This is a genomic window from Yoonia sp. SDW83-1, assembly GCF_046762885.1.
Lineage (GTDB): Bacteria > Pseudomonadota > Alphaproteobacteria > Rhodobacterales > Rhodobacteraceae > Yoonia.
The window spans coordinates 221,426-332,585 of the sequence record NZ_JBKQXO010000003.1 but is presented as its reverse complement, the minus strand read 5'-3'; the positions used below and the strand labels follow the sequence as shown (position 1 = coordinate 332,585).

The 111,160-nt window shown below is 59.4% G+C and carries 119 protein-coding genes and 1 pseudogene (2 of these 120 cut by a window edge); 86 read left to right on the top strand and 34 right to left on the bottom strand.

The window, feature by feature from the left end:
- On the bottom strand, positions 1-746 hold the 5' portion of the coding sequence (gene yghX / locus ACFWW4_RS05890) for a YghX family hydrolase (protein WP_411889994.1). 142 nt of this gene lie to the left of the window's left edge; only the first 746 of its 888 coding nucleotides appear in the window; the start codon lies at positions 744-746; its stop codon lies off the left edge, out of view.
- Positions 747-916: 170 nt separating this feature from the next.
- Here yghX and ACFWW4_RS05885 point away from each other — a divergent pair, with 170 nt between their 5' ends.
- Together ACFWW4_RS05885 and ACFWW4_RS05880 are read left to right on the top strand one after the other, a co-directional pair.
- Entirely contained in the window at positions 917-1,279 is a 363-nt protein-coding gene (locus tag ACFWW4_RS05885) for a hypothetical protein (RefSeq protein ID WP_411889993.1), read from the top strand.
- 63 nt (positions 1,280-1,342) lie between these two features.
- Complete coding sequence (locus ACFWW4_RS05880; protein WP_411889992.1) at positions 1,343-1,813, top strand: Dps family protein; 471 nt, start codon at positions 1,343-1,345, stop codon at positions 1,811-1,813.
- A 2-nt stretch (positions 1,814-1,815) separates the two neighbouring features.
- On the opposite strand, the gene ACFWW4_RS05875 is transcribed toward ACFWW4_RS05880, so the two are convergent.
- On the bottom strand, positions 1,816-2,061 hold the full coding sequence (locus ACFWW4_RS05875) for a DUF1289 domain-containing protein (RefSeq protein ID WP_411889991.1): 246 nt from the start codon (positions 2,059-2,061) through the stop codon (positions 1,816-1,818).
- 93 nt (positions 2,062-2,154) lie between these two features.
- Entirely contained in the window at positions 2,155-2,697 is a 543-nt protein-coding gene (locus ACFWW4_RS05870; protein WP_411889990.1) for a pseudouridine synthase, read from the bottom strand.
- A gap of 240 nt (positions 2,698-2,937) precedes the next feature.
- Between ACFWW4_RS05870 and ACFWW4_RS05865 the strand changes: the two genes are divergently transcribed.
- Both ACFWW4_RS05865 and ACFWW4_RS05860 read left to right on the top strand, forming a co-directional pair.
- Entirely contained in the window at positions 2,938-4,116 is a 1,179-nt protein-coding gene (locus ACFWW4_RS05865; RefSeq protein ID WP_393926562.1) for a type III PLP-dependent enzyme, read from the top strand.
- Positions 4,117-4,240: 124 nt separating this feature from the next.
- Positions 4,241-5,521, top strand: a complete 1,281-nt coding sequence (locus ACFWW4_RS05860) for a DUF3422 family protein (protein WP_411889989.1) — start codon at positions 4,241-4,243, stop codon at positions 5,519-5,521.
- On the opposite strand, the gene ACFWW4_RS05855 is transcribed toward ACFWW4_RS05860, so the two are convergent.
- The 6 genes from ACFWW4_RS05855 to ACFWW4_RS05830 form a co-directional block, all read right to left on the bottom strand.
- Complete coding sequence (locus ACFWW4_RS05855; RefSeq protein WP_411889988.1) at positions 5,518-6,882, bottom strand: MATE family efflux transporter; 1,365 nt, start codon at positions 6,880-6,882, stop codon at positions 5,518-5,520. The genes ACFWW4_RS05860 and ACFWW4_RS05855 overlap by 4 nt on opposite strands.
- Positions 6,883-6,933: 51 nt before the next feature.
- Entirely contained in the window at positions 6,934-7,932 is a 999-nt protein-coding gene (locus ACFWW4_RS05850) for an ABC transporter permease (RefSeq protein WP_411889987.1), read from the bottom strand.
- The gene (locus tag ACFWW4_RS05845; RefSeq protein WP_411889986.1) at positions 7,925-8,932 is read right to left on the bottom strand and encodes an ABC transporter permease; all 1,008 of its coding nucleotides are present in this window, start codon (positions 8,930-8,932) and stop codon (positions 7,925-7,927) included. Before ACFWW4_RS05845 ends, ACFWW4_RS05850 begins: the two co-directional genes overlap by 8 nt.
- A 77-nt stretch (positions 8,933-9,009) precedes the next feature.
- On the bottom strand, positions 9,010-10,737 hold the full coding sequence (locus ACFWW4_RS05840; RefSeq protein ID WP_411889985.1) for a peptide ABC transporter substrate-binding protein: 1,728 nt from the start codon (positions 10,735-10,737) through the stop codon (positions 9,010-9,012).
- A 60-nt stretch (positions 10,738-10,797) separates the two neighbouring features.
- Entirely contained in the window at positions 10,798-11,805 is a 1,008-nt protein-coding gene (locus ACFWW4_RS05835) for an ABC transporter ATP-binding protein (protein ID WP_411889984.1), read from the bottom strand.
- A complete protein-coding gene (locus tag ACFWW4_RS05830) occupies positions 11,798-12,802 on the bottom strand; it encodes an ABC transporter ATP-binding protein (RefSeq protein ID WP_411889983.1) in 1,005 nt (334 codons plus the stop codon). The genes ACFWW4_RS05835 and ACFWW4_RS05830 overlap by 8 nt, the downstream gene beginning before the upstream one ends.
- Positions 12,803-13,009: 207 nt before the next feature.
- Here ACFWW4_RS05830 and argE point away from each other — a divergent pair, with 207 nt between their 5' ends.
- From argE to ACFWW4_RS05810, 4 genes are read left to right on the top strand one after another with little or no spacing between them, the layout of a single operon-like run.
- Positions 13,010-14,173: an acetylornithine deacetylase gene (argE, locus tag ACFWW4_RS05825; protein ID WP_411889982.1), complete on the top strand. Its 1,164-nt coding sequence runs from the start codon at positions 13,010-13,012 to the stop codon at positions 14,171-14,173.
- Positions 14,173-15,510, top strand: a complete 1,338-nt coding sequence (locus tag ACFWW4_RS05820; RefSeq protein ID WP_411890008.1) for an NAD(P)/FAD-dependent oxidoreductase — start codon at positions 14,173-14,175, stop codon at positions 15,508-15,510. The genes argE and ACFWW4_RS05820 overlap by 1 nt, the downstream gene beginning before the upstream one ends.
- A 57-nt stretch (positions 15,511-15,567) precedes the next feature.
- Positions 15,568-16,734: a M20 aminoacylase family protein gene (locus ACFWW4_RS05815; RefSeq protein ID WP_411889981.1), complete on the top strand. Its 1,167-nt coding sequence runs from the start codon at positions 15,568-15,570 to the stop codon at positions 16,732-16,734.
- Positions 16,735-16,778: 44 nt separating this feature from the next.
- Entirely contained in the window at positions 16,779-17,972 is a 1,194-nt protein-coding gene (locus tag ACFWW4_RS05810; protein ID WP_411889980.1) for a hypothetical protein, read from the top strand.
- Positions 17,973-17,983: 11 nt separating this feature from the next.
- Here ACFWW4_RS05810 and moaA read toward each other — a convergent pair whose 3' ends face one another.
- Positions 17,984-18,988 (bottom strand): GTP 3',8-cyclase MoaA, encoded by a 1,005-nt coding sequence (moaA, locus tag ACFWW4_RS05805; RefSeq protein WP_411889979.1) that lies wholly within the window; start codon positions 18,986-18,988, stop codon positions 17,984-17,986.
- Between the two features lie 86 nt (positions 18,989-19,074).
- Here moaA and ACFWW4_RS05800 point away from each other — a divergent pair, with 86 nt between their 5' ends.
- A complete protein-coding gene (locus ACFWW4_RS05800) occupies positions 19,075-19,557 on the top strand; it encodes a D-galactarate dehydratase (protein WP_411889978.1) in 483 nt (160 codons plus the stop codon).
- A gap of 18 nt (positions 19,558-19,575) precedes the next feature.
- Here the strand turns inward: ACFWW4_RS05800 and ACFWW4_RS05795 are convergent, their stop codons facing one another.
- The 3 genes from ACFWW4_RS05795 to glmU are packed head-to-tail and all read right to left on the bottom strand — an operon-like array spanning position 19,576 to position 23,421.
- Positions 19,576-20,256: a DNA alkylation repair protein gene (locus ACFWW4_RS05795; RefSeq protein WP_411889977.1), complete on the bottom strand. Its 681-nt coding sequence runs from the start codon at positions 20,254-20,256 to the stop codon at positions 19,576-19,578.
- Positions 20,253-22,076: a glutamine--fructose-6-phosphate transaminase (isomerizing) gene (glmS, locus tag ACFWW4_RS05790; RefSeq protein ID WP_411889976.1), complete on the bottom strand. Its 1,824-nt coding sequence runs from the start codon at positions 22,074-22,076 to the stop codon at positions 20,253-20,255. Before glmS ends, ACFWW4_RS05795 begins: the two co-directional genes overlap by 4 nt.
- 1 nt (position 22,077) lies before the next feature.
- Positions 22,078-23,421, bottom strand: a complete 1,344-nt coding sequence (gene glmU / locus ACFWW4_RS05785; protein WP_411889975.1) for a bifunctional UDP-N-acetylglucosamine diphosphorylase/glucosamine-1-phosphate N-acetyltransferase GlmU — start codon at positions 23,419-23,421, stop codon at positions 22,078-22,080.
- 119 nt (positions 23,422-23,540) lie between these two features.
- Between glmU and ACFWW4_RS05780 the strand changes: the two genes are divergently transcribed.
- Positions 23,541-24,203: an HAD-IA family hydrolase gene (locus tag ACFWW4_RS05780; RefSeq protein ID WP_411889974.1), complete on the top strand. Its 663-nt coding sequence runs from the start codon at positions 23,541-23,543 to the stop codon at positions 24,201-24,203.
- Between the two features lie 90 nt (positions 24,204-24,293).
- On the top strand, positions 24,294-25,499 hold the full coding sequence (locus ACFWW4_RS05775) for a DegT/DnrJ/EryC1/StrS family aminotransferase (protein ID WP_411889973.1): 1,206 nt from the start codon (positions 24,294-24,296) through the stop codon (positions 25,497-25,499).
- On the opposite strand, the gene ACFWW4_RS05770 is transcribed toward ACFWW4_RS05775, so the two are convergent.
- Positions 25,500-25,955, bottom strand: a complete 456-nt coding sequence (locus tag ACFWW4_RS05770) for a CreA family protein (RefSeq protein ID WP_411889972.1) — start codon at positions 25,953-25,955, stop codon at positions 25,500-25,502.
- A 126-nt stretch (positions 25,956-26,081) separates the two neighbouring features.
- On the opposite strand from ACFWW4_RS05770, the gene ACFWW4_RS05765 reads away from it, so the two are divergent.
- The 13 genes from ACFWW4_RS05765 to ACFWW4_RS05705 all read left to right on the top strand — a co-directional run bounded on the left by ACFWW4_RS05765 (position 26,082) and on the right by ACFWW4_RS05705 (position 37,432).
- Positions 26,082-27,245 (top strand): isovaleryl-CoA dehydrogenase, encoded by a 1,164-nt coding sequence (locus tag ACFWW4_RS05765; protein ID WP_411889971.1) that lies wholly within the window; start codon positions 26,082-26,084, stop codon positions 27,243-27,245.
- Positions 27,246-27,265: 20 nt separating this feature from the next.
- The gene (locus ACFWW4_RS05760; RefSeq protein ID WP_411890007.1) at positions 27,266-27,853 is read left to right on the top strand and encodes a lysozyme inhibitor LprI family protein; all 588 of its coding nucleotides are present in this window, start codon (positions 27,266-27,268) and stop codon (positions 27,851-27,853) included.
- Positions 27,854-27,861: 8 nt separating this feature from the next.
- Positions 27,862-28,149 (top strand): hypothetical protein, encoded by a 288-nt coding sequence (locus ACFWW4_RS05755; protein WP_411889970.1) that lies wholly within the window; start codon positions 27,862-27,864, stop codon positions 28,147-28,149.
- Complete coding sequence (locus ACFWW4_RS05750; RefSeq protein WP_411889969.1) at positions 28,146-28,856, top strand: flavodoxin family protein; 711 nt, start codon at positions 28,146-28,148, stop codon at positions 28,854-28,856. Before ACFWW4_RS05755 ends, ACFWW4_RS05750 begins: the two co-directional genes overlap by 4 nt.
- Positions 28,853-29,299, top strand: a complete 447-nt coding sequence (locus ACFWW4_RS05745) for a lysozyme inhibitor LprI family protein (RefSeq protein ID WP_411889968.1) — start codon at positions 28,853-28,855, stop codon at positions 29,297-29,299. Before ACFWW4_RS05750 ends, ACFWW4_RS05745 begins: the two co-directional genes overlap by 4 nt.
- 5 nt (positions 29,300-29,304) lie before the next feature.
- Positions 29,305-30,876, top strand: a complete 1,572-nt coding sequence (locus ACFWW4_RS05740; RefSeq protein ID WP_411890006.1) for a carboxyl transferase domain-containing protein — start codon at positions 29,305-29,307, stop codon at positions 30,874-30,876.
- Positions 30,877-30,970: 94 nt separating this feature from the next.
- Positions 30,971-31,648, top strand: coding sequence for a hypothetical protein (locus ACFWW4_RS05735; RefSeq protein ID WP_411889967.1), 678 nt, complete (start codon positions 30,971-30,973; stop codon positions 31,646-31,648).
- Between the two features lie 3 nt (positions 31,649-31,651).
- On the top strand, positions 31,652-33,562 hold the full coding sequence (locus ACFWW4_RS05730) for a biotin carboxylase N-terminal domain-containing protein (RefSeq protein ID WP_411889966.1): 1,911 nt from the start codon (positions 31,652-31,654) through the stop codon (positions 33,560-33,562).
- Entirely contained in the window at positions 33,559-34,209 is a 651-nt protein-coding gene (locus ACFWW4_RS05725; RefSeq protein WP_411889965.1) for a glutathione S-transferase family protein, read from the top strand. Before ACFWW4_RS05730 ends, ACFWW4_RS05725 begins: the two co-directional genes overlap by 4 nt.
- An 84-nt stretch (positions 34,210-34,293) precedes the next feature.
- Entirely contained in the window at positions 34,294-35,154 is an 861-nt protein-coding gene (locus tag ACFWW4_RS05720; RefSeq protein WP_411889964.1) for a hydroxymethylglutaryl-CoA lyase, read from the top strand.
- Positions 35,151-35,930, top strand: coding sequence for a crotonase/enoyl-CoA hydratase family protein (locus ACFWW4_RS05715; protein ID WP_411889963.1), 780 nt, complete (start codon positions 35,151-35,153; stop codon positions 35,928-35,930). The genes ACFWW4_RS05720 and ACFWW4_RS05715 overlap by 4 nt, the downstream gene beginning before the upstream one ends.
- 72 nt (positions 35,931-36,002) lie before the next feature.
- Entirely contained in the window at positions 36,003-36,944 is a 942-nt protein-coding gene (locus ACFWW4_RS05710; protein ID WP_411889962.1) for a hypothetical protein, read from the top strand.
- 122 nt (positions 36,945-37,066) lie between these two features.
- Positions 37,067-37,432 carry an NADH-quinone oxidoreductase subunit A gene (locus ACFWW4_RS05705; protein ID WP_411889961.1) on the top strand — a complete coding sequence of 122 codons (366 nt, stop codon included), beginning with the start codon at positions 37,067-37,069 and terminating at the stop codon, positions 37,430-37,432.
- Positions 37,433-37,436: 4 nt separating this feature from the next.
- On the opposite strand, the gene ACFWW4_RS05700 is transcribed toward ACFWW4_RS05705, so the two are convergent.
- The gene (locus ACFWW4_RS05700; RefSeq protein ID WP_411889960.1) at positions 37,437-38,069 is read right to left on the bottom strand and encodes a TetR/AcrR family transcriptional regulator; all 633 of its coding nucleotides are present in this window, start codon (positions 38,067-38,069) and stop codon (positions 37,437-37,439) included.
- Between the two features lie 72 nt (positions 38,070-38,141).
- Here ACFWW4_RS05700 and ACFWW4_RS05695 point away from each other — a divergent pair, with 72 nt between their 5' ends.
- The 36 genes from ACFWW4_RS05695 (at position 38,142) to ACFWW4_RS05520 (ending at position 66,024) form a co-directional block, all read left to right on the top strand.
- Entirely contained in the window at positions 38,142-38,684 is a 543-nt protein-coding gene (locus ACFWW4_RS05695; protein WP_411889959.1) for a GFA family protein, read from the top strand.
- The gene (locus ACFWW4_RS05690; RefSeq protein ID WP_411889958.1) at positions 38,677-38,964 is read left to right on the top strand and encodes a DUF6958 family protein; all 288 of its coding nucleotides are present in this window, start codon (positions 38,677-38,679) and stop codon (positions 38,962-38,964) included. The genes ACFWW4_RS05695 and ACFWW4_RS05690 overlap by 8 nt, the downstream gene beginning before the upstream one ends.
- Before the next feature lie 93 nt (positions 38,965-39,057).
- Entirely contained in the window at positions 39,058-39,588 is a 531-nt protein-coding gene (locus tag ACFWW4_RS05685) for a NuoB/complex I 20 kDa subunit family protein (RefSeq protein WP_393926579.1), read from the top strand.
- Complete coding sequence (locus ACFWW4_RS05680; RefSeq protein WP_411889957.1) at positions 39,585-40,196, top strand: NADH-quinone oxidoreductase subunit C; 612 nt, start codon at positions 39,585-39,587, stop codon at positions 40,194-40,196. Before ACFWW4_RS05685 ends, ACFWW4_RS05680 begins: the two co-directional genes overlap by 4 nt.
- Entirely contained in the window at positions 40,196-40,624 is a 429-nt protein-coding gene (locus ACFWW4_RS05675) for a GFA family protein (protein ID WP_411889956.1), read from the top strand. Before ACFWW4_RS05680 ends, ACFWW4_RS05675 begins: the two co-directional genes overlap by 1 nt.
- Positions 40,625-40,637: 13 nt before the next feature.
- Positions 40,638-41,072, top strand: coding sequence for a GFA family protein (locus ACFWW4_RS05670; RefSeq protein WP_411889955.1), 435 nt, complete (start codon positions 40,638-40,640; stop codon positions 41,070-41,072).
- A 110-nt stretch (positions 41,073-41,182) separates the two neighbouring features.
- A complete protein-coding gene (locus ACFWW4_RS05665) occupies positions 41,183-42,082 on the top strand; it encodes a sulfotransferase (protein ID WP_411889954.1) in 900 nt (299 codons plus the stop codon).
- Entirely contained in the window at positions 42,079-43,317 is a 1,239-nt protein-coding gene (locus ACFWW4_RS05660) for an NADH-quinone oxidoreductase subunit D (protein ID WP_393926521.1), read from the top strand. Before ACFWW4_RS05665 ends, ACFWW4_RS05660 begins: the two co-directional genes overlap by 4 nt.
- Positions 43,317-43,682 carry a hypothetical protein gene (locus ACFWW4_RS05655; protein WP_411889953.1) on the top strand — a complete coding sequence of 122 codons (366 nt, stop codon included), beginning with the start codon at positions 43,317-43,319 and terminating at the stop codon, positions 43,680-43,682. The genes ACFWW4_RS05660 and ACFWW4_RS05655 overlap by 1 nt, the downstream gene beginning before the upstream one ends.
- Before the next feature lie 9 nt (positions 43,683-43,691).
- Complete coding sequence (locus tag ACFWW4_RS05650; RefSeq protein WP_411889952.1) at positions 43,692-43,847, top strand: hypothetical protein; 156 nt, start codon at positions 43,692-43,694, stop codon at positions 43,845-43,847.
- 209 nt (positions 43,848-44,056) lie between these two features.
- On the top strand, positions 44,057-44,380 hold the full coding sequence (locus ACFWW4_RS05645; protein WP_411889951.1) for a hypothetical protein: 324 nt from the start codon (positions 44,057-44,059) through the stop codon (positions 44,378-44,380).
- Between the two features lie 405 nt (positions 44,381-44,785).
- On the top strand, positions 44,786-45,895 hold the full coding sequence (locus ACFWW4_RS05640) for an NADH-quinone oxidoreductase subunit E (protein WP_411889950.1): 1,110 nt from the start codon (positions 44,786-44,788) through the stop codon (positions 45,893-45,895).
- Between the two features lie 186 nt (positions 45,896-46,081).
- Positions 46,082-46,831, top strand: a complete 750-nt coding sequence (locus ACFWW4_RS05635; RefSeq protein WP_411889949.1) for an NADH:ubiquinone oxidoreductase — start codon at positions 46,082-46,084, stop codon at positions 46,829-46,831.
- 12 nt (positions 46,832-46,843) lie between these two features.
- Positions 46,844-47,074 carry a DUF5337 domain-containing protein gene (locus ACFWW4_RS05630; protein WP_411889948.1) on the top strand — a complete coding sequence of 77 codons (231 nt, stop codon included), beginning with the start codon at positions 46,844-46,846 and terminating at the stop codon, positions 47,072-47,074.
- A complete protein-coding gene (nuoF, locus tag ACFWW4_RS05625) occupies positions 47,074-48,360 on the top strand; it encodes an NADH-quinone oxidoreductase subunit NuoF (RefSeq protein ID WP_411889947.1) in 1,287 nt (428 codons plus the stop codon). The genes ACFWW4_RS05630 and nuoF overlap by 1 nt, the downstream gene beginning before the upstream one ends.
- Before the next feature lie 2 nt (positions 48,361-48,362).
- Positions 48,363-48,773, top strand: a complete 411-nt coding sequence (locus ACFWW4_RS05620; RefSeq protein WP_411889946.1) for a hypothetical protein — start codon at positions 48,363-48,365, stop codon at positions 48,771-48,773.
- 5 nt (positions 48,774-48,778) lie between these two features.
- Positions 48,779-49,012: a hypothetical protein gene (locus tag ACFWW4_RS05615; protein ID WP_411889945.1), complete on the top strand. Its 234-nt coding sequence runs from the start codon at positions 48,779-48,781 to the stop codon at positions 49,010-49,012.
- Between the two features lie 41 nt (positions 49,013-49,053).
- The gene (locus ACFWW4_RS05610; protein WP_411889944.1) at positions 49,054-49,506 is read left to right on the top strand and encodes a DUF3291 domain-containing protein; all 453 of its coding nucleotides are present in this window, start codon (positions 49,054-49,056) and stop codon (positions 49,504-49,506) included.
- Positions 49,503-49,985, top strand: coding sequence for a DUF3291 domain-containing protein (locus ACFWW4_RS05605; RefSeq protein ID WP_411889943.1), 483 nt, complete (start codon positions 49,503-49,505; stop codon positions 49,983-49,985). The genes ACFWW4_RS05610 and ACFWW4_RS05605 overlap by 4 nt, the downstream gene beginning before the upstream one ends.
- A gap of 88 nt (positions 49,986-50,073) precedes the next feature.
- Complete coding sequence (locus tag ACFWW4_RS05600; protein WP_411889942.1) at positions 50,074-50,481, top strand: DUF5333 domain-containing protein; 408 nt, start codon at positions 50,074-50,076, stop codon at positions 50,479-50,481.
- A 138-nt stretch (positions 50,482-50,619) separates the two neighbouring features.
- Positions 50,620-52,635 carry an NADH-quinone oxidoreductase subunit NuoG gene (gene nuoG, locus ACFWW4_RS05595; protein ID WP_411889941.1) on the top strand — a complete coding sequence of 672 codons (2,016 nt, stop codon included), beginning with the start codon at positions 50,620-50,622 and terminating at the stop codon, positions 52,633-52,635.
- Between the two features lie 11 nt (positions 52,636-52,646).
- Positions 52,647-53,687 (top strand): NADH-quinone oxidoreductase subunit NuoH, encoded by a 1,041-nt coding sequence (nuoH, locus tag ACFWW4_RS05590; RefSeq protein ID WP_411889940.1) that lies wholly within the window; start codon positions 52,647-52,649, stop codon positions 53,685-53,687.
- Positions 53,687-54,403: a hypothetical protein gene (locus ACFWW4_RS05585; RefSeq protein ID WP_411889939.1), complete on the top strand. Its 717-nt coding sequence runs from the start codon at positions 53,687-53,689 to the stop codon at positions 54,401-54,403. Before nuoH ends, ACFWW4_RS05585 begins: the two co-directional genes overlap by 1 nt.
- 1 nt (position 54,404) lies before the next feature.
- On the top strand, positions 54,405-54,899 hold the full coding sequence (nuoI, locus tag ACFWW4_RS05580; protein WP_411889938.1) for an NADH-quinone oxidoreductase subunit NuoI: 495 nt from the start codon (positions 54,405-54,407) through the stop codon (positions 54,897-54,899).
- 12 nt (positions 54,900-54,911) lie between these two features.
- Positions 54,912-55,331 (top strand): DUF4259 domain-containing protein, encoded by a 420-nt coding sequence (locus ACFWW4_RS05575; RefSeq protein ID WP_411889937.1) that lies wholly within the window; start codon positions 54,912-54,914, stop codon positions 55,329-55,331.
- Complete coding sequence (locus ACFWW4_RS05570) at positions 55,328-55,726, top strand: carboxymuconolactone decarboxylase family protein (RefSeq protein WP_393926498.1); 399 nt, start codon at positions 55,328-55,330, stop codon at positions 55,724-55,726. The genes ACFWW4_RS05575 and ACFWW4_RS05570 overlap by 4 nt, the downstream gene beginning before the upstream one ends.
- Positions 55,723-56,328: an NADH-quinone oxidoreductase subunit J gene (locus ACFWW4_RS05565; protein WP_393926496.1), complete on the top strand. Its 606-nt coding sequence runs from the start codon at positions 55,723-55,725 to the stop codon at positions 56,326-56,328. The genes ACFWW4_RS05570 and ACFWW4_RS05565 overlap by 4 nt, the downstream gene beginning before the upstream one ends.
- Positions 56,329-56,412: 84 nt before the next feature.
- On the top strand, positions 56,413-56,847 hold the full coding sequence (locus ACFWW4_RS05560; protein ID WP_411889936.1) for a hypothetical protein: 435 nt from the start codon (positions 56,413-56,415) through the stop codon (positions 56,845-56,847).
- Positions 56,844-57,149, top strand: a complete 306-nt coding sequence (gene nuoK / locus ACFWW4_RS05555) for an NADH-quinone oxidoreductase subunit NuoK (protein ID WP_008235370.1) — start codon at positions 56,844-56,846, stop codon at positions 57,147-57,149. The genes ACFWW4_RS05560 and nuoK overlap by 4 nt, the downstream gene beginning before the upstream one ends.
- A gap of 4 nt (positions 57,150-57,153) precedes the next feature.
- The gene (locus ACFWW4_RS05550; RefSeq protein ID WP_411889935.1) at positions 57,154-57,696 is read left to right on the top strand and encodes a hypothetical protein; all 543 of its coding nucleotides are present in this window, start codon (positions 57,154-57,156) and stop codon (positions 57,694-57,696) included.
- 25 nt (positions 57,697-57,721) lie between these two features.
- A complete protein-coding gene (gene nuoL, locus ACFWW4_RS05545) occupies positions 57,722-59,836 on the top strand; it encodes an NADH-quinone oxidoreductase subunit L (protein ID WP_411889934.1) in 2,115 nt (704 codons plus the stop codon).
- Complete coding sequence (locus ACFWW4_RS05540) at positions 59,836-61,377, top strand: NADH-quinone oxidoreductase subunit M (protein WP_393926488.1); 1,542 nt, start codon at positions 59,836-59,838, stop codon at positions 61,375-61,377. The genes nuoL and ACFWW4_RS05540 overlap by 1 nt, the downstream gene beginning before the upstream one ends.
- An 11-nt stretch (positions 61,378-61,388) precedes the next feature.
- Entirely contained in the window at positions 61,389-62,825 is a 1,437-nt protein-coding gene (gene nuoN / locus ACFWW4_RS05535) for an NADH-quinone oxidoreductase subunit NuoN (RefSeq protein WP_393926486.1), read from the top strand.
- Positions 62,815-63,576, top strand: coding sequence for a biotin--[acetyl-CoA-carboxylase] ligase (locus tag ACFWW4_RS05530; RefSeq protein ID WP_411889933.1), 762 nt, complete (start codon positions 62,815-62,817; stop codon positions 63,574-63,576). The genes nuoN and ACFWW4_RS05530 overlap by 11 nt, the downstream gene beginning before the upstream one ends.
- Before the next feature lie 13 nt (positions 63,577-63,589).
- Positions 63,590-64,363 (top strand): type III pantothenate kinase, encoded by a 774-nt coding sequence (locus ACFWW4_RS05525; RefSeq protein ID WP_393926483.1) that lies wholly within the window; start codon positions 63,590-63,592, stop codon positions 64,361-64,363.
- Positions 64,360-66,024 carry a ribonuclease J gene (locus ACFWW4_RS05520; protein WP_411889932.1) on the top strand — a complete coding sequence of 555 codons (1,665 nt, stop codon included), beginning with the start codon at positions 64,360-64,362 and terminating at the stop codon, positions 66,022-66,024. Before ACFWW4_RS05525 ends, ACFWW4_RS05520 begins: the two co-directional genes overlap by 4 nt.
- A gap of 60 nt (positions 66,025-66,084) precedes the next feature.
- Here the strand turns inward: ACFWW4_RS05520 and ACFWW4_RS05515 are convergent, their stop codons facing one another.
- The 7 genes from ACFWW4_RS05515 to ACFWW4_RS05485 form a co-directional block, all read right to left on the bottom strand.
- A complete protein-coding gene (locus ACFWW4_RS05515; RefSeq protein ID WP_411889931.1) occupies positions 66,085-66,648 on the bottom strand; it encodes an excalibur calcium-binding domain-containing protein in 564 nt (187 codons plus the stop codon).
- 186 nt (positions 66,649-66,834) lie between these two features.
- Complete coding sequence (locus ACFWW4_RS05510; protein WP_411889930.1) at positions 66,835-68,271, bottom strand: DEAD/DEAH box helicase; 1,437 nt, start codon at positions 68,269-68,271, stop codon at positions 66,835-66,837.
- A gap of 148 nt (positions 68,272-68,419) precedes the next feature.
- Positions 68,420-69,163 carry a hypothetical protein gene (locus ACFWW4_RS05505; protein ID WP_411889929.1) on the bottom strand — a complete coding sequence of 248 codons (744 nt, stop codon included), beginning with the start codon at positions 69,161-69,163 and terminating at the stop codon, positions 68,420-68,422.
- A 50-nt stretch (positions 69,164-69,213) separates the two neighbouring features.
- Positions 69,214-69,831 (bottom strand): hypothetical protein, encoded by a 618-nt coding sequence (locus ACFWW4_RS05500; protein WP_411889928.1) that lies wholly within the window; start codon positions 69,829-69,831, stop codon positions 69,214-69,216.
- Between the two features lie 11 nt (positions 69,832-69,842).
- The gene (locus ACFWW4_RS05495) at positions 69,843-70,412 is read right to left on the bottom strand and encodes a hypothetical protein (protein WP_411889927.1); all 570 of its coding nucleotides are present in this window, start codon (positions 70,410-70,412) and stop codon (positions 69,843-69,845) included.
- 99 nt (positions 70,413-70,511) lie between these two features.
- On the bottom strand, positions 70,512-70,985 hold the full coding sequence (locus tag ACFWW4_RS05490) for a hypothetical protein (RefSeq protein ID WP_411889926.1): 474 nt from the start codon (positions 70,983-70,985) through the stop codon (positions 70,512-70,514).
- 34 nt (positions 70,986-71,019) lie between these two features.
- A complete protein-coding gene (locus ACFWW4_RS05485; protein ID WP_411889925.1) occupies positions 71,020-72,615 on the bottom strand; it encodes a peptide chain release factor 3 in 1,596 nt (531 codons plus the stop codon).
- Between the two features lie 110 nt (positions 72,616-72,725).
- Between ACFWW4_RS05485 and ACFWW4_RS05480 the strand changes: the two genes are divergently transcribed.
- Both ACFWW4_RS05480 and ACFWW4_RS05475 read left to right on the top strand, forming a co-directional pair.
- Positions 72,726-73,343, top strand: a complete 618-nt coding sequence (locus ACFWW4_RS05480) for a hypothetical protein (RefSeq protein ID WP_411889924.1) — start codon at positions 72,726-72,728, stop codon at positions 73,341-73,343.
- A gap of 27 nt (positions 73,344-73,370) precedes the next feature.
- Positions 73,371-73,949 (top strand): hypothetical protein, encoded by a 579-nt coding sequence (locus ACFWW4_RS05475; RefSeq protein ID WP_411889923.1) that lies wholly within the window; start codon positions 73,371-73,373, stop codon positions 73,947-73,949.
- Here the strand turns inward: ACFWW4_RS05475 and ACFWW4_RS05470 are convergent.
- Positions 73,844-74,803, bottom strand: a complete 960-nt coding sequence (locus ACFWW4_RS05470; protein ID WP_411889922.1) for a Hint domain-containing protein — start codon at positions 74,801-74,803, stop codon at positions 73,844-73,846. The genes ACFWW4_RS05475 and ACFWW4_RS05470 overlap by 106 nt on opposite strands.
- Positions 74,804-74,938: 135 nt before the next feature.
- On the opposite strand from ACFWW4_RS05470, the gene ACFWW4_RS05465 reads away from it, so the two are divergent.
- The 3 genes from ACFWW4_RS05465 to ACFWW4_RS05455 all read left to right on the top strand — a co-directional run bounded on the left by ACFWW4_RS05465 (position 74,939) and on the right by ACFWW4_RS05455 (position 77,979).
- Entirely contained in the window at positions 74,939-75,718 is a 780-nt protein-coding gene (locus ACFWW4_RS05465) for an SDR family oxidoreductase (RefSeq protein WP_411890005.1), read from the top strand.
- The gene (locus tag ACFWW4_RS05460; RefSeq protein ID WP_411889921.1) at positions 75,718-76,836 is read left to right on the top strand and encodes a DNA alkylation repair protein; all 1,119 of its coding nucleotides are present in this window, start codon (positions 75,718-75,720) and stop codon (positions 76,834-76,836) included. Before ACFWW4_RS05465 ends, ACFWW4_RS05460 begins: the two co-directional genes overlap by 1 nt.
- A 72-nt stretch (positions 76,837-76,908) precedes the next feature.
- Positions 76,909-77,979 (top strand): ABC transporter ATP-binding protein, encoded by a 1,071-nt coding sequence (locus tag ACFWW4_RS05455; protein ID WP_393926459.1) that lies wholly within the window; start codon positions 76,909-76,911, stop codon positions 77,977-77,979.
- 6 nt (positions 77,980-77,985) lie between these two features.
- Here the strand turns inward: ACFWW4_RS05455 and ACFWW4_RS05450 are convergent, their stop codons facing one another.
- The 4 genes from ACFWW4_RS05450 to ccmI all read right to left on the bottom strand — a co-directional run bounded on the left by ACFWW4_RS05450 (position 77,986) and on the right by ccmI (position 80,746).
- Positions 77,986-78,684 (bottom strand): hypothetical protein, encoded by a 699-nt coding sequence (locus ACFWW4_RS05450; RefSeq protein ID WP_411889920.1) that lies wholly within the window; start codon positions 78,682-78,684, stop codon positions 77,986-77,988.
- A 153-nt stretch (positions 78,685-78,837) separates the two neighbouring features.
- Positions 78,838-79,080, bottom strand: a complete 243-nt coding sequence (locus ACFWW4_RS05445; protein WP_393926456.1) for a DUF1289 domain-containing protein — start codon at positions 79,078-79,080, stop codon at positions 78,838-78,840.
- Entirely contained in the window at positions 79,077-79,553 is a 477-nt protein-coding gene (gene ruvX / locus ACFWW4_RS05440; RefSeq protein ID WP_411889919.1) for a Holliday junction resolvase RuvX, read from the bottom strand. The genes ACFWW4_RS05445 and ruvX overlap by 4 nt, the downstream gene beginning before the upstream one ends.
- The gene (gene ccmI / locus ACFWW4_RS05435; RefSeq protein ID WP_411889918.1) at positions 79,550-80,746 is read right to left on the bottom strand and encodes a c-type cytochrome biogenesis protein CcmI; all 1,197 of its coding nucleotides are present in this window, start codon (positions 80,744-80,746) and stop codon (positions 79,550-79,552) included. Before ccmI ends, ruvX begins: the two co-directional genes overlap by 4 nt.
- A gap of 194 nt (positions 80,747-80,940) precedes the next feature.
- Here ccmI and ACFWW4_RS05430 point away from each other — a divergent pair, with 194 nt between their 5' ends.
- Positions 80,941-82,185: a sarcosine oxidase subunit beta family protein gene (locus ACFWW4_RS05430; protein WP_411889917.1), complete on the top strand. Its 1,245-nt coding sequence runs from the start codon at positions 80,941-80,943 to the stop codon at positions 82,183-82,185.
- Positions 82,186-82,241: 56 nt separating this feature from the next.
- Here ACFWW4_RS05430 and ACFWW4_RS05425 read toward each other — a convergent pair whose 3' ends face one another.
- Entirely contained in the window at positions 82,242-82,400 is a 159-nt protein-coding gene (locus ACFWW4_RS05425; RefSeq protein ID WP_393926449.1) for a hypothetical protein, read from the bottom strand.
- A gap of 167 nt (positions 82,401-82,567) precedes the next feature.
- Between ACFWW4_RS05425 and ACFWW4_RS05420 the strand changes: the two genes are divergently transcribed.
- From ACFWW4_RS05420 to ACFWW4_RS05405, 4 genes are all read left to right on the top strand, one after another.
- A complete protein-coding gene (locus ACFWW4_RS05420; protein WP_411889916.1) occupies positions 82,568-82,780 on the top strand; it encodes a hypothetical protein in 213 nt (70 codons plus the stop codon).
- A 93-nt stretch (positions 82,781-82,873) separates the two neighbouring features.
- Positions 82,874-83,203 (top strand): sarcosine oxidase subunit delta, encoded by a 330-nt coding sequence (locus ACFWW4_RS05415; RefSeq protein ID WP_411889915.1) that lies wholly within the window; start codon positions 82,874-82,876, stop codon positions 83,201-83,203.
- On the top strand, positions 83,200-86,211 hold the full coding sequence (locus ACFWW4_RS05410) for a sarcosine oxidase subunit alpha family protein (protein WP_411889914.1): 3,012 nt from the start codon (positions 83,200-83,202) through the stop codon (positions 86,209-86,211). Before ACFWW4_RS05415 ends, ACFWW4_RS05410 begins: the two co-directional genes overlap by 4 nt.
- The gene (locus ACFWW4_RS05405; protein ID WP_411889913.1) at positions 86,204-86,776 is read left to right on the top strand and encodes a sarcosine oxidase subunit gamma; all 573 of its coding nucleotides are present in this window, start codon (positions 86,204-86,206) and stop codon (positions 86,774-86,776) included. The genes ACFWW4_RS05410 and ACFWW4_RS05405 overlap by 8 nt, the downstream gene beginning before the upstream one ends.
- Positions 86,777-86,911: 135 nt before the next feature.
- On the opposite strand, the pseudogene ACFWW4_RS05400 reads toward ACFWW4_RS05405, so the two are convergent.
- A pseudogene (locus ACFWW4_RS05400) lies at positions 86,912-87,118 on the bottom strand (nuclear transport factor 2 family protein); the annotation flags it as partial.
- Positions 87,119-87,244: 126 nt separating this feature from the next.
- Between ACFWW4_RS05400 and ACFWW4_RS05395 the strand changes: the two are divergent.
- The 4 genes from ACFWW4_RS05395 (at position 87,245) to ACFWW4_RS05380 (ending at position 89,639) form a co-directional block, all read left to right on the top strand.
- Positions 87,245-87,844: a superoxide dismutase gene (locus ACFWW4_RS05395; protein WP_411889912.1), complete on the top strand. Its 600-nt coding sequence runs from the start codon at positions 87,245-87,247 to the stop codon at positions 87,842-87,844.
- Positions 87,845-87,937: 93 nt separating this feature from the next.
- On the top strand, positions 87,938-88,156 hold the full coding sequence (locus ACFWW4_RS05390; protein ID WP_411889911.1) for a hypothetical protein: 219 nt from the start codon (positions 87,938-87,940) through the stop codon (positions 88,154-88,156).
- Entirely contained in the window at positions 88,149-88,598 is a 450-nt protein-coding gene (locus tag ACFWW4_RS05385; protein WP_411889910.1) for a host attachment family protein, read from the top strand. The genes ACFWW4_RS05390 and ACFWW4_RS05385 overlap by 8 nt, the downstream gene beginning before the upstream one ends.
- Before the next feature lie 69 nt (positions 88,599-88,667).
- Positions 88,668-89,639, top strand: a complete 972-nt coding sequence (locus ACFWW4_RS05380; protein ID WP_411889909.1) for a threonine/serine dehydratase — start codon at positions 88,668-88,670, stop codon at positions 89,637-89,639.
- Here the strand turns inward: ACFWW4_RS05380 and ACFWW4_RS05375 are convergent.
- On the bottom strand, positions 89,634-90,179 hold the full coding sequence (locus ACFWW4_RS05375; RefSeq protein WP_411889908.1) for a TIGR00730 family Rossman fold protein: 546 nt from the start codon (positions 90,177-90,179) through the stop codon (positions 89,634-89,636). The genes ACFWW4_RS05380 and ACFWW4_RS05375 overlap by 6 nt on opposite strands.
- Before the next feature lie 114 nt (positions 90,180-90,293).
- Between ACFWW4_RS05375 and ACFWW4_RS05370 the strand changes: the two genes are divergently transcribed.
- The 4 genes from ACFWW4_RS05370 (at position 90,294) to ACFWW4_RS05355 (ending at position 95,240) form a co-directional block, all read left to right on the top strand.
- On the top strand, positions 90,294-91,475 hold the full coding sequence (locus ACFWW4_RS05370; RefSeq protein ID WP_411889907.1) for a LysM peptidoglycan-binding domain-containing protein: 1,182 nt from the start codon (positions 90,294-90,296) through the stop codon (positions 91,473-91,475).
- Between the two features lie 67 nt (positions 91,476-91,542).
- On the top strand, positions 91,543-93,363 hold the full coding sequence (locus ACFWW4_RS05365; protein WP_411889906.1) for an ABCB family ABC transporter ATP-binding protein/permease: 1,821 nt from the start codon (positions 91,543-91,545) through the stop codon (positions 93,361-93,363).
- A 7-nt stretch (positions 93,364-93,370) separates the two neighbouring features.
- Positions 93,371-93,970: an exopolysaccharide biosynthesis protein gene (locus ACFWW4_RS05360; RefSeq protein WP_393926427.1), complete on the top strand. Its 600-nt coding sequence runs from the start codon at positions 93,371-93,373 to the stop codon at positions 93,968-93,970.
- A 73-nt stretch (positions 93,971-94,043) separates the two neighbouring features.
- Positions 94,044-95,240: a multidrug effflux MFS transporter gene (locus ACFWW4_RS05355; protein WP_411890004.1), complete on the top strand. Its 1,197-nt coding sequence runs from the start codon at positions 94,044-94,046 to the stop codon at positions 95,238-95,240.
- A 1-nt stretch (position 95,241) separates the two neighbouring features.
- Here ACFWW4_RS05355 and ACFWW4_RS05350 read toward each other — a convergent pair whose 3' ends face one another.
- Entirely contained in the window at positions 95,242-98,928 is a 3,687-nt protein-coding gene (locus tag ACFWW4_RS05350) for an efflux RND transporter permease subunit (RefSeq protein ID WP_411889905.1), read from the bottom strand.
- Positions 98,925-100,172 carry an efflux RND transporter periplasmic adaptor subunit gene (locus ACFWW4_RS05345; RefSeq protein ID WP_411889904.1) on the bottom strand — a complete coding sequence of 416 codons (1,248 nt, stop codon included), beginning with the start codon at positions 100,170-100,172 and terminating at the stop codon, positions 98,925-98,927. The genes ACFWW4_RS05350 and ACFWW4_RS05345 overlap by 4 nt, the downstream gene beginning before the upstream one ends.
- Positions 100,173-100,440: 268 nt before the next feature.
- Between ACFWW4_RS05345 and ACFWW4_RS05340 the strand changes: the two genes are divergently transcribed.
- From ACFWW4_RS05340 to der, 3 genes are read left to right on the top strand one after another with little or no spacing between them, the layout of a single operon-like run.
- The gene (locus ACFWW4_RS05340; protein ID WP_411889903.1) at positions 100,441-101,097 is read left to right on the top strand and encodes a tetratricopeptide repeat protein; all 657 of its coding nucleotides are present in this window, start codon (positions 100,441-100,443) and stop codon (positions 101,095-101,097) included.
- A 15-nt stretch (positions 101,098-101,112) separates the two neighbouring features.
- Positions 101,113-102,408, top strand: a complete 1,296-nt coding sequence (locus ACFWW4_RS05335) for a PQQ-binding-like beta-propeller repeat protein (protein WP_411889902.1) — start codon at positions 101,113-101,115, stop codon at positions 102,406-102,408.
- Between the two features lie 51 nt (positions 102,409-102,459).
- The gene (gene der / locus ACFWW4_RS05330) at positions 102,460-103,917 is read left to right on the top strand and encodes a ribosome biogenesis GTPase Der (protein WP_411889901.1); all 1,458 of its coding nucleotides are present in this window, start codon (positions 102,460-102,462) and stop codon (positions 103,915-103,917) included.
- Here der and ACFWW4_RS05325 read toward each other — a convergent pair.
- Positions 103,892-104,611: a hypothetical protein gene (locus tag ACFWW4_RS05325; RefSeq protein ID WP_411889900.1), complete on the bottom strand. Its 720-nt coding sequence runs from the start codon at positions 104,609-104,611 to the stop codon at positions 103,892-103,894. The two genes, der and ACFWW4_RS05325, sit on opposite strands and share 26 nt — an antisense overlap.
- A 128-nt stretch (positions 104,612-104,739) precedes the next feature.
- Here ACFWW4_RS05325 and ACFWW4_RS05320 point away from each other — a divergent pair, with 128 nt between their 5' ends.
- Positions 104,740-106,023 carry a DUF2235 domain-containing protein gene (locus tag ACFWW4_RS05320; protein ID WP_411889899.1) on the top strand — a complete coding sequence of 428 codons (1,284 nt, stop codon included), beginning with the start codon at positions 104,740-104,742 and terminating at the stop codon, positions 106,021-106,023.
- Here ACFWW4_RS05320 and serS read toward each other — a convergent pair.
- Positions 106,020-107,312 carry a serine--tRNA ligase gene (gene serS / locus ACFWW4_RS05315; RefSeq protein ID WP_411889898.1) on the bottom strand — a complete coding sequence of 431 codons (1,293 nt, stop codon included), beginning with the start codon at positions 107,310-107,312 and terminating at the stop codon, positions 106,020-106,022. The genes ACFWW4_RS05320 and serS overlap by 4 nt on opposite strands.
- 255 nt (positions 107,313-107,567) lie before the next feature.
- On the opposite strand from serS, the gene ACFWW4_RS05310 reads away from it, so the two are divergent.
- From ACFWW4_RS05310 to secF, 4 genes are all read left to right on the top strand, one after another.
- A complete protein-coding gene (locus ACFWW4_RS05310) occupies positions 107,568-108,287 on the top strand; it encodes an SDR family oxidoreductase (RefSeq protein ID WP_411889897.1) in 720 nt (239 codons plus the stop codon).
- Between the two features lie 290 nt (positions 108,288-108,577).
- The gene (gene yajC, locus ACFWW4_RS05305; protein ID WP_393926408.1) at positions 108,578-108,859 is read left to right on the top strand and encodes a preprotein translocase subunit YajC; all 282 of its coding nucleotides are present in this window, start codon (positions 108,578-108,580) and stop codon (positions 108,857-108,859) included.
- A 4-nt stretch (positions 108,860-108,863) separates the two neighbouring features.
- Complete coding sequence (gene secD / locus ACFWW4_RS05300) at positions 108,864-110,537, top strand: protein translocase subunit SecD (RefSeq protein ID WP_411889896.1); 1,674 nt, start codon at positions 108,864-108,866, stop codon at positions 110,535-110,537.
- A gap of 1 nt (position 110,538) precedes the next feature.
- Positions 110,539-111,160: the 5' portion of a protein translocase subunit SecF gene (gene secF, locus ACFWW4_RS05295; RefSeq protein WP_411889895.1), read on the top strand. Its footprint extends 347 nt past the window's final position; the window shows 622 of its 969 coding nt (coding positions 1-622); it begins with the start codon at positions 110,539-110,541; its stop codon lies off the right edge, out of view.

Genomic DNA, 111,160 nt, shown 5'->3' with positions numbered 1-111,160 from the left:
GCGATCAGCGCGGCCTCGTAATCTGGCCAACCTGCGTTGATCCGGTCGTCAAGGGCGGCGAAATGCAACAGGAGCGGCGCCTCGATTTTCGGCACGTCCGCCGCAGCGGCCTGTCGTCCGTAGAACGGAACCGAGGCCGCCATTTCAGGATAGGCCACGGCCAGCGCGTTGCAGACCCCGCCGCCATAGCAGAAGCCCACCGCGCCCACCTTGCCGGTGCTGTCATCGCGGGTCATCAGATGTTCGAACCCGGCGAAGAAGTCGTTCATCAGTTTGGTTCCATCCACGGTACGCTGCAAATCGCGCCCTTCGGCGTCATTACCCGGGTAGCCGCCCACGGATGTCAGCCCGTCCGGGGCCAGGGCCATGAAACCCGCCTTGGCCACGCGCCGCGCGACATCTTCGATATACGGGTTCAGCCCGCGGTTTTCGTGGACAACGAGGACGGCGGGCAGGGGGCCGGTGGCATTGGCAGGTTTGACCAGATAGCCGCGGACCTCACCATGGCCGTTGGGCGAAGGGTAGGTGATGTATTCGGGCACAATATCGGGGTCGTTGAACGAGACCTGCTGTGCCAGCGCATAATCGGGGCTGAGCATGGTCAGCAAGGCGGCGGCGGTCACCCCGCCTACGGCGAATTTGCCCGCGCGGTCCAGAAATTCGCGTTTGGTGATCTTGCCATGTGCGTAGAAGTCATAAAGGTCGAGCAGTTCCTGATCGAAATCCTTGGCGGTCATCCGGTTCATCTTGCATCCTCCAATGCGTGGTGACGCAGCGTCACCCGAGGTGACAATATCGGGGGCGCATCAATTGGCAAATCACGATTGTCGGGCGATCGGGTGCCGCTTGCCTGTGTGTGCATGTCTCTTGGCAGGGGTTTAAATCTGACTATATTGGTCGGAAATAGGATTCGCTGATGTCGCACACTGCACTTGCCCGTACTGTTCCGTTGGTCCCCGCCGCTGCGCCGGCGCCGAACCTTGTGCTGCGCAAGGCTGGCAGGCGGGCCCGTCTGGCGCGGGGCAGCACAGATGACCCTATGACAGCATTGATTGATGCGCTGCCCACGGCCATTGGCCGCCGCTTACGGTTTTATGAGCCGGGCGCGGTCGAGCGTTCATTTGACGAAGCGTGGTTGGATAATATCTTTGATGCCATCCGGCAGGGCGATACGGATCGCTATCGCTTTGCCTTGCTCAGCCGGATGTCGCGGGAAAAGGCATCCGCGATGCATTTTTTGTTCTGCAAGGCGGCGCAACATCTTCACGCCGCCGCCTGATTTGTTACCTTGGGGCAAGCCAGCCGCCGCCAGCCAAATTCATACAATAGGAGAGGGACATCCATGACCCAGACTGCATCTGATCTGAGCCCGTCGGCACAGGGCGCAATTGCCGAGGCCTTGAACCAATGCGTGGCGGAAACCGCTGTCAGCACCATGCTGGCGCAGAATTTCCACTGGAACGTGACAGGTATGGCATTTGGCCCGCTGCATGCGCTGTTTCAGGAGATTTACGAGGATCATTTTGTCGCCCAGGACGATCTGGCCGAGCGGATCAAGGCCCTGGACGCCCATGCCGAGGGGATGCTGGCCGGGATGCTGAAGCGGTCCAAAGTGACCGAACATGATGGCAAGACGGACGACAAGACCATGATCAAGGCGATGCAGGTGGCACAGGAAACCCTGGCCGCGACACTGGCCGCGGCGGGCGAGCTGGCCGCAGAGCATGGCGATACGCTGACCGAGGATCTGTGCATTGCGCGCGGGCAAACGCATGAAAAATTCGCCTGGATGCTGCGGTCACATCTGACTTAGTGTCAGAGCCCCGTTGGAAGAGATGCCCCTTTCTTGGTGCATTTTTTCGCGTAGGCCTTGCGCCAGTGGGCATATTTGCCGAGCGCATCCTGCTGGTTGACCAGCATGTCCACGAACGCGGCCTTGTGCCCGGATTTCTTGAGCGATTTGTAAAGCGACTTCTGCGCCTTGGTCATGCCGCACCCAATGCAATGACCCTGCCGCTTGTATTTGCAGACATCGATGCAGGGGTTGGGTGTTTTGGCCATGGAGTCCTGTGTCTTGATCGAAGCGTGGTAGGTCTTTGATGCGCTTTATCTGATTATTTTAGTCGGAAATGTCAAAAGGACAATCTAGCGCAGTCATGCATCGCGCCATGTGCCGTGGGGCAAACCGTCCAATGTCCATGATCCGACCCGCCAGCGCACCAGCCGTAGTGTTGGAAAGCCGATATGGGCTGTCATCCGGCGGACCTGCCGGTTGCGGCCTTCGCTGATTGTGATCTCGATCCACGTATCAGGGACGGATTTGCGGAAACGGACGGGTGGGTCGCGCTCCCACAGGGTGGGTGGGTCGATTGGCCGGACCTTGGCGGGGCGTGTCGGCCCGTCTTTCAGCGTTACCCCGTCCCGGAGTGGCTGCAGGTCGGCATCGGTTGGCGCCCCTTCGACTTGCACAAGGTAGGTTTTGGTCAGCTTGTGTTTGGGGTCTGCGATCTTGGCCTGCAATTTACCGTCATCGGTCAGGACCAGCAGCCCCTCACTATCCCGGTCCAATCGGCCTGCGGGGTAGACGCCGGGCACGTCGATATAGGCCGACAGGGTGGGCCGTGGTGACGGGCTGCGCGCGTCTGTGAACTGCGACAGGACGCCGAAAGGTTTGTTGAACAGGATCACGCGGGCCATGTGCCTGACTAGCCCGAGTTATGCGTTGTCGTCCATGCAGTTATGAATTTTCAATGCGATGCATTTTCCCTCTTGATCCGAATCCCAACTTGCCCCAAATGCGCGGTTATAGACGCCAACGCACGCGCCTCTGGCCGAGTAGCAGTCAACGCACACGTGTTTACGTAGCGACGGTAACGTCTCTTTTGGAACTGAGCGGTCTGGGGCGGTGTGAATCCGTCATGGCCGGGTCTACTGGAGATGACCATGACTGTACATTTCGCGGCCGACGCGCCGTCATTCCCTGTCGCACGCCCATCCCGTCTGGACGGTTTTGTTGCTAATCGCAGCTTTGACAAGCCCACATTGGTCATGGATCTTGATCTGGTTGAGGCACAGTACCGTGCGCTGCGCGCCGGTCTGGGTCGCGCCGATATCCACTACGCCGTTAAAGCCAACCCCGCCCGTCAGGTGATTGCCCGTCTGGTTGATCTGGGGTCGCATTTTGATGCCGCATCCAAGGCCGAGATTGCGCTGTGCCTGGAAGAGGGTGCGGACCCATCCGAAGTGTCGTTTGGCAACACGATCAAGCGTGCCTCTGACATTGCCTGGGCGTGGGATCAGGGGATCACCCTGTTTGCTGCTGATGCCGAGGAAGAGCTGGAAAAGATCGCTGACAATGCACCTGGTGCATCCGTTTACATCCGTCTGATTGTCGAGGTATCGCCCGGTGACTGGCCGCTGACTCGCAAGTTTGGATGTGACCGCGATACCGCGCTGCGCCTGCTGGATTATGCCAAGGCACTGGGTCTGAACCCGGTTGGTTTCTCGTTCCATGTGGGTAGCCAGACCCGCCATGCGGCAATGTGGGCGCCGACGCTGGATGAGATGGCGGGCATCTGGGCCGCGGCGATTGACGCAGGTCATGCGTTGAGCCTGTTGAATATCGGTGGTGGTTTCCCGGCCTTTTATGGTGAGGATATCGACGCGCCGACGGCCTATGCCGCTGAAGTGATTGCCATGGTCGAAGCCCGGTTCCCCAATGTGCCGACCATCATGGCAGAGCCAGGTCGCGGCATGGTGGCCGAGGCGGGTGTGATCGTGGCCGAGGTGATGCTGGTCAGCCGCAAGTCGGATCGCGATATGCACCGCTGGGTTTATCTGGATATCGGTCGCTTTTCTGGTCTGGCCGAAACCGAGGGCGAGGCGATCCGCTATCAGTTCGAGACCGCCCGTGATGGCGACCCAATGGGACCGTGCATTCTGGCCGGCCCAAGCTGTGACAGCGTGGATGTGCTGTATGAAAAGCGCCCCGTGCTGTTGCCGCAGACGCTGAAATCGGGCGATCGGGTGCTGATCCGCAATACCGGCGCGTATACATCCACCTATTCGACCGTGTGTTTCAACGGCTTTCCGCCACTGGATGTGGTTGTCATCTAAGGCTTTTTGCGGCGCACGGTATACTGTTGTGCGCCGCTAACGCTTTATAAATACACAGTTTTTTGTTTACAGGGCGCGAAACCCCGCTAGGTTGCAATCAAAGACAGTTGCAAAGGCGCCTCAAATGCCCCCGATTGCCGACCATCCGCTGCGTTATGCCATGGCCAATGAGCTTCATGCGCGGCCCTTTCCATCGGTCCCGGCACCAAGCCGGGCCGCCTATCTGGCAATAAAGCCGGCCAGCAACGCCGCCGGGCGCGACAGGGCCGCGGATCGTGCACACCTGATTGATCTGCTGGACCGGTTCGGGGCAAAGCATCCCGCGCCTGATGCAACGCATTATTTCGGCGAGATCGGCAAGCACACGCTGAAATGGGAAAGCCATACAGAATTTGTGACCTATACGATTTTTGGCGAAGGGGTGGCCGACCGGCCCTTTGATGCCGCGACCTTTGCCATATTCCCCGAGGATTGGCTGGCTACTGCACCGGGCACCCGCGTGACCTCTGCCCTGATCCGGGTTGAGGTGGCAGATGGCGACGAAGGGATTGCCGACAAGGTCAAGGACTGGATGGTGCCTGAAAGCCTCGCCATCAGCCGGGTGCTGGAGGATGATCTGGTGGTTGCCGGTGATTTCCGGATTGATCACGCAGGTCATATGCGTTTTGCCGTGTTTGCCCGCCCGCATGTGGGTGAGCGGCGTGTGGGTCGGGTTGTGCAGCGCCTGTGCGAGATCGAGACCTATAAGGCGATGTCGATGCTGGGTTTGTCGCGGGCGCGGTCGCTTGGCCCCCAGATGGCCAAGGTGGACACCACGCTGAGCAAGCTGCTGGGCGATATGTGCGGCCCGGTGGCGAACCCGGCGGATGTGCTGCAAAGCCTGCTGGAGGTGTCGGCAGAGTTGGAGAATACCGTGGCGCAATCATCCTTTCGCTTTGGCGCGACAGGGGCTTATGAGACGATTGTGAACCAGCGCATTGCTGTGCTGCGCGAAGAGCGTTTTGGCGGCAGGCAGACCTTTGGTGAGTTCATGATGCGCCGGTTTGATCCGGCGATGCGTACCGTCAAATCGACCGAGCGCCGGTTGCAGGCCATGTCGGAACGCGCGCTGCGCGCTGGCGATCTGCTGCGGACACGGGTGGATGTGGAACGGTCGGCGCAAAATCAGGAACTTTTGACCAGTATGGACAAGCGCGCCGATCTGCAATTGAGGTTGCAGCGCACGGTGGAAGGTTTGTCGGTTGTGGCGATTACCTATTACGCGGTCAATCTGGCCTTGTACGTGTTGGGGCCGCTGGAAACCGCATTTGGTGTATCAAAGACATTGTTGGCCGCAGGTGTCACCCCACTGATCCTGATACTGGTCTGGATGCTGGTCCAGCGGCTGCGCAAGCATCTTGACTAGGCGAAGGTCTCGCGCAGTGCTTTCGGGCGCAGCAGACCGGTTTTCCATGCCGCCCAGACCGCGCCTATTGCGGCGATGACATTGGCTGCAAAAGCCGCAAAGGTTATGCCAGTGAAGCTGAGCAGCGTGACACCCAGCCATGCGCCGGGCAGGTAGATCAGGAATATCCGGCCAAGGCTGAGGCTCATGGACCAGACGGCCTTGTCCCGTGCGTTCATGGCCGCGTTTGCCACGACCACAAACCCGTAGCCGAAGAGCGACCAGCCGACGATCCGCATATATGTCGCGGCATAGCCTGCTGCATCGGGATCAGACGCCAATAGTGACGCGATCTGTTGGGCGAAAACGGCCAGTAACAGCCCCACGACAACGCCGTATCCCAGACAAAAGGCAAAGGCCGCTTGCAGGGCCTGTGCGGCCCGGTCTTTCTGTTCTGCCCCCCAGTTTTGCCCGATCACGGGTCCAATCCCCGACGACAGCGCCAGCATTGGCACCAATGCGATTTGTTGCACGCGCGTTGCGGCACCAAAGCCGCCGACTGCCGCTTCGCCCACTGTGGCGACGGCTGCGGTGACCGCAGCCATACCGGCGGGGTTGATCGCGTTGGAAAAGGCCGCTGGTCCGCCGATTTTGGCAAGCCGCCATGCGGATTGGCCCAACCCCTTGAGCGGGTTTGCACAGAGATAGAGCATGCCTTTATGCAGTGCATAGGCAAATGCGACACCGGCGATGGAGGCCCGTGCGATGAAGGTCGCCAGTGCTGCCCCCTCGGTCCCCATTTGCGGGATCGGGCCGAAGCCGAAGATCAGTATCGGGTCCAGCCCTACATTGATTACCGCAGAGATGACCATGAGTGTCGCGGATACATTGCTGTCGCCATGCGACCGGAAAATCGCATTGACCAGCATCATGAGGACCAGAAAGGGGAATGACGCGCACCACCATGGCATGAACAGCGCGATCTCGGCCATGACGGCTTCGTTCGCCCCGAGCAGTTTGAAGAGCGGTGGGAAGGTGAAAAAGAAGGCGGCAGCGCCAATCAGGGATAGGACGACCGCGATGCTGACGGCATGGAAGGCCAGACGCGCCGCCTTGGCATCATCATCGCCTGCGCCGATCGCCTGACTGACCAGTGCGTTGGCCCCCGCCGACAGCCCAATCGACAGGGATGTCACGGCAGCGGTCACAGGATAGATGAACCCAACGGCTGCCAGTGGCGCGCCGCCCAATTGCCCAAGGAAATATGCGTCAGCCAACCCGACGCTGAGCACAGCAAGGATGCCGATGACCATGGGGGCTGACATCAGCGCCAGCGCTTGCCACACCGGGCCCTTGGTCAGATCACGAGTATTTTCCGCCATGGGGTCCCCTTTGCCGTGGGACACTAAAGCACGAGAGACGATATGGTTCCGTCATAGCCCCCGAATGCGCGGATCAAGCGCGTCGCGCAGCCCATCACCGATATAGTTGACCGACAGAACCGTCAGCGAGATCGCCAGCCCCGGCCAGATGACCCGTTCGGGGAAGGCCGTCATCCGGTCAACGCTGTCGAACAGGATCTTGCCCCATGTGGGGAAATCGGACGGAAAGCCAAGCCCGAGGAAGGACAGCGCGCTTTCGGTGATAATGGCGGTGGCCAGCCCCAGTGTGGCCGAGACCATGATGGGTGACAGCACATTGGGCAGCAGGTGCCGTGTGATCATCCGCCGTGCCGGTGTTCCGATGGAGCGCGCTGCGAGCACGAATTCCCGTTCTTTCAGTGCCATCACGTCGCCGCGCACGATGCGGGCGGTCTGCATCCAGGATGTGATCCCGATGCCTGTCACGATCAGGATGAAGATCCCGTTTTCCGGCCCGAATGCCGCGCGCAGCGGATCGCGGAACAAGAGCATCATAACCAGCAGCAATGGCAGCAGAGGCAGGGCGAGCACCAGATCGGTGAAGCGCATCAGAAGCCCGTCAAGCCTGCGGAAATACCCTGCCAGCACGCCGATGGTAGTGCCCAGAAGCAAGGCCAGGACCATTGCCGTCCAACCGACGGCGAGCGAAATCCGACCGCCTTGCATGATATTGGCCATGATATCCCGGCCCAGATTGTCGGTGCCCATGGGGTTGCCCCAGCTGACCTTGGCGCTGCTGTCGAAGAGGCCCATATAGATCGGACGCACATCCTTGTTACGGATATCCAGCTTGCCCGGGTCCACATCCCAGATCAGCGGGCCCACGGTGACGAAAAGCGTGATGAAGGTCAGAAAGATCAGTCCGAAGACGGCCCCTTTGTGGGTCTTGAACTGATCCCAGACATCGAGCCACTGGTTGCGCGGCTTGTCGACCTTGAGTTTGGGGGGTGCGACCGGATCGCCGGATGGCAGCAGGTTGTCGGCAGAGGCTTGGGGTGCGCGATCAGTCATAGCGGATCCTCGGGTCCAGAATGCCGTAGAGGATATCGGCAATCAGGTTCATCAGCACGATCAGGATCGCGAGCAGGAAGGTGATCGTCATCACCATCGGGATGTCGGACCCTTGCAGCGCGATAATCAGAAGTTGCCCCAGCCCGTTCACCTTGAAGATCTGTTCGGTGATGATGGCCCCACCGAAGATCGACGGAATGCCAAGGGCGATGACCGTGACAACCGGGATCATGGAGTTGCGCAGCACATGTTTCAGCACGACGACGCTTTCCGACATGCCCTTGGCCCGCGCGGTGCGCACGTAATCCTGCCCCAGATTGTCCAGCATGGAGGCCCGCATGTACCGGCTGACCTGAGCAGTCGTCTGCAGGGCCAGTACCATGACCGGCATGACCATCTGCTGCAGCTGGATTTTGAAACTGGCCCAGTCATCGACCACATGGGTCGTGTCGTAGATCGAGGGCAGCCATTTGAGTTGCACTGAAAAGATCACGATGAGCAGGACGCCGGAAAAGAAGGGCGGGACCGAAAAGCCGATCATGCTGATGAACGTCCCCGCCTGATCAAAGACCGAATATTGCCGGTAGGCGCTGATGATCCCGATGGGCAGGGCGATCAGGACGCCCACCACATAGGACATGCCCACGACCCACAGTGTCTGGGGCAGGCGTTCGGCGATGGTGTCAAAAACCGGGCTGCGCGACTGGAAGCTGATGATCCGCTGCGCCCCATCGGCGAAATTGGTGCCGAAGGCGTTGTCGATCCAGTATTGCGGTTCGACGATGAAAAACTGGTTCAGCCAGAGGGGGAAGCGGATGTACCACGGCTCGCCCAGGCCAAGTGCTTCACGCATTTGTTGCCGCACATCGGGCGGGATTGTGAGCGGCATGCTGGCCATCGGATCGCCCGGGGCGAGTTCCAGCAGCATGAAGATGACAAAAGCAATGAACAAAAGCGTCGGGATCGACACGAGCAATCTGCGAAGGGTATAGGTCAGCATTGCGACGCCTTGGTTAATAGCTTTGCGGTTGAAGAGTGCCCGTCCCGGAGCGATGCCCCGGAACGGGTGTTTCTTGCTTAGCGGTTGTCGCCGATGCGATACCAATCGGAGACATTCCACAGCTCGGAATCCCAGGTGTTCAGGATCACACCGCCCAGGCTGTTGGCATGTGCCGACACACGGCCACGATCGACCAGCGGGACGATTGTCATGCTGTCTTTGGTCAGCATGTCATTCATCTGTTTGGCCAGTTCGGCGCGCTGTGCGATATCAGCGGTCTGGGCCAGTTCATCAATCAGGGCGTCATATGCCGGATCGCAGAACCGGTTGATGTTTTCGCCCTGCCACTGGCTGTCAGGCTTGGGTTCGTTGCCGCAGCGATACATGGCCAGATAAGGCTGTGGATCGGTGCCGTCGAAGTTGTTGGCGTACATTTCGACATCTGCATAGAACTTCTGGAACGTATCAGGCGAGCCTGGGTCACCCCCGAAGAACACAGAGGCGTCGATGTTGCGCAGTTCGGTCTCGACACCGATCTCGCTCCACCATTCCTTGATCAGGGCCTGGAAGTCCTGACGCACAGCGTTGGTCGAAGTCTGGTAGAGGATACGCAGTTCCACACCATCCTTTTCACGGATGCCGTCACCGTTGCTGTCGACCCAGCCTGCTTCGTCGAGCAGCGCCTTGGCGCCATCGATATCCTGCGTCAGGCAGCCAGTGTTGTCAGAGGCATAGATCTCCGGCCCGGGCACCAGGTTACAGGTTGGGCGGCCTGCCTGACCATAGCCGACCTCAACCAGCAATTCGCGGTCGATGGCCATGGACAGGGCACGACGCACCGCCTCATCGCTCAGGAACGGATGCGGGTGTGCAACCGTGGAGCGTTCGCCTTCGGCCAGATCGGGTGATGGGTTGGTCAGGTTCATTTCCAGACGCTCAACCAGTGTACCAAAGGCTGATACAGGTGTGCCGACGCCAGCCTCTGCCATGGAGGCGATCACATCGGGGGCCAGTTGCAGGTTCCAGGCGTAATCAAATTCGCCGGTTTCCAGAACCGAGCGACCGGCTGCTGTCGCATCGCCGCCACCTTTGAAGGTCAGTGACGCAAAGGCGGGTTTGTTTGGATCGCGGTAGTTTTCATTCGCCACGCCGGTCCAGACGTCATTGGTCCGGAATTCGGTCACAACGAAAGGGCCGGTCCCGATTGGCATGAAGTTGGCATCGGTGCATTCAGGTGCACGCGCGCCTGTGCATTCGGCAAACTGGGCTGCCTGAATGATGGGTGACTGACCACCCATGAACGGGCCATAGGGGTTCGGGGTCGGCTTGTCGAAGGTGACGGTGACCGTCAGGTCATCGACAATCTCGACATTTTCGACGCCATCGAATTTGGCCAGCTGCGCGCAGCCGCCTTCGGGGTCCATGCAGTAGTCGGCAGTGAATTTCACATCAGCCGAGGTGACGGGCGTGCCATCGGACCAGACCAGGCCTTCTTTCAACTTCCAGGTGATCTGTGTCAGATCCTCGCTGACCCCGCCATTGGCGACGGTCGGGATTTCCTGCGCCAGGAAAGGAACCGGCGCGCCGGTTTCGTTATAGCGACCCAACGGTTCGATCACGAGGCTGGCCGCCTCAATTTCCTTGGTTCCGCCGGACAGGTAGGGGTTCAGAATGGATGGCGCCTGCCAATAGATAATCTTGAGTTCGCCGTCGCGGGCGCGTTCGCCTTCATGCGCGTCGGCAAAAGCCATCGGCGCAAGGGCGACACAGGCCGCAGCACCCATCAGGGCTGTTTTGAGTTTCATGTTTTTTCTCTCCTTGTTGGTCTTCATGTTGTTTGTGCTCTTGGCCTCGGGACCTGCGGTTCAGCCCGCAGTGTCGTTTTCTTCGTTAAAGAGGTGGCAGGCCGTGAAACGGCCCGGTCGCACCTCCCGGTATTCGGGGTCGATCTGTTTGCAGATATCCATCACCGACGGGCAGCGGGTGCAGAAATTGCAGCCTTGCGGCGGGTTGGAGGGGGAGGGCACGTCGCCTTGCAGTATGATGCGTTCGGTCGTGGCGGCGAGGCTGGGGTCGGGTTCGGGGACCGCTGACAGCAGCGCCTTGGTGTAGGGGTGCAGCGGGTCGGCATAAAGCGCCTCGCGCGGGGCGAGTTCGACCACCTTGCCCAGATACATGACCGCCACGCGGGTGGCGATGTGCCGGACCATGGACAGGTCGTGGCTGATAAAGAGATAGGTCAGCCCAAACTGTTCCTGCAGGTCTTCGAGCAGGTTGACGACCTGCGCCTGGATGGACACGTCCAGTGCCGCAATCGGTTCATCGCAGACGATGAATTTCGGGTTGAGCGCCAGCGCGCGGGCGATCCCGATCCGCTGCCGCTGCCCGCCGGAAAAGGCGTGTGGGTAGCGTTTGGCAAATTTGCGGTTGAGCCCCACCGCATCCATCAACTCGCCGACCTTTTCACGCTTTTCGGCCTCGGACAGTTTGGTGTGTTCGTCGAGAGGTTCCTTGATGATCGCCTCGACCGTCATGCGTGGGTTGAGCGATGCCTGTGGGTCCTGAAACACCATCTGCATGGTGGGGCGCATGCTGCGCAATTGCGGCTGCGGTGTGCTGCCGATTTCGCGGTTGTCGATGGTGATAGACCCGGAGGTGATATCGTAAAGCCGCAGTACGGCCCGCCCGCAGGTGGATTTGCCACAGCCGGATTCGCCGACCAGACCGAGTGTTTCGCCTTCCATGACGTCGAAGCTGACACCATCGACGGCCTTCACCTCGCCCACGCGCCGGCGGAACAGGCCCGCATAGATCGGGAAATGCATCTTGAGGTCGCGCACGCTGACCAATGGTTTGGTGGTCTGGTCAAGCATCGCGTGGTGCCCCCGTGCGTGCGTCGAAGAAGCAGGCCGCATCGTGCCCGTGGCCCACATCATAACGTGGTGGGTTTTCACGCTCGCACCGGTCGAACGCCACATCGCAGCGTTCGCGGAACGGGCAAGCGTAGGGTGGGCCAACCATCAGGGGCGGTTGTCCTTCGATCACGGTCAGACGGGCGGCCCGTTCGCCATGGATTGTGGGGATCGTCTTGAGCAGGGCGCGGGTATAGGGGTGCTGCGGATTGCCGAAGAGTTCCTTGACCGGGGCGTGTTCAACGACTTGTCCGCCATACATCACCATCACACGGTCAGCGATGCCTGCGATCACTCCCAGATCATGGGTGATCCAAATCACGGCCATGCCCAGTTTGCTGCGCAATTCCTTCATCAATTCAAGGATTTGCGCCTGAATAGTCACGTCGAGTGCTGTTGTGGGTTCATCCGCGATCAGCACCTGCGGGTCGCAGGCCAGTGCGATGGCGATCATGACGCGCTGGCGCATCCCGCCGGAAAACTGGTGCGGGTAGTCCTGCAGGCGGCGCTCGGCGTCCGGGATACCGACCAGTTCAAGCAGTTCCTGCGCGCGATTGGCGGCATCACGTTTGTTGAGCCCCATGTGCTTGCGCAGCGGCTCCATGATCTGCAGCCCAACGTTGTAAACCGGGTTCAGCGATGTCATCGGGTCCTGAAAAACGAACCCGATCTTGCCGCCCCGCACAGACCGCAGGGTTTCGGCGTCGACTTTCAACAGGTCCTTGCCGTCAAAGCTGACGGTACCGCCCCGGATATCGGCGGGTGGTGAGGGCAGCAGGCCCAAGAGCGACATCATGGTGACGGATTTGCCGGAGCCGCTTTCGCCGACAACGCCAAGCAACTCACCCGGTTTCAAATCAAAGCTGACATCATTAACCGCGTGCACTTCGCCCGCGCGCGTTTTGAACACAGTTTTGAGGTCCCGGACATCCAGAACAGGCAGCGCCCCATCGGGCATATAGAACCTCCCAGGTGGTTCACGTTTCTTGTTGTTAGCTGCAGCTTTATGCTTTTGCGCAGCAATTGGGCGAACGGTAGCATCAATTTCGGAACCCGCAACCCGATTCCTGTTTACGATCGGTGCGGTTAGCCGCAAGACTGTCGATGCGGGACTGTTACGCAACCGCATGTGGCGTTTGGCTGCAATTATAGCACGAAAGGGAACATGATGACGCTGACTGCCCGAGACCTGATGGATCGTCTGGTGGGGTTTCCGACCGTCAGTCGTGACAGCAATCTTGATCTGATTGATTTTGTTGAGGATTATTTGTCCGGCTTTGGCGTCGCATCGACCCGGGTTCCGAATGAGGATGGCACGAAGGCTGCCCTTTATGCCCATATCGGGCCGGAGGTGGATGGCGGTGTTGTTCTTTCGGGCCATACCGATGTGGTTCCCGTCGATGGGCAGGCCTGGGATACGGACCCGTTCACGGTGACCGAACGTCAGGGCAAACTGTACGGGCGCGGCACTTGTGACATGAAAGGTTTTGATGCGCTGGCCCTGTCGGCGGTGCCGCTGGCCCTTGAACGTGGCATCAAGCGCCCGCTGCAAATCGCGCTGAGTTATGACGAAGAAGTCGGTTGCGTCGGTGCGCCCCCGATGATTGACCACATGGTCAGCCACGGCTTGCCCCGCGCCGATACCGTGCTGGTGGGTGAGCCATCGATGATGAAGGTGGTGACCGGCCATAAGGGCGGCATCGGCTACAAGATGCATTTTCGCGGCTTCGAGGTGCATTCGTCGCTGGCCCCGCAGGGTGTCAGCGCGATCATGATGGCCGCCAAGCTGATCAACTGGGCCAATGAGGTGAATGCCGAAAACGCAGCCAAGACCCCGTCTGATCTGGCTGCGGATTTTGTGCCCCCTTATACGACGTTGCACATTGGCACGATCAGCGGCGGCACCGCCCACAACATCACCGCCAAGGATTGCTATTTCGGTTTCGATTTCCGCATCGTACCTGGTGAGGATATTGGCGCATGGCAGGCCCGTTTCATGGAAAAAGTGGCCGAGATCGAAACCGAGATGAAAGCCGTTCGGCCAGAGGCGGGGATTGCCGCAGAACAGTATTTCAGCGTCCCCGGTCTGCGCCCCGAAGAGGATGGCAAGGCCGAGGCCATGATCCGCCGCCTGACCGGTGACAATGCCAGCCATGTCGTCAGTTACGGCACCGAGGCCGGGCAGTTTCAGGAACGCGGCTATTCTGCGGTGATCTGCGGCCCCGGTGATATTGCGCAGGCGCATCAGCCCAATGAATTCATCACCGTCGATCAGTTCCGGCAGGGTGAGGCGTTTATTGGCAGACTGGTGGACATGCTGGCAGAGTGATGTTTCCGATCCATGCCGGGCAACCGGCGGCATTTGCGCCTGATCTGCCTGCGTCGACCGATGTTGTTGTGATTGGCGGCGGTATCATCGGTGTGATGACCGCGTGGGAACTGGCCCGTTCAGGCAGCCGCGTGGTGCTGCTGGAAAAGGGCCGGATCGCGGGCGAACAATCGTCGCGCAATTGGGGGTGGATTCGCGCGCAAGGCCGCGATCTGGCTGAATTGCCCATTGTGCTTGAGGCGCTGCGGATGTGGCCCGCGATTGCCAAGGATGCTGGTGATATAGGGCTGAAGCAGACCGGCACGCTGTATCTGGCGAACAGCCAGGACGAGCTGGCCGGGTATCAGCGGTGGCTTGACGATGCCGCGGCTTATCAGCTGAGCAGTCGGATTGTGTCGGCGTCCGAGGTCGCTGCGATGATGCCCGCCGCCATGTCGCGCTGGGCCGGTGCGTTATATACACCCACCGATATGCGCGCCGAACCTTGGGTAGCCGTCCCCGCCTGCGCCAGGGCAGCGGAACGGGCAGGGGCCGTGATTGTTGAGGATTGCGCCGTCCGTCTGCTGGATATCGAGGCCGGGCGGGTCACAGGTGTGATCACCGAAAAGGGCCGGATCAAGGCCGGGGCTGTGGTGCTGGCAGGTGGGGCATGGTCATCGCTGTTGCTGCTCCGTCATGGTGTCAGCATTCCACAGCTTTCGGTCCGGGCGACGGTGGCGCAGACCGAACCGATGCCCGACATCTATGCAGGCGGTGCTGTGGACCGCAGGCTGGCCTGGCGACGCCGCAGCGATGGCGGCTATACACTGGCGGCGGCGGATTATCATGAATTGTTTGTGGGCCCCGATGCCCTGCGCGCGTTTCGCAGGTTCGTTCCGCAACTGATCAGGGATCCGTTGGGCACCCGCATTCTGCCTGCCGCGCCGCAAGGCTATCCCGATGCGTGGGGGACGCCACGACGATGGTCTGGCGACGCCGTCAGCCCGTTTGAGCGGATGCGCATCCTAAACCCGACCCCGCGCGCGGCCAAGGTTGCGGAACTGGCGCGTTGGTTCAGCGCCACTTTTCCCGATCTGGGACCGACGACGATCAGGACCGCCTGGGCGGGGATGATTGATATCATGCCTGATGTGGTTCCTGTGGTGGATCGCTGTGACGCCTTGCCGGGCCTGACGATCTGCACGGGGATGAGCGGGCATGGCTTTGGCATCGGGCCCGCGATGGGGCGCATCGCGGCCCGGCTGGCAACCGGGCAGGACCCGGGCCACGACCTGACCCGGTTTCGGTTGTCGCGATTTTCGGATGGTAGTCGGCTGGTGTCTGGTCCCAGCCTCTAGCAACGCGCGCAAACTGGTCTATGTTGGGCTTAGACCGATCAAACCCCAGAGGATGCCATGCCCGTCAAAAACCGCTTTGCTGAACTGCTGCCCGAAATCACCGCATGGCGACGTGACCTGCATGAAAATCCCGAGATCCTGTTCGAGACGCACCGCACCTCGGCCATTGTGGCGGACAAGTTGAAGGAGTTCGGATGTGATGAGATTGTCACCGGGATCGGCCGGACCGGTGTTGTGGGTGTGATCAATGGCAAGTCGGACAGTTCGGGCAAGGTGATTGGCCTACGCGCCGATATGGATGCCCTGCCGATCCACGAACAGACGGGTCTGGATTACAAATCCAAGGTGGATGGCGCTATGCATGCCTGCGGCCATGACGGGCATACCGCGATGTTGTTGGGGGCTGCGAAATATCTGGCCGAGACCCGCAATTTTGATGGCAAGGTTGTCGTGATCTTTCAGCCGGCCGAAGAGGGCGGCGGCGGCGGCAAGGAAATGTGCGATGACGGCATGATGGAGCGTTTCGGCATTCAGGAAGTATACGGCATGCATAACTGGCCGGGTCGTCCCGCAGGTACATTTGCCATTCGTCCCGGCGCATTCTTTGCGGCCACCGATCAGTTTGACATCACGATTGAGGGCAAGGGGGGCCATGCCGCCAAGCCGCATGAGACGGTAGATTCGACCCTAGTTGCGGCCCATGTGATCACTGCGCTGCAATCCATTGCCAGCCGCAATGCTGACCCTGTGGATCAGATCGTGGTGTCGGTCACGTCGATTGAATCGTCCTCAAAGGCGTTCAACGTGATTGCCCAACGGGTCGATATGAAAGGCACAGTGCGTACCATGTCACCAGAGATGCGCGATCTGGCGGAGGATCGTCTGAAGGCCATTTGCACCGGGGTTGCTGCCAGTTTCGGCGCGACTGCAGAGGTGACCTATTATCGCGGCTATCCTTGCATGGTGAACCATGAGGACCAGACGGCCTTTGCCGCCGATGTCGCAAAGTCGGTGTCTGGCGATTGCGAATATGCCCCGCTGGTCATGGGCGGTGAGGATTTCGCCTTTATGCTGGAAGAACGTCCGGGGGCTTACATTCTTGTGGGCAACGGCGACACCGCATCTGTGCATCACCCGGAATATGATTTCAACGACGAAGCAATCCCGGCGGGATGTTCCTGGTGGGCCGAGATTGTGGAGCAGCGGATGCCTGCGGCGAACTAGGGCAGATACGTCCCTGCATTTTTATGTCTTAAAGAGAAGTATACATGATGTCGCTATGTCGATTGACGGTTTTGGCGAGCGCAGCTTGCCTGATATTGAGTGGCCCGGTGCTGGGTCAATCCGACGAAATGCTGATGATCGACAACCCGTTCTTTGATGAACGCGGTGGTGGTGAATTTGGCCGGTCTGTGGCCATTGCAGGCGATCAGGTTCTTGTTGGTGCCCCGCTTGCGCGTGATGAAGAAGGCGTTGAGGCGGGCCTTGCCTATCTGTTCGATGGTGCAACCGGTGATTTGGTTCACGTCCTCGAAGGTGAAGCACCGGGTCCGATCGGGTTGATCGGTTTTTCGGTCGCTGCCGCCAATGGGTTGAGCCTTGTTGGTGGTTATGGCGATGATCCGGCTGGCGTATTCGAAAGCTTTGCCGGGGCGGCGTATGTTTTCGACAATGCGACTGGTGAAAGGCTGCACAAGTTCACCAACCCGGTGGATGATGGATCGACCAATTTCGGCAATGCCGTCGCGCTTTCGGAAAGATACGCATTAATTGGCGCGCCAAAATCCGGCGCGGCAGGTCAGGCGTTTTTGTTTGATGTTGAAAGCGGAGCACATCTGCAAACTTTTGAGATGCCCGATGACTCAAGCGATGCAGGTTTTGGCGATGCGGTTGCTGTCGCGGATGGTCTGGCTGTCATCTCTGCCCGTTTGGACGGACAGGTTGGTGCTGTCTTTGTCTTTGATACCACGTCGGGTGATCTGTTGCGGACGATCCCCAACCCGACACCAGCCGGCTATGACAATTTCGGGGAAGAAATCGCGCTAGCGGGTGAGAACCTCCTGATTGGCGCCTGCGGTGATGATAACTATCCTGGTGGTGCGGCCTATCTGTTTGATGTCCAGACGGGCGAGCAGCGTCGGGTTTTTGTTCATCCTGAGGAGGCAGAGGGTTTTATCTGCTTTGGAGAAGGGATCAGCTTGAGCCGTGATCATGCCGTTGTTAGCGCTTTTTTCGGTGGCGGGCAGGGTAGCGGCCCTTTCAAGGCTGAGGTGCTGATCTTCGCACTCGACACCGGCGAACTTGTCGATCGTCATACCCTCATCAATCAAGCGGCGGAGGGGTCGCCTTATGACGTATCGACTGCCCTTGCATCTGATCAACTGGCAATTGCGATCAGCATGGATGATCGTCAGGGCTCTCGGGCCGGATCTGCTTATGTTTTGCCTATCCCGTCGCAGTAGGCTTTGCGGGGTTAGCCGCCTGTGTGCGACATATGCCTGCTGACTTGCCCGTCGACCTGCTGGCGGGAGTAGTCGAAATCGTGGCCTTTGGGTTTGAGCGCGATGGCGGCCCGGATGGCGGTTTCGAGTTCGGCGTCGGCCTCTGACGCGCGTAGTGGGTCGCGCAGGTCGGAATGACCTTCCTGACCCAGACAGGTGTAGATTTCGCCGGTGCAGGTGATCCGCACGCGGTTGCAGCTTTCGCAGAAATTATGGGACAGCGGGGTGATGAAGCCGACTTTCTGCCCGGTGCTGTCCATGCGCACATAGCGGGCCGGGCCGCCGGTGTTTTCCGGCAGATCGGTGAGGGGGGACCGGGTTTCAAGGCGCGCGCGCAGGTCCTTGAGGGACCAGTATTGGCCCAGCCGATCCTCGTTGCCGAGATCGCCCATTGGCATGACCTCGATAAAGGTGAGGTCGATGTCGCGTGAGGCGCACCAGTCGGTCAGGTCGAACAGTTCGTCTTCATTGAAGCCTTGCAAGGCGACGGTGTTGATCTTGACCCGCAGCCCGGCCTTTTGTGCCGCGTCGATCCCCCGCAAGACCTGGGGCAGGCGGCCCCAGCGGGTGATCTGGGCGAATTTCGCCTCGTTCAATGTATCAAGCGAGACGTTGATGCGGCGGACGCCTGCCGCAAAAAGATCATCGGCGAATTTTTCGAGCTGGCTGCCATTGGTGGTGAGCGTCAGTTCGCGCAACGCGCCGCTGTCCAGATGCCGCGACATGGCGCGGAAGAATGTCATGATATCGCGCCGCACCAGCGGTTCACCCCCGGTGATCCGCAGCTTTTTCACCCCAAGCCGGATGAATGCGGAACACATTCTGTCCAGCTCTTCCAGCGTCAGCAGTTCCTTTTTCGGCAGGAACGTCATGTTTTCGGACATGCAATAGACGCAGCGGAAATCGCAGCGGTCGGTGACCGAGACGCGCAGATATTCGATGGCGCGGGCGAAGGGATCAATCAATGGGGCAGTCATGCGGCCACGTTAAGGATGGGCGCGCGGCTGCGCAAGCGGCAAGCCTGCTATTGAATGACAGAGCGGTCGCACATAACGTCTGGTTTATGAAAAACGCCCTTTTGATCCTTCCGCTTTTTGCGCTTGCCGGTTGCGCGTCGCCATCCATGCAAGGTCTGTTTGGCAATACGGCCACCGATCCGACGGTTGCTGCAGTTCCGGCCCCGACGCTGGACCCTACGCCGCCACCGCCACCGCCAACCAATGCCACAACGGTGGAACAGTTTGACACCACGACAGACGAGGACCGGGCCGAGGCCACGGCGGTGGAGGTATCAAGCGCCGAGCAGAGTTTGGGCACGACGATCGCGTCACTGGGCCCACCGACCGAGCCGGGGATTTGGCTGAAGACACCGTTGGTTACGACGCTGACCGAGGGCCGCGTGGAATATCAGGGCAAGTCGATCAATATCGAGTTGCGCCCGTCTGGCGGTGCTGCCGGGTCGGGGAGCCAGATCAGTCTGGCGGCCATGCGGTTGCTGGATGCGCCGCTGACGGGGCTGCCGGAGATTGCGGTTTTTGCACGGTAGGATGGGTCAAGACCCATCTTACGGGAGCTTCCGTCCCGCCTCTTTCGCCGCGAAGGGTTTCATTGCATCTGCATACTTTTCCAAAAACGCCCGGACCCGTGCCGGGTCGTGTTTTGAGAGTTCGCGTAGCCACCAGGCGATGGCTTTCTGGATGAACCAATCGTGGTCGGTCACATAGGAGGCCGCCCAGCCGAGGATGCGGTCGCGGGTGGCGAGTTCATCCGGTTTGGGGTGGTTCTGTTTGGTCCAGGGGAGCGTCATGACGAGGGCGGCCCGCCGGGTCCACATGTGGTCTGATGTTGTCCAAGTCTCGACCGTGTCGAGCCGTGAGGGATCGGCGACTAGCCGTTTCTGTCCGGCGATGCTGGCGTGATCAGCGATGGCCCATGCGTCGAAATCGGGCACCCAAGAGGTGATCAGGCCCCATGCGCCCTGATCATCCGGACGAATGCGGGCTTGCGTCAGCAGTTTGGCCGCAGCGATGCGCCCTTCATGGGTGTTGCCTTTCCAGAGCCCGTGCGCCAACGCCAGCCGCGTGTCGAGGTCGGTTGCCGCCCGCCATTCCTTGACGAAGGCGTCGATCTGCGGATTGGCGACGCCCAGATAAGGGCGGTCGACCTTGTGGTAGCGATGCATTTCGGCCGCTTTCGCCGGGTCGCCCGCGGCGCGGAGCAGGGCGGTGGCCTGTTTTGGCGTCACTCGACCGTCACCGATTTGGCGAGGTTGCGGGGTTGATCCACATCCGTGCCCTTGGCGATGGCCGTATGATAGGCCAGTAGCTGGGCTGGGATCGCGTAGAGGATCGGGGCGAGGAAGGGGTCGATTTCGGGCATCAGGATGGTGTCCCAGACGCCGTCGCCAGCTTCTTTCGCGCCTTGCCGGTCGGTGATGAGGAGGACCTTGCCGCCGCGTGCCATGACCTCTTGCATGTTTGACACTGTCTTGTCGAAGAGCGCGTCGCGGGGGGCCATGACGATGACGGGGACGTGTTTGTCGACCAGCGCGATGGGCCCGTGTTTGAGTTCGCCGGATGCGTAAGCTTCGGCGTGTATATAGCTGATTTCCTTGAGTTTTAGCGCCCCTTCGAGAGCAAGCGGGTACATCGCGCCGCGCCCCAGGAACAGGATGTCGCGTGCTTCGGCCAGTTTGCGCGAGACGCTGCTGGTTTTCTCTTCAATCCCCAAGGCGAGGTTCAGAATGCCGGGCATCGCGCGCAGGGCGGAGAGTTTATCGGCGAGTTCTGCATCGCTGATCCGGCCGCGCACATGTGCCGCGTGCAGGACCAGAATGGCCAGCGTGGTCAGCTGGCAGGTGAAGGCCTTGGTCGAGGCAACACCGATTTCGGTCCCTGCGAGGATCGGCAAGGGCAGGTCGCTTTCGCGCGCGATGGAGCTTTCGGGGACATTAACGACCGATACGATCTTGTCGGCCTTGCCATCCATATAGCGCAGGGCGGCGAGCGTGTCGGCGGTTTCACCGGATTGGCTGACGAACAGCGCGACTGTGCCCTTGGTCACCGGCGGTTCGCGATAGCGGAATTCCGACGCGACATCGACCTCGACCGGAATGCCGGCGATCTGTTCGAACCAGTATTTCGCAACAAGGCAGGCGTAGAACGCGGTGCCGCAGGCGACCATTGTCAACCGTTCGATTTTCGCGAAATCGAGGCCGGGGTCGGGCAGGGTGACGGCGGTGCCGTCCGCGTTGATGTAATGCGCCAGCGCGCCTTGCAGCACAGTCGGCTGTTCGGCGATTTCCTTGGCCATGAAATGTTTGTAACCCGCCTTGTCGACTTGGGCGGTGTCGATCTGGATCACCTTGAGCGCGCGGTTGGCGATGTTGCCTTCGCGGTCGCGGATTTCGACAGAGGTGCGGGTAACGACAGCCCAGTCGCCTTCCTCCAGATAGGTGATCCGGTCGGTCATGGGGGCCAGGGCGATGGCGTCGGAGCCCACGAACATTTCACCGTCGCCATGGCCGATGGCGAGGGGGGAGCCTTTACGGGCGGCGATCAGCAGGTCGTCTTCGCCGTCGAAGAGAAAGCAGAGCGCATAGGCCCCTTCGAGCCGCGCTATGGTTTGCGCCGCCGCATCGCGCGGGCCGAGCCCCTGATCGATGTAATACTGCGCCAGCAGGGCGACGGTTTCGGTGTCGGTGTCGGTCTCAAAACCGATCCCCTTTTCGGCCAGAAACGCGCGGAGTTCGCGGAAATTTTCGATGATCCCGTTATGGACGACGGCCACGCCGCCCGCCCGGTGAGGGTGGGCGTTGCCCACATTGGGCGCGCCATGGGTCGCCCAGCGAGTGTGGCCGATCCCGGCCTTGCCGGGCAGGGGGTCATGCACGAGCAAATCGCTGAGGTTGACCAGTTTGCCGACCGCCCGCCGCCGGTCGAGCCGGAGGTTGTTGATTGTTGCGATCCCGGCGCTGTCATAGCCACGATATTCGAGCCGTTTCAGCGCCTCGACCAGAATGGGGGCGGCTTCGTGATTACCCAGAACGCCAACAATACCGCACATATCAGGATCCTTTTGCTTTCTTGGCTCGTAGTTTGTCGAACAGGCGTGTGGCAAAGCCCGCCTTGTTGTCCTGCCGCGCCCGTGCCACGGCCAGATCGCCGGGGGGTACGTCGCGGGTGATGACCGATCCGCTGCCGGTCATGGCGGCGTCACCCACGGTGACGGGTGCCACCAGCATGGTGTTGGACCCGATGAAGGTATCCGCGCCGATGATCGTCTTGTGTTTGAACACGCCGTCATAGTTGCAGGTGATGGTCCCCGCGCCGATATTGCTGCGCGCGCCGACATCCGCGTCGCCGATATAGGACAGGTGGTTGACCTTGGCCCCTTCGGCGATCTGCGCGTTCTTGATTTCCACGAAATTGCCGACCTTGACGTCTTCGGCCAGTTCGGCGCCGGGGCGCAGACGGGCATAAGGGCCGACCACCGCGCCGCGCGACACATGGCAGCCTTCGAGATGAGAGAATGCCCGGATCGTGGCGCCGGATTCGATGGTGACGCCCGGGCCGAAGACCACGTTGGGTTCGATGATCGTGTCGCGCCCGACCACTGTATCATAGGCGAAATGCACTGTGTCAGGGGCGGTGAGGGTGACGCCGTCACCCATCGCGGCCTTGCGCGCGCGGCCCTGAAACGTGGCTTCGGCGATGGCCAGTTCAGCGCGGGAGTTGATGCCCATCGTCTCAGCCTCGGCGCAGCGCACGACAGTGGCGGTCAGGCCGCGGGCGCGGGCGATGCCGATGATGTCGGTGAGGTAGTATTCGCCAGCCGCATTGTTGTTGCCGACTGCATCAATCAGATCGAAGAGGGTTGCCGCATTGGCCGCAATTACGCCGCTGTTGCAAAGGGTTACGGCGCGTTCATCATCTGTCGCGTCCCTGAATTCGACGATCCGGTCAAGCTGATCGGCCTGCAGGATCAGCCGCCCGTAGCGGCCCGGCTCGTCGGCGTCGAACCCCAGAACGACGATATCGTGGGTCAGCCGTGCTGCCGTCATTGCGGCCAGCGTTTCGGGTTGGATAAAGGGGGTGTCGCCATACAGAACGATGGCATCGCCATGGAAATCCGCCAGCGCATCGCGGGCCTGCGCCACCGCGTGGGCAGTGCCCAGCTGTTCGGTCTGCACGGTCACGATGGTGTCTGGATCATAGGATTTGGCGGCCTTTTCCACGGCTGCCGCGCCATGGCCTGCAACCACGACAGTCCGGTCCGGATCGAGCGCTGCGCCAGAGGCCATCGCATGGACCAGCATCGGCGCGCCTGCGATGGGGTGCAGCACCTTGGGCATGTCGGAATTCATCCGTGTTCCCATGCCCGCACCCAGAATAATCAATGCCACTGCCATTACTGCGCCTTATGCTTTTGTTGACCCGCTTCTACCGGGCTTTTTGATTATCACAAGAGTTGGGGGTTCACATCAGTTTACGCATCGTTACAGAAAGGGGGAGCCATGAGGGGACAGGCATGCGTACGGTGATTTTCGATCTTGATGGCACTTTGGCCGATACCAGCGGCGATCTGATTGCGGCGGCCAATACCTGTTTTCGGGGGCTTGGTCTGGGGGATCTGCTGGATCCGGTACGCGATGCCGCGACGGCGTTGCGTGGCGGACGGGCGATGCTGAACCTGGGGTTTTCGCGGGTCGATGGTTTTGGCGCGGACGAGGTGGATCGCCAGTATCCTATCCTGCTGGCTGCTTATGCTGACGATATCGACACGCATACCACGCTGTATCCCGGTGCGATGGAGGCTGTCGCCCTGCTGAAGCGTGACGGATATGCTGTGGGCATTGCTACCAACAAACCCGAAGGGCTGGCCGAGATGCTGCTGCGCAGCCTTGGGGTGCGCACCGATTTCGCCTCGCTGATCGGGGCCGATACCTTGCCGGTCCGCAAGCCGGATCCGGAGCATCATTTCGAGGCGGTGCGCCGCGCCGGGGGTGATCCGCGCCGGTCGCTGCTGGTTGGGGACACGGCGACGGATCGTGATACGTCCCGCAATGCGGGGGTTCCGTCGGTGCTGGTGACGTTTGGTCCGGGCCGCGAGGATGTGCTGGCGCTGGAGTCGGACGCGACCATCGACAGCTATGGCGAACTGCATGACGTGGTGGCGCGCCTGATCGGCTGACAGCAGCTTCGCTGAACGGATATTTTGGCGAAATCAAACCGCTGTCATAGTCCCATTGACGTGGAGGCATCAGCCCCACACAATCGCGGTATGACAGAGGTTTTCAAAGGCAGTTTCACCCAGCAGGAACCGATTCCCGAGGATGGGATCGCGGCGGCCCTCGCTGTGATGCAGCATGGGCGATTGCACCGGTATAATACGGCCGGTGCCGAGATCGCAGAGGCGGCGCTGTTGGAAGAGGAATTTGCAGCAGAGGTTGGGGCGAAGTATTGCCTTGCCGTCGCGTCTGGCGGGTATGCCATGACGACCGCGTTGCGTGCCGCCGGTGTCAAACATGGCGACAGGGTGCTGACCAATGCCTTTACGCTGGCCCCGGTGCCCGGCGCGATTGCGGCCGTGGGTGGGGTGCCGGTGTTCGTGGGTGTGACCGAGGATCTGGTGATTGATCTGGATGATCTGGCGGTCAAGCTGGATCAGGCCAAGGTTCTGCTGCTGAGCCACATGCGCGGCCATATCTGCGATATGGAGCGGCTGATGGCGCTTTGCGATGCCGCAGGTGTGATGGTGATCGAGGATTGCGCACATACGATGGGGGCGGCCTGGGATAATGTGCCCAGTGGCCGCTGGGGGCGGTTTGGTTGTTATTCCACCCAGACCTATAAGCATATGAATTCGGGCGAGGGCGGTTTTCTAGTCACTGACGATGCCGAAAGCATGGCGCGAGCGATCATGCTGTCGGGCAGTTACATGCTGTTCGACAAACACCGCGCTGCCCCGCCGCCGGAGGTGTTTGCGCAAATCAAGTATGAGACGCCTAATATCTCGGGCCGGATGGATAATCTGCGGGCGGCCATCCTGCGCCCGCAATTGCGCCGGTTGAAGGATCAGTGTGCGGCGTGGAACGCGCGTTACCGGGCGGTCGAGGATGGGTTGCGCGATGTGCCGGGGCTGCGGTTGATTGATCGGCCCGCGAAGGAACAGTTTGTGGCGTCGTCTTTCCAGTTTTTGCTGCTGGATTGGTCGGCGGACAGCGTGGCCGATGTGATCGGGCGCTGCAAGGCGCGCGGCGTTGAGTTGAAGTGGTTTGGCGGGGCTGAACCCAGCGGTTTCACATCACGCTATGACAGCTGGCGCTATGCCCCGTCAGAGCCGATGCCCGCGTCTGACCGGGTGCTGGCGGGGATTGTCGATATGCGGCTGCCGCTGACCTTTACGCTGGACGATTGTGCATTGATTGCCCGCATCATCCGCGCAGAGGTGGGCGCGGTCTATCAGGGCCTGGCTGCGGCTGAATGATCAGCCGCCCGGTGTGTAAAGCGGGATTGTGGAAATCGACATCTTGGCCGACCCTTGGGTCAATTCACTTGCATGGGCCAGATAGATCAGAACGTTGTTTTCCTCGTCAAAAATCCGTTTCACGCGCAGAGATTTCAGGATGATCGACTGCCGTTCGCGGAACACGTTTTCGCCATTGCGGCTGCGGTCGATATTGCCGATCCGGATCGGTCCGGTCTGGCGGCAGTCGATGGATGCGTTTGACGGGTCTTCGAACCAGTTGCCATTGGATATCCGATCAAAAAGGGACCGTTCAAAATAGGCGATGTGGCAGGTGACACCTTCGACATCAGGGTCGTTGATGGCTTCAATGATGATGTCGTTGCCGACCCAGTCAACACCGACGCGGCCCACCTTATCAGCGATTCCGGCGGCAGGAAGGAGGGCGATGATGGCGGAGAGGATAAACTGCTTCATAACGCGATAACGCAGCAGTGAGGTTTCCGTTCCCTCGCGATGAAAGCGTCGGCATAAATGACTCGACAGGGTGGAAAAAATCCATCTATAAATGAACAAGCGTTCAATTAAAACTGGAGCGAGCCGATGTTTCACGCCTCAATGACCTTTGATCTGGGCGAGGATGTGAACGCCCTGCGCGATATGGTGCATGCCTGGGCGCAGGAGCGGGTCAAGCCGATGGCTGCTGACATCGACCGCTCCAACGCCTTTCCGCCAGAGCTGTGGTCCGAGATGGGCGAACTGGGTTTGTTGGGTGTCACGGTGGATGAAGAGTATGGCGGGGCAGGCATGTCTTACCTCGCGCATACAGTCGCCATCGAAGAAATCGCGCGCGCCAGCGCCTCTGTCTCATTATCCTATGGCGCTCATTCCAATCTTTGCGTCAACCAGATCAAGTTGAACGGGAATGATGAACAAAAGGCAAAGTACCTGCCCCGGTTGATTTCTGGTCAGCATGTGGGTGCCCTCGCCATGTCAGAGGCGGGCGCCGGGTCCGACGTGGTGTCGATGTCCTTGCGGGCCGAAAAGCGCAACGATCATTACCGCCTGAACGGCAATAAATACTGGATCACCAACGGGCCGGACGCCGATACGCTGGTTGTCTATGCCAAGACCGACCCTGATGCGGGGTCCAAGGGGATCACTGCGTTTCTGATCGAAAAAGAGATGACGGGCTTCAGCACGTCCCCTCATTTCGACAAGCTGGGCATGCGCGGGTCGAATACGGCTGAACTGGTCTTTGACGATGTGCAGGTGCCGTTCGAGAATGTTCTGGGCGAAGAGGGCAAGGGCGTGCGCGTGCTGATGTCTGGTCTGGACTATGAGCGTGTGGTGCTGGCGGGTATTGGTCTGGGCATCATGGCCGCCTGTCTGGATGAGGTGATGCCGTATATTTCCAGCCGCAAACAGTTCGGTGAACCGATCGGAAACTTCCAGCTGATGCAAGGCAAGATCGCCGATATGTATACGGCGATGAATTCCGCTCGCGCCTATGTTTATGAGGTCGCGCGCGCCTGTGACCGGGGGACAGTGACGCGGCAGGATGCGGCGGCCTGCTGCCTTTATGCCAGCGAGGAAGCGATGAAGCAGGCCCATCAGGCTGTCCAGGCGATGGGCGGTGCCGGGTTCCTGAACGATGCCCCCGTCGCGCGCATCTTTCGCGACGCCAAGCTGATGGAAATCGGGGCCGGGACGTCCGAAATCCGCCGGATGCTGGTCGGGCGCGAATTGGTGGGGGCGATGGGGTGAGGTGGATTGCCGCCCTTTTTATGGTGGCTGGTCAGTCGCTGACAGCGGGCGCGTTGGATGCGCCGTCGGAGTTTGCGCGGGATCGGCTTTCCGTGGATGCTCAGGCGCTTTCGGATTGCGTGACAAAGGTCGGGTCAGGGCGGTTAGAGACATTCGCCGAAAACGCGCGCAATCAATGTATCGGCATCGGCGTTGACGGCTGTCTAAGGAATCAGGACGCATCGGTTGACGGCATATATGATCGTCCAACTTATTTGGGATGTATCGGGCTTGAGCGCCGTTACTGGGGCTGGCGGATGGACCGCGTCATTGACGGTTTATCGGGTGCGTCTTTGTCGCAAGATCAGCGTCAATTTCTGAACCGCACAGTCCCGGAATTGGATGCAATGGTCGCGGCATGGCGGGCTTATGTTGATATCCGGTGCAGTTATGAAACAAGCCAATACGACACCGGGCCGTCCCGAGGTCGGGAAGGTGATATTGTTGAATGGTCTTGCCTGAATACACAGACCGCAAGATTTGCGTTGGACCTTGAGTTTCGTTTGCGGGCCCACTGCAGCAGTCGCTTGCAGCCGCACTATGGTCCAGCGTGTGAGTTCGGCGAATGACTCGCGCCATGATTTTTCTGCCGCTGGGCGCGCTGGTTGTCTTTGCGGCCTATCTTGGCCTACGCGCCGGTCAATCGCCGACCGAGACCGAGATCATCAATCGTTATGCCGCCGCTTATGTCGCCAACGCTGGTGAGGGGGCGCAGCCGACTGATTGCGCAGCGACGATCCATCCTGATGAGGCGGTCCACATTGTGATCAACTGTACCCATCCGAATGGAATTATCACGACCTATCTGGTCGGCCCGCGTGGTGAGTCCATCCCATTTGCGCGGACGGAGGAGCCTGCCACATGAGTGATTTTTCAAGCCTGAAGGCGTTGTTCATCAACACGTCGCTGAAGAAGAAACCGGAAGAGAGCCATACCAAGCTGCTGCTCAATGCCAGTGCGAATATCATGGCAAAGAATGGGGTGCAGGTGGAGCATGTGCATATGCTGTCCCACGACATCCCACCCGGTATCTACCCCGATATGACGGAACATGGCTGGGACCGCGACGACTGGTCCGAACTGTGGGAGAAGGTCAAGGCAGCGAACATACTGGTCGTTGGCACCCCGCTTTGGCTTGGCGAGGAAAGCAGCGTCTGCCGGGTGCTGATCGAGCGGCTTTATGGCATGTCCGGGGTGCTGAACGACAAGGGTCAGTCCGTCTATTATGGCAAGGTGGGCGGTTGCGTGATCACCGGCAATGAAGACGGGATCAAACACGCGGCGATGACCATCGGCTATGCCCTGTCGCATCTAGGCTATACCATCCCGCCGCAGGCTGATTGCGGCTGGATCGGCGAGGCCGGGCCAGGGCCGTCTTATGGTGACGAGGTGGATGGCAAACGGGTTGGTTTCGACAATGCGTTCACCCAGCGCAACACGACCATCATGACATGGAACCTGATGCATCTGGCCAAGATGTTGGAAGGCGGTATCCCCAATCAGGGCAATGACCGCGAGGCCTGGAAGGCGGGCACACGGTTTGATTTTGAGAACCCGGAGTATCGGGGATGAAACATGTGCTGTTCTTTCTTCTTATGGCCGGGCCGGTGGCGGCTGAAGGTCCATCATATAGCGATCTAGCGACGGAAAGCTGCTTGCAGGAAGCTGTCGTGATCGGCGAGAGACAGGATTGCATCGGGGCATCCGCCAGATCGTGCATGGATGATGGGGGCGGATCGTATGTTGAATCCATTTGCTACAGTGAAGAAGGCGTTTTCTGGGACGCACGGCTGAACGCTATCTACCAAGAACAAATGAGCGCGGCGCGGGAGAGTGACCCGGCGCTGGCCGACGCGTTGCTCAGGCTGCAGCGGGCCTGGATCGGCTATCGTGATGCGCGCTGTGACGCTGTATTCGCGGCGTGGGGTGAGGGAACCGGCCGATCACCAGCATTTGCCGAATGCCTCATGCGGACGACGGCTGAACAAACCATTTTTCTGGAGCGTGGACTTTGAACGAAATGAATATCCAGTCTGCCCGAGATCAGCATCTGTCCGCCTTGGCGGAAGTGCAGAAGGCCGCCGCCCTTGCCGCAGCGGGCGGGGGCGAGAAATCCCGCGCGCGCCATGTCAGCCGTGGCAAGATGCTGCCGCGTGACAGGGTGGCGGGCTTGCTCGACCCCGGTTCGCCGTTTCTGGAGGTGGGCGCGACCGCCGCCCATGGCATGTATGATGGCGCCGCCCCCTGTGCCGGTGTGATTGCCGGGGTGGGCCGGGTGAATGGCGTTGAGGTCATGGTCGTTTGCAACGATGCCACGGTGAAAGGTGGCACCTATTATCCGATGACCGTCAAGAAGCATCTGCGCGCGCAGGAGATTGCGGAGGCCTGCCATCTGCCTTGCGTCTATCTGGTCGATAGCGGGGGGGCGAACCTGCCCAATCAGGATGAGGTGTTTCCGGACCGCGATCACTTTGGCCGGATTTTCTATAATCAGGCGCAGATGTCGGCGAAGGGAATCCCCCAGATTGCTGTGGTGATGGGGTCTTGTACCGCGGGCGGTGCATATGTGCCCGCGATGGCCGACGTGTCGATTATCGTCAAGGAACAGGGCACGATCTTTCTGGCGGGGCCGCCGCTGGTCAAGGCGGCAACGGGCGAGGTTGTGTCGGCCGAGGATCTGGGCGGTGGTGATGTGCATACACGCCTGTCGGGTGTGGCCGATTATCTGGCCGAGGATGATGCCCATGCGCTGGCGCTGGCCCGGCAGGCGGTTGCATCATGTTCCCGGCAGAAGGTGTTGAATATCAAGCGGTTGACGCCTGAACCTCCGGCCCTTGACCCAGATACTTTGTTCGATGTTGTGCCTGCTGACCTGCGTACGCCCTATGATATTCGCGAGGTGATCCGCAGGGTCGTGGATGGTTCGCGCTTTGATGAATTCAAGGCCCGGTTTGGTGAGACGTTGGTCTGTGGCTTTGCCTATATCGATGGCTGGCCTTGCGGGATTGTTGCCAATAACGGCGTGCTGTTTTCCGAGAGTGCCCAGAAGGGTGCGCATTTTGTGGAGCTGTGCAGTCAGCGTCGTATCCCGTTGGTTTTCCTCCAGAATATCACCGGGTTCATGGTGGGGCAGAAATACGAGAATGAAGGGATCGCGCGGCACGGGGCCAAGATGGTGACGGCGGTGGCGACAACGAAGGTGCCCAAGATCACGATGGTTGTCGGCGGGTCGTTTGGTGCCGGGAATTATGGCATGTCTGGAAGGGCTTATAGTCCGGAGTTCATGTGGTCCTGGCCGACGTCCCGGATCAGCGTCATGGGCGGCGAACAGGCCGCGGGCGTGCTGGCGACGGTCAAACGCGACGCGATTGAGCGTGGCGGCGGGGAATGGTCGGCCGAGGAAGAAGCGGCGTTCAAGCAGCCCACGATTGATATGTTTGCCGAACAGTCGCACCCGCTTTATGCGTCCGCCCGGCTGTGGGATGACGGGGTGATCGACCCGCGTAAATCGCGCGAGGTGCTGGCACTGTCGCTGTCCGCCGCCCTGAACGCCCCGATCGAGGAGACACGTTTCGGCGTGTTCCGGATGTGATGGTTTCGGGGCGAAAAGGGCTGTCGGCGTTGCGTCGGATTTGCGTCGGCAAAGCGTCGGACCCCAAGGGGCCGGCTGTTAAGGATGTATTCATATGATAGGGCGCGGCATCAGGGAGCGGCTGTGGGATCAACTGCCGCAGGTGAAGATGCCGACGCTTGGCAAGATCGTCGATATCCCGGTCTATGTGATCCACAACAGCGCCGACGCCGAGGACTATTTTTTCATCTTCGATTTCGAGCAGTTCGTGGAACGGTCCCGCACGGGCATGTTCGTGCGTCCCAAGCTGAAGGTGTGGGCGGGGCGACATGATTTCGGCCGCGCGGCATTTGCGCGCCAGTTCCGCGAAAGCTTTGCCCAAGAGTTCGATGCGGCCCGCGCTGCCCTTGCCGCCGGGGGTGGCAAGAAAAACGGCTGGTTCAGCTGGAGCCTTGGCAAGGACCTGTTGGGTGGTGCGGTAAGCGGGTTTGTCGCCAATATCGTCCTGCTCGTTGCGATGTCGGCGGGCAAGATGGTCTGGTCGGCACTGCCATTGCCGGGGTTCCTGCGCGAGAAGACTGACGGAGAGAAGTTGGAAAGCAGCATCTCCGAGACCCAGACAAAGGTTGATACGGCCCTTTCCGGCATGGAGGTCACCCTGCACCGGGAGCTTTACGACCATGCCCGCAAATTCGGGCCGATTTCGCAGCGCGACATGGACTATGATGCCTGGCCGCTGCCTGCCTTTGTCCGCAACCATCTGACGGAAAACGGATCAACATCATGGTGGTAAGCAATGTTCACTAAATTCCTGATTGCCAACCGGGGCGAGATCGCTTGCCGTGTGATCCAGACGGCCCGTGCGATGGGCGTGCGCACGGTGGCGGTTTATTCGGATGCTGATGCGGGTGCCTTGCATGTGCGGCAGGCGGATGAGGCGGTGCGCCTTGGTCCTGCGCCGGTGGCGGAGAGTTATCTGCGGGGTGATCTGATCGTGCAGGCGGCCCTGGATACCGGGGCGCAGGCGATCCATCCGGGTTACGGGTTTCTGTCGGAGAATCCTGTGTTTGTGGAGGCAGTGGAGGCTGCGGGGCTGGTGTTTGTCGGCCCATCGGCCAAGGCCATTCGCGCTATGGGTCTGAAGGATGCGGCCAAGGCGCTGATGCATGAGGCCGGGGTGCCGGTTGTGCCGGGATATCATGGCGAAAACCAGAACCCGGATTTTCTGGCCGGTGAGGCGGATCAGATCGGATATCCGGTGCTGATCAAGGCTGTCGCCGGTGGCGGCGGCAAGGGCATGCGTCTGGTCGAGGATGCGAAAGGGTTTGCCGAGGCGCTGGCGTCGGCTCAGGCCGAGGCGCGCACCGCGTTCGGCAATGCCGATGTGCTGATCGAGAAATACATCACCTCGCCCCGTCATATCGAGGTGCAGGTGTTTGGGGATGGCACGGATGCGGTGCATTTGTTCGAACGGGATTGTTCGCTGCAACGCCGCCATCAGAAAGTGATCGAGGAGGCGCCTGCGCCGGGGATGACCGCCGCTGTGCGTCAGGCGATGGGCGATGCGGCGGTGACGGCGGCCAAGGCCATTGGCTATGCCGGGGCCGGGACCATCGAGTTTATTGTCGATGGGTCTGATGGGCTGCGTACCGATGGATTCTGGTTCATGGAGATGAACACGCGGTTGCAGGTGGAACATCCCGTCACTGAGGCGATTACCGGCGTTGATCTGGTGGAATGGCAGTTGCGTGTTGCGGCAGGAGAGGCGTTGCCCGCCCGGCAGGAGGATCTGTCGATCAATGGGCATGCCTTCGAGGCAAGGCTTTATGCCGAGGATGTGCCTGCGGGGTTTTTGCCTGCGACCGGCACGATTGATCATCTGGTGTTTCCTGACACGGCCCGCATTGACAGCGGTGTCGAGGCCGGGTCGGAGATTTCGCCATGGTATGACCCGATGATTGCCAAGGTGACCGTGCATGGCCCGGACCGTGCGACCGCGCTGCGGTCATTGTCGTCAGCTTTGGATGCCACGCAGGTGGCAGGCACGGTGACCAATCTGGGGTTCTTGCGGCACCTGTCGCGCGATCCGGGGTTTGTGGCCGGTGATGTCGATACCGGGTTGATTGCGCGGGAAGAGGCCGTGCTTTGTGCGGCCCCGGTTCCCGCGCTGCGTGATATTGCGGTGGCGGCAGTGACGGCGGCTGATATCGGGGGTGGGCCGCTGACGGGCTTTACCCTGTGGGAGCCGCTGAGCCGCGAGATTGTTCTGGCCCATGCCGGTGCGCCGTTGACGACGCGGTTGACGATCACTGGCCCTGATCGGGTGGCTGTGGCTGAGGCGGAGGATGATGTCACACTGGCCCGCCATGGTGATCACTGGGGTCTGCCCGCGATCCGGCATGGCAGCCGTGTTACTGTGTTCGGGGCGGAGACGCTGACATTCGATATCGTCGATCCGCTGGATCGGGCCGGGGCCGGTCTGGGTGGTGATACGGTGCTGGCCCCGATGCCGGGGCTGGTGCGCGATGTGGTCGTGGCCGCAGGGCAGGCGGTGGCCGAGGGCGACCGGATGGTTGTGCTGGAGGCGATGAAGATGGAACATGTGCTGCGCGCCCCGCGCGATGGTGTTGTCGCGTCGGTTGCGGTGGCGACGGGCGATCAGGTGACCGCCGGAGCGCTGATGGTCGCGCTGGAGGATGTGGAATGATCCGCTTGCATCATTGTCATCAGACACGGTCGATGCGCAGCCTGTGGCTGCTTTATGAGATCGGCGTTGATTTTGAACTGCAGGTCTATCCGTTCGACAAGACGTTGCGCGAAGAGCCGTACCGGTCGCTGAACCCGACAGGCCGGGTGCCGACGCTGGAGATTGACGGCGTGGTGATCACCGAAAGCGGGGCGATTGCGGAATATCTGTGCGAGCGTTTCCCCGAGGCGACCCTGGGTCGAGACCCAGGCCACGTTGACCGCGCGGCCTGGCTGAACTGGATCCATTTCGCTGAGACGATCAGTCAGCATACCGCCGCGCTGACCCAGCAGCATGTTGCGCTTTTTGAAGATCACATGCGCTCGCCCATTGTGATGCAGCTGGAGGCCAAGCGGTTGGCCAAGACCCTGCGCACAGTTGAGGCGGGGTTGACGGGGGATTATCTGCTGTCGTCGTTTTCAGCGGCGGATATCGGGGTCGGGCAGGCGGTTTACATGGCCGGGCATTTTGTGGAATTGGATCAGTTTCCAAAGTTGTCGGCCTGGTTTGACCGGTTGCAGACGCGCGAGGCGTATCGGAAGGCGTTGCCGAATGGTCCGGGGCTATATGCCAAGGCGTTTTATCCGCCTTGGGAGATCCCGTCGTGAGACGGTGCGGCGTGGGAGGGGGCGCTGCCCCCGCGCCTTGCGGCGCTCCCCCGGGATATTTGAACTCGGAAGAAGGGTGGGCCGGTGGCTGAGCGCGTGCGTCTTCACGAGGTTGGTCCGCGTGACGGGTTGCAGAATGAAAAGACTGTGATTGCGGTGGCCGATAAGGTTGCTCTGATCGATTTGCTGAGCACATCGGGGCTGCGCGATATCGAGGTGGGCAGTTTTGTCAGCCCCAAATGGGTGCCGCAGATGGCCGATACCGACCGTGTGCTGGCGGCGATGACCCCGGTGGAGGGCGTCCGCTATGCGGTTCTGGTGCCGAATATGCGTGGCTGGGAGGGGTTTGTGGCCGCCCGTGTGCCGGGAGTGATGTATGAGGTGGCGGTGTTCATTTCAGCCTCTGAAGGGTTTTCGCAGAGCAACCTGAACTGTTCGATTGCGGAATCAGTGGAGCGGCTGCCCCCGGTTGTCCGTGCTGCCGAAGATGCGGGCGTGCCGGTGCGCGGCTATGTGTCTTGCGTGACGGATTGCCCGTTTGAGGGCCCGGTAGCCCCTGCCGCTGTGGCGCGCGCGACCGAAATGCTGCTGGCGGTGGCCCCGATGCAGGTGTCGCTGGGTGATACCATCGGCAAGGGTACGCCAGAAACGGTGGCCCGGATGCTGGAGGCCGTGTTGCAGGTGGCCCCGGCAACAGGGCTGGCAGGCCATTTTCATGATACCGGCGGGCAGGCGCTGGCCAATGTCGAAACAGCGCTGGACATCGGGTTGCGCGATTTTGACAGTGCGGTTGGCGGGCTGGGCGGCTGTCCTTATGCCCCCGGCGCACCGGGCAATGTGGCGACCGAAGCGGTGTTGGAGCGGGTGCATGATCTGGGATTTGAGACCGGGGTTGACGGTGATGTGATTGCCAAGGCGGCGACACTGGCGCGGGGGATGCGATGATTGATCTGAGCGTGGATGACCGGGGTGTGGCCACATTGGCGCTGGCCCGGCCCGAGAAACATAATGCGCTGTCGCAGGCGCTGATCAACGATCTGCGCGATGCGGCGGCCCGCATTGCTGCTGACCGCGATATTCGTGTCGTGGTGCTGGCCGGGCAGGGGCCGTCGTTTTGTGCAGGCGGTGATCTGGGTTGGATGCGTGACCAGATGGCGGGTGACGCGGAGATGAAGCGGGCCGCTGCGCAATCCATCGCGGGGATGCTTTGTGCGATCAACACGCTGCCGCAGCCGGTGATCGGCCGGGTACACGGCAATGCGTTTGGTGGCGGGGTCGGGATGGCCTGCGTCTGCGATATCGCGATTGCGGCGGATCATGTGAAGTTCGGCCTGACCGAGACAAAGCTGGGTTTGATCCCGGCAACCATTGGCCCCTATGTGCTGGCGCGGATGGGCGAGGCGCATGCGCGCCGCGTGTTCATGTCATCGCGCGTGTTCGATGCGGCCGAGGCGGTGACGCTGGGTGTGGTCGCCAAAGCCGTGCCAGCGGATGATCTCGATGCGGCAGTGGAGGCCGAGGTTGTGCCTTATCTGGCTTGCGCGCCGGGTGCGGTGGCCGCGGCGAAGGCGTTTGCCCGGTCGCTGGGCCCCGTGATTGATCAAGGCACCGTGGACCAGTCGGTTGAAGCGCTGATTGCGCAGTGGAATGGTGATGAGGCGGCGGAAGGGATTGCGGCGTTTTTTGAGAAGCGCAAACCCGCATGGAACACAGCGTCATAAGACAATCGTCAGATTTCCGTCTCACTTCTGACTGATTTGGCGGTTTGTCTGGACCCAGGAAAGGGGACAGACATGCAGTTTGATTGGCCGACACCAGACCAGATGATCTATCGCATTACCCGTTTGCGCCGCCTTGTGGCGTTTGCCGTGGCAATTCCCGTTTGTGTTTTCCTGATTGGATCGCTGATTGATCCGTCATTCATGGCACCGGACCGGGCCACATTGGCGTCGATTGCCGTGGCGTTGCTGGTGGGTGGTCATGTTGTGCTATTTCCCAACGCCCCTGTTGAAACAATCAGCCTGTCGCTGGTGGTCACCGGGTTGGCGGTTGCGGCCCCGTGGATCAAGGCGCTGAGCCTGCTGGCCCCGGTTGAGCATGCCAGCGCGGCCCTTGTTATACTGGTGGCCCTGTCGATGCTTTTGGCGGGTTTCCTGATGGCGGTGCTGCAGTTTGTGTTTGATGTGATGATGTCGGTTGGGCCGGCGATCCGTCTGCGCCTGCGTGCCGCGATCGATGTGCCCTGTTCGGCCTCTGTCGCCCGCAATCAGTTTGCATTGCAGCCCGGCACGCGCCGAGGCCGGGTCATGACCGGCAAGCCTGATGATAACGGGTTTTTTGATGTGGCGATTGTCGCCCCGCAGGTGGCTGACCCGGAAAATCCGACGCAGCCCATGGTCGCCCATGTCGCCGCCAAGACGCTCGCCCTGACCGAAACCGAGCAGCAGACCATGCTGGTTGTACCCGGCGGCGGCGTCACGGTGACATCAGAGACCTTTGTTCCCACCGAAAACGGCTGTACCGTCCGGATTTCAGAGTTGCCCGGTGATTTCACCCTTGGCATGCATCTGATGTTCTGGCTGACAGATCAGCAGATGGACAATCTGACAGAGACGGCCGATATGATCACCGGCCAACCCAGCCGCGCCAATGGTCTGGCCCATGGCGTGTCATTTCTGTCCGTGGCCAATGCGGTTTTGTCACCGCGTCCGCCTGTTGTGGATGGTGCCGACTAGGTCCGTTTTTTCCGGCTTCTGCGACATTGCGATTGGTTGACCCTTCCGGGGGGCAAGGGTATGCAAGCCCCAGCCAAGTTTAGTCGCGCCTTTTGGCGTGCCGCGCCGAAAAGGATCACCCCGTGCAGGAAATGCTGTCTGAATATCTGCCGATCATGATTTTTCTGGGGCTTGCCATCGGGCTGGGCCTGATCCTGATCCTTGCTGCAGCTATTGTCGCCGTGCGCAATCCAGACCCTGAAAAAGTGTCGGCCTATGAATGCGGGTTCAATGCGTTTGACGATGCGCGGATGAAGTTTGATGTGCGGTTCTACCTCGTTTCGATCCTGTTCATCATCTTTGACCTTGAGGTGGCGTTCCTGTTCCCTTGGGCTGTCGCCTTTGCCGATATCAGTATGACGGCGTTCTGGTCGATGATGGTGTTTCTGGCCGTTCTGACCATCGGCTTTGCCTATGAGTGGAAAAAGGGCGCGCTGGAGTGGGAGTGATCCATCACACCCCGTAGGCGGCCCAGAAGACCCTGACACATTCCTGCACATGCGCATCGGCTTTTTCGCCGTCCATTGTTGTTGAATGCCCGGTCAACATGACCTCGCTTGTGGGACCACCCATGATCAGCCAGTTGAAGGTTTCGGCAGCCTGACGCGGGTTTGGTGTGTTGAGTGCGCCCGCCCTGTGCCATCTTGAAAATGCCCGTTCGAGCCGACGGATGGAACTGCCGGGACCGAGGTCGAAGATGGCTTTGCCGAATGCCGGAAAGCGCTCGGCCTCTGCAATTGCCACCCGCCTGATTTGCATCAGTTTGCCGTCATGGGCTGTGCGGAGTTGCGCGCGTGCGTGGGTGAGCAGGAAGTCCTGCGGATCATCGCTAACCTGGGGGTCCGGAGCCGCTTTGCGCTGGGCGGCGACGGCGTTTGCGATCATGGTTTCGGCCATTTCTATGAACAGCGCCTCTTTCGTGCCAACATGCGCGTAAAGCGTTTGTTTTGAGACATTTGCCCGCGCGGCGACCTCATCCATCCGCGTCTCGACAAATCCTTTGCTGAGGAACAGATCGGTTGCGGCCGCGATGATCCTGGCGCGGGTTTTTTGGACGCGGGGAGGGAGCTGGGTTTGGGTGGTCATGCGGTTTGATAGCGTGTTTGATCTTGACAATCAAACTGGACGGTCCAGTCTGGTTATGGAAAGCGAGGCGCCATGGAAGAGATTCGTTTGAAATGCCGGTGTGGGCAAACCGCGATGGTGGCAGCGGGGCGACCGATTATCGCGGCGGAATGTCATTGTACCAGTTGCCGGACGGCTGCCGGGATGATGGAGGCGCTGCCCGATGCCGTGCCGGAACGTGCGCCGACAGGCGGGACGCAGTTTGTGCTGCAGCGCAAGGATCGGGTGACATTTGCGGACGATCAGGACATGCTGCGCTGCTTTCGTCTGACGCCAAATGCAACGACCCGCCGGGTCATCGCCACATGCTGCAATACCCCGATGTTTCTGGAGTTTTTTGCCGGGCATTGGCTGTCGCTTTATGCGGCACGCTGGCCGGATGGTGAGCGGCCCGCCATGGATCTGCGCACAATGACCAAGGACCGTATCAGCGGTGATCCGTTGCCGAATGACATGCCCAATCCCAAATCGCATACGGCCTCGTTCATGTTCCGGCTGCTGGGGGCCTGGGTCGCGATGGGTTTTCGCAATCCCAAGATCACCGCCGGGCAAAAGGAGATGACCCTGCATGGCTGAGGAAACGATGGAGGTTCTGACCCGGGAGGGCAAACCCTGGCGGGTCAATCGCGCCAAGTTTGAGGCGATGCGCGCCAGCCTGCTGGCTGTCCTGCCACAAGAGCCGCCGGGTATGACTGTGGCGGATGCCAAGGCCGCACTTTTGCCCGGGCTGGACCCGATATTATTCCCCGGCGGTGACAAGGCCGGTTGGTGGATCAAGGCGGTGCAGCTGGATCACGAGGCGCGCGGTTTGATCAAGCGCGCCAAGGGTAGCCCTGTCCGCCTCTATCACGGTTGATTTTGGCGGTTCTGTCGCGTTGACGCCCCTTGGTAGGGCGGCTACATGTCATCCAAGCCAAAGGCAGCTATCCTGCCAGAAGAGGGAGCCACCATGGGTGTCATGACCGGAACCGCCGTCGGCGCCGACAAGGAACACGGCGCGCAGCTGATCAATTCGGAATTGCAGGACAAGGGTTTTCTTGTCACGTCGACCGCTGACATCATCAACTGGGCGCGCACCGGGTCGCTGCACTGGATGACATTTGGTCTGGCCTGTTGCGCGGTCGAGATGATGCATACATCCATGCCGCGTTATGATCTGGAACGGTTCGGGACGGCACCCCGGGCCTCCCCGCGCCAGTCGGACCTGATGATTGTCGCAGGCACGCTGACCAACAAGATGGCCCCGGCACTGCGCAAGGTTTACGACCAGATGCCGGAGCCGCGTTATGTGATCTCCATGGGGTCCTGTGCGAATGGCGGCGGGTATTATCACTACAGCTATTCCGTGGTGCGCGGCTGTGACCGCATCGTGCCGGTGGATGTCTATGTGCCGGGCTGCCCGCCCACGGCTGAGGCGCTGCTATACGGCATCCTGCAGCTGCAGCGAAAAATTCGGCGTACGGGGACGATTGTAAGATGACCGAAGCATTGCAGGAACTGGGCGCCCATCTGGAGTTGAAGCGGACGGATTGCGTGCTGTCCTGGGACGTGGCCCATGATGAGCTGACGGTGAATGTGGCGCCGTCATCGCTGGTCAGTTTTGTCGAGTTCCTCAGGAACGATCAGGCGTGCCAGTTTTCGACCCTAGTTGATATCACGGCGGTGGATTATCCCAGCCGCGCCAAGCGGTTCGATGTCGTCTATCATTTCCTGAGTATGTATCAGAACCATCGGGTCCGCCTGCGCGTGCAGATCCGCGAGGAGGATATGATGCCGTCGATCATCGGGATACACCCGTCGGCCAATTGGTTTGAACGTGAAGTGTTCGACATGTTCGGTATCTTGTTTTCCGGCCATCCGGACCTGCGCCGCATCCTGACCGATTACGGGTTCCGCGGCCATCCGTTGCGCAAGGACTTCCCGACGACTGGCTACACCGAGGTGCGTTATGACGAGGTGCAAAAGCGCGTCGTTTATGAGCCGGTGAATCTGGTGCAGGAATACCGCCAGTTCGACTTCATGTCGCCATGGGAGGGTGCGGAATACATCCTGCCGGGAGATGAGAAGAACGACGAGAAAGCGGGCTGATGACGCCCGGCAGCCCCCTGTCCGGGAGCTGCCTTTGCGGTGCCTGCCAGTTTACCGCCACACCTGTCGGACCTTTCGCGAATGTCTGTCATTGTGCCATGTGCCGCCGCTGGACCGGTGGCATGTATATGGCTGTCGATTGCGGTAGTTCGGTCCGGTTCGAGGATACGGATGCGCTGGGGTCCTATAAAGGCAGCGAATGGGGTGAGCGCCTGTTTTGCACGGTCTGCGGGTCTTCGCTTGTCTGGCAGATGCAGGACGGCACCGGGCAGGGTGTGTCGATGAATGCTTTTGACGATCCGGCCCAATTCACCCTGAAAAACCAGTGGTTCATCGACAAAAAGCCCGATAATTATGCTTTGGCAAACGAGACGCGCTGTTTGACAGAGGCGGAGTGCATCGCGATCTTTGCGCCGGATGAAGCATAAGGGGGATCGGATAATGGCGGAAGCTTTGAAAGGCAGTTGCATGTGTGGTGCATGTAAGTCCACCGCAACGCCCACCGTTGGCGGGCTGGGCGCAGGGGCCTGCCATTGCGGCATGTGCCGCAAATGGTCGGGGGGCATGTATCTGTCGGTGGATTGCGGGTCGTCGGTGAAATTCGATGAGGGCGCGCCGGTTGGGTCCTACAAAGGGTCCGAATGGGGCGAGCGGTTGTTTTGCCGCGAATGCGGGTCATCGCTGCTTTGGCAGACGCAGGACGGGCAGAACCAGCATGTGTCCATTCAGGCGTTTGACGATCCCGGTCAGTTCGAGATTGGCGTGCAGGTGTTTATCGACAAGAAGCCGGGGAACTATGCGTTGGCGGGTGAGACAAAGACGATGACAGAGGCGGAAGTGTTTGCGATGTTTGCGCCGGATGCGGACCCGTCCTAGATGAATTATCAGGCGATCAAGATTGTCTTGTTCATTGCGCAATTGTTCGTATTCATTGCCATCTATTCCAGGTGACGGGATGGTGAAGTACTGCTTTGACGAAGCCCACGATGCCTGATCCGGCGTTGCTATTTTGCGTCGGTGCCACGAAGGCTGGCACGACTTGGCTTTATCGTTATCTGCACGATCATCCTGACTGTGCGCTGCCCGCTGTGAAGGAGGCGCATTATTGGGATACGTTTGATGCGGATGTCCGTGGCCGACAGGTGGATGCGTTTGCGTTGCGCTTGGAGGAGTTGCGTGCGTTGCGGGCGGAGGCTGATGCGGCGGGTAGGGGCTGGCAGGTGGAAAATGTGGACCGCCGGATCGCCGATATGACCGGCCTGATCGCGGCGGTTGAGGGGGACCGGGCGGGGGACAGGCCCTATCTGGAATGGCTGACGGAGAATCGTGGCGCGGCGCAGGTTTATGCGGATATGACCCCGAATTACGCCACGCTGCCGGATGAGACGCTGGCGCGGATGGTGGCCCTGTCGCCTGCTACGAAATTCGTCTTTCTGATCCGCGATCCGCTGGACCGGTTGTGGTCGCATATCCGGATGCAGGCGCGGCGGCAGCGGCAAAGCCACGAGGTTTATGAAAAGAAGGCGAACAATATCCTTTACCGTATTCTGAACCGGGGGCAGGAGACGCATATTCTGGAACGCGGCGACTATCCGGGGATCATCCGCAAGCTGCGCCGGGTGGTGCCGGAGGACCGGTTGCTGGTCCTGTTCACGGAAAACATGATGAGACAAGAAGGCCTCTCGCAACTTTGCAGCTTCCTTGGTATTGAGGCCGTAACGCCAGCGATCACGCAGCCGGTTCATCAGGGGCCGGAGGTTGTGATGCTGGACAAACTGCGCCCCAGGGCGTTGAAACTATTGAATGAACACTACGACTGGGTGGCCCGCAATGTGGGCCCCTTGCCGCAGAACTGGCAAGACAACCGTGCGAGGATGACAGCATGATGGACGGTGATATCCGGGTCAACACTTACGATGACGGGTCGACCGATGCGCTGACCGGCGAACAGCAGATTCGCAATTTCAACATCAACTTTGGCCCGCAACACCCTGCAGCGCATGGTGTTTTGCGGCTGGTGCTTGAGCTGGACGGCGAGATTGTCGAACGCTGTGACCCGCATATCGGCCTGCTGCATCGTGGCACCGAGAAGCTGATGGAATCGCGGACCTATCTGCAGAACCTGCCCTATTTCGACCGGCTGGATTACGTCGCCCCGATGAACCAGGAACATGCCTGGTGTCTGGCGATCGAAAAGCTGACCGGGACAGAGGTGCCGCGCCGCGCCAGCCTGATCCGCGTGCTGTATTCCGAGATCGGCCGCGTGCTGAATCACCTGCTGAACGTGACCACGCAGGCCATGGATGTAGGCGCGATGACGCCCTTGTCATGGGGTTTCGAAGAGCGCGAAAAGCTGATGGTGTTCTATGAGCGTGCCTGTGGTGCCCGCCTGCACGCCGCCTATTTCCGCCCCGGTGGGGTGCATCAGGATCTGCCCGATCAGCTGGTCGAGGATATCGATCAGTGGGCGGTGGAGTTCCCCAAGATCCTTGACGATATCGCGAGCCTGCTGAACGAGAACCGGATTTTCAAGCAGCGCAATGCCAATATTGGCATCGTCACCGAAGAGGATATCCAGAACTGGGGCTTTTCAGGTGTGATGGTCCGCGGGTCCGGTTTTGCCTGGGATTTGCGCCGGGCGCAGCCTTACGAATGCTATGACGAGTTCGAGTTTCAGGTGCCGGTCGGCAAGAACGGCGATTGCTATGATCGCTATCTGTGCCGGATGGAGGAGATGCGCCAATCCACCCATATCATCCGTCAGGCCTGCGAAAAGCTGCGCCATGAAAAGGGTGATGTGATGGCGCGGGGCAAGCTGACCCCGCCGACGCGGGGCGAGATGAAGACCTCGATGGAGGCGCTGATCCATCACTTCAAGCTATATACTGAAGGGTTCCACGTGCCTGCAGGCGAGGTTTATGCCGCCGTCGAGGCGCCAAAGGGGGAATTCGGCGTGTTCCTTGTCGCTGATGGCACCAACCAGCCTTATCGCGCCAAGCTGCGTGCACCGGGTTATCTGCATCTGCAGGCGATGGATCATGTGACCACGGGCCATCAATTGGCCGACGTGGCTGCGATCATCGGCACGATGGACGTTGTGTTTGGCGAGATTGACCGCTGATGCGCTGGATTGTTGCCGCCCTTACCCTGATGGCCGCAAGCCCTGTTGTGGCGGATGAATCTGCTGCACAGGCCCGTCTGGACGGGTTGACTGATGCGCAGTTGGTGAGCGTGGCCACGGATTGGTTGAAGAACGAAGGCACCGACTGTGTGGCGCGGATGTCGCGCGAGATTGACGATCGCATGCAGCAGGATGTCATGGATACGGTTTTTGATATGGTCGACGTGCCCGCTGCCGACCGTGCTGAGTTGTTCGATGACCTGAACAACCGCATCGAAGATCTTTTGGACGATGCGGTACAGCGCGGTGATCTGACCATAAGCCAGGACGCTGACGGCGTTCAGGTGACTGTCAAGGATTGCTGACGAGCTGCCATGAGCCTTTATTTTGATCTTTGGCTATTGCTGTACGGCGCACTTGCTGGCGCCGGAGCTGTGTTGCTGGCCAAGGGCAGTAACCGGCTGATCAAGGGCGCTGTGATTGGCGCGGTCATTGTGTTTCTTGCCAGCCTGCTGCGCGGTCTTCTCTAGGGCGTCGTCCGGAAAATCTGCAACGCAGATTTTCGCGGTGACAAGACAGGAGCAGCGTGCGCATCTGTCTTGAAATCAAAAATCTGATTCAGATTTTTGAGATTTCGCTTTGATCGGCACAAATCCTCGCGTTTCGTTTTCGCTGCTGGATATCCAGGGGGCCGGGCCGTAAGGTCGGCGCAAAGCCGTTGTTCAATGAGGTGACCGTCATGATCCGTAAGCTTCCCGTTCTTGCCTTTGTCGGCCTTGCTGCTTGCGCAGTGCCGGATTATCGCGGTGTGCCGGTTTTTGTGCCTCCTCCGGAGCCCGAGCCGCCCACGGCGGTTATTCCACTGTCCGCCAAGGAAAGGTTCCTGCGCGCGGCTGCCGAAAATGGATGTGAGGTGAATGCCCAGACCTCATCAGCGATCATGGCCAGCGCGACCTTGTCCAAGGATGATCTGGGCCGGGTGGTGCAGGATCTTCGCAACGAAGGTGGTGCCGAAGTGATTCCGGGCAGGGGGATTGCGGTGACTGCCGGGGCCTGCGCCTGATGATATTGGGCATCTGGCCTGCCATGATCCTGCTGAGCGGTGTTGCAACGAATGGGTTGCCGATGGCGGTCTTTGGAGTAACTACCGCAGCCGTGTTCATGACTGGTGTGCAGTAAAGTGTTTTCTATTTGGAACATGAACGAAACAGAGGCGAGTGCTTTGGGATTTGCTTTGTTAGGCCCCAATCCGACTTCGTATGCATTTGCATGGATGTTAATTGCTGTTCTGATATGGCTTCCAAAGATCTAATTTTTTATAGTTGATGCCCGGCTCCGTGGATCTAAGCCATCCATAACAAAAGCTTGCCTTCCATGCCGTTGTCAAATGCCCGCTTCCTGTGTAGGTCGTTGCAAAAGGTTTGCGGGTTGCCCGTCTGACTGCCCATGTTTGCTAACTGAGGTCCCTATGCTGCGTCGTCTTCATCCTGATCAGCCTGACAGCTTTGCGTTCACCCCTGATAACCTCAAATGGGCCGAAGCGCAGATGAAGAAATTCCCCGATGGTCGCCAGGTCTCGGCCATTATTCCGCTTTTGTGGCGCGCGCAGGAACAGGAAGGCTGGCTGAGCCGCCCGGCGATTGAATACGTGGCGAATATGCTGGATCTGGCCTATATCCGCGCGTTTGAGGTTGCATCGTTCTATTTCATGTTCCAGCTGCAGCCAGTCGGGTCGGTCGCCCATATTCAGGTATGCGGCACGTTGTCCTGCATGATCTGCGGGGCAGAGGACCTGATCGGGGTGTGTCAGGACAAGATTGCGGACAAGCCCCATGCCCTGTCCGCCGATGGCAAGTTTTCATGGGAAGAGGTTGAATGCCTCGGGTCCTGTGCCAATGCCCCTATGGCACAGATCGGCAAGGATTATTATGAGGATCTGACCGCCGCTCGTCTGGGTGAGATCATTGATGAGCTGGCCGCTGGCAAGGTGCCTGTACCCGGCCCGCAGAATGGCCGGTTTGCTGCCGAGCCGCTGAAAGGCCTGACCAGCCTGCGCGGTCATGAAAGCGGCAAGACCCAGTATAATGCCAGCGTACAGGCCGCCGTGGAAATCGGCGATACGGTCAAGCGGATTGATGGCACAGAGGTGCCGCTGCTGACCCCTTGGATTGATGACGGCACGACCAAGACAAAGCCAAAGGCGAAACCGGCCAAGGCGAAAGAGCCTAAGCCCGCGGCGAACAAGCCTACTGACGAAACCGGCGTGACGAAGCAGCAGGCGAAAGCGAAATCTGCGGCAAAGCCGGTGTCCAAATCCCATCCTGATCCGACGATCGAAAAACAGCCCGAAACACTGAGCGCCCCGCGCGATGGCGGTGCTGATGATCTGAAAAAGATCAGCGGTGTGGGCCCCAAGCTCGAAGGCGTGCTGAACGAGCTGGGGTTCTGGCATTTCGATCAGATCGCCAAATGGACGCCAGAAGAAATCGCATGGGTTGATAGCCGGCTCAAGTTCAAGGGCCGGATCGCACGCGACAACTGGATGGCGCAGGCTGCAGAACTGGCCAAGAAGGGCTGACCGCCCAAAACCGTGACAGTTTTTCCCGCATCTTCCGCCTAACTGCCCCGGATCACACAAAATCTTTACGGTTTGGCATGGTTTCGGGTAGAGGTGATATGGGACCTCGGTGCGCTGCTGTCTGTGGGTGGTGACGCTGACGTCAAGAAGGCCGCGCTCACGGCCACCTGAGGGAGAAAAGACAAGATGAAAGATACAGCACCAAAAGGTTTGGGTATCATTGCCGTTGCGGCCCTGTTCGGGATCATCGCGGCGGGCGTTGCCTTTGTTCTTTATGACTATCAGTTTATCGGCGCCATATTCATTGGCGGCATCGTCGCCGCGATTACGGCAATTGTTTTGATGTTGGGTTGGCGTGAACCGGCACCGCGCGCCGAAACGGTCACCGCGCCGACAGCGGCCGCACCCACCGCATCGGCCGCTGCGCCTGAAACGGTCGCCGCACCAGAGCCCGTCGCCGCGCCCGAACCGGCCGCTGCGCCAGAGCCCGCCGCCGAAGCCCCTGCCGCCAGTGATGAGCCAAAGGTGAAACCATCCGCGCCGCTGGCTGGTGAGGATGAACTGGACGCCAAGAAAGGCGAATGGAAATACGAAGCCCCCAAGGATGAGGCCCCGGCTGCAACGAAGGCAGCTGCAGAACCGGCTGCCGCTGGCAAACCGGCCTTTCTGAGCGAGGCGCGTGAAGGCGGCCCCGATGACCTCAAGCAGATCAAGGGTGTCGGCAAGAAGCTGGAAGAAACTTTGCACGAGATGGGGATCTATCATTTTGATCAGATCGCGGAATGGGGTCCGGCGGAGCAGGCGTGGATGGATGATAACCTGAAGGGCTTCAAAGGCCGTGCCACCCGTGACAAATGGGTTGAACAGGCCAAGACACTGGCCGCAGGCGGCACGACCGAGTTTTCCAGCAAAGTGAAAAAGGGTGACGTCTACTGACGTCACTGACCCATGGCGCAACACGGTAACACCAGACAGGCCAAGGCAGGACAACGGGTCGCGTTGATCCTGGCCGGTGTTGGTGTTTTCTGGATATTGGTGACGCTGATCGGGGCAGAATATGGCTGGTCCAACCGGACCCGCGCGTTTTTTGACCTTGCAGCGCTCGCCGGTTTCGGGTTTGCGCTATGGCAGACATTTAGGCTCTGGCGTGCGCGCCAGGATGAAAAGGGCGGGAACTGATGCTCAAAGACCAAGACCGGATTTTCACCAACCTTTACGGGATGCATGACCGTACCCTGCGTGGCGCGCAGGAGCGTGGCCATTGGGATGGCACGGCGGACATCATCAAGAAGGGCCGGGACTGGATCATCAATGAGATGAAGGCGTCGGGTCTGCGTGGTCGCGGTGGCGCTGGTTTTCCGACGGGGCTGAAATGGTCATTCATGCCCAAGGAAAGCGATGGTCGCCCGGCCTATCTGGTTGTGAATGCTGACGAATCCGAGCCCGGCACCTGCAAGGACCGTGAAATCATGCGTCACGACCCGCACACGCTGGTCGAGGGCTGCCTGATCGCCAGTTTCGCGATGAATGCCCATGCCTGTTACATCTACATTCGTGGCGAATATATCCGCGAGAAAGAGGCACTGCAGGCGGCGATTGATGAGGCCTACGAGGCTGGTCTGGTCGGCAAGAATGCCGCCAAATCCGGGTGGGATTTCGACATTTACCTGACCCATGGCGCTGGCGCCTATATCTGTGGTGAGGAAACCGCGCTGCTGGAAAGCCTTGAGGGCAAGAAGGGCATGCCGCGGATGAAGCCGCCATTCCCGGCTGGTGCGGGGCTTTATGGCTGTCCGACCACCGTGAACAATGTTGAATCGATTGCCGTGGTGCCGACGATCCTGCGCCGCGGTGGCGACTGGTTTGCCGGGATGGGACGCCCGAATAATGCGGGCACCAAGCTGTTTGCCATTTCGGGTCATGTGAACAACCCGTGTGTGGTCGAAGAGGAAATGTCGATCCCGTTCGAGGAACTGATCGAAAAGCATTGCGGTGGGATTCGCGGTGGCTGGGACAATTTAAAGGCGGTCATTCCGGGTGGCTCTTCGGTGCCGTGTGTCCGGGGCGAGAACATGCGTGATGCGATCATGGATTTCGATGCGCTCAAGGAAAAAGGGTCATCGCTGGGCACGGCTGCGGTGATCGTGATGGATAACTCCACCGATATGATCAAGGCGATCTGGCGGCTGTCCAAATTCTACAAGCACGAAAGCTGCGGCCAGTGCACGCCATGTCGCGAAGGCACCGGCTGGATGATGCGCGTGATGGCGCGTTTGGTGAAAGGGGATGCATCCGTTGAAGAGATCGATATGCTTCTGGATGTGACCAAACAGGTTGAAGGCCACACGATCTGCGCCTTAGGCGATGCCGCCGCGTGGCCGATCCAGGGCCTGATCAAGAATTTCCGGGACGAGATTGAGGACCGGATCAAGGATAAACGACTAGCAGGGATGGCAGCAGAATGATGATGCGTGCATTGACAATCGGGGCGGTTTTGACACTGGCCGCATGTGCAACCGGGCCTCAAGGCGCCCGATCTTTTGACGATCCGGCGGTGCAGAAGCTCTATAATCTGCCGACGCCGCAATATTACGCGACCCTCAAGATCGCTAATCAGGTGGCGCAGAACTGTGTGCGCTACGATTATGACCGTGTGCTTGATCTGCAGGTCAATGAACGGCGCAACGAGGTCGGGCGCGGGTCGCTGTCCGCGCTTGGCTTGCGCAACCAGATTGATGCCGAAACCGATGTCAGCCAGCGTAGTTTTAACGCCAAACATAGCGTTGATCTGTCGACGGGCGGTGATCTGTGTCCGGCGGCAGATGCCGAATATGCCGAAAACAGCGCCATGGCGGCGGTTCTGGTGCCGGTCAACTAGGGCTGATGTCCTTTCGCAATATCCTTGATGGGGCCGCAAGTATGGGTGCGGCCCTTGTCACGACTGGCGTCTGTGGTGTGCCAGCCTGGTTTACGGTGCAGGCGGTGCGGGCCGATATCGCCCCGGTTTGGGCCTATGCGGCGGCGGGCGTGCTGGCAGCAATCGGAGCAATCCTGACTCTGGCCTTCGGGCGTAAGGCACTCGCCGGGGTTGCGCCTACCAGACAACGGCGCCGTTGACGTAAGATGGGTTTCAACCCATCCGGGTTTTGGAATTTGATATGCATTTAGCTGAATTGAATATTGGACGACTGATTGCGCCCACGGACGATCTGCGGGTGGCAGAGTTCATGGATAATCTTGACCGGATCAATGGGCTGGGCAAACGGATGCCCGGTTTCGTCTGGATGATGGAAGGGTCGGGTGAACCTGGCCGTGGCAATACCGACAATTGCATCGACGGCGACCCGCAATTTGTCGCCAATCTGTCAGTCTGGGAGACCCCGCAGCAGTTGGAGACCTTTGTTTTCAACACGTTGCATGACAAGTTCATGCGTCGCGGCAAGGAATGGTTCGAAGATCTGGTGCAGATGCATTTCGTGATGTGGTGGGTGCCGGAAGGCACGCGCCCCACATTGGACGAGGCGATGGCAAAACTCGCCCATCGCGAAAAGCACGGCGATACGGCCGACGCCTTTGGCTGGGACTGGTTGCGCGCCCAGGCCGCGCAATGACCCGCCATCTGGCTGAGTTCAACTTTGGCACATTGCGTTATCCCTGGGGTGATCCGCGTATCGCGGGGTTTGAGGCCGCACTGGATCAGGTCAATGCCATCGCCGCCCGTAGTCCCGGGTTTATCTGGCGCATGCCGGATGACGATATGGATGCTGCCCAGACGAACCCGGATGGGCCGCTGGCCGACCGGCCCAATACCGCATCGACATTGTCGATCTGGACCGGGGCCGCGCCTCTGTACCGGTTTGTGACCAGAACCTTGCATGCCCGTATCATGGCGGGCCGCACGCAGTGGTTTGTGCCCGGTGACAGCGGTTTTCTGGTCTGCTGGTGGGTGCCAGCGGGCCATCGCCCTGACGTGGCCGAAGGCATGGCGCGCTGGCGGCATCTGATGCAGGCAGGCGATACCTACGAAATCTTTGGCGGCAAGGGGTTGCAGCGCGCCGCGCTGGCGGAAACGGGCCAAAAAACCGGATAACGCGCCGCTGATATTGAATAGCGCGGCGTCAGGCCCGATGTCATGCCAACGTAAAGGGCCCGCCCAAGTGGCCGACAGGAGAATGACGATGACCAAGACCCCAGCCTTTATCGCGGCACTTACCGTCGCAACAGTGGCACTTGCAGGCAATCTGTCTGCGCAAACGGCGCTCAAGGATGAGATTCGCGTGCGGGACGGGATTGTTCATGTCGGTATGGCCTATGAGATTTCCGAAAAATGCAGCAGTATACGCGCCCGCACCTTTCGCGGCATCAGTTTTCTGCAGGAGCTGAAGAATTACGCCCTGGAGCAGGGGTATTCAGAGGCCGAGGTCGAGGCCTATGTGAAAGACAAAGAGGAAGAACGTCGCCTGATCGGGATCGCCCGTACGCAGCTCGCCCGCCTTGGTGTCGTTGAAGGTGATGAGGCCAGCTATTGCGCCGTGGGCCGTGATCAGATTGAACGCAATACGCGCGTTGGCTGGCTGCTGCGATAAGTCGCTGCGTGTGGGCTGAAATTTAACCTCTTTTTTGCCGATCAGACTGGCATCGCCCCCCATGTCGCGTTAGAACGCGGCAACGCGCAGCCACCGCAACGCGGGGCACTGCGCGATAGGGAACAAATAAGGCACGCCATGTCTGATCTGCGCAAAGTCATCATTGATGGGAATGAGGTCGAAGTTGACGGGGCCATGACCCTGATCCAGGCCTGCGAGGAAGCGGGCATCGAAATCCCGCGTTTCTGCTATCATGAGCGGCTTTCCATTGCCGGCAACTGCCGGATGTGTCTGGTCGAGGTTGTGGGCGGCCCGCCCAAGCCCGCCGCGTCCTGCGCCATGCAGGTCCGCGATTTGCGCCCCGGCCCCGAAGGCCAGCCGCCGGTCGTCAAGACCAACAGCCCCATGGTCAAGAAAGCCCGCGAGGGCGTCATGGAATTCCTGCTGATCAATCACCCGCTGGATTGCCCGATCTGCGATCAGGGTGGCGAATGCGATCTGCAGGATCAGGCGATGGCATACGGCGTTGATTTTTCCCGCTTCCGCGAACCAAAGCGCGCGACCGAGGACCTTGATCTGGGTCCGCTGGTTGAAACCCACATGACCCGGTGCATTTCCTGCACCCGTTGCGTGCGCTTCACGACCGAGGTCGCGGGTATTCACCAGATGGGCCAGACCGGTCGTGGTGAGGATGCCGAGATTACCAGCTATCTTGGTGAGACGTTGGATTCGAACCTGCAGGGTAACATCATCGATCTTTGCCCGGTGGGCGCGCTGGTGTCGAAGCCATACGCCTTTACCGCCCGTCCGTGGGAGCTGACCAAGACCGAATCCATTGATGTGATGGACGCCCTTGGGTCCAACATCCGTGTTGATACCAAAGGCCGCGAGGTGATGCGTTTTCTGCCACGCAACCATGATGGCGTGAACGAGGAATGGATTTCCGACAAGACCCGTTTCGTCTGGGACGGCTTGCGCAAGCAGCGTCTGGACACGCCCTATATTCGTGAGAACGGCAAACTGCGTAAAGCAAGCTGGCCCGAAGCGCTGAACGCTGCGGCCGCCGCGATGAAAGGCAAGAAACTGGCCGGTCTGGTCGGTGATCTGGCCCCGGTCGAGGCTGCCTTTGCCCTGAAACAACTGATCGAAGGGCAGGGCGGTGTTGTTGAATGCCGCACTGATGGTGCCAAGCTGCCTACTGGCAACCGGTCTGCCTATGTCGGGACGGCCACCATCGAGGATATTGATGACGCCCAGATGATCATGCTGATCGGCACCAACCCGCGTGATGAGGCGCCGGTGCTGAATGCCCGTATCCGCAAGGCATGGCTGAAGGGGGCAAAGGTGGCCCGGATCGGCGAACTCGTTGATCTGACCTATGATGTTATCGACATTGGTACGGATCGCGCAGCGCTCGAAAACCTGGCAAATCAGGATCATTCCGACAAGCATGGCGTACGCGGTGTGATGATCGTGGGGCAAGGTGCGTTGAACGAGGCCGATGGCGAAGCGGTGCTGAGCCTGGCGATGAAGGCGGCAGAGGCCGCGCAATCTAAACTGATGATCCTGCACACTGCCGCCGGTCGTGTGGGTGCGATGGATGTGGGTGCCGTGGCCGAGGGTGGCATGGACGCGGTCAAGGATGCAGAGGTGATTTATAACCTTGGCGCTGACGAGGTGGATATCGCTCCCGGTCCGTTTGTGATCTATCAGGGCAGCCATGGTGACCGCGGCGCGCATCGTGCCGATATCATCCTGCCCGGTGCCTCCTATACGGAAGAAAACGGTCTGTTCGTGAATACCGAGGGCCGCCCGCAACTGGCCCTGCGCGCCAGTTTTCCGCCCGGTGAGGCCAAGGAAAACTGGGCGATCCTGCGGGCGCTCTCTGCCGAACTGGACGCGACACTGCCATTCGACAGCATGGCGCAGCTGCGTCAGGCGCTGGTCAAAGCCCATCCGCATCTGGGCAAGATTGACGAAGTGGCCGAAAACGAATGGCAGCCAATCCCGGTCAAGAAACCGGGCAAGGCTAACTTCCGCAATGCGATCAGCGACTTTTACCTGACCAACCCGATTGCGCGCGCCTCCAGCCTGATGGCAGAGCTAAGCGCGAATGCAAAAGCGCGGGCCAATGCCCCTATGGCAGCCGAATAAGGGGCGAATAGATGGTTGAATTCTTTACCAATACCAACCTTGGCATTGTGCTTGTCATTCTGGGGCAGTGTCTACTGGTGTTGATCCCGCTTTTGGTGGCTCTTGCATTCCTGATGTATGCGGACCGTAAAGTCTGGGCTGCTGTCCAGATCCGCAAAGGGCCGAACGTGGTGGGTGCCTTTGGTCTGCTGCAAAGCTTTGCCGATTTTCTCAAATACATCGTGAAAGAGATTGTCGTGCCTGCGGGGGCCGACAAGTTCGTGTTCTTCCTTGCCCCCATGATCGCCTTTGTACTGGCGGTGATTTCATGGGCGGTGATCCCGTTCAACGAAGGCTGGGTGCTTGCCGATATCAACGTGGCCATCCTGTATATCTTCGCCATTGGATCGCTTGAGGTTTATGGCGTGATCATGGGCGGTTGGGCCTCGAACTCCAAATATCCGTTCCTCGGCTCGCTGCGATCTGCGGCGCAGATGATTTCCTATGAGGTGTCGATCGGATTGATCATCATCGGCGTGATCATTTCGACCGGGTCCATGAACCTGAGCGATATCGTCAGCGCGCAGGACGGCAATGGAGGGCTGTTCAGCTGGTACTGGGTCGCGCATTTCCCGATGCTGTTCCTGTTCTTTATCAGCGCCCTGGCCGAAACCAACCGGCCCCCGTTTGACCTGCCTGAGGCGGAATCGGAACTGGTGGCGGGCTATCAGGTAGAATATTCATCGACCCCGTTCCTGCTGTTCATGATTGGCGAATTGATGGCCGTGGTGCTGATGTGCGCCCTGGTGTCGCTGCTGTTCCTGGGTGGCTGGCTGTCGCCGGTGCCGTTCTTGCCCGACGGGATTTTCTGGATGATCCTGAAGATGGCGATGTGTTTCTTCATGTTCGCTATGGTCAAGGCGATCACACCCCGCTACCGCTATGACCAGCTGATGCGGATCGGCTGGAAAGTGTTCCTGCCGCTGTCGCTGGCCTGGGTGGTGATCGTGGCGTTCCTTGCAAAGTACGAAGTGCTTGGCGGGTTCTGGGCGCGCTGGACGATGGGGGCGTGATGCTTGTTCGGGCGGCGATATCAGTTCTCGCGATTGGTTTTGCGTCAAATGCGTTGGCGCAAGCATCTGCTGCTGGCACGCCTAGCTCGAACGCGATGGCTGACGCAGTGTGGTTCTACATCGCCGATACTTGCCCTGTGGCAACCACCGCAGACACGAGCATTCATTTGGTCTTACAAGGTATGTTGGATTCTTCGTTCGAAGATGACGCTTCGCCTTTGCGGACCCTACTGGAAGTGCGAGGCAGGAACGTTGCGGCCCAGTCGATGTCTGATCTTGATAAGCGCGTGATGGGCATCGTGCTGATGGGGGCTTATGGCCTTAGCGAACTGCTGAAGTATATGAACGCGGTGAATGATGAAACACTAATGGCAAAACCGGGCTATCTTGCCTCCGAAGCGGCGATGCTTCGAAGCGCTGATGTTTCGTTACAACTTATGGAGTGTTTATGGCCCTCGGCGGACGAGGTTTTAGAGCCGCGGATGTCCTCTGGTTGGGGTGCGCATGGGCAGCAAATGTGGATTGAGGTTGCTAAGTCTGTCTACGCTGCGAATTGCAAAATAGACTTCCTCACCCTAGCCAGATCCTACGTTGAGGCCGACTTTGTGGCAGTTCCACCTGCTGATCGTAAAGAGTTCGTCGCCGGCCTTATGAAACAGCACGAGGACTACCTCGAAGCCGAAGAAATTGCAGAGAAATGCGAGGATTTTAGCTGATATGACCCAAATCGACTACACCCGTGCCACCAAGTACTTTCTTTTGCAGGATTTCTGGTCTGCCTTCCGGCTGACCATGAAATACTTCTTTTCGCCCAAGGCGACACTGAACTATCCCCATGAAAAGGGACCGCTTAGCCCCCGTTTCCGAGGCGAACATGCGTTGCGCCGCTATCCCAATGGCGAAGAGCGCTGTATCGCGTGCAAACTGTGCGAGGCGATCTGTCCGGCGCAGGCCATCACGATTGACGCGGAACCGCGCGATGATGGCAGCCGCCGCACCACCCGCTATGACATCGACATGACCAAATGCATCTATTGCGGTTTCTGCCAGGAGGCCTGCCCTGTGGATGCCATTGTCGAAGGCCCGAATTTCGAATTCAGTACCGAAACCAGGGAAGAGCTGTATTACGACAAGGCGAAACTGCTTGAAAACGGCGACCGTTGGGAGGCTGAGATTGCGCGCAATCTCGAACTCGACGCGCCGTATCGGTAAGGGACGCGAAGGATGGGTGCCTGGGGCGTAGGATCACTGGATAATGACGGCAGCCTGGATTGGCTGGCTGATTTTGGCGATATGGGGGCCGCAGCAGCCGTCGAGGTTTTGGCCGCGACCGATGAAAGTCTGGCTGATGGCTATATCGATTCCGATGTTGGCTGCGGTGTTGTTGTTCTTGCTGAATTGCTGGCAGCGTCGCGGGGCAAGCCCAATCCGGCGCTGAATGACCAGATTGGCGAGGCTCTGGCCCGCCACAAGGCCGACTTGCTGGCGATTGATGATCTGAAGCTGCGCACCACTAAGGCGTTGGACGCCGTCTTGTCCGATGCCGAGACGTCAGAGCTGTATGACCTGTGGGAAGAGTCGGGCGAATTCGATGCCTGGGCGGCACAGGTGCGCGAATTGCGCGCCCGATTGGAGGCCGCATGACGGACCAGAACCCTTTTGAAGCCATGATGAAAATGGGTCAGGACTGGGCGAAGGCGATGAATCCGGCGCTGGAATCCTTTACCCCCAAAGGGTTCGAGGCGCTTTTCCCGACCATGCCCAAGGACCTGATGGAAACCTTTATGGGCAAGGGGTTGAACCCAGAAGGGCTTGATGCCAAGACGCGCCTGCTGCTGACCCTTGCCGGGCTGACGGTACTGGGTGCGCAGGCCGAGGCGCAGATCAGGCTGACGGTCCGCCATCTGGTGGAAGCAGGGGCCACGAAACAGGAAATCGCCGAGACGATTGCCCAGATGGGCATGTTCGGCGGGGTGCCTGCCATGACCAAGGCCATGGAACTGGCCACCGAAGTGCTGGAAAAGGACGAGACGGAATGACAGTTTTCGCGTTCACCTTCTATCTGTTTGCGATCACCACCGTAGTGGGCGGGCTGTTTACGGTCGTCAGCCGCAACCCGGTGCATTCGGTTCTGTGGCTGATCCTGGCGTTTCTGTCATCGGCCGGGTTGTTCGTGACTCTGGGCGCCGAGTTTGTCGCGATGCTGCTGGTCATCGTCTATGTGGGCGCGGTTGCGGTGCTGTTCTTGTTCGTGGTGATGATGCTGGACGTCGATTTCGCCGAACTGAAGGCCGAGATGACCAAATACCTGCCGCTGGCCCTGTTGATCGGTGTGGTGATCATTATGCAACTGGCCATCGCGTTCGGCGCATGGGGCTTTTCGGATGGGGTTGAGGGACGCATCGCAGCCCCCGCGGGTGATCTGGATAATACCGCCGCGTTGGGCCTGCTGATCTATGACAAGTATATCCTGCTGTTCCAACTGGCCGGTCTGATCCTGCTGGTCGCGATGATCGGGGCCATCGTGCTGACGCTGCGCCACCGGGTCGATATCAAGCGCCAGAACGTGCTTGAGCAGATGTATCGCGATCCGGCGAAGGCGATGGAGTTGCGCGACGTGAAGCCGGGGCAGGGGTTGTGATGGAAGATTTTTCGTTACGAGAAATCTTCCGGACTGAAGAAATTTTGCAGAATTTCTTCGTGATGAAGGCTGAAGGAAGTGCCAATGATCGGACTTGAACATTATCTGACGGTGGCCGCAGCAGTGATCGTCACGTCTTCATCATCTCTTGCAGCCGATGATCTGCAGACTGGTTCATGCATTGGATATGATCAAAACTTCGAGCGGCGACTGAGCTTGGCGTTGACCGACTCAATGCTGATACACGAGTGCGGTGGTGCAACATGGTCTGTCCTCGAATGCGGATCACGAGATCGTGTCGAAGTCCAATTCGGCAGTTATCACTCTGAGGATGTCCAACACAGGGTTGAGGACCTAAGAGATCAAATTCTTGCCATTAGTGACAATGCGAGCCTGGAGCAGGTCACCCAAGCGATCTTAAGCACAGGTTGGGTAGCGGATGCGCACACATGGGGTGACGGGTTTCTTGATTGTTCGAGCCTGTGCCACAGCGCGTCTCAAGAAGGATGCGCACAATGATCGGACTTGAACATTATCTGACGGTGGCTGCGGCCCTGTTTGTCATTGGCATCTTCGGTCTGTTCCTGAACCGCAAGAACGTCATCATCCTGCTGATGAGCATTGAATTGATGCTGCTGGCGGTGAATATCAACCTTGTCGCGTTCTCCAGCTATCTGGGTGATCTGGTGGGGCAGGTGTTCACCCTGTTTGTGCTGACCGTTGCTGCCGCCGAGGCCGCGATTGGTCTGGCCATTCTTGTCTGTTTCTTCCGCAACCGCGGGACCATCGACGTTGAAGACGTCAACGTGATGAAGGGCTGACGCGTTGCAGGTTTCCAGCACATTAGTTGGTATGTCCAAGCGTGGACTAGCCTTCGGCCTCGCAGGGGTGTTTTCGGCCTGCACCGTTGCTCCAGAGGAATGTGCAAAGGCGGATAATCACTTCTTCGACGCACCGCCAGAAGACCTTGGGAACGGTCTTGTTCTGAACAAGTCAGGCAGTTCCCATGGTAATTCTCGCTATCGCGTGGCCTCCAGTTTTCGATCGGTTGTTGACTGTGAAACAGGTATCGCGTCGACGTTTGTTTTGTTGGATGTCTTTGAAAAAACCGAAAGGGTCGATGGCCGGCCATATGCTACGTCGTTCAGTTCTGATGGTCCTTCAATCGATGCTGGCGAGGCTGGAAAGGAATTTGAGGCTTTCCTTGATGCAGGTGGCTACACCAGCTTAGCCGAAGTTAAAGCTAAGGCAGAAGAGCTTGGGATTGTGGTGAGAGAGCGGATAAGTGAACAAGAAGACTGCGGATGTGCTGTTTTCTATCCGGGAATGCTGGGCGACAAAGAGCCGGCACAGGAGCGGAATGCTTAGGATGAGCAGGGAGTACGAATAAATTATGGAAACCATCATCCTTTTTGCCCCGCTGGTCGGTGCCATCCTGTGCGGGTTTGGCTGGAAACTGATTGGTGAAACGGCGGCCCAGTGGGTGTCGACCAGCCTGTTGTTTCTGGCGGCGATCCTGTCCTGGGTGGTGTTTCTGACCTTTGATGCGGGCGCCCATCCCAATGGTGGTTATACTGTGCCGATCCTGCGTTGGATCGAAAGCGGGACGCTGGCAACCGATTGGGCGATCCGGATGGATCGGCTGACCGCGGTCATGCTGATCGTGATCACGACTGTTTCGGCGCTCGTCCATCTGTATTCGTTCGGCTACATGGCCCATGACGACAATTTTCGCGAAGGCGAAAGCTATCGCCCCCGGTTCTTTGCCTATCTGTCGTTCTTTACCTTTGCGATGCTGATGCTGGTGACCGCCGATAACCTGGTCCAGATGTTCTTTGGCTGGGAAGGGGTGGGTGTCGCGTCCTATCTGCTGATCGGGTTCTATTACCGCAAACCCACGGCCAATGCGGCCGCGATCAAGGCGTTTGTGGTCAACCGTGTGGGCGACTTTGGTTTCGCCCTTGGCATTTTCGCGCTGTATATGGTGACCGACAGTATCCGGTTCGAGGATATCTTTGCCGAGATCCCGAACCTGCAGGGCCAGACCATCACGTTCCTGTGGGCGGAGTGGGACACGCTGAACCTGATTGCGGTTCTGCTGTTTATCGGCGCGATGGGGAAATCGGCGCAGTTGTTCCTGCACACATGGCTACCGGATGCCATGGAAGGCCCGACCCCGGTGTCGGCCCTGATCCATGCCGCGACCATGGTGACCGCCGGTGTGTTCCTTGTCTGCCGCATGTCGCCGCTGATGGAATATGCCCCGGCCGCAACTGATTTCATCGTGTTCCTGGGCGCCACGACTGCCTTCTTTGCCGCGACTGTTGGTCTGGTGCAGAACGATATCAAGCGCGTGATCGCCTATTCGACATGTTCGCAGCTGGGTTACATGTTCGTCGCTGCTGGTCTGGGTGTGTATTCGGTGGCGATGTTCCATCTGCTGACACATGCGTTTTTCAAGGCGATGCTGTTCCTTGGTGCCGGGTCTGTCATTCACGCGATGCATCACGAGCAGGACATGCGGAACTATGGCGGGTTGCGCCACAAGATCCCCAAGACGTTCTGGATGATGATGATCGGGACGCTGGCGATCACGGGTGTTGGTATCCCGCTGCTTTATATCGGGTTCCCGATTGGGTTTGCCGGGTTCGTGTCCAAGGATGCGATCATCGAGAGCGCCTATGCAGGTACGGCGGGTGGCTATGCCTTCTGGATGCTGGTTGTGGCGGCGTTGATGACCAGTTTCTACAGCTGGCGTCTGATGTTCATGACCTTTTACGGTACACCGCGCGGTGATGCCCATACGCATGAACACGCACATGAAGCCCCGAATTCGATGCTGGTGCCGCTTTATATATTGGCGATTGGTGCGGTGTTCAGCGGGATGGTCTGGTACGGGTCGTTCTTTGGATCCAACGACAAGGTCGGCAAGTTCTTTGGCGTGCCTTATGCCGAAGCGTCCGAGCATGGCGACGAGGCGGCACATGGTGATGACGCAGCCCATGGTGAGGACTCCAAGGAAGAAAAGCACCATTACAATCTGGTCGGCGCACCGGGTGAGGGGGCCATTCATAACAGCCCTGATAACCATGTCCTGAACGAGGCGCACGAGGTGCCGATCTGGGTCAAGCTGGCCCCGTTCGTGGCGATGCTGACCGGTCTGGCGCTGGCCTATCAGATGTATATCCGCCGTCCTGATCTGCCCGGCAAACTGGCCGAGCAGCAGGCGCCGCTTTACAACTTCTTGCTGAACAAATGGTACTTCGACGAGATCTACGATTTCATCTTTGTCAGACCTGCCGTGGCGCTGGGCCGGGTCCTGTGGAAACAGGGTGACACAAAGACAATCGACGGGGGCATCAACGGGCTGGCCATGGGGATCATTCCATTCTTCACACGGCTCGCAGGCCGGGCGCAGTCGGGCTACGTCTTCACATACGCCTTTGCCATGGTACTGGGAATAGCGGTGTTGCTGACCTGGGTCACACTGACCGGGGGGGCAAACTGATGGGTAACATCCTTTCCCTCACAACTTTTTTGCCCCTGCTGGGGGCGATTATTCTGGCGTTGTTTCTGCGCGGTGACGACGCTGCCGCACAGCGCAATGCCAAATGGGTTGCACTGCTCACCACGGTAACGACATTTATCGCATCGATGTTCATCATCTGGAATTTTGATCCGGACAATACCGGTTTCCAGATGGTCGAAGAGCGGGAATGGCTGCTGGGGCTGCAGTACAAGATGGGTGTCGATGGTATTTCGATCCTGTTTGTGATGCTGACCACTTTCCTGATGCCGCTGGTGATCGCCGCCTGTTGGGACGTGAACACCCGCGTCAAGGAATACATGATCGCCTTCCTGATCCTTGAGACATTGATGCTGGGCGTGTTCCTCGCCCTTGACCTGGTGCTGTTCTACCTGTTCTTCGAGGCCGGTCTGATCCCGATGTTCCTGATCATCGGTATCTGGGGCGGGAAGAACCGCATCTATGCCAGCTTCAAATTCTTCCTTTATACCTTCCTCGGCTCCGTGCTGATGCTGGTGGCCATGGTGGCGATGTTCGCCGATGCCGGCACCACGGATATTCCAACGTTGATGACCCACACATTCGGCACCGAGAATTTCAGCATTCTGGGTGTGCAGATCGTGGGTGGGATGCAGACGCTGCTGTGGTTGGCATTCTTTGCCAGCTTTGCCGTTAAGATGCCGATGTGGCCGGTTCATACGTGGTTGCCGGACGCACACGTGCAGGCGCCCACGGCCGGGTCCGTGGTTCTGGCTGCGATCCTGCTGAAGATGGGGGGGTACGGTTTCCTGCGTTTCAGCCTGCCGATGTTTCCAGTCGGGTCAGAAGTGATGGGCCCGCTGGTGCTGTGGCTGTCGGCGATCGCGATTGTCTATACCTCGCTTGTCGCACTTGTGCAGGAAGACATGAAAAAGCTGATTGCCTATTCGTCGGTTGCCCATATGGGTTACGTGACCATGGGGATCTTTGCGGTGAACCAACAGGGGATTGATGGTGCGATCTTCCAGATGATCAGCCACGGCTTTATCTCTGGCGCGCTGTTCCTGTGTGTCGGTGTGATCTATGATCGGATGCATACGCGCGAGATTGATGCCTATGGCGGTCTGGTCAATCGGATGCCGGCCTACGCGCTGATTTTCATGTTCTTCACGATGGCCAATGTCGGCCTGCCAGGGACGTCCGGGTTTATCGGTGAATTCCTGACGCTTGTGGGGATTTTCCAGGTCAATACCTGGGTCGCCGTGGTCGCGACATCCGGTGTGATCCTGTCGGCGGCTTACGCGCTGTGGCTTTATCGCCGGGTGGTGATGGGCGATCTGATCAAGGAAAGCCTGAAGACCATCACCGATATGACCAAGCGCGAGCGGGTGATCTTTGCCCCGCTGGTCGCCATGACGCTGCTGCTGGGGGTCTACCCTGCGCTGGTCCTTGATATCATTGGCCCGAGCGTGAATGCGTTGGTCGGCAATTATGAAACGGCGCTGGCGACCTTTGAGGCCGCCACCCAGTTTGCTTCGAATTAAGGAACAGGCATATGATCTCTGCCGATATCCAAATCCTGATGCCTGAAATCGTGCTGGCGGTGTATGCCATGGCGGCCCTGATCGGGGCTGTCTACACGACCAAGGACGGTATGGCGCCGCTGCTGACATGGGCCACATCAGGGCTGTTTGTGCTGCTGGCGGTGTGGATCGGGATTAACGGGCAAGGGACGAGTATCGCCTTTGGCGGTATGTTCGTCGATGACGGGTTTGCCCGGTTCGCGAAGATCACGATCCTTTTGTCCGCCGCCGCGGTCCTGCTGATGTCAGAGGCATATATGCAGCGCCGTGGCCTGCTCAGGTTCGAATATCCGCTGCTGGTCGCGTTGGCGGTTGTTGGCATGATGGTGATGGTCAGTGCGGGAGACCTGATGGCGCTTTATATGGGCCTCGAACTGCAATCGCTGTCGCTGTATGTCGTGGCTGCATTGCGCCGGGATAGCGTGAAATCGACCGAGGCGGGGCTGAAGTATTTCGTCCTCGGTGCGCTGTCGTCGGGTCTGCTGCTTTATGGTGCGTCGCTGACCTACGGCTTTGCCGGCACGACGCTGTTCTCAGGCATCATTGAAGCAACAGCTGACGAACCCTCGCTTGGGCTGCTGTTCGGCCTTGTCTTCCTGCTGGCAGGCTTTGCCTTCAAGGTCTCTGCTGCACCGTTCCATATGTGGACGCCGGACGTGTATGAAGGCTCGCCCACACCTGTGACAGCCTTTTTCGCCACAGCCCCCAAAGTTGCGGCCATGGCGCTGTTTGCCCGTGTAGTGCATGACGCCTTTGGCGGGATTGTCGGGGACTGGCAGCAGATCGTGGCGTTCCTGTCCGTCGTCTCCATGTTTCTTGGCGCTGTCGCCGCCATTGGCCAGACTGACATCAAGCGCCTGATGGCCTATTCATCCATCGCCCATATGGGATTCGCGCTGATGGGCCTTGCCGCTGGCACTGCATTCGGCGTGCAGGCGATGCTGATCTATATGGCGATCTATGTGACGATGAATGTCGGCACCTTCGCCTTTATCCTTGGGATGGAGCGGGACGGGCGACCCGTCACCAACATCGACAGTTTGCGGATGTATTCAAAGCGTCAGCCCTTGCGTGCGCTGGCGATGCTGGTGCTGCTGTTCAGCCTTGCCGGTGTGCCGCCGATGGTCGGGTTCTTTGGCAAGTTTTATGTGCTGCGCGCCGCCTATGAAGGCGGGCTGGCCTGGCTTGCTGTCGCCGGTGTGATCGCGTCGGTCATCGGGGCCTTCTATTATCTGCGCATCGTCTACTACATGTATTTCGGCGAAGAGGGCGAGGCGCTGGACGGCAAGATGAACCCGGTGCTTTGGACATTCCTGATGGCCTCGGCCCTGATCATGGTCGTCGGGGTCGTGAACCTGTTCGGGATCGAACCCATGGCCGCAGCGGCGGCGGCGACGCTTGTCAACTAACGCCAACGCCCATGGGCATTGGCCCGAAGGCTATGGGCGGGTGGTGCTTGGCTCTGTTGACAGTACCATGGCCGAGGCTGCGCGGCGCGCGGGCGACATCATCAAGCCCACATGGATCATGGCGCGCACACAGACGGCGGCACGAGGACGGCGCGGGCGCCCGTGGGTCGTGCCCCCCGGCAACCTGAGCGCGACATTGATCTTCAACCCTGGCTGTACGGCGGCAGAGGCGGCCAAGCGATCCTTTCTTGCCGCCAATGCGCTGTATCAGGCGCTGGCGATCTACGTACCTGCCGAAAAGCTTAGCCTGAAATGGCCCAATGATGTGTTACTGGCCGGCGGCAAGGTCGCCGGAATTCTTTTGGAAAGCAGCGGGCAGGGGCCCTTTATCGATTGGCTTTCTATCGGGATCGGTGTGAACCTCAAACATACGCCTGAAGGTGTGACCGACGCCAGTTTCCCCCCGACCAGCCTGATGGCGGCAGGTGGATGGGAAGTAGACGCGGAGGATTTCCTTGCCACGCTGGCAGACGCCTATGCGACACAGGAGGACAAGTTGCGTCATTTCGGGTTCACCCGCATCCGCGACGACTGGCTGGCAAATGCCGCACGTCTGGGCGAGGTGATCACCGCCTGCACCGGGCGCGAGGACGTAACAGGTATCTTCGACAGTATCGATCAGGATGGCAATCTGGTGCTGATTACCGGCACCGGCCCGCGCGCGATCCCGGCGGCGGATGTGTTTTTCTAAGGGAGGCGGGCCCATGCTTCTGGCCATTGATTGCGGCAACACCAACACCGTGTTTTCCATCTGGGACGGTGAACAGTTCATCGCCACTTGGCGGGCCAGCACCGAATGGCAGCGCACGGCGGATCAGTATTATGTCTGGCTCTCCACGCTGATGCGGTTCCAGAACCTGGATGTCCATATTGATGAGATCATCATCAGCTCGACCGTGCCGCGTGTCGTGTTCAATCTGCGGGTCTTTGCGGACCGCTACTACAATTGCAGGCCTCTGGTGGTGGGCAAGCCTGATTGCTTGCTGCCCCAGAACCCGCGTGTCGATGAAGGCACACAGGTGGGTCCGGACCGTCTGGTTAATGCCGCCGGTGCGTATGCCCGGCATGGCGGTGACCTGATCGTCGTGGATTTTGGAACGGCCACCACCTTTGATGTGGTGGCGAGTGACGGCGCCTATGTTGGCGGGGTCATCGCCCCCGGCGTGAACCTGTCGCTTGAGGCGCTGCACAATGCCGCCGCCGCCTTGCCGCATGTGGACATCACCAAGCCGCAAAAGGTGATCGGCACCAATACGGTCGAATGCATGCAGTCGGGTGTCTTTTGGGGTTACATCGGGCTGGTGCGTGAGATATGCGCGCGGATCAAGGCCGAACGTGGCGTGCCGATGCAGGTGATCTCAACCGGGGGGCTGGCCCCTCTGTTTCAGCAAAGCGAAGCGCTTTTCGATGCGTTCGAGGACGATCTGACGATCCACGGCCTGACCGTGATCCATAAGTATAACAAGGACAATGCATGACTGACCGCCTGATCTATCTGCCCCTCGGGGGCGCCGGCGAGATCGGCATGAACGCCTATGTCTATGGCTATGGGCCGCAAGGCAAGGAACGGCTGATCGTGGTTGATCTGGGCGTGACTTTCCCGGATATGGACGGCACGCCGGGGGTGGACCTGATCCTGCCCGATATTGCCTGGCTGGAGGCGCGGAAAGAGCGCATAGACGGCATCTTCATCACCCACGCGCATGAGGATCATGTGGGGGCCATCGGTCACTATTGGGAACGGCTCGGCGCACCTGTCTATGCCCGCCGCTTTACCGCCAATATCGCCCGGCGCAAGCTGGACGAACATGGCCATCCTGAAAGCGTGGTGAAGGTGGTTGAGCCTTATCCGCATGTGATAAGCTGCGGACCGTTCAAGGTGTCTTACCTGCCCATCAGCCACTCGATCCCTGAAAGCGCTGGTCTGCTGATCGACAGCCCAGATGGACGCGTGCTGCATTCGGGTGATTTCAAGATCGATGAGACGCCGGTGGTCGGCGACCCGTGGGATCAGGCGCTGTGGGAAGAAGTTTCAAAAGACGGGGTCAAGGCGCTGGTCTGTGATAGCACCAACGTGTTTTCAGATGCCCCGGGGCGGTCAGAAGCCTCTATCGGGCCGACGATCACCGAACTGATGCAGGACGCGACGGGTATGGTCGTTGCGACCACGTTTGCATCCAACATCGCGCGGTTGAAAACGCTGGCGGTTGCCGCGAAGGCCGCCGGGCGATCCGTCTGTCTGCTGGGCCGGGCCATGCGCAGGATGGTCGAGGCGGCGACCGAAGAGGGGATATTGGACGGTTTCCCCGGCACGGTCAGCCCGGAGGATGCGCTGGGTATTCCCCGCGAAAACCTGATGCTGTTGGTCACTGGCTCACAAGGCGAACGGCGCGCCGCATCCGCCCAACTGGCGCAGGGCAAGTATCTGGGGCTGTCATTGAAGGAAGGGGACACGTTCCTTTTCTCTTCCAAAACCATCCCCGGCAATGAACGCGGCGTGATCCGGATCATGAACCAATTGTCCGAACTGGGTGTGGACGTGATCGACGATGCGGGCGGCAAATACCATGTGTCCGGCCATGCCAATCGGCCTGATCTTGAGCGGCTGCACCAAATCGTGAAACCGCAAATCCTGATTCCCATGCATGGCGAACACCGGCACCTGCGCGAGCATGTGAAGGTCGGGAATGCAGGCGGGCTGACGGGGATCGTCGCGGTCAACGGCATGATGATCGACCTGTCGGGCAATCAACCCACGGTGGCCGAGTATATCGACACCGGCCGGACCTATCTGGACGGCACGGTACAGATCGGCGCGCTGGACGGTGTGGTGCGCAACCGCATCCGCATGGCGCTGAACGGGCATATGATTGTGACCCTGATCATCGACGAAAACGACGAACCGCTGGGGGATCCCTGGGTTGAGATTTCCGGCCTGCCGGAGATGGGGCGCAACAATGCGGCCCTGGTCGAGGTGGTCGAGGAAGACCTGAGCCAGTTCCTGAACCGCGCCAATGCCAAGACGCTGCGGGATGATGACAAGCTGGAGAAAGAGCTGCGGAGCATCGCGCGGAAGTCAGCGCAAGGCGAGATCGGGAAGAAGCCGGAGGTAACAGTGATTGTTAGCAGGTTGGGGTAATTTTTTGGGCTGGCTGTCGGTTAATTTCTAGCAAACTATCTTTATAGAGCTGTTAAGTCGTTAGCAGCCATCATAATCGCGCGCGCCGCTAGCAGTAATTGTATATGTGCCGCCTCGTGGGCCGACATAGCAGCGCCGCGAGATCGTCGGTCGCGATACTGTTGTACGAACGGGCGCTCTGGCTGCTCTTGAAATTTGTCTCACACGCGTTCCCCATTCACAGGCCAGCCCGTCACCATCTCGATCGAGGTCATTGGGGTCACTCAGCGGTCCGCCAGAAGCTAAGAAGTATTTTTGCGCAGAAGCTGCGCTGCTGAAATCGTCGCAATTCCGTAGGTCTGTTCCCAAAGCTGTATTCGTAGGAGAGCGAGAATAGAGCGTGTTGCCGAAAGCGGATGACGTTCGTTGACCAATATATGAAGTTCCAAAACGCGTTTCACCTCGTTCTGCCAACTCGGCCTCAATAAATGCCAAGCGGAGTGGCGAAGGTGTCTGTCGGTGTTCGATCCACAAGGACGTAGTGCTTTGATTTTCAATACTCTGCGAGATGTCCTGAGACACTGTTGGCGAGCAGGCCACCAGAACGGGTGCAATAAAAAAGGCGAAAATTATGTATTTACTCATATACACCTTATGAGTGTATTTGATGCTTTAGTCCACAAATCGTCGGTGAGCGTGGGATCGAGATTATAAAAACGCCTGTATTGCAACGCTAGGGTATCGCCCTCCGGGGGGAGGTCGGGCGATGCCCGGGCAAGCCAGGCGGTGGTGGCAAGACGAAATGTGGGTCGGGATCTATCCCGACCGTTGTCAGACCTTCGCGCGTTCCTCAAAGCTCATCGCGATGAATGCGGGCGTATCCTCGCCCATGCCCACCACATCGGGCTCGTTCCGGCCGCGTCCGCGTCCGCCGCGTGACCGCTCTTGCCGGGGCTTTTCTTCGCGCCTCGGTTTGTCATCCCGCTGCGGTCTTTCATCCTGCGCGGGCTTTTCGACCGGTTTCGCCTCGAGTGCTTCACCCTCATCATCTTTTTTCCGGCGATTACGCGTCCGCTTTGGTTTTTCCTCGGTCTTGGTCTCTTCCTTGGCCGGTGCGCCCTTCATCGGGTTGTCCAAGCGCGGAATGCTTTCCTTGACCAGCCGTTCGACGTCATCAAGGTTTTTCTCGTCCCGTGGGATGCAGATCATGATCGCGGTGCCTGTCCGGCCCGCGCGACCTGTGCGCCCGATCCGGTGCACGTAGTCTTCGGCATGGCTGGGCACGTCGAAGTTGAACACATGAGTTACGGCGGGAATGTCGAGGCCGCGGGCGGCCACGTCTGAGGCTACAAGGAACCGCAGTTCATTGTCGCGGAACTTGTCCAGCGTGCGTGTCCGGTGCGACTGATCCAGATCGCCGTGGATCGCGGCGGCATCATAGCCGTATTTGTTCAGCGATTTGGCAACGATATCCACGTCAGACTTGCGGTTGCAGAAAATGATCGCGTTGGTGCAGGCCTCACCTTCGGCATCGATCAGGGCGCGGAGCAGGGCACGTTTTTCCGATGGCTCCTTGGGTTTTGCTGATCCTTTGAACATCACGACGCCCTGTTTGATGTTCACATTCGTCGTGGCCGCGCGCGCCACCTCGACCTTGGCAGGATTGGACAGGAACGTGTTGGTGATCCGCTCAATCTCGGGCGCCATGGTGGCGCTGAAAAACAGGGTCTGGCGGGTGAAGGGCGTGCGTTTGAAGATTTCCTCGATATCCGGGATGAAGCCCATGTCGAGCATCCGGTCGGCCTCATCCACCACCATGACCTTCACGTCGGTCAGGATCAGCTTGCCACGTTCGAGGTGATCCAACAGACGACCGGGGGTCGCGATCAGCACATCGACGCCCTTGTCGATGATCTTGTCCTGATCCTTGAAGCTTGTGCCGCCGATCAGCAACGCCTTGGAAAGCTTGGTGTATTTGGCGTATGTGTCGAAGTTTTCGGCCACCTGTGCGGCCAGTTCCCGTGTAGGCGCCAGCACCAGCGAGCGGGGCATCCGCGCGCGGGCACGGCCACGGCCCAGAAGGGTGATCATCGGTAGGGTGAAGGCGGCGGTCTTGCCGGTGCCGGTCTGGGCAATCCCCAGCACATCGCGCCCTTCGAGCGCGGGCGGGATGGCGCCATCTTGGATCGGGGTGGGGGTGTCGTAGCCGGTTTCAGCGACGGCCTTGAGAACCTTGGGATCAAGGTTCATGTCAGAGAATTTGGTCATATACGTCCTGTTTCTGCGGGTCGGTCCGCAAAGGTGAGAAGGACGCAAAGTTCCGCGCGTCCCGGGCATCAAGGGCCGGATTGGCCGTGGCTGCGGATAGCGGAATTGCTGCGCTGCGTCAAGGCGGCTGCCCCCGTAACGTCCCGTATCATCTGGCCTTTTCCGCCGCGCGGCGCATAAGGGCAAAGCGACGAAAGACGGTGCCGTCGTCGTTGTTCAGCGCCGTCAGCAGGTGCCGCGCCAATCGCCCCGTGGCAGGCGCATGTTTCGCGTCGCGCCACAGGGGGGCCAGCAGATGCGCCTCCAGATCGCCCTTGAGGACGGAAAAATCCTTCATCCCCATGGGCAGAGGGGCTTTGTTGCGGTCCTTGATCCTGAACGGTTCCTGCGGGGGTAGACCGGAAAAGGCCCGCTCCGCCTCGTAAATTTTCATCAGCGAAAACAGAATGTTGAAGGATTGGGCGAGCTTCCGGTCCGCCTCGTCCTGCCCGTGATCGGCGAAGGTGATGATCGCCGAGATCAACCAGCGGGTGGGCAGGTTGTCGAGCAGCCAATCCTCTTCCTCGGCCCAGAGCCGCAGGAACAGGGCAGGGGCGTGATCTGGATAGGTATGCTTGCGCAGATGCGAAATCAGCAGCCCATGCAGCAGGGCCAGTTCCGTGTGCCCCGCCAGTTCCCCCAGCAGCATATGCCGTTTCTTGGCAACCCGGCTGAGCCCGTCGGGGCGCGGGTTGATTTGCGGGGGCAGTGGCTGGGTGGCGAGCGCCTTGAAATCTACGTCTATCGGGGCCAGATCCTCGCCTGCGTCATGGGTCAGCAGCGACCGCCGTTTCTGGTATTGCGGCAGAAGGGTGCGGACCCCGCCGGGAAAGGTTTCATCATTCTTGGTCATCTGGCCCCTCTGCCGGTGATTGGCCCCAGTATCGGGGGCCGCGCCATCCCTTACAAGCCCGCCGTCGGGTGGATCATGGGGCGATAGGCTTGTGCCAGAACGGCGCGCGTCGGGGCGGGGGTCAGGACGGTTGCGATGCCTGTGCCCGGTCTGTCGATGGCAAGGTCATAGCCCGCTGGCGTGTAGGGGTGCAGATGTTGGTCAGAGACCAGATGTGGACGCCCGGCATGGTCAATCATCGTCCCGGTCGGCAGGTCAATCATGGGTGCCTGATGCACCCGCTGTATCCGGCTCCGGGGTATTACGCGGGCGGCATGAAGCACCTTGTCGATCTGCGGCGCCTTGGGGCGGGTTCCGGTATGGGTGGCCCAGGCATCGGCAAAGCGGTTATAGGCGTCACGCCGACAATAGCCACAAGGGCGGTGGCCTGCGGCAAAGGCCACAGCCTCGTCCAGAAAGAACAGCTCCGTCCATTTGCGGCCTGTCATCACCTGCCGCGTGCGCCCCTGCCAGTCCAGCGTGCAGCAAATCCACGCGTGATGCGACCAGCGCGCGGTGCCAAGGGTGCGGTTATCACGATGGATGATCCCGCGATTGCCGGTCAGCATGCCACGGGCGGGATCAGAGACAATCTCGCCCGTTGGCAGGACGCGGTTTTGGAGGGGCATTTCTTTTTGGACTACTGAGATGCAGTGAATGTGCTCAGCGTCTCTTCCACTGCAATAGTCGTCGGGGCTGTCACACCATCATCTTTCTGGAAAGTGCCGCTTACACGACCACGTATCTCTTCCGGAGTTGTCGCGCCATCAGATTGATAAAAGTCAGCGCCGATTGCCGCTCCAGACGTGTAAGTGGTACCATCGCTAACTCTGGTCAAAGTTCCATCGAGATCAGCAAACAAAGGGAATAGGTTGGAAGGCAAGTTCCGATCAATGTCGCCATTTTGTAGCGTAAGGGTGCCTGTGTAACTCTCGCTATCTGTATCCGAGAACCCGGTGGCATTTCCGGTAACTGTGCTTCCCGAAAAATTTGCGTTAACCGTCAAGTCACCGGTGTATGTAACGTTGCCCGCTCCACCTTCATTCAGGACGAAATTCAAGTCACCGGTATAAGTTGCAGAGCCACTAGTAGGAATTGACGGCCCAGGAACAAGCTGAAGACCACCGCTATCACCACCACTTGATCCACCACAAGCCGACAAAACCACACCCGACGCTCCGACTAAAATCACTTTCAATACAGTATTCATGTCAATTTACCCCCGTAAATATACCCACCTCATGTTGGCGAAGGTGAGGAGGCAATACAAGAGGGGCGTTGACGGGGTAGCGAAATTTGCCGCTCGACCTTACCCTGGGCTACTTAGTACCTGCTGGAACAACATACCGGGCACGACGCCTTCATATCGGCCGCGCCGGCCTTGCACGCGGAGCGGCAGGCCGGTGCGGGCGGCGGTTCGAAATGCGGCCTCGGTTAGGTGGATCACCCCCACCTCGGCCCTTTGGCAGCCGTCGATGCAATGGGTCAGCAACCGGTCATGCCGTTGATATTGCAGTCGGACATTGCCTGAATACATCGCCTCGACAATCGGGCCGTTCGGGATGCGGCGACGGATATTGGTCAGCACGCCATAGGCGCGCGTGCCGCCGCGTTCGATCATGACAGGGCGAACCACCATGTTCGCCTTGCGATCACGAAAAATCTCGTGTTCGGGCGTGTAGAATTCATTGAAGCCAGTCCAGTCGTCATACCGGCTGATGATATCCGCACCGGGTGTGCAGCCCGCAAGGCAGACAAGCAGAGAAAGGGCAAGAAACCGCATGCCACAGACTGGTGGTCGATTGGTTAATGAACCCTTACACCATCATCTCTTTCGTGGCTGTCAAGTTTACATCGGGATAGTCGCGCGCAACCCTGTCGATATCCCATTGCAGACGCGTCAGGTACACGGTGTCGCCGTCATTATCGGTGGCGATATGCTGTTTGTTGGCGGCGGCGAATTTTTCGACTGCGTCCTTGCTGCCGGATACCCAGCGGGCAGAGGTGAATTGTGACGGTTCAAACCGCACGGGCAGTCCGTATTCCATCTCGATCCGGGACGCCAGAACCTCGAATTGCAGCGCGCCGACGACGCCGACGATAAAGCCGGACCCGAATGTGGGCTTGAACACTTTGGCCGCCCCTTCCTCTGCAAATTGCATCAGCGCCTTTTCCAGATGCTTGGCCTTCATCGGGTCGCCCGCCCGGCAGGTTTGCAGCAGTTCCGGTGCGAAGGAGGGAATGCCGGTCACCCGGATCGCCTCGCCTTCGGTCAGCGTGTCGCCGATGCGCAATTGCCCGTGATTGGGGATGCCGATGATGTCGCCGGCCCAGGCTTCTTCTGCCAATTCCCGGTCGGCGGCCAGAAACAGCACCGGATTGGTGATCGCCATCTGCTTTTTCGACCGCACATGGGTCAGCTTCATGCCACGTTCGAAATGGCCCGAGGCGAGGCGCAGAAAGGCCACCCTGTCCCGGTGTTTGGGGTCCATATTGGCCTGCACTTTGAACACGAAACCGGCCACTTTGGGTTCTTCGGGGGCCACATTGCGCGGCTGTGCCGTTTGCACCTGCGGTTCCGGCCCGTAGGTGCCTATTCCGTCCATCAATTCCTTGACCCCGAAAGAGTTGATGGCCGAGCCGAACCAGATCGGTGTCATCGACCCGTTCAGCACCGCCTCATGGTCCAACGATGGCAGGAGTTCTTTGGCCATCTCGATCTCTTCGAGGAATTTCTCCAGCAGGTGAGCAGGCACATGTTCGGCCAGTTTCGGATCGTCCAGCCCGTTGATCTCAATGCTTTCGGCGATCTTGTTGCGGTCGGCGCGGTCCATCAGTTCCAGACGGTCGCGCAGAATGTCGTAGGTGCCGATGAAATCGCGCCCGACACCGATCGGCCAGGCGGCAGGGGTCACGTCAATCGCCAGATTTTCCTGAATTTCGTCAATGATCTCAAACGTATCGCGGCTTTCGCGGTCCATCTTGTTGCAGAAGGTCAGGATGGGCAGGTCGCGCAGGCGACAGACCTCGAACAGCTTTTGCGTCTGGCTTTCGACTCCCTTGGCCCCGTCAATCACCATGACGGCGGCATCGACGGCTGTCAGCGTCCGATAGGTGTCTTCCGAGAAATCAGAGTGGCCGGGTGTGTCGACCAGATTGAACCGGTATTTTTCGAAATCAAATGACATGGCCGAGGCGCTGACGGAGATCCCCCGGTCCTTTTCCATCTGCATGAAATCCGACCGCGTGCGCCGTGCCTCGCCCTTGGCGCGCACCTGTCCGGCCATCTGAATGGCGCCGCCGTAAAGCAGGAATTTCTCGGTCAGGGTCGTCTTGCCCGCGTCCGGGTGCGAGATGATCGCAAAGGTCCGGCGGCGGGCGATTTCGGGGGGCAGTGCGGGGCGATTTGTCATGTGGCACGCTTTATGCGGTTGGCAGGCAAAGGGCAATGCGGGGCGCGCTTAACCGAAGCTTTGGGTTTTGCTGATAGCATGAGGGCACAGGTCTGAAACCAGGGGCAGTGATGCGGGTCATGGTGATGGCCGCCCTGCTGCCGCTGATGGGCTGCGGCGGTGGTGGCGGTGGTGATAGCGGCGGCAGCGGGATTGATCCGCGCCTATCGCGCATTGATATCTACGAATCCCAACGCTTGCGCGTGCTGGGTGACCCGGGCGCGGGTGTTATGGGCATGCCCATGACCGAGGCGGGCAATATACCCGCAACCGGCACCGCCGATTTCACCGGATCGGTCACAATCCGGGCCGAGACGAGCCCGGCCACATCTGTCTTGGCGGGCGACGCGACAATCACCATGGATTTTGAAGGGGCCGAACCGGTCACAGGGACCTTTGGCAATTTCTTTGGCACCGGCCCTGATGGGGTGCTGCGGGACTATGGTGGAAGTGCGACCATCAGCGATGGTAGCATCGGCCCCGGCAATGAATGGTCGCTTGATTATTCAGGGGCGCTGACCGCGACTGGGCAGTCATTCATCCTCGACGGGACGGTGACCGGCGATTTTCTGGGCAACCCGGTTACGGCTGTCGCTGGGTCCGCGCTTGAAGCGCAGGTGAATTACAATGGGACGATCACTGACGCGGTGGTGACGGTGGTTGGTGAGGGAAGCCTGTCCGCGCCTTAACCTCCTGTTAAGCATATCGCCGGCAGCATGGATCGTATGGTCCGGACGTTTTTCATAGTCACATTTCTGGCGGCCTGCGGTGGCGGCGGTGATAGCAGCATAAGCACAGAAGCGCGGCTTGCTGCGTTCGATGATGCATTTGCCGACATCACGGCAGCGGGCGTAACACCTGTCAATCAACTGCCGGCAGAGGGCAGTATCAGCTATGTTGGCGACATGCGGCTAGGATTGCCGCTGGGCCCATCGGGTGCCGTCACGCCCTATCTTGGTCGCCTGCAGGCCACGGTGCATTTCGATGATAGCTTGACGCCGCTATCCGGGACGATCAGCGCGTTCGCAGGGTCGCAAGGGACGTTATCGGGAGAGTTGGAGATCTATGACGGATCGCTCAATCCCGGTGCAGACCCGGACGATGATTACCAATTCGCGGCGAAGCTGACCGGGCGTCTTTCAGATGGCCCGACTGAGTACGATCTGAGTGGTGATGTTGCCGGTGATTTCTATGGTCGAACGGCTGATGCGGTGGCCGGCGTGGCCTTTGGCACAATCTCTGACGGGTCAGAACTGGACCGATTTGACGGCACGTTCGCGGCAGTCAGCCCCTGAGTGAAGCGGGCATCTGCTTTGGCCATTTCTACCAGGCGTCCAACATGCATCAATGCCGGGTCGGTCACGCGCTGCTCTGCCACTGAACGCAAATTCATCAAACAGGATTCGGCCCAGACATCTTGCACTTTGATCACGCACGATTTTTCGAATTGCAGTTGCACATAATCGACAAACCCGCCGGCTTGCTGCGACACGCCTGCATTGCCGATCAAGGCAGCGGCTTGAACGGGGCGGTCCATTGATTGCAGGCACAGGCGTTGCGCCGGATGGGCTGACAAAGCATGACCCGACCGCTTGATTGTTACTGGTGCATTGGCCGCATGCGCGCGAAATGTCCGTTGTCCGACCCAGTTGACGGTTTGCGGGCCGTGATCGCGGGTCTTGATCCTGTCGCCGGTTTGCAGCGTTTCCACGGGCTGTGTCGATCCGTCAGCCATGGTGATCAGGGTGCCCGCGACAAATGAGGCCGCAGTCGCCTGCGCAAATCTGCGCGTCGGATTGCCTTGGTCGATATGGATCAGGCGGTAGGCCACGCCGGGCCTGATGGGATCAAGAGGGCAGAGATAGACCCGACCATGATTGTCGGTCAAAAGCAGCGCATCGCTGGTCCAGCCATCGGGGCACAGGAAGCGCAAACAGGCCTGAGCCTGTAACGCTGTGCCGCACGCCGCGACGACAAAACGGCCGGTGTCCGCAAGCATGGTCGTCGCCATTGCCCCGTGATCCAGCCTGTAGATGTCATCCAGAAACAGAGCATCCGGCAGGGCCAGAGCATCACCTGTCGCCACGCCATCAACGACGCGGAAACTATTGGCGCGGAACAGGTCCGTTTTCTGAGCGTGAGCAGACATGATGTGTGAGTGTACCGTCAAAACATAAATACCGAGCTAACCAGACACATAGCGGCCTTTTGCACCCTTATCGCGCATTGCTGCAGCATGTCAGCGATGTTAGGTGAAATTATGACCAAAAGGGGAGGCTGTGCCATGGATCTGGGCATCAAGGGAAAACGCGCACTGGTTTGTGCATCGTCAAAAGGGCTGGGGCGGGGCTGCGCCGAAGCATTGGCAGAGGCTGGGGTCAGTCTTGTTTTGAATGCCCGCGGGGCCGAGGCGCTGAATGCGACCGCCGATCAGATACGGTCCGCACATGGCGTTGATGTGGTGACCGTTGCGGCAGATGTCGCAACCGATGCAGGGCGAGCCGAATTGCTGGCCGCTGCAGAAGGTGTTGATATCCTGGTCAATAATGCAGGCGGGCCGCCCCCTGGTGTGTGGTCGGACTGGGACCGCGATGATTACATCGCCGCCTTGGACGCCAACATGCTGGCCCCGATCGCGCTGATGACGGCCTTGATGCCGGGCATGATTGATCGTGGCTGGGGCAGGGTGGTCAACATCACCTCTGGCTCGGTCAAGGCGCCCGTTCCGCAGCTGGGGCTTTCCAATTCCGCCCGCGCAGGCCTGACCGGTTTTGTGGCCGGAACCTCGCGGCAGGTCGCCCAGCATGGGGTGATCATCAACAACATGCTGCCCGGCATTCACGCCACTGATCGGGCCGATAGTTTGGATGCTGGTGTGGCCAAGGCGCAGGACATTGATATGGCCGCCGCCAAGGCACAGCGCGAGGCGACGATCCCCGCCCGCCGCTATGGCACGCCGGAGGAATTCGGGGCGATGTGCGCGTTCTTGTGTTCGCAGCATGCCGGGTTCATCGTGGGGCAGAACATCGTGCTGGATGGTGGTGCCATCAACGCCACGATCTGATGGCCGAGAAATTCAGCCTCAAGGATGATCTGTTCAACGCAGATACGGTAGGGCGGCTTGGCCAGCATTTTGAGGATGCAGGCGTGTTTATGGCTGCCCCTTTCGTGGCCGATGTCATGGCTGACATGCCGCCGTTGGAGTTGAAGGCGCGGATCAACCTGATCGCGGATGTGTTGGCGCGCTATCTGCCGGGGGATTTCGACGCTGCGGCAGACGCGATCCAGAGCGCACTGCCGCCACCGCTCGACCCGACGCTGCGCGACGATGATTTCGGCCATTTCATCTACGCACCGCTGGGCGTCTATGTGGAAAACCACGGGCTGCTGGGTCATCTAGACCGCAGCCTTGATCTGCTGGAGCAGATCACGCAGCGGTTTTCAATGGAGTTCTCGATCCGGGCCTTCCTCAACCATCATCAGGCGGCGACGTTGGAACGGATGCAGGACTGGATCACCCATGATCACTACCATGTGCGGCGGCTGGTCAGCGAAGGCACCCGGCCACGGTTGCCATGGGGGCAGAATGTGGGGCTGACACCTGCGGATACGCTGCCGCTGCTGGACCGGCTTCATGGTGACCCGACGCGGTTTGTCACCCGGTCGGTGGCCAATCATCTGAATGATATCACAAAGTTTGATCCTGATGCCGTAATCGCCCGCCTGTCGGCATGGCAAAAGACCGGGAAGCAGGCAGGCAAGGAGCTGGACTGGATGCGCCGCCACGCACTGCGCGGCCTGATCAAAGCCGGACATAGTGGGGCCATGGTGCATCTTGGGTATCGTCCCGATATCGCGGTTGATGTGTCGCAGTTCAGCATCACGCCGAACACGGTTGTGCGGGGCGAAACCGCTGAGATCAGCGTCACGCTGACCACGCGGCAGGATGCCCCTATGATCGTCGATTACATCGTTGATTTCGTGAAATCGAATGGCAAGACTGCGCCAAAAGTATTCAAGATGAAGGTGTTGGAGGCCAAAGCCGACAAGTCTGTTACCCTGCGCAAGACCCATCGGTTCAAGGATGACGCGACCACCTTTACCCTGCATCCCGGTGCTCACCATCTGCATCTGCAGGTCAATGGTCGGATCGTGGCGGATGCGCCTTTTCATCTGACCTGACCTTGCCCATAAGCGCCGCAGTTGTTAGGTGCGCTATACCCAATTGTTTCAGTCAGGCATCGTTTTCCCTTCATGCAAACCCCCCGCCTCGAAATCAGAAATATCGTCAAGGATTTCGGCGGGCGCCGGGTGGTGGATGATGTGAGCCTGACGGTCATGCCCGGTCAGGTGACCTGCCTGCTTGGGCCATCGGGTTGTGGCAAGTCCACGACATTGCGGATCATCGCCGGGGTTGAAATGCAGAATACCGGCACGATTCATGTCGATGGTGAATTGGTCTGCGACACGATCTACCGGGTGCCGCCAGAAGGGCGATCAATCGGATTGATGTTTCAGGATTTTGCCTTGTTTCCGCATCTAACGGTGGGGCAGAACGTGGCGTTCGGGCTAAAGAAGCGTGACAGTGCGGCGCGGGTCAAGTCCTTGCTGGACAAGGTGGGGATGGCCCGGTTCATCGATGAATATCCGCATGAACTGTCAGGGGGTGAACAGCAGCGGGTGGCGTTGGCGCGGGCGCTCGCCCCCAAGCCGCGTATCATGCTGATGGATGAGCCGTTTTCCGGCCTTGATGACCGGCTGCGCGACGATATTCGGGATGAGACGCTGGAGATCCTCAAGAGCGAAGGTACGGCGGTTCTGCTGGTGACCCATGAGCCGGGCGAGGCGATGCGCATGGCCGATGAAATCGCGCTGATGCGCGATGGCCGGATCGTGCAGCGCGGTGCGCCGTACAATATCTATAATGCACCCAAGGATCTGAAATCAGCAGCTTTCTTTAGCGATATCAATGTGATCAATGGTAAAGTTGAAGGCGCTTTGACCGACACGCCTTTTGGTCAGTTCCTTGCCCCCGGCGTGCCGGATGGGACCGAGGTTGATATCGTCATCCGTCCCCAACATTTGAAAATTGACTTTGACCGGCAGGGGCGTGGGCCAAACCCGACGCCGCAAGACGGCACGCCCGCACGCGGCATCGTCCAGCGATCGCGGTTCATGGGCGCGCTCAGCCTGGTCGAGTTCAAGATGGATTTTGATGGGTCGATCCTGCGCGCTACGGTGCCGACCGTCTTTCTGCCGACACCGGGCACTCCACTGTGGATCATGTTCCGACGGGACCGGTGTTTTGTGTTCCCAAAAACGTAAAGAGTTTCAGGCGTTGCGATAGGCGGGCACGTGACTTGCCACCTTGCCAAACGTCCCGACCGCATAGCTGAGCATGGCGCTGATAAACAGCATCTCGCCCCCATCCTCGAGGATCAGGAAAACCCCGCCAAGCACGGTGTTGTCCGGCATCAGCCCATGCAAGACATCCAGCACAACAGCGCAGAAAATCACCCCACCAAAAAGCCACGCCATTGGTTTGACTTTGCGCCGCAGGCTCTGGTCAGCAGCCCGCCAGCCGATGTAAAGAAACACGGCGCCCACGGCCCCCAACAGTGCCCAGATTGCCAGTTCGCCAATCTGAAACGCCACGGGGCCGATCGTTTTGTGCAGGCTTGTCCATATGACCAAGATGGGCCCACCGCGCTCGTGTAGCAGCAGCATATCGTCGCCCAGCACCAGCAACAAAAACAGGCACATCATCAACAGCAACAGCAATCTGTCCTGCAGATAGGATCGGAATAATATGGCGATCAGCAGCAGCCATTTGAGATAGTTGAACATCTCACCCAGGCTCCAATCGCGGGCGACGTTGAACAGATCGGGCCAGACTGTCACACGGTCCATCACAATCATCAGCCCGAAACTGATGCTGATGGCGATCAAGGCCAGATCAATACTCAAAAAGACGATAAGCGTCCGCCGGTCAAAGTGACCCAAATCAGTAGGCGCTGCAGATGTCATCATTCAACCTCCGCGATATCTGTCGTCATCATGACGACTTGCGGTGGTCTTTCCCAGACGATCAATAAGCGCTGAGCGCTGCATTGCCTATGGATGGCCGAAAGCGCCGTTCAAACTGAGTTGGTGATGCGTGTCGGTGCGACCCGCGCCGCGCGGCTATTTCAGCCGTGCCGCGCGTCCGCCGCGCCGCTTGGTGATCTTGCCCGCCCGACCCGGCAGTTCGGCCATGACCGCCTGTCGCGCCTCTGGCGTCATCCGTGACCATGCGCCGATTTCATCAATGCTGCGCAGGCAGCCGGTGCATAGTCGGCTTTCCGGATGAACCACGCAAACCTTGATGCAAGGGCTTTCAATCTCGGCGCGTGCCCAGATGTGATCTGTGTTTTCTGGTTTTGTCACAATGTGCCCTTCATATGCGCCAGACGGTCCAGCATGCCTTGTAGGATATACCCTGCCGCCACATGATCAATGACCTCTCCGCGACGTTTTCGCGACGTATCCGCCTCAAGCAGGGCGCGTTCGGCGGCCACGGTCGACAAACGTTCATCCCAAAAGGTGATGGGCAGTGGCGTCAGTTTCTCCAGATTGCGGGCAAAGGCCCGGGTCGCCTGGCAGCGCGGCCCTTCGGACCCATCCATATTCATCGGCAATCCCAGCACCAATCCTTTGATCAACCGGGCCGTTGTCAATTCCAGCAGGGCGGCCGCATCCAGCCCAAATTTCTTGCGTTTGATGGTGGTCAGCGGCGTTGCAATCGACCGCATGCCGTCAGACACGGCCACGCCGATGGTGATGGTCCCCAGATCGAGCCCAGCGATCGCCCCGGAATCAGGAAGCTGTGCCGCAAAATCCTCGGCCGTGTCGCAGATCATTCCAGCACGCCCGCATCGCGCGCGGCATTGGTCAGTATTTCCATGCCGCGCATACTGCTGACAAAGACCTGCTGGGCTTCGTTCCAGACTGTGCGGGCGGCGTCCTGATCACCCAGTACGCCATAGGCCCGGATCAACCGTGCCCAATCTTCTGCCGGGCCGCCCTCGGTCGCCAGCCTGTTGGCAAGGCCAGCCACCATGCCCCCGATCATGGCCGCGCGGTCTTCGGGCGACATCTCGGATGCGGCATCCATGTCTTCAAAGGACGGGCCCCGTTCCTCTGGCAGCGCATATTCGACGCCTGCGCGAAATGCTGCATCCTCGATCTGGGCGCGGGCAGAGGCCACGTGAAACTGCCGGGCATCGCCGTTTTCCACGATCTCGCGCCAGATACGGTAAGCGAAATCAGGGCGATCCGTCTGGTTGTAAAGCGCGCCCAGATAATAGCGGGCCGCGATATTACCCTCGTCGCGGCCCAGCATATCGCGGATGAGCACCTCGGCCTCTGGCGACACAAACCCACCGGCAGCGACAACCATCAGGTCCAGCAAACGGCGGCTGTCATCCAGTGTGGCATCCGCGCCTTTCAACTCAATCACCTTGCGCTGTGCGACTGCCGCGTCCGCGTAGTTGCGCAATTCCGCCTCGTGAAACGCCAGCAACTCCCAGGCTTGCAGGTCATCGGGGCGGGTTGGGGCAATAACGCGAAGTTGTTCGATGGCCGTCAGATAGTCCTCTGGTGCGTCCAAGGGGGGCGGGGCCGGGGCGGCAGCCTCTAACGCGGCCTGCGCGGGGCGGTTGGCCCGCATTTCTGCACTTGCCTCCAGCCGGGCCTGCAAAGGCAAATCCCCGTAACCGGGGACGCCCAGCTGCAAGTAAATCCCAAAGCTCAGGCCTGCGACGATAACGGCTAAAATCAGGGAAAGCGCACGGGCAGGGCGGGCCTTGCCGGTAGGGGCGACCGCCGCCTTGTTGGCGGCCAGCAACCGGCGGGCCACTTCGGTGCGGGCGCGTTCAGCCTCATCGGCGGCAAGCAGGTCGCGGGCGACGTCGCGATCAATCTCGTCCAACTGGGCGCGATAGATGGCGATATCGGGATTATCCTCAGACAGCCTTGTCTGCCGCAACAGGGGGCCGACCACAATCGTGGCAACCCCAAGGGTCAGAACAGCACAGACAAGCCAGAAAATCATGAGGGTCCCGAAGTGAAGCGTCAAAGTGACATAACCATGCGGGGGTGGTGTGAAAACCCCCTGCGACGCAATAGCGTTTTCATCCCGCTAGTCCATGTCGTAAAACGAGGGGCAGACGCCGCTGGCAGTATCCACGTTCCCGGCCTATGGGTTCAAAAACGGGGCAGCCGGCCAGACCATTCAGGGATTCGCGCATGAAACGTTATTCCGCCTTTGCCATCGCCCGCGAGGCGCTGCGCCACCACACCGGGTGGGAACGGACCTGGGCCAAGCGCGAACCGAAGAAGAAATACGATGTGATCATCGTGGGCGCTGGCGGGCATGGGCTGGCAACAGCCCATTATCTGGGTAAGAATTTCGGGATCACCAATGTGGCGATCCTTGAAAAGGGTTGGCTGGGCGGGGGCAACACAGGCCGGAACACCACCATTATCCGCTCCAACTATCTGCAGGACCCCTCGGCGGCGATCTATGAGAAGTCCCGTAGCCTGTACGAGACCCTCAGCCAGGACCTGAATTACAACATCATGTTCAGTCCGCGCGGGGTGATCATGCTGGCCCAGACCCAGCACGAGGTGCGCGGCTACCAGCGCACCGCGCAGGCGAACGCGTTGCAAGGGGTCAAGACCGAATGGATCGGCCCGGATCGCGTCAAGGAGCTGTGCCCGATCATGAATATCGACGGGCCGCGTTATCCCGTCCTTGGCGGGCTTTGGCAGGAACGGGGCGGGACCGCCCGCCATGATGCGGTGGCTTGGGGTTATGCCCGTGCCTGCTCCGATATGGGCATGGATGTGATCCAACAGTGTGAGGTGACCGCCGTCCGGCAGGAGGGCGGCAAGATCGTGGGCGTGGATACGTCCAAAGGGCCGATTGATTGCGACAAGCTGGGGATGGTGGTTGCGGGCCATTCCGGGGTTCTGGCCAGGATGGCCGGTTTCCGGCTACCGATCGAAAGCGTAGCCTTGCAGGCGTTGGTGTCAGAGCCGATCAAACCTTGTATGGATGTAGTGGTGATGGCCAATACCGTGCATGGCTACATGTCCCAATCCGACAAGGGCGAGATGGTGATCGGTGGTGGTACAGACGGCTATAACAACTACACCCAGCGCGGGTCGTTTCATCATATCGAGGAAACTGTGCGTGCTCTGGTCGAGACGTTCCCAATGATTTCCCGGCTCAAGATGCTGCGGCAATGGGGCGGGATCGTTGATGTGACCGGCGACCGGTCCCCGATCCTGTCGAAAACCCCGGTTCAGGGTGTGTTCGTCAATTGCGGCTGGGGCACTGGCGGGTTCAAGGCGATCCCCGGATCAGGCTGGGCGATGGCCGAGCTGATGGCTAAGGGTGAGTCGCCGCTGACGGACGAATTCAGCATGTTCCGGTTCCGGGAAGGAAAATTCATCGACGAAAGCGTGGCCGCCGGGGTGGCGCATTGATGGCACCCCAATCGGCAGAGATTTCTGGTTTGGCGCTTTGGCGGCCTGAATGGACCTCAGTCCTTGGCGTCCCGACCCATGGGATCGTCATAGCGGGGATGGTCAAAGTGATCGAATTCATCGTCACTCATAACATCACCACGTGCCCATTCGATCATCATAAAGATGATGGCGGTCGACAGGATACCCCCTGCGATGATCAACAACAGTTCCATGGCCCCAAAATAACAATGCATTTTGTGAAATCGACCCCGGCAAAGGTTAGCCCATGGCAATCGGCGGATTTGGCCATGAATGGCCGAAATGAACGGGGGAATTCCGCCCATGTTTCTATTTTTGGCATATGTGTCTTTATGGGATCACCAGAAATGGAGGATCCACCATGGTTGACTACACACAATCGAAGACCAGCAGCACAGGCGGCATCGGTTTCATCGTTGCCGCAGTCATTGTCGTGCTGGTCCTGCTTTATGCGCTTTTTGCGGGCGGTTCTGTCGAAACGACAACCGATCCGGCTGCAGTTGGCGCGACTGAGACAGCACCTGTGCTTGAAGAAGCTGCACCGGTTGCACCTGCCGTTCCCGGCACAGAATAAAGCCACTCACTTTGGCCACTCAGAAGGCGGGCGCAGCAATGCGTCCGCCTTTGTCGTGCGCGGTGGAAATACCCCCAGAACAAAGGTCTGCCCATGCTGATCCTGCATTGCCCCTATTGCGGCGTCGACGCGGATGAAACCGATCTGTACGCCGGAGGCGAGGCGCATCTGAAGCGCCACGGCCCCGGATCATCGGACGCGCAGTTCGAGGATTATCTGTTCATGCGTGAAAACCCCAAGGGTGTGCATTTCGAACGCTGGCGGCATGTTTACGGCTGCGGCAAGTGGTTTCTGGCGGCCCGCTGCACCAATACGCTTGAGGTGTTCGGCACCTACAGCGCCCAGACCACCGAACCGCCGCAGGATATCAAGGATGCCATCAGCGCCAAACGGCCCGGTTGGACCTGGGGGAATTATTCATGAGTACCCGTCTGGCAGATCAGGGCCGTTTGGTGAACAAAAACAAGGCCGTATCGTTTACATTTAATGGCAAGCACTTGCAGGGGTTTGAAGGTGATACGCTCGCTTCGGCCTTGCTGGCCAATGACCAGATGCTGGTTGGCCGGTCGTTCAAGTATCATCGACCTCGCGGCGTTGTGGCCAGCGGGGCCGAAGAACCCAACGGTCTGGTCAACATGGGCAAGGGCGGCACGTTCGAGCCGAACCAGCGCATCACCACGACCGAATTGTTCGACGGGCTGACCGCTACGTCGCAAAACCACTGGCCCAGCCTGGAATTCGATGTCGGCGCGATTAATACGGCACTGTCCCGGTTCCTGCCGGCAGGGTTCTATTACAAGATGTTCATGTATCCGCGCCCGTTTTGGAAACATGTCTACGAGCCGTTCATTCGCCAGTCCGCCGGGCTAGGCAAGGCCCCCAAGGACCGCGATGCGGATACCTATGAGCATTTCAACGTGCATGTTGATGTTCTGGTGGTGGGTGGCGGTATTGCCGGGCTTGCCGCAGCGCAGGCGGCAGGTGAACGCGGTGCCCGTGTTCTGTTGGTTGAACAGACCGCCCATTGGGGTGGTCGGGCCGCTGTGGACAGCCCCGAGATTGATGGCCAGCCTGCGGCGGAATGGATCAAATTCACCGTCCAAGCCCTTGAAGAGATGGAAAATGTTGATATCCGTGCCCGTTGCATGGGGGCGGGGGTGTATGACCATGGTTATGCGCTGGCCTATGAGCGGCTGACCGATCATGCCCCCGACATGGACGGACCGCGCCACCGGTTGTGGCGCATCCGGGCGAAACAGATCGTGACCGCGACCGGGGCGATTGAGCGTCCTTTGTCGTTCGCCGGTAATGATATTCCCGGTGTTCTTCTGGCCTCTGCCGTGCGCGATTATGTGGTGAATTACGGGGTGTCGATTGGTGACCGGACCGTGGTTGTCACCAATAATGATGATGCCTATCGCACGGCGATCATGCTCAAGCAGGCGGGGCTGGATGTACCTGCCGTGGTCGATGCCCGTGCGCAGGCCGCTGGTCCGCTGATCGATCAGGCCCGCGAACTGGGTATTCGTGTGGAACTCGGTAAGGGGATCGCCTCGGTCAAGGGTGGCAAGCGCGTGACCGGTGTCGGTATCTGTACGCAGGCCGGTGAAGGTGCGGTGCTGGAAGAAATCGCGTGCGATTGCGTCGCGATGTCCGGTGGCTGGTCTCCCGTTGTGCATCTGTTGTCCCATTGCGGGGGCAAGCTGATCTGGGACGCAGATCAGGTGATGTTCCGCCCTGATCCCGAACGTGCGCCGACCGGTGAAAAGGGGCAGCCGTTTGTTGCGACTGCCGGTATCGCCAATGGGCATCTGTTCACGGCCGAGGTTGTGGGTGATGGCTGGGCCGCCGGGCGGGCCGCGGCCAAGGCGGCAGGTCATATGAAGAAGGGAGGACAGGCCCCGCTGGGTCACGACCTAGAAGAAGGGCCGATTTCGCCGGTCTGGCTGATGCCGCAAGGGGCTGGTCAGGCACTGCGGGCCAAGGCATGGCTGGATTTTCAGAACGATGTGAAGGTGTCCGACGTTCAACTGGCCGCGCAGGAAGGGTTCGAGAGCGTCGAACATGCCAAGCGCTATACCACGCTGGGCATGGCGACCGATCAGGGCAAGTTGAGCAATATCAACGGTTTGGCGGTACTGTCCAAATCGCTGAACGCTGATATCCCGGATGTAGGCACGACGACATTCCGCCCGCCCTATACGCCGATTTCGATGGGGGCGATTGCGGGTGCCGCACGTGGTCCGATCTTTCAGCCAGTGCGCAAGACGCCGATGTCGGATTGGCACAACACTAACGGGGCGGATAATGAACCAGTTGGACAGTGGCGCAGGCCTTATGCATATCTGCGCCCGGGCGAAAGTGTGGAAGAGGCGGTCAATCGCGAGGTGAAGAATACCCGCGAAAACCTTGGCCTGTTGGATGCGTCGACCCTTGGCAAGCTGATCGTGAAGGGGCCGGATGCGGGCAAGTTCCTCGACATGATGTATACCAACGTGATGTCCACGCTGCCCGTTGGCAAATGCCGCTATGGTCTGATGTGTTCCGAAAACGGGTTCTTGATGGATGACGGTGTCGTGGTGCGCATGGCCGAGGATACGTGGCTTTGCCACACCACCACCGGCGGGGCAGAGCGTATCCACGCCCATATGGAAGACTGGCTGCAATGCGAATGGTGGGACTGGAAGGTCTATGTCGCCAATGTGACCGAGCAATACGCGCAGATCGCGGTTGTGGGCCCGAATGCCCGCAAGGTGCTGCGCAAGCTGGAGGGCATGGATGTATCGGCCGAGGCGCTGCCGTTCATGCAATGGGCCGAAGGCAAGATCGGGGATTTCGACGCGCGGGTCTTCCGCATCTCGTTCTCGGGCGAGCTGAGTTATGAGATCGCCGTGCCAGCCGGGCAAGGGCAGGCGTTCTGGGATGCGCTGATGGCCGCGGGCGAAGAATTTGGCGTGATGCCCTATGGCACCGAATGCCTGCATATCCTGCGCGCCGAGAAGGGGTTCATCATGATCGGGGACGAGACCGATGGCACCGTCATCCCGCAGGATCTGAACCTTGAATGGGCGCTGTCGAAGAAGAAAGAGGATTATCTGGGCAAGCGCGCCCATGAACGCAGCCATATGGCCGATCCGAACCGCTGGAAACTGGTGGGGCTTGAGACGGTTGATGGCTCTGTCCTGCCTGACGGGGCCTATGCAATTGCTGACGGCACCAACGAGAACGGGCAGAAGAACACGCAAGGGCGCGTGACCTCGACCTATTATTCAGCCAACCTCGACCGCGGTATCGCCATGGGGCTGGTCCGCAATGGTCCGGATCGCATGGGCGAGGTGATCGCGTTCAACAAGGTCGATGGCACGACCATCGCCGCCAAGATCGTTGATCCGGTGTTTTACGACAAGGACGGGGAGAAGCAGAATGTCTGATGCTGTCAGCGCATTGCAGGGCAAACTGGCCCCCGGCGAAGTAACGGTCCGCGAGGCCGGGTTGCGCGGTATGATCACCCTGCGAGGCGATCTGTCGGATAAGGGGCTGCGGTCGGTCTGCAAATCCCTGACAGGAGTGGGCTTTCCTGAACAAGGCAAAGCAAATGTCGATGGTGAAAAGGGCCTGTGCTGGATGTCACCCGACGAAATGCTGTTGCTTATGCCTTATGGAGAGGTTGGCGATGCGGTGGTTGCCATCGATAAGGCGTTGAAAGGCAAACACTATCTGGCGGAAAACGTATCGGATGCCCGCGGGTTGATCCATGTCGAAGGTGCGTTCGCCCGCGAGGTGATGGCCAAGCTGGCGCCGGTCGATCTGCACCCCGACACGTTCGGGCCGGGTGATTTCCGGCGCACGCGGCTGGGGCAGGTGGCTGCCGCCTTCTGGATGCGGGATGAGGATACATTCGCGGTGATCTGTTTCCGGTCGGTGGCCGATTATGCGTTTGATCTGCTGACGGAAAGCGCGAAGGCGGGGGCAGTCGGACACTTTGTCGGACGTTGATGACCTAATCTGACACCGTGACCCATTGTGCGCGCCACGCGGGGCCGGATAATCGTCTGGCCAGTATTCGCGCTGATGGGTGATCAATCCGTCCTTTACCGTGTGAAACGTGATCGCCCGGGTGTTGATGGTGCCATCAGTGATCGCCACATCAGTGACCACGGTGTCACCTTCGGCCACGATGGCCTGTACATCAAACTGCCAGCGCCCGGCCGCCGGGTAGGCGGTGTTGATGGCGGCAAAGTCATTTCGACCTTTGATTTGTTCTTTCGATTGCGGCCAGAATCCTTGGAAATCCGGAGCCAGCCACAGACTTGCCGCCGCAAAATCATTTGTTGCCATAGCATCCCAGAATGCGCTGACAACGTCTTTTGGTGTCATCTGTTTAGCTCCTTGCTGGCCTTGACCTTAGGTCGCATTGTGACATGTATCACTTCATCCCGTCCTTAACTCAGAAAGATATGAGAAATGGCTTTTGAACTTCCCGATCTTCCCTATGCCCATGACGCGCTTGCCAGCAAAGGCATGTCCAAGGAAACGCTCGAATATCACCACGATCTGCACCACAACGCCTATGTGACCAATGGCAACAAGGCGATTGAAGGCACCGAGTGGGAGGGCAAATCTCTTGAAGAGATTATTGTCGGCACCTATGACAAGAACGCCGTCGCCCAGAACGGTATCTTCAACAATATCAGCCAGTTGTGGAACCATAATCAGTTCTGGGAAATGATGGGCCCCGGCGATTACGGCATGCCTGGTGAACTGGAAAAAGCGATCACCGAAAGCTTTGGTTCGGTCGACAAGTTCAAGGAAGATTTCAGCGCCGCCGGTGCCGGGCAATTCGGGTCCGGCTGGGCCTGGCTGGTCAAGGACAGCGATGGCAGCCTGAAGGTCACCAAGACCGAAAACGGCGTGAACCCGGTCTGCTTTGGCCAGACCGCCCTGCTGGGCTGCGATGTGTGGGAACATTCCTATTACATCGATTTCCGCAACAAGCGGCCTGCCTACCTGACCAACTTCCTTGATAATCTGGTGAACTGGGAAAACGTCGCATCCCGTATGTGACCTAGACGCCAATGTGTGATAAGGTCCGTCGCAGGGTGCGGCGGGCCTTTTTTTGTTGGGAACGGAACGCCGGTTTGCAGGTTCATATCTTGAATGAAAAACAAAACGGAGGGCGACCCGATGACAGACCGCGAACGTTCCAAAAATGCCAGCAAGGAAACCGAACAGGTGATTGACGCCGAAGGTGCCAACACGCGCGTGCCCGGTGCCCACGGCAAGAGTGCGGATTTCCACAATGGCGCCACCGGTGCCAGCATGGTTCGGGGCGATCACAAGGATATCGCGCCGACCGAAGGCACCGATGATGACTAAGCTGAAGGCAAAGACCTGGGTTCTGGTCGCCGATGGTGAAAAGGCGCTTTTCCTCGAAAACGAAACCGACCACGAAAATCCTCATCTGACTGTTGTGCGCAAAAAAGAGCAGGACAATCCGTCGGATTATGAACAATCCGCCAATCGCCCCGGCCGCATGAATGATGGCGGACCCGGCCACAAATCCGCGCTGGATGACACCGATTGGCACGAATTGGCCAAAGATCGGTTTGCGTCGGATCTGGCCGATCTGCTGTATGGACATGCCCACAAAGGCAATTTTGACGAAATCATTCTGGTTGCTGCCCCGTCGGTCCTGGGCGAGTTGCGCAGCCAGTTGCATCAGGAGGTCAGTGACAAGGTGACCGCCGAAATTCCCAAGACGCTGACCAACCATCCGCTGGATGAGATCGAGAAGATCGTGAAGGCCAGCCTGACCTGATTCATCCGTGGTGGACAAAGCACAAGGCCCGTGGGACATCTCGCGGGCCTTTTGTTGTGGAGAATGGACATGGTCGGGCCGACACTGACGGAGATTTCTGCCGCTGCCGCAGCACTTGAGGATGCCATTGTCCGAACACCCGTCCTGCCGCTGTCTGCCAGCCGGTGGGAACGGATCTTGCCTGATTGCGCCAGTGTCACTCTGAAACTGGAATTGTTCCAGCAAACCGGGTCATTCAAGGCGCGGGGTGCGTTGCTGGGTATCCGCAACCTGACCGACGATCAGCGCGCTGCAGGTGTTGTTGCGGCAAGTGGCGGGAACCATGCTTTGGCCGTGTCATGGGCGGCGCGACAGGTTGGAGTCGACGCGCTGATCACCATGCCCCGCGCGACCGACCCGGAACGGATTGCAGGATGCGAGGCGCTGGGCGCGACAGTGCAGCTTTACGATGACATGGCTGGTGCCTTTACGGCGATGAATGCAGCGGCGGAAGGTGGCCGGATCATGATGCACCCGTTTGAGGCCGCGCATATGATCCTGGGAGCGGCAACTTGTGGTCAGGAATATCAATCACAAACACCAGATATAGAAACGTTCGTTATTCCCGTTGGCGGTGGCGGTCTGATCAGCGGCATGGCGTGCGCCATCAAGCAAACGAACCCCATCGCACAGGTGATCGGCGTGGAGCCGTTTGGCGCGGACAGTATGTATCGCAGCCTTGAGGCGGGCATGCCTTTACGGTTGGAGCAGGTCGATACGATTGCCGACAGTCTGGGCTCGCCCTTGGCCATGCCGATGAGCTTTGGGATCGCAAAGGCGCATGTAGATCGCGTGGTGCGTATTAAAGATAGCGAGATGCAGCATGCCATGGCGCATTATCAGACCAATCTGCGGATCACCGCGGAACCGGCCTGTGCCGCGTCTCTGGCGGCGATCCTTGGCCCGCTGCGGGATGATCTGGCCGGGCGGCATGTTGGGATTATTGCATGTGGTTCGAACATTTCGCTCGCGCGCTATGCGGCGTTGATGGAAGCGTTATAGAACCTCTGTCAGTTTTGCCTCGAGCGCCACGACATCGGGCACGGTTGTCACGAAAGACAGAATGTCATCACCGGCAAAACCGCTGCGCACCACGTGATCCAACAAGTTCTTCAGCGGGTCCCAGAACCCATCGATATTCAGCAAAATAATGGGCTTGGCATGCAGCCCCAATTGCCGCCATGTCAGCGCCTCGAAAAACTCATCCAGTGATCCGGCCCCGCCGGGCAGCACCACAACCGAATCGGCGTTCATGAACATGACTTTCTTGCGTTCGTGCATCGTCTCGGTCACGACAAAACTGTCCAGATCGCGTTTGCCCACTTCCCAATCAAGCAGATGGGTGGGGATGACCCCAAAGGTTGCGCCGCCCTTGGCCTGCACCGCATTGGCGACCCGGCCCATCAGACCAACATCCCCCGCGCCGTAGACCAGCCGCCAGTTGTTACGGGCCAGCATATGGCCCGCCGCTTCTGCCGCAGCGGCATAGCTTGGATTATTGCCATCGCGCGAACCGCAGTAAACACATACAGATTTGATCATCGGGGCACCTTTCACGACGCGCTTGGCTTTGACCGGTCATAGCGGGGTTGCTATGCTGCCTCAACCGGATGTGTTGGGCATCGAAGCATCGCGGTTTATTGAAGGGGGCGGGCCTTGGCTGAGGAAACGAAATCGACTGCGGGGCGCATCGCCCTGGGGGCATTGGCGGCAGTCGTGATCGCTGTTGCCGTATTGGTTTTTCTGCCGCAAGAGCAGCCCGGGGAGAGCGTGACACAGGCTACTCCCGCACCTGCGGTCGACATCACGCCGTCGGATGCGACTGAAACGGCTGAGGCGCCTGCACCGCCGCCGCCCGCGCCGATGTTCGACACCTTTCGGGTCGAACCCGACGGCAGCATGGTCGTCGCGGGTCGGGCTGAGCCGGGGCAGGTGGTCGACATCATATTGTCAGGCGAGGCGATTGAACGGGTCACAGCCGATGCCTCTGGCAGTTTTGTCGCGTTGCCCCAAGCCGGCCCATCCGATCAGCCGCGGACCCTGACCTTGCTGGCTGATCCTGATGGTGCGGCCATCAGCTCCGAAACCAGCTATATCGTGGCCCCCATCGCCGGACCCGAGGTGCTGGTTGCCGATGCGCCGACGGCACCAGAGGCACCCGGGACGGAAACACCCGCCACAATCGCAGCCGCAGAGGATGATGCGGTGAATGGCACGCCAGAGCCGGGATCGCTTGAGGCAACGGTTGCTGATCGGGTCACAACCGCCGCAGCATTACCACCAACTGTCCTGCAAGCTGATGCAGACGGCATCAAGGTGGTGCAGGCCGCCCCAAGCGCTGCTGCCCCGGTTGTGCAATCCAATGTGGCACTGGATGCCATCACCTATGACCCATCAGGCGAGGTGCAATTGTCAGGTCGGGCAATCGGCGACGGGGCCGTGCAGGTCTATCTGGACAATCAGCCGGTTACCGCCTCACCCGTCACCGAAGGTGGCGACTGGCAGATCGGCCTGCCTGATGTGGATACTGGCGTTTATACCCTGCGGATCGACGAAGTGGATAGCGAGGGCGAGGTCGTGTCGCGCATCGAAACCCCGTTCAAGCGCGAAGAGGCTGAAGAGGTCGCTGCCGTGCTTGCCGAAGAGACTTCGCGCGACGGGTTTGATGTGGCCGTTCGGACAGTACAGCCCGGTTCTACTCTTTGGGCCATTGCCGAGGAAAATCTGGGTGCGGGCATATTCTATGTCGAGGTGTTCGAGGCCAACGCCGATCTGATCAAGGATCCTGACCTGATCTATCCCGGCCAGATCTTTCGCATTCCGGAAATGACGCAATAGCGGCGCAAGGGCTGGTCATCCGCCGGGCGGCACCCTAGGTAAAAGGGCTGTTACCCCGGAGTACCTGATGCGTCGCCTTCCCAAAACCGCCACAAATCTCGACAATGCCAAGGTGCAGGGCTGGGCAGTTATTCGGCGCGTTGTGCCGTATCTGTGGCCGGACGGGCAGGGATGGGTCAAGCGCCGGGTCATACTGGCATTGATGGTGCTTTTGCTGTCCAAGGTCATCGCGGTGGGCACGCCGATTTTCTACAAGCATGCGGTTGATGCGCTGGCCCCCGAAGGCGCCGATGCGGCCACGATCCTTGGGCTGGGCGCGGTGGGTCTGACCCTGGCCTATGGTCTGGCTCGTTTGATGACCGTGGGCTTTCAGCAATTGCGCGATGTGGTGTTCACGCGGGTTGGCCAACGCGCGTTGCGGATGCTGGCGCTTGAAACGTTCACCCATATTCACCGCCTGTCCATGCGCTATCACATCACGCGGAAAACCGGCGGGTTGAGCCGGGTGATCGAGCGGGGGGTGAAGGGTGTCGATTTCCTGTTGCGGTTCCTGCTCTTCAGCATGGGGCCGCTGGTGCTGGAACTGCTGATGATCTCGGCCGTTTTGTTTTTCCTGTTTGATGTCTGGTACCTGGCGGTCGTTGTTCTGACCATTGCCCTTTATGTCTGGTTTACGTTTCGGGTGACCGAATGGCGGGTCAAGATCCGCAAGGAAATGAATGATCAGGACACCGACGCCAACCAGAAGGCCATCGACAGCCTGCTGAATTTCGAAACGGTCAAGTATTTCGGGGCCGAACGGTGGGAGGCGGATCGTTACGACGCCGCCATGGCGCAATATGAAAACGCCGCGATCCGCACCAATTATTCGCTGGCATTCCTGAATTTCGGGCAATCACTGCTGATTACCGGGGGCCTTGTCGCGGTCATGGTCATGGCGGCGATGGGGGTGCAGCGCGGTGATCTGACTGTGGGTGATTTCGTGATGGTCAACGCCTATATGATCCAGATCACGATGCCGCTGAATTTCCTTGGCACGGTCTATCGCGAAATCCGCCAGGCCCTGATCGACATGGGCGATATGTTTGATCTGCTGGGCCAACCGGCAGAGGTGCAGGACAAACCGGACGCCAAGCCCCTGCAGGTGAATGGTGGCCGGGTTGTGCTGCGTGATGTGTCGTTTGGTTATGATGCGGCGCGTCCGATCCTGAAAGGCATCAATCTGGAGGTCACGCCGGGCCAAACGGTGGCTATCGTGGGTTCGTCAGGGTCCGGCAAATCCACCATCGGGCGGCTGTTGTTCCGGTTCTATGACGTCAATGGCGGTGCCTTGTTGATTGACGGGCAGGATGTGCGCGATGTGACGCAAGACAGCCTGCATGCCCAGATCGGGGTGGTCCCGCAGGACACGGTGCTGTTCAATGATACGGTGCATTACAACATCGCCTATGGCCGACCGGGCGCGTCAGAGGATGACATTGTCGCCGCCGCCAAGGCCGCAAAGATCCATGAATTCATCATCAGCCTGCCTGACGGGTATCAGACCACGGTCGGCGAACGCGGGCTGAAACTGTCGGGTGGTGAAAAGCAGCGGGTGGGCATCGCCCGTACCTTGCTGAAAAATCCGCCGATCCTGCTGTTGGATGAGGCGACGAGTGCCCTCGACACAGAAACAGAGATGGAAATTCAGGCTGAATTGAAGGCGATGGGCGAGGGGCGGACTGTGATCACCATCGCCCACCGACTTTCGACCATCGCCGATGCTGACCGGATCGTCGTGCTGGAAAACGGCGTGATCGTCGAAGAGGGCAAGCATGATGATCTGCTGGCACAGGAAGGGCGCTATGCCAATCTGTGGAACCGGCAGTCGGATGAGGAAGCCGCCTGAGTCAGCCATGCCACAGGATCAGCCCGTCACCGCCATTGTGGACACGATTGAGACCGCCGTCGCGGACGGGCCGGTTGCCGCGCGCGACCTGATGGCGGCGTTTGGCCATGCGGCGCTTGCGCCGACACTGGCCGTCCCGGCGCTGCTGATCGTATCACCGCTAAGTGCGATCCCTTTGTTTTCGTCCTTTTGCGGGCTTGCCATCTTTCTGATCGCAATTCAGGGCGCTTTTGGCCGATCACATCCGTGGTTGCCCGGCTTTTTGCAGGACAGGACCGTGGCGGCAGAGCGGATCAGCAGGGCGGTGGCCGTTCTGCGGCGATTGGCGGGTTGGCTGGATTGGGCGACGCGGCAACGTCTATCATTTCTTGTCAGACGTCCGATGACCCAACTACTTTATCTGATCTGTGCAGCCGGTGCCGCCTTGATTCCCGCGCTGGAACTCGTGCCCATGTCATCGACCACCATAGGGGCCGGCGTGTTGCTGATTGCTATCGGAATTTTGGCGCGCGACGGTGTTTTTGCGGTACTGGGCCTTTGCTTTCTGGGACTGGCGGCAATTCTGCCGTGGCTGGTGGTATCTCGCTTGGCCGGTGCCCTTGGGTAAACTCACCAATTGTCATCGCAGATAACCGGCGATAGGTTCCACGCATATAACTCCCGAGGTTTCAGATATGTCTATGCTGCGCGCTGCCCTTATTCTGGGGCTACTCTCTGCTGTTGGTCCCTTTGCGATTGATATGTATCTACCGGCCATGCCTGCAATTGCGGCCGGCCTGCAGGCGGATGTCGCCGCGGTTCAACTGACGCTGATCTCGTATTTTGTGGCGTTCGGGATCGCGCAACTGGTCTATGGGCCGTGGGCCGATCAGGTGGGGCGCAAGCGGCCGCTTTATGTCGGCCTCGCGATCTTTGTGGTGGCGTCGATTGGCTGCGCCATGGCGCCGACGATTGGTGCGCTGATCGGGTTTCGGGCGTTGCAGGGCATTGGTGGCGCGGTTCTGATGGTGGTGCCGCGTGCGGTGATCCGGGATATGCATACCGGGACCGCCGCAACCAAGCTGATGGCGATGGTGATGCTGGTCATTTCTGTTTCGCCGATGCTGGCGCCGCTGGCGGGTAGTGGTTTGATCGCGATTGGCGACTGGCGGCTGATCTTCTGGGTCTTGTGTCTGGCCGCAGGGCTCAGCCTGCTTTTGACCGCTTTTGCACTTCCCGAGACGCTGGATGTGTCCAATCGCATCCCGGTGAACATCGCCAATCTTTGGCGCGGTACCAAGGTACTGATGCGCGATCCGGTTTTCATGGGGCTGACATTTATCGGCGGTTTCGGCTTTGCCAGTTTCATGGTGTTTATTGCCAGTGCGTCTTTTGTCTATACCGGGCAATTCGGGCTCAGCCCGACGGGTTTCAGCGTTGCCTTTGCGATCAATGCCATCGGGTTTTTTGCCGCCTCGCAAATGGCGGGGCCGCTGGGTGAAAGACTCGGCATTCTGCCCGTCATTCGCTGGGCCGTGATCGGGTTTGCCGGTTTCTCGCTCGGCCTGCTGATGATCGGGCTGGCGGGGTTTGCCAGTCTGCCCGTCATTGTGGCGGGGCTGTTCATGGCGAATGCCTGCCTGGGACTGATCATACCCACGACCATGGTCATGGCGCTGGATCCGCATGGCGATATTGCAGGGCTTGCATCGTCGCTGGGCGGGACGTTGCAGATGGTTACTGGCGGGATGATGGTGGTGATCACCGGGCTGTTCTTTGACGGGACAGCGGTGCCGATGATCGGGGCGATTGCCCTTTGTGCGGTGCCGGCGCTGGTCCTTGCGCTGCGCACGCTGGCGATCATGAACCGCGCCGGTGAAGGCGCGGTCCAGACCTAGGTCATTCTGCCGCTTGCAAAGGTGTGGTCAGTTTCAGCGGCGGCAATTGTTCATCCTCGTTCCAGATGAACTCCGGCATCTTCACGCGGCTGGCCTGCTTGGACAGGGCCCAGTCACGGGCGGCGCGGCTGCTGCGGCCCATTGACAGTTTGGCCAGCAGCTGTGCGAACCACTGCGCATAGGTCACAACCCAGACACGCACCGCCAGCATGGATGGCGTGAAGACCAGCGTTAGAACCGTGGCGATACCAAGGCCAAAGACGACTGCAGTCGCCAGTTGTTTCCACCAGAGCGCTGTCGGGCTGTCGATGGAGTAACCCCCATTCATGAAGTCGAGCGATAGACCAAACATCATCGGGGCCAGACCGGCCATTGTGGTGATCGTGGTCAGCAGCACGGGACGGATACGATCCTCCGCGGTCCGCGTAATCGCCTCGGTCCTTGGCATGTATTGGCTGTATTCCTGATAGGTGTCGATCAGGATGATGTTGTTGTTCACCACGATCCCGGCAAGCGCGACGATCCCTGTGCCGGTCATGATGATCGAAAATGGTTGCCCCATCACCAGCATGCCCACCAGCGACCCGGCGGTGGACATCACGACTGCCAGCAGCACCAGAACGGAGTTATAGAAGCTGTTGAATTGGGCCAGCAGGATGATGAACATCAGACCCAGCGCGCCCGCAAAGGCGGTTTGCAGAAAGGCGCCCGACTCGGCCTGATCCTCCTGGTCACCGGTCCATTCCCATTCAATTGAGCCTGGCAGCGGGTTGGTTTCCAGCCACTCCGTCAGGGCCTCGATCCGTTCGTTGGCGTTGACGGGCACCTCGGATGTGGATCCTTCGGCGACCAAAGCCTCCAAAGCGGCAGCGGTGGTGTCGCCCTCCAGGTTGACGATTTCGTACCGATCAATACCGGTCGCCAGATCATCCACCAGTCGCACTACCGCCAGTGTTTCATCGTTCGCAACAAGTTTGAACAGATTGCCGCCCACATCGGCCTTCACATCGAAATAGCGTTTCTGGTCCACACGATCGATCTGCGCAAGCTTTTCAACCGGCGTCCGTGTGGTGAAGTTCGACAACGGGATTAGCCCGGAATTTGTGCGTACCCGCAGACTGTCCAGCGTCGACAGGACACGGTCCTGTTCCGGCAGACGCACGCGAATTTCGATCTCTTCGTCAGAGCTATCCACGCGCATCGTGTCCAGCAGGATGCCGCGCGTCACAAGCTGTACCATCGCCCCGACCGAAGCGACATCGGCGCCGAACCGCCCTGCCTTTTCGACATCGACGTCGATCTGCCAGTCGATACCGGGCAGAGGCAGCGAATCCTCAATCGTGATCAGACCGGGGGTCGCTTCAAACTGGGCACGCGCGGTGGTGGTGGCTGCAATCAGCTCTTCCCAGTTGTCGCTTTTCAGGCGCAGATGAACAGGTTTGCCCGAAGCAGGACCACGGGCTTGCGCGAGAATCTCTGTCTCAATCCCGGGTATTGTGTTCAACGCGGTCTGGATTTCCTCAAGCACAACATCGCCGTCCAGTTCGGCGATCCCGGCGCGGTCTTCCCACGGTATCGTTTCCAGTTGCACCTGACCGATGGTGTCAACGGGCGTGCTGGCGCCGCTGGCATCAGTATTCAGCCCGCCATCACCGGCGAAGGAAAACGCTGTGATCACGCCGGGGTGGGCCAGTACGATCTCTTCAGCCTGGCGGACCAGTTCATCCTTTTCGGTCAATGACAGGTTGCCGCGCGCGCGGACATAAACAATGGCCTGCTCGGGCTCTGATTCCACGAAAAACTCAACGCCGTTATTGTTGGCGCCATAATAGCCAAAGATCGAAAAGACCGTGAAAACCACGCCGCCCGCCGCAACCAGCGGCATGACCGGGTTGCCCACAATCGCATGCATGAACGTGCCGAAAATCGACCGGCGATAGCCCGCCTTGATCTTGGTCGCCTTACGCTCCAACCGGGCGGCACCGACCGTGATTGACAAAATGATGGCGCCAGCCAGGAACAAGGTCATACCCGGCAGCGATGACCAGAGGCTATCGGTCTGCACGGCGCGGCCTGACAAATAGCCGGGGTTCAGGGTCAGCATCGCGCCGGTGAAGACGATCATGATCGCGGGGATCACCAGAAGCGCGCAGACAAACCAGGGCAGCCGATCGCGTAGCGCGTCAGAGGCGTTGCCGAACAGCCGGCTCATCCGGCCGGTGACGCCACCCATCACGGGCAGATAGATCAGGGCCACGACCAGCGACGCACAAAGCACGAAGATGAGAGTGACAGGAAGCATGCCCATGAACTGACCCGGCACGCCGGGCCAGAACAGCATGGGCAGGAAGGCACAAAGGGTTGTGGCCGTGGACGAAATGATCGGCCAGAACATGCGCTTGGCGGCCTCAACATATGCGTGCATCGGGCCGGTGCCTTCGCGAATGCGCTTGTCGGCGTATTCGACGACCACGATGGCGCCATCAACCAGCATCCCCACCGCAAGGATCAGCCCGAACATCACGATGTTCGAGATCGTGATGCCCATCACTGCCAGCAAGGCAAAGCACAACAGAAACGATGTCGGAATGGCAAAACCCACCAATAGGGCAGGGCGGGTCCCGAGTGCCGCCAGAACGACGATCATCACCAATGCGATGGCCGTCAGAACTGACCCTTCCAATTGACTGACCATGGAGGCCACGTTGCGGGACTGGTCATTTGATGTGCCGACCTCGACAGCCGCCTGCAATTCAGGCGACCAGTTGGCGCGCTCCGCGTCAACCACCTCTTTCACCAGCGCGGTCGTGTCGATCAGGTTGAACCCCTTGCGCTTGACCACCTGCAACGCCACCGTATTGACGCCGTTAAAGCGGGCCGTGCCAGCGCGGTCTTCAAACGTCAGCCGGATGGTGGCCAGATCGCCAAGTGTGATGACCCTGTCGCCATTGGTTTTGACAGGCAGGTTGTAGATATCCTGAGCCTCGTCAAAGGATGACGGAATCTTGACGGCAAATGTACCCTGATCGGTTTCGACCTCGCCCGCCGCAATCAGCAGGTTGTTGTTTGTTACAACATTGATCAACTCACCGGCGGTAACGTCATAGGCTTCCAGCCGCAGCGGGTCGATGACGACCTCGAGCATTTCATCCCGCGTCCCCGCAAGACCCGCTTCAAGCACCGCATCAAGGCCCTCGATACGCTCTTGCAGGTCCTTGGCGATGCGGATCAGTGTACGTTCAGGCACCTGACCGGTCAGGTTCACGATGATGATCGGGAATTCGGAAAAGTTGATCTCGTTAATCGAATATTGATCGGCACCGGCGGGAAACTGCGCCTCTGCGTTGTTCATGGCGGAACGGATATCAGCCAGGATCTTGGTCTTGTCCCAGCCGAATTCGAACTCCAGCGCCACGCCTGCGTAGCCTTCGGCGGCGGTGGCGGACATTGTTTTCAGCCCATCCAGATCGGACAGCTCCGTTTCCATCGGCTTGACCAGCAATGTCTCGCTGTCTTCCGCCGAAATGCCGGGGAAGGGGACAGAAACAAAGATCGCCGGAATTTCAATATCGGGCTCGCCCTCTTTCGGCAGGCCGACATAGGCGAACCCGCCCGCCAAGAGTGACAGGGCTATAAACGCCAAAACCATACGGGCGCGTGATGCGGCCCAATCGACGAGTCCAGTCATCCTTTTGCCTCCGCAAATGTCGGCGCCACGCGGACACCGTCCGTGACGAACTCCTGACCGACGGTGATGACATCGACCTCATCCGGCAGGTCAGTCACCCAGACACCTTCGGCGGTGTCACGCAGCAGCGTGACCGGCATGAAGGTCGCGATGTTATCTGCGTTAATAGTGCGTACACCCAAAACCCCGTCATCGTCCAATGTCAGGGTGGATTGCGCCAACAAATGGGCTGTGCGCCCCTCGGACGCGACCAAAATTTCAGCAGTTTGACCATCGCTGATCGTCATATCATCATTGGCGACCTCAACTTCCACTTGGAAGGTGCGGGTCGTTTCATCGGCACTGCGGGACAGGAAAGTCACCCGCCCCTGCACTTCAGCCCCGGATACAAGGCGGGCACCAGCCAACGCGCCAACGCTGATCTTGGACACATCCGCCTCGGGGACAAAGCCCACAAGCTTGATCGGGTTGAGCTGGATCACAGTCGCGCAAAGCGCGCCGGGCTGCATCAGCGAGCCCAATTCAGCCGTATCGGTTTCGAGAAGCCCCGCAAACGGCGCACGGATCGTCAGGCGGTCGATTTCGCGCTCGGCGGATTCCACTGCAGCCTCGGCCGCCTCGATCCCGGCTTCGGCCGATTTCACACCGGAATTGGCCCTTTGCACACCGGCCCTGGCACCGTCCATCGCGGCCTGCGCACTGACAAGGCGGGTTTCAGAGGCAAAGCCATCTTGTGACAGTTGCTGGGCAGCGTTCAGGTTGATTTCGGCCTCGCGGACACGGGCATTCGCCTCGGCGACCGACGCCTGCGCCTCTGGTACGCGCCCTTCGGCTTCTGTCAGGCGGGCGCGGGCTTCGGCCAGTGATGCCTGCCGCGCGCCGGGGTCAAGACGGCAAAGTTCATCGCCCTGCTCCACAAAGGTGCCTTTGCGCAATGGTTCAGACACCACAAGACCAGATGTTTCCGCGGCAACAGTAACCTGACGCGCCGCTTCGGTCCGGCCACGCAGAATAACGGCGCTGTCGATCGTTTGCGCAACCGAACGAATTGCGACCACGCCCACACCACCTGACACTGTCTCAGCAGGTGTTTCTTCTTCAGCAACTTCTGCCGTTTCGATGGGGGCTTCATCTCCTGCAAGTGGCGAGGTCTGCGCGAAGTCAGTGAGGCGGTCACGCTCGAAAACAAACAGATACAAAACGCCGCAAACGATAATGGCGGTGATGATCGAAATGATCTTCATGACGTAGCCCCTTGGATGACCGCATCCCAATGTGATGGGTTTTTACATAGTTGTTGTTTCTTACGATGCAACCACGTTTTTGGATCACAAATCGAACTAAACCATTCAGTTCACTTTAGCGATTGAAATACTTTCCTGCAAGACTGGATTTCTGCATCGCCGCAAGAACGTGACCCTGCGGCACCCAGACAGGTCTTGTTCATCCCGCAGGCTTCACGATATGAACGCGCAAACAGCATTTCGCATATGGCGATGAATGGGGGCCGCATTGAGCAACTCGGACAGTTTTCTAGACGAAGTCGCAGAAGAAGTTCAGCGCGACAAACTGTACGGATATCTGCGCCGCTACGGCTGGATTGCTGTGCTGGCTGTTTTGCTGATTGTCGGTGGCGCTGCCTGGAACGAATACCGCAAGGCGCAGACCAGGGCCGCGGCTGAGGCGACGGGCGATGCGTTGTTGGATGCGCTCAACCAGGATGATTTCGCGGCGCGGGCGGATGCTATTGCGGCCGTTGATGCACAGGGGTCTGCCGTTGCAGTGGCGTCTTTGCTGACGGCGGCGACGCAGGAAGAGGCCGGTGATATCGATGCAGCGGCCGAGACTTTGGCGGGTTTGGTCATAAATGGCGACATCCCCGAAATGTACCGTGATCTTGCCGCGTTCAAGGCTGCGATGCTGCCCTCGGACGATCCTGCCGCACGGATGATCACGCTGGAACAACTGGCCCAGCCGGGGCAACCGTTCCGCCTGCTGGCGCTGGAACAGATGGCTTATGCCAAGCTGGAACAGGGCGAAACCGATGCTGCAATCGCTGATCTGCGCAGCATTGTCGAAGATGCGGCCGTGACGCGGGGCTTGCGAGAGCGGGCGCAAACGCTGATGGTGGCGCTGGGCGAGCCGATCCCAGAACCCGAGACAGAGTAAGCGATAGGACAGAACGTGACAGCGAAGAACCTCATCTGCGCCGGTCTGGCCCTTGCCCTGCTTGCGGCCTGCGGCGAAGAAGACATCATCCTGCCGGGCGAGCGGTTTGATCTGCGCGAAAGCCCTGCTTTTGTGAACCAGTCGTTGCCTGTCAGTATCCCTGCAGCCCGCGCGAATGCGGACTGGACCCATCGCAATGGCGGGCCGGATCACCTGATCAGACATCCCGCACTTGGCAGCACTTTGGCCCCGGTGTTCGTGTCGCCAATTGGCGAGGGCGACAGCCGACGCGCTCGGATCACTGCTGACCCCGTGGTCGCGGGCGGCGTCGTTTACACGCTCGATGCACGGGCAACCGTCACGGCAACATCGACCGCTGGGCAGACGATCTGGACCCGCAACCTGACACCTGGCCGCGATAATCCGACCGATGCATCTGGTGGCGGTGTGTCGGTATCTGGCGGTCAGGTCTATGTGACAACCGGCTTTGGCGAGATATCTGCGCTTGATACCGCCACCGGCCGGGTGAACTGGGTACAGGACCTTGACGCGCCTGCGATGTCACCGCCGACGATCCGTGGTAATCTGGTGTATCTAGTGGCCCGCGACAGCACCGCATGGGCGCTGGAGACATCCACCGGACGCATTCGCTGGCAGGTCAACAGCAACCCCTCAACCGCGAATTTCGGCAGCGGTGCAGCCCCAGCGGTCAATGGTGATATCGCCATTTTCCCGTTTCCGTCCGGTGAAGTGATCGCAACATTCCCAGAAGGCGGCTTGCGGCGCTGGTCCAGTGTGGTCAGCGGTGACCGGCTGGGGCGGGCAGCAGCCCTTGTGACGGACATCGCCAGTGATCCGGTGATTGATGGCAACCGCGTTTATGTGGGCAATTTCGGCGGTCGGCTTGCGGCCTTTGACATTTTCAACGGTGACCGGCTCTGGACGGCGAGCGAAGGGGCAATCAGCCCGGTCTGGCCTGTGGGAAATGCGGTTTTCCTGATCAATGACCTCAACCAGCTGATGCGGCTGGATGCAGCCAGCGGTAACCCCGTCTGGCGCATCGCACTGCCGGCCCTGACCGAGGAACGCAGCGCGCGGCAGAAACGTGTGGTCGGGCATTACGGGCCGGTTCTGGCGGGCGGGCGTCTGATTGTAGCATCCTCTGACGGGCTGATCCGGCAGTTCGATCCGGCCTCTGGCACGCTGGTCGGTACGGTCGAGATTGATGGAGGTGCTGCGTCGCATCCTGTTGTAGCGGGTCAGACGCTTTACGTGGTCAGCAAAACCGGGCAATTGCACGCTTTCCGTTGATCCACATTTGGTGTATCGGCGCAGCTTGAACAGCGTCAGGAGCCGCAAAAGATGAGCTTTACCCTTGCCATTGTGGGCCGCCCCAACGTGGGCAAATCCACGCTGTTCAACCGTCTGGTGGGCAAGAAACTGGCCTTGGTCGACGACCAGCCAGGGGTTACCCGCGACCTGCGCGAAGGCGAGGGGCGGCTGGCCGATCTGCGCTTTACCGTAATCGACAGCGCGGGTCTGGAAGAAGCCACGGATGACAGCCTGCAAGGCCGGATGCGTCGCCTGACCGAACGCGCGGTCGAGATGGCCGATGTCTGCCTGTTCATGATTGATGCGCGCGCCGGTGTTCTGCCAGCGGACGAGGTGTTTGCCGATATCCTGCGCAAGAAAAATGCCAATGTGATCCTCGCTGCCAACAAGGGTGAAGGCAAGGCGGCGGATGCGACCATTCTTGAGGCCTATGCGCTGGGTCTGGGGGAACCGATCCGCCTGTCGGCTGAACATGGCGAAGGTATGGGCGAGTTGCTGGATGTGTTGCGTCCCATCGCAGATGCGCATGAAGAACGCGCAGCAGCCGATGCGCCTGAAATGGATGTGGATGTTGGCGATGATGACGATGATGTGGCGCGCGTGCCGACCCGCGCCAAACCTTTGCAAATCGCCGTTGTGGGCCGCCCCAATGCAGGCAAATCCACCTTGATCAACAAGATCATCGGCGAAGAACGGCTGCTGACCGGACCAGAGGCGGGGATCACCCGCGACGCGATTTCCGTCCAGCAGGAGTGGGGCGGCGTGCCCATGCGCATCTTTGATACAGCGGGCATGCGCAAAAAGGCCAAGGTGCAGGAAAAGCTGGAAAAACTCTCGGTCTCTGACGGGTTGCGGGCCGTCAAGTTTGCTGAGGTCGTGGTTGTCCTGCTCGATGTTGAAATTCCGTTTGAACAGCAGGATCTGCGCATCGCCGATCTGGCCGAGCGGGAAGGGCGGGCCGTTGTCGTCGCGGTCAACAAATGGGACACCGAGGCTGACAAACAGGACAAGCTGAAAGAGCTGCGCCAGTCGTTCGAGCGGTTGCTGCCACAGTTGAAAGGCGCTCCACTGGTTACAGTGTCGGCCAAGACCGGCAAGGGGCTGGACCGCCTGCAACAGGCAATCATGCGTGCGCATGAGGTCTGGAACCGGCGGGTGACCACGGCTGGGCTGAACCGTTGGTTGACCGGCATGCTGGAACAGCACCCGCCACCGGCACCGGGCGGCAAGCGGATCAAGATGCGCTATGCCACTCAGGTCAAGACACGCCCACCTGCATTCGTCGTGATGACATCACATCCCGATTTGGTGCCGGAAAGCTATAAACGCTATCTGATTAACGGCTTGCGGGTTGATTTTGACATGCCCGGCACACCGATCCGACTGTTTCTGCGCGATCAGGGGGACAAGAACCCCTACAAGGACAAGAAATCCTCGCAACCGTCACGCCTGTCAAAGCACCTCAAGAAGGGACCTTCTGACCGGTAGCGGTTACAACGGTCAGCAGGCCCACAATGGCAAGAATACCAACCCCTGCCAGTGCGGTCACTGTCCATTCGGCTGTGCCGTTGGCAATCATAATGCCGACCAGCGCCCAGATAATGGTCAGCCCATAGGATGGCGCACGGCGCTGCCACAGCACGATAGCGGCCACGCATAAGGCCGCGACAATACCGATATAGGCCCAACCTAGCGCCTCGGTCAGCAAGCCATAGCCTGCAGCCGTGCTGCCCAGTGATACGAACGATGCTGCCGTCAGCCAGCCAGCATAGATACCGACAGGGACCTGCAACCACCAGCGGTCGCGGGCGGGAGCCCAGAGCAGCGCGAGGATCGCACCCGCGGCCATCACGAAAATCAGCACAGTCGCCCAAACGGCACTTGCATTGGCGACGGCCAGCCATGGCGTGCCGACGGCAAGGCTGACGATCAGCGGCCAGCGCGCACGGTTCCAATCGGGATCTTCGGCGCGTTTCCAGATGCCAAAAACGGCTGAAACCACCAACCAGCCATAGATCAGGCCCCAAATCGCAAAGGCATAGCCAGCGGGCTGGATCGGCGGGTTGATTTGCGGATTGGGCAGTTGATCCGCGCGGAACCCGCTGAACGGATCGGTGAGCGCAGGAGAGACTACGAAGGTCGTCGTCACGACAAGGGTCAGGAGTGCGGGTATGTATTTCATTGCCCTCTAACTAAGGCGAAGGAAGATCGTTCCAATGGGTCAGGAATAACAGACTTGCCAAAATCTGCCCAAAGACCCCAGAATGTCAGCATTTAATGACGTTTGTATTTTGTAGGGTGTGATTTGTGATGAAACGTATTGCGATTCTGATTGACGGAACCTGGAACAGACCAGACGCTGAAAACCCCACCAATGTTGTCCGCATGGCTCGTAGCATCGCGCCATATGACGCGGCCGGAAACCCGCAGCAGGTGATCTATTCTCCCGGTGTCGGATCGGGGCGGGGGAACAACCGGCTGAACCGGCGGCTCGACCGGTTGTTGGGCGGCGCGCTGGGCTGGGGACTGACCGACATTATTGAAGAGGCGTATCGCAACCTGATCTTTGCCTATGAGCCGGGCGATCAGATTTACATCTTTGGGTTTTCGCGGGGCGGTTATGCGGCGCGGTCGCTGGCCGGTCTGATCCGCTGCTGCGGCATTCCGCCTCGGGCGCATCTGGCCGATATCCCCAAAGCGATGGCGCAATATATCGACCGCGACCCCAAAACCCATCCCGAGACCGAGGAAAGTTTCGCCTTTCGCGAGGCGTTTTCGCCAAATGTCGCGACCAGTCAGGGCGAATTGGTCTGGCGGCGTAAACAGCGAAACACCAACCCGATCCAGTTGAAGCTGGCCTATCTGGGCATCTGGGATACGGTCAAGGCACTTGGTCTGCCGACATTCATTCCGACCGCCAAGCGCTTTAACAGGCAGTATAAATTCCATGATACGGACCTGTCATCCTCGGTTTGTTCGGCGCGTCATGCGATTGCCATCGATGAACGGCGGCGCACCTTTCCCTCATCGCCCTGGCGCAATCTGGATGAGCTGAACGCGCGTGCCGGCAACCCCGAACAGCCGCGATATCTGCAGCAATGGTTTCCCGGCAATCATGGGTCTGTTGGTGGCGGTGGCAGCGTCACCGGGCTGTCGTCGGTTGCGCTGCACTGGATCGCGCAAGGCGCGACGCGGGCCAATCTGAAGGTTGATTGGGTCGCGTTTGACGAATGCGCCACCCGCTATGCGCCGGTCAAGGATCGGCTGAATAACAAATTCGGACCGGCGGGTTTTGCCGGGCTGCTTTTGAACTTCTTAAAGACGCACCGGGATGGCCCGAAGGAGTTGGAAAATCTGTCGGTTGCCGCACTTGACCGGGTGCATCTGGATTGGGGCTATTGCCCGCAAACCCTGAACTTCGTGCTGGACGATCTGCGGGGCAGGCGGGAAACCGCGATCCATGCGCTGCGCGATTGGCTTGTGGCGCGCGATGGCGGCCCGACGCATGAGACCGAGAGCACGCTGCGCCCGCGCAGGTGGGAACCTGCGCGCAACGCAGCCTTGCCGTCAGACCTGATGGACAGGGTTGCCTAGACCAACTGCCCGTCTGCTGTGATCCGTGTCTTGCCGCGCAGATAGGGGTGCAGTGCTGTGGGCAGATCAACTGATCCGTCCTCTTGCTGGCCGTTCTCGACCACGGCGATCAGGGTGCGGCCCACGGCCAGACCTGACCCATTAAGTGTATGAACGAATTCAGGTTTCCCGCCGCCTGTAGGTTTGTAACGGGCGTTCATGCGGCGCGCCTGATAATCGCCAGCGGTGGAGACCGACGCAATTTCGCGATAGGTGTTCTGACCGGGCAACCAAACCTCGATATCGTGGGTCTTGCGCATGCCGGCACCCAGATCGCCGGTGCAGAGGATCACGGTGCGGTAAGGAAGCTCTAACTTTTCCAAAATCGCCTCGGCGCATTTGGTCATGCGCTGATGTTCTGCAACACTATCCTCAGGCTTGGTGATACTGACCATTTCGACTTTTTCGAACTGATGCTGACGCAGCATGCCCGATGTGTCGCGGCCTGCCGACCCGGCCTCTGACCGGAAGCATTGCGTGTGGGCGACATAGCGTCTGGGTAGATAATTTTCCTCTATTGTCAGCCCATTAACGATATTTGTTAATGTAACTTCCGCCGTCGGGATCAGCCACCAGCCATTGGTTGTCTGATAGCTGTCATCGCCGAATTTCGGCAGCTGGCCGGTGCCGTACATCATTTCTTCACGCACCAGTACGGGCGTGTTGGTTTCCGTTAACCCGTGTTCTTCGGTGTGAACATCAAGCATGAACTGCGCCAGTGCGCGGTGCAGACGGGCGACAGAGCCTGACAGTAGCACGAAACGGCTACCAGAAAGTTTCGCCGCCGTTTCGAAATCCATGCCGGGCCGGATGGCGGGGATTTCGTAATGTTCCAGCGGATCGAAGGCGAAGTTGGGGACGTTGCCGAAACGGTGGATTTCGACATTGTCATCCTCGTCCTTGCCCTCTGGCACGTCGTCCATGGGAAGGTTTGGAATGCCCATCAGAAGGTCGGTCAGATCGTTGTCCAACTGTTTAGCAAGCTGGTGCTGAGAAGCAATTTTCTTTTTGTTTTCAGCCACTCCATTGCGAAGGCTCTCGAACAATTCATTGTTGCCTTCAGCTTTGGCTTGCCCAATTTCCTTGGACAAACCGTTGATATGCGCCTGAGCCGCCTCTGCAAGGCTAATCGCATGTCGCCGTTGCTCGTCGAGGGCCAATATTTCGGATGACATCGGCGCAATCCCACGGCGAGACAGAGCCGCATTAAAGGCGGCGGGATTGTCACGGATGGCGCGAATGTCGTGCATGGCATCGGTCCTTGCTGGTGTTTCGGTGCGCGTCATATGCCCGATTGCGGGGGGCAAGTGAACCGAAAATCGGCTGTCGGCATCGCGTCGGATTTGCGTCGGCAAAACGTCGGACCCCACCGTGAAGGCACGGTAAGGACTTATTCGTAAATTGACCGGTCAGAAATCTCCGATCATCGGCGTGTACCGCGCCATTGGGACCTTACTTGCCAGACGGGACTCCCTTAAGGTGTTTTGCAAATATGGGGATTTCACATGACGATCAGCGGCAAAACGGTTGTTTGCATCGGTGGCGCAGGCGGTATGGGGCGTGGCGTTGCGCAGGCGGCTTTAGAGCTTGGCGCTGATGTCGTTATAACGTCGCGGTCCCAGGGCAAGGCCAATGAAGTCGCCGCCCAGATCGGGTGCCGGGGCGACGCGATAGATATTGACGATAACGGCAGTGTTTCGGGTTTTTTTGATCGGGTTGGTCGGTTTTCGCATCTGATGATAACCGCAGGAGCGGTCGGGCGGTCGAGCTTTAGCCAGACCCCTCCGGACGAAGCTGACCGGTTCATGCAGGGTAAGTTGTGGGGCACCCACCGATGTATCTGGCACGCCAGAGAACATATCGACCAAGACGGATCGATCACGCTGATCACTGGCGGATACTCTCAGATTATCGACGACAAGGCGGGGCATGTTCACACCGCGTTTAGGGCGATGGAAGCGATGGCACAGGTTGCAGCCGTGTCACTTGCGCCAATCAGGTGCAATGTCATTCGCCCTGGTTTTATAGATTCGGATCTTTGGGCCGATATGACCGATGATGATCGCGCGCAGCTTCGGGCGGTCGAAAGCGAAAGGACAACGATCGGACGCATTGTGGAACCCATTGAGTTCGGTCGATTCGCCGTCTCGCTCATGCAAACGGCTGTTGTTACCGGCGCCGTTATTCCGGTGGATGGCGGTCGCCACCTTTCTGTGGCCCGCTAAGGCCTGCGGAACGTCGGCCTTTCTGGCACATCACAAAGTTATCGGTATTGGCCCTTTCTAAGTGGGTGTCGTTTTGGTCTTGGAACGGCAAAGCGCGCCCGCGTAATCAATGCAGCCTTCCGGCGTACCCAAAGTGGGCTAAATATGCCGATTGGCGCGGGTATCCCTTTTATGGGCTTGCTTTGGGATTGTCGGGCGCACATCCGCACTTGCATCTGGTTGCCAATCGCTTATCTCGCCTTTAACGTTCCGCGACCTTGACGACGGGCCCTACCAACAAAGGATCGACTATGAGACCTGCTGACCTGATGCTTCTGCTCGTGATCTTCGGGATCATGTATTTCCTGCTGATCCGCCCGCAGCAGAAAAAGCTCAAAGAGCATCAGGCGATGCTGTCCGCCCTGCGCCGGGGGGATCAGGTTGTGACCCAGGGCGGCATTATGGGTAAGGTGACCAAGGTCAAGGATGACAGCAACGAAGTTGAGGTTGAGATCGCGTCAGGCGTCAATGTCCGTGTGATCAAATCGACAATCGCCTCGGTGGTGAACAAGACCGAACCGGCGAAAAACTAACCCAATGCTGCAGATCTCATTCGCCAAGCAAGTGATGATCTGGCTGACGGTTGTCGTTGGCCTGACCTTTGCGATGCCCAATGCGTTCTACAACCGGGTTGAGGCCTATAATGACGCCACGACTAATCCGGAGGCGATGCTGGCGGCAGGCCTGTCGCCTATGGAGGTCGAAGAGGCGGCAGCAGGGTGGTATTCCTATCTGCCGTCCGGTCTGGTCAATCTGGGGCTTGATCTGCGCGGCGGTGCCCATCTGCTTGTTGAAGTGCAGGTCGAAGATGTCCACGCGTCCTTCCTTGAAGGGTTCTGGCCAGAGGTGCGCGATGTACTGGCGGCAGAGCGTGATGTCGTGGGCTTTGTCACCCGCGAAGAGGGGCCGGAGACCGAGTTGCGCGTGCGCATCTCGCAGGCCAGCGGCGCTGCCCGCGCGCTGGAACTGGTCCGTGGTTTGGGCCGCCCGGTCAACACATTTACGGGTGGCGTGTCGTCCAACATTGATGTGCGTATTGATGGCCCGATCCTGACCATCACGCTGAGCGAGGCGGAAATCCTCGCCATGGATGACCGCACCATGGCGCAATCGCTGGAGATTATCCGCCGCCGGGTTGATCTGGCCGGCACCCGCGAACCCACGATCCAGCGGCAAGGGGCAGAGCGAATTCTGGTACAGGTCCCCGGTGTCGGATCGGCGGATGAGATTATCCGGCTATTGGGCACAACCGCCCAGCTGACATTCAACCCGGTTGTGGGCCGGTCAGGTGATCCTGATCAGTCGCCCGGCAGTGGGAACATCCTGCTGCCATCCTCCGATGAACCCGGCGCGTTCTATATTCTGGAACGCCGTCCGGTGGTTACGGGCGAAGATCTGGAAAACGCGCAACTGGATTTTGATCAGAACGGGCGACCCGCTGTGGCATTCCGGTTCAACACCTCCGCCGCGCGGACATTTGGCGACTACACGCTGGAAAATATCGGATCGCCGTTCGCGATTGTTCTGGATGGTAAGGTGATCTCTGCCCCTACGATCCAAAGCCATATTCCGGGTGGCTCGGGCATTATCACCGGCAACTTCACCGTGGAAGAGGCGACCGATCTGGCGGTTCTGCTGCGATCAGGGGCCTTGCCTGCCGAACTGACTTTCCTTGAGGAACGGACCATTGGCCCCGAACTAGGGCAGGACAGTATCGAGGCGGGGCAGATTGCCTGTATCGTCGCGGGCCTCGCCATTCTGATCTATATGGCGCTGAGTTATGGGCTGTTCGGGATCTTCGCCAATATCGCGTTGATCATCAATGTGGGGCTGGTCTTTGGCCTTCTCAGCATCGTGGGGGCGACCCTGACATTGCCGGGTATTGCAGGCATCGTGCTGACCATAGGTATGGCGGTGGACGCCAATGTGATCGTGTTTGAACGGATCAGGGAAGAGTTGAAAACGGCCAAGGGCCCGGCCCGCGCGATTGAGCTGGGCTATGAAAAGGCGCTGTCGTCGATCATCGACGCCAACTTCACCACCTTCATGACCGCCGTGATCCTGTTCACGATGGGGTCCGGCCCAGTCAGCGGTTTTGCCGTGACCTTGGGTTTTGGTATCGTCACATCCGTATTCACCGCGATTTTCGTGACCCGGTCGATCATTTCGATCTGGTTCGCACGTGCGCGCCCCAAGACAATCGAGGTGTAGGATGCGTCTGAAGCTGGTTCGCCAAAATACAAACTTCGATTTCTTCAACCGGGCCCGGCTGTGGCTGGGGATATCGCTGGTGATGATGGTCGTGGCCTTCGGGTCGTTTATCATTCAGGGCCTGAATTTCGGGATCGATTTTCAGGGGGGCACAAGCATCCGTACCGAAAGTGCGCAGGAGGTCGATGTGGCCGCCTATCGCGCAGCCCTTGAGCCGTTGGAACTGGGCGATGTGTCGATCACCGAGGTGTTCGACGTCAATTTTGATGAAGACCAGAATGTCGCCATGGTCCGTATTCAGGCGCAGGAAGGTGACGAACGGATCGCGACCGAGACGATTCAGGCGATACAGGCGGCACTGCAGACCGTTGATCCGGACATGACCTTTCCATCGGTTGAGTCTGTCGGCCCCAAAGTGTCTGGCGAGCTGATCAATACGGCCATCATCGCCGTCGCTTTCGCGGTATTGGCGATCCTCGGCTATATCTGGCTGCGCTTTGAATGGCAGTTTGCGGTGGGTGCGGTGCTGGCGCTAACCCATGACGTGATCCTGACAATCGGCATCTTTTCAGAGCTTCAGATCAAGTTCGATCTGGCGATTATCGCGGCCTTGCTGACCATCG

Bases quoted from the DNA above. Each gene is read 5' to 3' on its own strand.
- ACFWW4_RS05845 (WP_411889986.1), bottom strand. From the start codon at position 8,932: ATGCTGACCTATACCCTTCGCAGATTGCTCGTGTCGATCCCGACGCTT.
- ACFWW4_RS05655 (WP_411889953.1), top strand. From the start codon at position 43,317: ATGCGCTGGATTGTTGCCGCCCTTACCCTGATGGCCGCAAGCCCTGTT.
- ACFWW4_RS05465 (WP_411890005.1), top strand. From the start codon at position 74,939: ATGGATCTGGGCATCAAGGGAAAACGCGCACTGGTTTGTGCATCGTCA.
- ACFWW4_RS05425 (WP_393926449.1), bottom strand. From the start codon at position 82,400: ATGGAACTGTTGTTGATCATCGCAGGGGGTATCCTGTCGACCGCCATC.
- ACFWW4_RS05470 (WP_411889922.1), bottom strand. From the start codon at position 74,803: ATGTCTGCTCACGCTCAGAAAACGGACCTGTTCCGCGCCAATAGTTTC.
- ACFWW4_RS05375 (WP_411889908.1), bottom strand. From the start codon at position 90,179: ATGATCAAATCTGTATGTGTTTACTGCGGTTCGCGCGATGGCAATAAT.
- ACFWW4_RS05645 (WP_411889951.1), top strand. From the start codon at position 44,057: ATGATCCGTAAGCTTCCCGTTCTTGCCTTTGTCGGCCTTGCTGCTTGC.
- ACFWW4_RS05635 (WP_411889949.1), top strand. From the start codon at position 46,082: ATGAAAGATACAGCACCAAAAGGTTTGGGTATCATTGCCGTTGCGGCC.
- ACFWW4_RS05310 (WP_411889897.1), top strand. From the start codon at position 107,568: ATGACGATCAGCGGCAAAACGGTTGTTTGCATCGGTGGCGCAGGCGGT.
- ACFWW4_RS05840 (WP_411889985.1), bottom strand. From the start codon at position 10,737: ATGAAACTCAAAACAGCCCTGATGGGTGCTGCGGCCTGTGTCGCCCTT.
- nuoF (WP_411889947.1), top strand. From the start codon at position 47,074: ATGCTCAAAGACCAAGACCGGATTTTCACCAACCTTTACGGGATGCAT.
- ACFWW4_RS05660 (WP_393926521.1), top strand. From the start codon at position 42,079: ATGATGGACGGTGATATCCGGGTCAACACTTACGATGACGGGTCGACC.
- ACFWW4_RS05600 (WP_411889942.1), top strand. From the start codon at position 50,074: ATGACCAAGACCCCAGCCTTTATCGCGGCACTTACCGTCGCAACAGTG.
- ACFWW4_RS05775 (WP_411889973.1), top strand. From the start codon at position 24,294: ATGACAGAGGTTTTCAAAGGCAGTTTCACCCAGCAGGAACCGATTCCC.
- ACFWW4_RS05730 (WP_411889966.1), top strand. From the start codon at position 31,652: ATGTTCACTAAATTCCTGATTGCCAACCGGGGCGAGATCGCTTGCCGT.
- ACFWW4_RS05835 (WP_411889984.1), bottom strand. From the start codon at position 11,805: ATGCTTGACCAGACCACCAAACCATTGGTCAGCGTGCGCGACCTCAAG.
- moaA (WP_411889979.1), bottom strand. From the start codon at position 18,988: ATGACTGCCCCATTGATTGATCCCTTCGCCCGCGCCATCGAATATCTG.
- ACFWW4_RS05885 (WP_411889993.1), top strand. From the start codon at position 917: ATGTCGCACACTGCACTTGCCCGTACTGTTCCGTTGGTCCCCGCCGCT.
- der (WP_411889901.1), top strand. From the start codon at position 102,460: ATGAGCTTTACCCTTGCCATTGTGGGCCGCCCCAACGTGGGCAAATCC.
- ACFWW4_RS05665 (WP_411889954.1), top strand. From the start codon at position 41,183: ATGCCTGATCCGGCGTTGCTATTTTGCGTCGGTGCCACGAAGGCTGGC.
- ACFWW4_RS05610 (WP_411889944.1), top strand. From the start codon at position 49,054: ATGCATTTAGCTGAATTGAATATTGGACGACTGATTGCGCCCACGGAC.
- ACFWW4_RS05860 (WP_411889989.1), top strand. From the start codon at position 4,241: ATGCCCCCGATTGCCGACCATCCGCTGCGTTATGCCATGGCCAATGAG.
- ACFWW4_RS05325 (WP_411889900.1), bottom strand. From the start codon at position 104,611: ATGAAATACATACCCGCACTCCTGACCCTTGTCGTGACGACGACCTTC.
- ACFWW4_RS05495 (WP_411889927.1), bottom strand. From the start codon at position 70,412: ATGAATACTGTATTGAAAGTGATTTTAGTCGGAGCGTCGGGTGTGGTT.
- glmU (WP_411889975.1), bottom strand. From the start codon at position 23,421: ATGGCAGTGGCATTGATTATTCTGGGTGCGGGCATGGGAACACGGATG.
- ACFWW4_RS05385 (WP_411889910.1), top strand. From the start codon at position 88,149: ATGACTAAGCTGAAGGCAAAGACCTGGGTTCTGGTCGCCGATGGTGAA.
- ACFWW4_RS05710 (WP_411889962.1), top strand. From the start codon at position 36,003: ATGCAGTTTGATTGGCCGACACCAGACCAGATGATCTATCGCATTACC.
- ACFWW4_RS05765 (WP_411889971.1), top strand. From the start codon at position 26,082: ATGTTTCACGCCTCAATGACCTTTGATCTGGGCGAGGATGTGAACGCC.
- secD (WP_411889896.1), top strand. From the start codon at position 108,864: ATGCTGCAGATCTCATTCGCCAAGCAAGTGATGATCTGGCTGACGGTT.
- ACFWW4_RS05780 (WP_411889974.1), top strand. From the start codon at position 23,541: ATGCGTACGGTGATTTTCGATCTTGATGGCACTTTGGCCGATACCAGC.
- ACFWW4_RS05650 (WP_411889952.1), top strand. From the start codon at position 43,692: ATGAGCCTTTATTTTGATCTTTGGCTATTGCTGTACGGCGCACTTGCT.
- argE (WP_411889982.1), top strand. From the start codon at position 13,010: ATGATGACGCTGACTGCCCGAGACCTGATGGATCGTCTGGTGGGGTTT.
- ACFWW4_RS05630 (WP_411889948.1), top strand. From the start codon at position 46,844: ATGGCGCAACACGGTAACACCAGACAGGCCAAGGCAGGACAACGGGTC.
- ACFWW4_RS05490 (WP_411889926.1), bottom strand. From the start codon at position 70,985: ATGCGGTTTCTTGCCCTTTCTCTGCTTGTCTGCCTTGCGGGCTGCACA.
- ACFWW4_RS05810 (WP_411889980.1), top strand. From the start codon at position 16,779: ATGATGTCGCTATGTCGATTGACGGTTTTGGCGAGCGCAGCTTGCCTG.
- ACFWW4_RS05565 (WP_393926496.1), top strand. From the start codon at position 55,723: ATGACAGTTTTCGCGTTCACCTTCTATCTGTTTGCGATCACCACCGTA.
- ACFWW4_RS05640 (WP_411889950.1), top strand. From the start codon at position 44,786: ATGCTGCGTCGTCTTCATCCTGATCAGCCTGACAGCTTTGCGTTCACC.
- nuoN (WP_393926486.1), top strand. From the start codon at position 61,389: ATGATCTCTGCCGATATCCAAATCCTGATGCCTGAAATCGTGCTGGCG.
- ACFWW4_RS05420 (WP_411889916.1), top strand. From the start codon at position 82,568: ATGGTTGACTACACACAATCGAAGACCAGCAGCACAGGCGGCATCGGT.
- nuoH (WP_411889940.1), top strand. From the start codon at position 52,647: ATGGTTGAATTCTTTACCAATACCAACCTTGGCATTGTGCTTGTCATT.
- ACFWW4_RS05760 (WP_411890007.1), top strand. From the start codon at position 27,266: ATGGTGGCTGGTCAGTCGCTGACAGCGGGCGCGTTGGATGCGCCGTCG.
- ACFWW4_RS05690 (WP_411889958.1), top strand. From the start codon at position 38,677: ATGGCTGAGGAAACGATGGAGGTTCTGACCCGGGAGGGCAAACCCTGG.
- ACFWW4_RS05540 (WP_393926488.1), top strand. From the start codon at position 59,836: ATGGGTAACATCCTTTCCCTCACAACTTTTTTGCCCCTGCTGGGGGCG.
- ACFWW4_RS05670 (WP_411889955.1), top strand. From the start codon at position 40,638: ATGGCGGAAGCTTTGAAAGGCAGTTGCATGTGTGGTGCATGTAAGTCC.
- ACFWW4_RS05430 (WP_411889917.1), top strand. From the start codon at position 80,941: ATGAAACGTTATTCCGCCTTTGCCATCGCCCGCGAGGCGCTGCGCCAC.
- ACFWW4_RS05485 (WP_411889925.1), bottom strand. From the start codon at position 72,615: ATGACAAATCGCCCCGCACTGCCCCCCGAAATCGCCCGCCGCCGGACC.
- ACFWW4_RS05525 (WP_393926483.1), top strand. From the start codon at position 63,590: ATGCTTCTGGCCATTGATTGCGGCAACACCAACACCGTGTTTTCCATC.
- glmS (WP_411889976.1), bottom strand. From the start codon at position 22,076: ATGTGCGGTATTGTTGGCGTTCTGGGTAATCACGAAGCCGCCCCCATT.
- ACFWW4_RS05815 (WP_411889981.1), top strand. From the start codon at position 15,568: ATGCCCGTCAAAAACCGCTTTGCTGAACTGCTGCCCGAAATCACCGCA.
- ACFWW4_RS05725 (WP_411889965.1), top strand. From the start codon at position 33,559: ATGATCCGCTTGCATCATTGTCATCAGACACGGTCGATGCGCAGCCTG.
- ACFWW4_RS05460 (WP_411889921.1), top strand. From the start codon at position 75,718: ATGGCCGAGAAATTCAGCCTCAAGGATGATCTGTTCAACGCAGATACG.
- nuoL (WP_411889934.1), top strand. From the start codon at position 57,722: ATGGAAACCATCATCCTTTTTGCCCCGCTGGTCGGTGCCATCCTGTGC.
- ACFWW4_RS05615 (WP_411889945.1), top strand. From the start codon at position 48,779: ATGTCCTTTCGCAATATCCTTGATGGGGCCGCAAGTATGGGTGCGGCC.
- nuoK (WP_008235370.1), top strand. From the start codon at position 56,844: ATGATCGGACTTGAACATTATCTGACGGTGGCTGCGGCCCTGTTTGTC.
- ACFWW4_RS05345 (WP_411889904.1), bottom strand. From the start codon at position 100,172: ATGAAGATCATTTCGATCATCACCGCCATTATCGTTTGCGGCGTTTTG.
- ACFWW4_RS05515 (WP_411889931.1), bottom strand. From the start codon at position 66,648: ATGAGTAAATACATAATTTTCGCCTTTTTTATTGCACCCGTTCTGGTG.
- nuoG (WP_411889941.1), top strand. From the start codon at position 50,620: ATGTCTGATCTGCGCAAAGTCATCATTGATGGGAATGAGGTCGAAGTT.
- ACFWW4_RS05505 (WP_411889929.1), bottom strand. From the start codon at position 69,163: ATGACCAAGAATGATGAAACCTTTCCCGGCGGGGTCCGCACCCTTCTG.
- ACFWW4_RS05350 (WP_411889905.1), bottom strand. From the start codon at position 98,928: ATGACTGGACTCGTCGATTGGGCCGCATCACGCGCCCGTATGGTTTTG.
- ACFWW4_RS05695 (WP_411889959.1), top strand. From the start codon at position 38,142: ATGGAAGAGATTCGTTTGAAATGCCGGTGTGGGCAAACCGCGATGGTG.
- ccmI (WP_411889918.1), bottom strand. From the start codon at position 80,746: ATGATTTTCTGGCTTGTCTGTGCTGTTCTGACCCTTGGGGTTGCCACG.
- ACFWW4_RS05750 (WP_411889969.1), top strand. From the start codon at position 28,146: ATGAGTGATTTTTCAAGCCTGAAGGCGTTGTTCATCAACACGTCGCTG.
- ACFWW4_RS05800 (WP_411889978.1), top strand. From the start codon at position 19,075: ATGAAAAACGCCCTTTTGATCCTTCCGCTTTTTGCGCTTGCCGGTTGC.
- ACFWW4_RS05585 (WP_411889939.1), top strand. From the start codon at position 53,687: ATGCTTGTTCGGGCGGCGATATCAGTTCTCGCGATTGGTTTTGCGTCA.
- ACFWW4_RS05450 (WP_411889920.1), bottom strand. From the start codon at position 78,684: ATGATGACATCTGCAGCGCCTACTGATTTGGGTCACTTTGACCGGCGG.
- ACFWW4_RS05390 (WP_411889911.1), top strand. From the start codon at position 87,938: ATGAAAAACAAAACGGAGGGCGACCCGATGACAGACCGCGAACGTTCC.
- ACFWW4_RS05620 (WP_411889946.1), top strand. From the start codon at position 48,363: ATGCGTGCATTGACAATCGGGGCGGTTTTGACACTGGCCGCATGTGCA.
- ACFWW4_RS05405 (WP_411889913.1), top strand. From the start codon at position 86,204: ATGTCTGATGCTGTCAGCGCATTGCAGGGCAAACTGGCCCCCGGCGAA.
- ACFWW4_RS05510 (WP_411889930.1), bottom strand. From the start codon at position 68,271: ATGACCAAATTCTCTGACATGAACCTTGATCCCAAGGTTCTCAAGGCC.
- yajC (WP_393926408.1), top strand. From the start codon at position 108,578: ATGAGACCTGCTGACCTGATGCTTCTGCTCGTGATCTTCGGGATCATG.
- ACFWW4_RS05715 (WP_411889963.1), top strand. From the start codon at position 35,151: ATGATTGATCTGAGCGTGGATGACCGGGGTGTGGCCACATTGGCGCTG.
- nuoI (WP_411889938.1), top strand. From the start codon at position 54,405: ATGACCCAAATCGACTACACCCGTGCCACCAAGTACTTTCTTTTGCAG.
- ACFWW4_RS05770 (WP_411889972.1), bottom strand. From the start codon at position 25,955: ATGAAGCAGTTTATCCTCTCCGCCATCATCGCCCTCCTTCCTGCCGCC.
- ACFWW4_RS05675 (WP_411889956.1), top strand. From the start codon at position 40,196: ATGACGCCCGGCAGCCCCCTGTCCGGGAGCTGCCTTTGCGGTGCCTGC.
- ACFWW4_RS05395 (WP_411889912.1), top strand. From the start codon at position 87,245: ATGGCTTTTGAACTTCCCGATCTTCCCTATGCCCATGACGCGCTTGCC.
- ACFWW4_RS05875 (WP_411889991.1), bottom strand. From the start codon at position 2,061: ATGGCCAAAACACCCAACCCCTGCATCGATGTCTGCAAATACAAGCGG.
- ACFWW4_RS05850 (WP_411889987.1), bottom strand. From the start codon at position 7,932: ATGACTGATCGCGCACCCCAAGCCTCTGCCGACAACCTGCTGCCATCC.
- ACFWW4_RS05480 (WP_411889924.1), top strand. From the start codon at position 72,726: ATGCGGGTCATGGTGATGGCCGCCCTGCTGCCGCTGATGGGCTGCGGC.
- ACFWW4_RS05830 (WP_411889983.1), bottom strand. From the start codon at position 12,802: ATGCCCGATGGGGCGCTGCCTGTTCTGGATGTCCGGGACCTCAAAACT.
- ruvX (WP_411889919.1), bottom strand. From the start codon at position 79,553: ATGATCTGCGACACGGCCGAGGATTTTGCGGCACAGCTTCCTGATTCC.
- ACFWW4_RS05865 (WP_393926562.1), top strand. From the start codon at position 2,938: ATGACCATGACTGTACATTTCGCGGCCGACGCGCCGTCATTCCCTGTC.
- ACFWW4_RS05745 (WP_411889968.1), top strand. From the start codon at position 28,853: ATGAAACATGTGCTGTTCTTTCTTCTTATGGCCGGGCCGGTGGCGGCT.
- ACFWW4_RS05320 (WP_411889899.1), top strand. From the start codon at position 104,740: ATGAAACGTATTGCGATTCTGATTGACGGAACCTGGAACAGACCAGAC.
- ACFWW4_RS05820 (WP_411890008.1), top strand. From the start codon at position 14,173: ATGTTTCCGATCCATGCCGGGCAACCGGCGGCATTTGCGCCTGATCTG.
- ACFWW4_RS05560 (WP_411889936.1), top strand. From the start codon at position 56,413: ATGATCGGACTTGAACATTATCTGACGGTGGCCGCAGCAGTGATCGTC.
- ACFWW4_RS05575 (WP_411889937.1), top strand. From the start codon at position 54,912: ATGGGTGCCTGGGGCGTAGGATCACTGGATAATGACGGCAGCCTGGAT.
- ACFWW4_RS05755 (WP_411889970.1), top strand. From the start codon at position 27,862: ATGATTTTTCTGCCGCTGGGCGCGCTGGTTGTCTTTGCGGCCTATCTT.
- ACFWW4_RS05735 (WP_411889967.1), top strand. From the start codon at position 30,971: ATGATAGGGCGCGGCATCAGGGAGCGGCTGTGGGATCAACTGCCGCAG.
- ACFWW4_RS05740 (WP_411890006.1), top strand. From the start codon at position 29,305: ATGAATATCCAGTCTGCCCGAGATCAGCATCTGTCCGCCTTGGCGGAA.
- ACFWW4_RS05500 (WP_411889928.1), bottom strand. From the start codon at position 69,831: ATGCCCCTCCAAAACCGCGTCCTGCCAACGGGCGAGATTGTCTCTGAT.
- ACFWW4_RS05410 (WP_411889914.1), top strand. From the start codon at position 83,200: ATGAGTACCCGTCTGGCAGATCAGGGCCGTTTGGTGAACAAAAACAAG.
- serS (WP_411889898.1), bottom strand. From the start codon at position 107,312: ATGCACGACATTCGCGCCATCCGTGACAATCCCGCCGCCTTTAATGCG.
- ACFWW4_RS05855 (WP_411889988.1), bottom strand. From the start codon at position 6,882: ATGGCGGAAAATACTCGTGATCTGACCAAGGGCCCGGTGTGGCAAGCG.
- ACFWW4_RS05360 (WP_393926427.1), top strand. From the start codon at position 93,371: ATGCCACAGGATCAGCCCGTCACCGCCATTGTGGACACGATTGAGACC.
- ACFWW4_RS05605 (WP_411889943.1), top strand. From the start codon at position 49,503: ATGACCCGCCATCTGGCTGAGTTCAACTTTGGCACATTGCGTTATCCC.
- ACFWW4_RS05870 (WP_411889990.1), bottom strand. From the start codon at position 2,697: ATGGCCCGCGTGATCCTGTTCAACAAACCTTTCGGCGTCCTGTCGCAG.
- ACFWW4_RS05475 (WP_411889923.1), top strand. From the start codon at position 73,371: ATGGATCGTATGGTCCGGACGTTTTTCATAGTCACATTTCTGGCGGCC.
- ACFWW4_RS05685 (WP_393926579.1), top strand. From the start codon at position 39,058: ATGGGTGTCATGACCGGAACCGCCGTCGGCGCCGACAAGGAACACGGC.
- ACFWW4_RS05700 (WP_411889960.1), bottom strand. From the start codon at position 38,069: ATGACCACCCAAACCCAGCTCCCTCCCCGCGTCCAAAAAACCCGCGCC.
- ACFWW4_RS05570 (WP_393926498.1), top strand. From the start codon at position 55,328: ATGACGGACCAGAACCCTTTTGAAGCCATGATGAAAATGGGTCAGGAC.
- ACFWW4_RS05355 (WP_411890004.1), top strand. From the start codon at position 94,044: ATGCTGCGCGCTGCCCTTATTCTGGGGCTACTCTCTGCTGTTGGTCCC.
- ACFWW4_RS05680 (WP_411889957.1), top strand. From the start codon at position 39,585: ATGACCGAAGCATTGCAGGAACTGGGCGCCCATCTGGAGTTGAAGCGG.
- ACFWW4_RS05380 (WP_411889909.1), top strand. From the start codon at position 88,668: ATGGTCGGGCCGACACTGACGGAGATTTCTGCCGCTGCCGCAGCACTT.
- ACFWW4_RS05365 (WP_411889906.1), top strand. From the start codon at position 91,543: ATGCGTCGCCTTCCCAAAACCGCCACAAATCTCGACAATGCCAAGGTG.
- ACFWW4_RS05880 (WP_411889992.1), top strand. From the start codon at position 1,343: ATGACCCAGACTGCATCTGATCTGAGCCCGTCGGCACAGGGCGCAATT.
- ACFWW4_RS05415 (WP_411889915.1), top strand. From the start codon at position 82,874: ATGCTGATCCTGCATTGCCCCTATTGCGGCGTCGACGCGGATGAAACC.
- ACFWW4_RS05455 (WP_393926459.1), top strand. From the start codon at position 76,909: ATGCAAACCCCCCGCCTCGAAATCAGAAATATCGTCAAGGATTTCGGC.
- ACFWW4_RS05520 (WP_411889932.1), top strand. From the start codon at position 64,360: ATGACTGACCGCCTGATCTATCTGCCCCTCGGGGGCGCCGGCGAGATC.